Origin of the sequence: Streptomyces candidus, from assembly GCF_014207445.1 — a bacterium.
GTDB lineage: Bacteria > Actinomycetota > Actinomycetes > Streptomycetales > Streptomycetaceae > Streptomyces > Streptomyces candidus.
The window spans coordinates 225,713-341,055 of sequence record NZ_JACHEM010000007.1 but is presented as its reverse complement, the minus strand read 5'-3'; the positions used below and the strand labels follow the sequence as shown (position 1 = coordinate 341,055).

General features: G+C 72.6%; 40 protein-coding genes and 1 pseudogene (2 of these 41 running past the window's edge). 24 read left to right on the top strand and 17 right to left on the bottom strand.

What is annotated here, in order from left to right; genetic code table 11:
- The 3 genes and pseudogenes from HNQ79_RS16275 to HNQ79_RS16230 all read right to left on the bottom strand — a co-directional run.
- Positions 1–6,785: part of a type I polyketide synthase coding region (locus HNQ79_RS16275; protein WP_185031591.1), annotated on the bottom strand (this coding region is incomplete at its 3' end). 8,177 nt of the annotated region lie to the left of the window's left edge; the window shows 6,785 of its 14,962 annotated nt.
- An 89-nt stretch (positions 6,786–6,874) separates the two neighbouring features.
- A complete protein-coding gene (locus HNQ79_RS34525) occupies positions 6,875–16,504 on the bottom strand; it encodes a type I polyketide synthase (protein WP_308437376.1) in 9,630 nt (3,209 codons plus the stop codon).
- 43 nt (positions 16,505–16,547) lie between these two features.
- Positions 16,548–20,630: pseudogene (locus tag HNQ79_RS16230) on the bottom strand (type I polyketide synthase); the annotation flags it as partial.
- 254 nt (positions 20,631–20,884) lie between these two features.
- Between HNQ79_RS16230 and HNQ79_RS16225 the strand changes: the two are divergent.
- The 4 genes from HNQ79_RS16225 to HNQ79_RS16210 all read left to right on the top strand — a co-directional run bounded on the left by HNQ79_RS16225 (position 20,885) and on the right by HNQ79_RS16210 (position 24,844).
- The gene (locus HNQ79_RS16225; RefSeq protein WP_185031589.1) at positions 20,885–22,288 is read left to right on the top strand and encodes a glycosyltransferase; all 1,404 of its coding nucleotides are present in this window, start codon (positions 20,885–20,887) and stop codon (positions 22,286–22,288) included.
- A 12-nt stretch (positions 22,289–22,300) separates the two neighbouring features.
- Positions 22,301–23,356 carry a DegT/DnrJ/EryC1/StrS family aminotransferase gene (locus HNQ79_RS16220; protein ID WP_185031588.1) on the top strand — a complete coding sequence of 352 codons (1,056 nt, stop codon included), beginning with the start codon at positions 22,301–22,303 and terminating at the stop codon, positions 23,354–23,356.
- A gap of 31 nt (positions 23,357–23,387) precedes the next feature.
- Entirely contained in the window at positions 23,388–24,563 is a 1,176-nt protein-coding gene (locus HNQ79_RS16215; RefSeq protein WP_185031587.1) for a cytochrome P450, read from the top strand.
- A gap of 86 nt (positions 24,564–24,649) precedes the next feature.
- Entirely contained in the window at positions 24,650–24,844 is a 195-nt protein-coding gene (locus tag HNQ79_RS16210; protein ID WP_185031585.1) for a ferredoxin, read from the top strand.
- A gap of 21 nt (positions 24,845–24,865) precedes the next feature.
- Here the strand turns inward: HNQ79_RS16210 and HNQ79_RS16205 are convergent, their stop codons facing one another.
- From HNQ79_RS16205 to HNQ79_RS16185, 5 genes are all read right to left on the bottom strand, one after another.
- Positions 24,866–26,050: a cytochrome P450 gene (locus HNQ79_RS16205; protein ID WP_185031583.1), complete on the bottom strand. Its 1,185-nt coding sequence runs from the start codon at positions 26,048–26,050 to the stop codon at positions 24,866–24,868.
- Between the two features lie 108 nt (positions 26,051–26,158).
- A complete protein-coding gene (locus HNQ79_RS16200; RefSeq protein ID WP_185031581.1) occupies positions 26,159–32,326 on the bottom strand; it encodes a type I polyketide synthase in 6,168 nt (2,055 codons plus the stop codon).
- 50 nt (positions 32,327–32,376) lie between these two features.
- The gene (locus HNQ79_RS16195) at positions 32,377–48,669 is read right to left on the bottom strand and encodes a type I polyketide synthase (protein WP_185031579.1); all 16,293 of its coding nucleotides are present in this window, start codon (positions 48,667–48,669) and stop codon (positions 32,377–32,379) included.
- A gap of 22 nt (positions 48,670–48,691) precedes the next feature.
- Positions 48,692–77,182, bottom strand: coding sequence for a type I polyketide synthase (locus tag HNQ79_RS16190; RefSeq protein WP_185031577.1), 28,491 nt, complete (start codon positions 77,180–77,182; stop codon positions 48,692–48,694).
- A gap of 186 nt (positions 77,183–77,368) precedes the next feature.
- Positions 77,369–78,400 (bottom strand): GDP-mannose 4,6-dehydratase, encoded by a 1,032-nt coding sequence (locus HNQ79_RS16185; RefSeq protein WP_173317329.1) that lies wholly within the window; start codon positions 78,398–78,400, stop codon positions 77,369–77,371.
- 275 nt (positions 78,401–78,675) lie between these two features.
- Between HNQ79_RS16185 and HNQ79_RS16180 the strand changes: the two genes are divergently transcribed.
- The 4 genes from HNQ79_RS16180 (at position 78,676) to HNQ79_RS16165 (ending at position 84,015) form a co-directional block, all read left to right on the top strand.
- Complete coding sequence (locus tag HNQ79_RS16180) at positions 78,676–80,433, top strand: ABC transporter ATP-binding protein (protein WP_185031575.1); 1,758 nt, start codon at positions 78,676–78,678, stop codon at positions 80,431–80,433.
- An 87-nt stretch (positions 80,434–80,520) separates the two neighbouring features.
- Positions 80,521–82,377, top strand: a complete 1,857-nt coding sequence (locus HNQ79_RS16175; protein WP_229923633.1) for an ABC transporter ATP-binding protein — start codon at positions 80,521–80,523, stop codon at positions 82,375–82,377.
- Positions 82,378–82,390: 13 nt separating this feature from the next.
- Positions 82,391–83,263 (top strand): metallophosphoesterase family protein, encoded by an 873-nt coding sequence (locus HNQ79_RS16170; protein WP_185031572.1) that lies wholly within the window; start codon positions 82,391–82,393, stop codon positions 83,261–83,263.
- On the top strand, positions 83,260–84,015 hold the full coding sequence (locus tag HNQ79_RS16165) for a 4'-phosphopantetheinyl transferase family protein (RefSeq protein WP_185031570.1): 756 nt from the start codon (positions 83,260–83,262) through the stop codon (positions 84,013–84,015). The genes HNQ79_RS16170 and HNQ79_RS16165 overlap by 4 nt, the downstream gene beginning before the upstream one ends.
- Positions 84,016–84,605: 590 nt before the next feature.
- Here the strand turns inward: HNQ79_RS16165 and HNQ79_RS16160 are convergent.
- Complete coding sequence (locus tag HNQ79_RS16160; protein WP_185031633.1) at positions 84,606–85,835, bottom strand: PP2C family protein-serine/threonine phosphatase; 1,230 nt, start codon at positions 85,833–85,835, stop codon at positions 84,606–84,608.
- Between the two features lie 1,411 nt (positions 85,836–87,246).
- Between HNQ79_RS16160 and HNQ79_RS16155 the strand changes: the two genes are divergently transcribed.
- Positions 87,247–87,657 (top strand): DUF3592 domain-containing protein, encoded by a 411-nt coding sequence (locus HNQ79_RS16155; protein ID WP_185031568.1) that lies wholly within the window; start codon positions 87,247–87,249, stop codon positions 87,655–87,657.
- Positions 87,658–88,071: 414 nt separating this feature from the next.
- Here the strand turns inward: HNQ79_RS16155 and HNQ79_RS16150 are convergent, their stop codons facing one another.
- Positions 88,072–88,542, bottom strand: coding sequence for an MSMEG_6728 family protein (locus tag HNQ79_RS16150; RefSeq protein WP_185031566.1), 471 nt, complete (start codon positions 88,540–88,542; stop codon positions 88,072–88,074).
- A 341-nt stretch (positions 88,543–88,883) separates the two neighbouring features.
- Positions 88,884–89,108 carry a hypothetical protein gene (locus HNQ79_RS33765; RefSeq protein ID WP_260421655.1) on the bottom strand — a complete coding sequence of 75 codons (225 nt, stop codon included), beginning with the start codon at positions 89,106–89,108 and terminating at the stop codon, positions 88,884–88,886.
- Between the two features lie 116 nt (positions 89,109–89,224).
- Between HNQ79_RS33765 and HNQ79_RS33760 the strand changes: the two genes are divergently transcribed.
- Positions 89,225–89,932: a TOBE domain-containing protein gene (locus tag HNQ79_RS33760; RefSeq protein ID WP_229923631.1), complete on the top strand. Its 708-nt coding sequence runs from the start codon at positions 89,225–89,227 to the stop codon at positions 89,930–89,932.
- A gap of 125 nt (positions 89,933–90,057) precedes the next feature.
- Here HNQ79_RS33760 and HNQ79_RS16135 read toward each other — a convergent pair whose 3' ends face one another.
- Positions 90,058–90,687, bottom strand: a complete 630-nt coding sequence (locus tag HNQ79_RS16135) for a DUF4352 domain-containing protein (RefSeq protein ID WP_185031563.1) — start codon at positions 90,685–90,687, stop codon at positions 90,058–90,060.
- 400 nt (positions 90,688–91,087) lie between these two features.
- Between HNQ79_RS16135 and HNQ79_RS16130 the strand changes: the two genes are divergently transcribed.
- The gene (locus HNQ79_RS16130) at positions 91,088–93,088 is read left to right on the top strand and encodes a phosphodiester glycosidase family protein (RefSeq protein ID WP_308437356.1); all 2,001 of its coding nucleotides are present in this window, start codon (positions 91,088–91,090) and stop codon (positions 93,086–93,088) included.
- Here the strand turns inward: HNQ79_RS16130 and HNQ79_RS16125 are convergent.
- From HNQ79_RS16125 to HNQ79_RS16115, 3 genes are all read right to left on the bottom strand, one after another.
- The gene (locus HNQ79_RS16125) at positions 93,079–94,248 is read right to left on the bottom strand and encodes a threonine synthase (protein ID WP_185031561.1); all 1,170 of its coding nucleotides are present in this window, start codon (positions 94,246–94,248) and stop codon (positions 93,079–93,081) included. The genes HNQ79_RS16130 and HNQ79_RS16125 overlap by 10 nt on opposite strands.
- 77 nt (positions 94,249–94,325) lie before the next feature.
- Complete coding sequence (locus tag HNQ79_RS16120) at positions 94,326–94,769, bottom strand: DUF6653 family protein (protein ID WP_185031558.1); 444 nt, start codon at positions 94,767–94,769, stop codon at positions 94,326–94,328.
- 105 nt (positions 94,770–94,874) lie between these two features.
- Positions 94,875–95,264: an ArsR/SmtB family transcription factor gene (locus tag HNQ79_RS16115; protein ID WP_185031556.1), complete on the bottom strand. Its 390-nt coding sequence runs from the start codon at positions 95,262–95,264 to the stop codon at positions 94,875–94,877.
- Positions 95,265–95,359: 95 nt separating this feature from the next.
- Between HNQ79_RS16115 and HNQ79_RS16110 the strand changes: the two genes are divergently transcribed.
- The 10 genes from HNQ79_RS16110 to HNQ79_RS16065 all read left to right on the top strand — a co-directional run bounded on the left by HNQ79_RS16110 (position 95,360) and on the right by HNQ79_RS16065 (position 110,071).
- On the top strand, positions 95,360–97,336 hold the full coding sequence (locus HNQ79_RS16110) for a heavy metal translocating P-type ATPase (RefSeq protein ID WP_185031554.1): 1,977 nt from the start codon (positions 95,360–95,362) through the stop codon (positions 97,334–97,336).
- A gap of 524 nt (positions 97,337–97,860) precedes the next feature.
- Positions 97,861–98,796 (top strand): class A beta-lactamase, encoded by a 936-nt coding sequence (gene bla, locus HNQ79_RS16105; RefSeq protein WP_185031552.1) that lies wholly within the window; start codon positions 97,861–97,863, stop codon positions 98,794–98,796.
- A 204-nt stretch (positions 98,797–99,000) separates the two neighbouring features.
- Positions 99,001–100,203 carry an RNA ligase gene (locus tag HNQ79_RS16100; protein WP_185031550.1) on the top strand — a complete coding sequence of 401 codons (1,203 nt, stop codon included), beginning with the start codon at positions 99,001–99,003 and terminating at the stop codon, positions 100,201–100,203.
- Between the two features lie 3 nt (positions 100,204–100,206).
- Positions 100,207–101,145 (top strand): phosphatase domain-containing protein, encoded by a 939-nt coding sequence (locus tag HNQ79_RS16095; RefSeq protein ID WP_185031548.1) that lies wholly within the window; start codon positions 100,207–100,209, stop codon positions 101,143–101,145.
- A gap of 142 nt (positions 101,146–101,287) precedes the next feature.
- Complete coding sequence (locus HNQ79_RS16090; protein WP_185031546.1) at positions 101,288–102,550, top strand: D-alanyl-D-alanine carboxypeptidase family protein; 1,263 nt, start codon at positions 101,288–101,290, stop codon at positions 102,548–102,550.
- Positions 102,551–102,705: 155 nt separating this feature from the next.
- Positions 102,706–103,212 carry a hypothetical protein gene (locus HNQ79_RS16085; RefSeq protein ID WP_185031544.1) on the top strand — a complete coding sequence of 169 codons (507 nt, stop codon included), beginning with the start codon at positions 102,706–102,708 and terminating at the stop codon, positions 103,210–103,212.
- The gene (locus HNQ79_RS16080; RefSeq protein ID WP_185031543.1) at positions 103,182–104,600 is read left to right on the top strand and encodes a hypothetical protein; all 1,419 of its coding nucleotides are present in this window, start codon (positions 103,182–103,184) and stop codon (positions 104,598–104,600) included. Before HNQ79_RS16085 ends, HNQ79_RS16080 begins: the two co-directional genes overlap by 31 nt.
- Positions 104,597–106,030 carry a VWA domain-containing protein gene (locus HNQ79_RS16075; protein WP_185031541.1) on the top strand — a complete coding sequence of 478 codons (1,434 nt, stop codon included), beginning with the start codon at positions 104,597–104,599 and terminating at the stop codon, positions 106,028–106,030. The genes HNQ79_RS16080 and HNQ79_RS16075 overlap by 4 nt, the downstream gene beginning before the upstream one ends.
- A gap of 76 nt (positions 106,031–106,106) precedes the next feature.
- Complete coding sequence (locus HNQ79_RS16070) at positions 106,107–107,219, top strand: ATP-binding protein (protein ID WP_185031539.1); 1,113 nt, start codon at positions 106,107–106,109, stop codon at positions 107,217–107,219.
- The gene (locus tag HNQ79_RS16065; RefSeq protein WP_221507783.1) at positions 107,216–110,071 is read left to right on the top strand and encodes a DUF5682 family protein; all 2,856 of its coding nucleotides are present in this window, start codon (positions 107,216–107,218) and stop codon (positions 110,069–110,071) included. Before HNQ79_RS16070 ends, HNQ79_RS16065 begins: the two co-directional genes overlap by 4 nt.
- A gap of 143 nt (positions 110,072–110,214) precedes the next feature.
- Here the strand turns inward: HNQ79_RS16065 and HNQ79_RS16060 are convergent, their stop codons facing one another.
- Complete coding sequence (locus HNQ79_RS16060) at positions 110,215–110,835, bottom strand: DinB family protein (RefSeq protein ID WP_185031537.1); 621 nt, start codon at positions 110,833–110,835, stop codon at positions 110,215–110,217.
- 70 nt (positions 110,836–110,905) lie between these two features.
- Here HNQ79_RS16060 and HNQ79_RS16055 point away from each other — a divergent pair, with 70 nt between their 5' ends.
- The 3 genes from HNQ79_RS16055 to HNQ79_RS16045 all read left to right on the top strand — a co-directional run bounded on the left by HNQ79_RS16055 (position 110,906) and on the right by HNQ79_RS16045 (position 115,210).
- Positions 110,906–111,085, top strand: coding sequence for a hypothetical protein (locus tag HNQ79_RS16055; protein WP_185031535.1), 180 nt, complete (start codon positions 110,906–110,908; stop codon positions 111,083–111,085).
- Between the two features lie 58 nt (positions 111,086–111,143).
- Positions 111,144–113,501 carry an ATP-binding cassette domain-containing protein gene (locus tag HNQ79_RS16050; RefSeq protein WP_185031533.1) on the top strand — a complete coding sequence of 786 codons (2,358 nt, stop codon included), beginning with the start codon at positions 111,144–111,146 and terminating at the stop codon, positions 113,499–113,501.
- 263 nt (positions 113,502–113,764) lie between these two features.
- A complete protein-coding gene (locus HNQ79_RS16045; protein WP_185031531.1) occupies positions 113,765–115,210 on the top strand; it encodes a glyceraldehyde-3-phosphate dehydrogenase in 1,446 nt (481 codons plus the stop codon).
- Between the two features lie 93 nt (positions 115,211–115,303).
- Here HNQ79_RS16045 and HNQ79_RS16040 read toward each other — a convergent pair whose 3' ends face one another.
- Positions 115,304–115,343: the 3' portion of a DUF4232 domain-containing protein gene (locus HNQ79_RS16040; RefSeq protein WP_185031529.1), read on the bottom strand. The gene runs 674 nt beyond the window's last position; 40 of the gene's 714 nt are visible here — the last part of the coding sequence; the start codon falls outside the window, past its right edge; it ends in the stop codon at positions 115,304–115,306.

Here is a 115,343-nt window from a genome sequence, read left to right as displayed (position 1 = left end):
CGGTGCTCGAACACCGACCGGCTCGTCACCAGCGAGTAACCGACGTCCACCGGACGGGAAGCCGTCTCGCCGTCCACCACCGACAGCAGCCGCGCCGCCTGGGCAGCCAGCGCTTCCGGCGTCCTGCCGGACAGGACCCACGGCACCACGCCCGGCTCGTGCGCCGTGGGCGTGCCTTCGACGACCACGGTCCCGTGGATGAGGTTCGGCGACTGCTCCAGGATGACGTGCGCGTTCGTACCGCTGATGCCGAACGACGAGACGCCGGCGCGCCGCACACGACCGGCCTCCGGCCACGGCGTGGGCTCCGTCAGCAGTTCCACCGCGCCCGCCGACCACTCCACGTGCGAGGACGGCTCGGTCACGTGCAGCGTCTGCGGGAGCACACCGTGCCGCATCGCCATCACCATCTTGATCACACCGGCGACACCGGCGGCGGCCTGGGTGTGGCCGATGTTCGACTTCACCGAGCCCAGCAGCAACGGCCGGTCCTCGTCACGATCGCGACCGTACGTCGCCAACAACGCCTGCGCCTCGATCGGGTCACCCAACGTGGTGCCCGTACCGTGCGCCTCGACCACATCCACGTCCCCGGCCGACAACCCGCCGCTGGCAAGCGCCTGACGGATCACACGCTGCTGCGAGGGACCGTTGGGCGCCGTCAGACCGTTGGACGCACCGTCCTGGTTGACCGCACTGCCCCGCACCACGGCCAGCACCTGGTGGCCGTTGCGCCGGGCGTCGGAGAGGCGCTCCAGCACCAGCATGCCGACGCCCTCCGACCAGGCGACACCGTCGGCGGACTCGGAGAACGCCTTGGAGCGGCCGTCGGGGGCCAGGCCGCGGGCCCGGGAGAACTCGACGAAGGTGCTCGGGGTGGACATGACGGTGACACCGCCCGCCAGTGCCAGCGAGCACTCGCCGCTCCGCAGGGCCTGGGCCGCGAGGTGCATGCCGACCAGGGAGGAAGAGCACGCCGTGTCCACCGTCACCGCCGGGCCCTCCAGGCCCAGGGTGTAGGACACCCGGCCGGAGGCCACACTCGGTGCGCTGCCGTTGCCCCGGAAGGCTTCGTACTCCTCGCCCGTGAGCAGCGGCCCGTAGTCGTTGTACATGACACCGGCGAAGACGCCGGTCGCGCTGCCCTTCAGCGAGACCGGGTCGATGCCCGCCCGCTCGATCGCCTCCCACGACGTCTCCAGCAGGAGCCGCTGCTGGGAGTCGGTCGCCATGGCCTCACGCGGGCTCATCCCGAAGAACGCCGGGTCGAAGTCGCCCGCCGTGTGCAGGAAGCCGCCTTCGCAGACGTGGGTGCGGCCGGGGTGGTCGGGGTCCGGGTCGTAGAGGCCGTCGAGGTCCCAGCCGCGGTTGGTGGGGAAGCCGGAGATGGCGTCGCCGCCCTCCGTGACCAGTCGCCAGAGGTCCTCGGGCGAGGTCACTCCGCCCGGGTACCGGCAGGCCATGCCGACGATGGCGATCGCGTCGTCGCCGCCCGGGGGCAGGGCGACGGCGGCCGGCGCCGCAGGTGTCTCTTCCGTGGTGCCGAGCAGTTCGTCGCGCATGTGGTCGGCGAGGGCGCTCGGGGTCGGGTAGTCGAAGACCATGGTCGCGGGGAGCCGCAGGCCGGTCACGGTGTTGAGGCCGTTGCGCAGTTCGACGGCGGTCAGGGAGTCGAAGCCGAGGTCCTGGAACTGGCGGGACGCCTCGACGTCCGTCGCGTCGGCGTGTCCCAGTACCCGGGCGATCTGGCCGCGGACCAGGTCGAGGAGGACGTCACGGCGTTCGGCGGCGTTCAGTCCGGCGAGGCGCTCGGCGAGGCCGCCGGCGGTCTGCGAGATCTGGGCGGCGGCGCGGCGGCCCGGGGTGCGGATGAGGCCGCGCAGCAGGGGCGGGATGTCGCCCTGGGCGCGCAGGACGGGCAGGTCGAGGCGTACGGGTGCGAGGACCGCGGTGTCCGTGGCGAGGGCGGCGTCGAACAGGGCCAGGCCCTGGGGGACGGCCAGGGGCGGCATACCGGAGCGGGCGATGCGTTCGACGTCGATGTCGGTGAGCGTGCCGGTCATGCCGACGCTCCGGGTCCAGGGGCCCCAGGCAAGGGAGTGGGCCGGCAGTCCGTGGTTCTGCCGGTGGGTGGCCAGGGCGTCCAGGAAGGCGTTGCCTGCCGCGTAGTTGGCCTGTCCGGGGCTGCCGAGGGTGGCCGCGACGGAGGAGAAGAGGACGAACGCGGCCAGGTCGAGGTCCCGGGTCAGCTCGTGGAGGTGCCATGCCGCGTCGGCCTTCGGGCGCAGCACGCTGTCGAGCCGCTGGGGGGTCAGCGAGCCGATCACGCCGTCGTCGACGACGCCGGCGGTGTGGACGACGGCGGTGAGCGGGTGGTCGGCGGGGACGGTCTCCAGCAGGTCCGCCAGTGCGGTCCGGTCGATGACGTCACAGGGTGCCACGGTCACTTGGGCGCCCTGTGCGGCGAGTTCGTCCCGGAGTTCCTCGGCGCCTGCGGCGGCGGGGCCGCGGCGGCTGGCGAGCAGCAGGTGGCGTACGCCGTGCTCGGTGACGAGGTGGCGGGCGAGGACGCCGCCGAGGCCGCCGGTGCCGCCGGTGATGAGGACGGTGCCCTCGGCGTCCCAGGAGGGGCGCACGGCGGGGGCCTGGACGCGGGTCAGGCGGGCGGCGAGCAGCTGTGTGCCGCGGACCGCGAGGTCGGGCTCGTCGGCCGCGGCCGACAGTGCGGAGCGCAGGAGCGCCGGCACGGCCTCCAGAGGGGGAGAGGCCGTGCCGGGGTCGATGTCCAGGAGGCCGAGGCGTCCCGGGTTCTCGGTCCTGGCCGTTCGTACGAGGCCGTGGACCGAGGCGGCTGCGAGGTCGTCGCCGGTGTGCGCGCCCCGGGTGACGAAGACCAGGCGTGCGTCGGCGAAGCGGTCCTCGTCGAGCCAGTGGTGGAGGTGGGCGAGGGCGGTGGCGCCCAGGGCGTGGGTCGCCGCCACAACGCCTTCGTCCGTGGTGCCGGGTACGCCGTTCGCGGTGAGGAGGACCACGGCGGGGACCGGTGCGTCCGAGGCGGCGAGTGCGGTCAGGCCGGGGTGGGTGGTGACGGGGACGCCCGCGGTGCGCAGGTGGTCCGCCAGGCCGAGGTGGTCGGTGCCGATCACGGCGACCGCGTCGGGTGCGGCGGGGGCCGGGGCCTTCGTTTCGGTCCAGTCCACGCGGAACAGGGAGTCCCGGTGGATGGGGCCGGTGGCGTCGAGGTCGGCGGTGGGGACCGCGCGCGAGACGAGGGAGTCCACGGAGAGGACCGGGCCGCCCGCGGTGTCGTAGATCGCGATGGAGACGGTGTCGTCGCCGGCGGGGGCGAGGCGGGCGCGTACCGCCGTGGCGCCGGAGGCGGTCAGTGACACGCCTTCCCAGGCGAACGGCAGCCCGCCGCGGCTGATGGCGCCGAGGTCGGTGAAGGCCGCCGCGTGCTGGGCGGCGTCGAGCAGGGCCGGGTGGAGGCCGAAGGCGCTCGCGTCGGTGCCGGAGTCCTCGGGGAGGGTGACCTCGGCGTACACCTCGTCGCCGCGCCGCCAGGCGGCGCGCAGTCCGCGGAAGGCGGGGCCGTAGTCGAAGCCGAGTGCGGCGAGCCGTTCGTAGCAGCCGTCGAGGTCGACGGGGTCCGCGCCGGGGGGCGGCCACACGGTGGCGTCGAAGCCGGGGTCGGGGCCGACCGCGCCGGGCGCGAGGAAGCCGCCGGCGTGCTGGGACCAGGGAAGGTCGAAGCCGTCCTCGGCGCGGGAGTAGACGCCGAGCGGGCGGCGGCCGTCGGCGTCGGCGGCGCCGACGCGTACCTGGAGCTGGACGGCGCCGTGCTCGGGGAAGGCGAGCGGCGCGGCGAGGGCGAGTTCCTCGACGCGGTCGCAGTCGACCTCGTCGCCGGCGCGGATGGCCAGTTCGACGAAGGCCGTACCGGGCAGCAGGGCGCGCCCGCGTACGCCGTGGTCGGCGAGCCAGGGGTGGGTCCGCAGGGAGAGCCTGCTGGTGAACAGCGCGCCCTCGCCGTCGGCGAGTTCGACGGCGGCGCCGAGCAGGGGGTGTCCGGCGGAGCCGAGGCCGGCGGCGCGCATGTCGCCGGAGGTGTCGAGGGCGGCGGCGGGCCAGAAGCGGCGGCGCTGGAACGGGTAGGTGGGCAGGTCGACGCGCTGGGCGCCGGAGCCTTCGTAGAGGCCGGACCAGCGGACGGTGGCGCCGCGTACGTGCACCCGTGCGAGGGCGGTGACCGCGGCGAGTTCCTCCGGGCGGTCCTTGCGCAGCAGCGGCACGATCTGCGCCTGCTCGGTCAGGGAGTCCTGGGCCATGGCGGAGAGCACGCCGTCGGGTCCGAGTTCCAGCAGGGTGGTGACGCCGCGTCCGGTGAGGGTGTCGATGCCGTCGGCGAACCGTACGGCTTCGCGCACGTGCCGTACCCAGTAGGCGGCGGAGCACAGTTCCTCGACGTCGGCGATCCGACCGGTCACGTTCGACACGACGGGGATGCGGGGCTCGGTGTAGGTCAGGCTCTGCGCGACGGCGCGGAACTCGTCGAGCATCGGTTCCATGAGCGGCGAGTGGAAGGCGTGGGAGACGCGCAGGCGCGTTGTCTTGCGGCCCTGCGCCTCGAAGTGCGCGGCGATGTCCTGTACGGCGCTCTCGTCGCCGGAGATCACTACGGACGTGGGTCCGTTGACGGCTGCGATGGAGACCCGCTCGGTGAGCAGCGGGGTGATCTCGTCCTCGGTGGCGCGGACGGCGGTCATGACGCCGCCGGCGGGCAGGGCGGCCATCAGTGAGGCGCGGGCGGCGACGAGGCGGCAGGCGTCCTCCAGGGAGAAGACGCCTGCCACGTGGGCGGCGGCTATCTCGCCGATGGAGTGGCCTCCGACGAAGTCGGGGGCCGGGCCGAGCGAGGTGACGAGGCGGTACAGGGCGACCTCGAAGGCGAAGAGCGCGGGCTGGGTCCAGCGGGTCTCGTCGAGCGGTTCGGGGTCGCTTCCCCAGACGATGTCGCGCAGCGGTCGGTCGAGGTGGGGGGCGAGTGCGTCGGCGGCGGCGTCGAAGGCCTGGGCGAACACCGGGAACCGGGCGTGGAGTTCGCGTCCCATGCCGAGGCGCTGGGATCCCTGGCCGGAGAACAGGACGGCGAGCAGTCCCTCGTCGGCCACGCCCTCGGCGATCTGCGTGGGCTCGGGGGCGCCGGGGAGCAGGACGGAGCGGTATTCGAAGGCGGAGCGGCCGGTGGCGAGGGAGTGACCGATGTCGACGGGCCGCACGCCGGGGTTGCGCTCGATGGAGGAGAGCAGCCGGGTGCGCTGCTCGGCCAGGGCGGCGGCGGACCGGCCGGAGAGGGCCCAGGGGATGACGGCGGGTACGGCGCTGTCGTCGGCGGGGGCGGTCTCGGGGAGGGCCGGGGCCTGTTCGAGGATCACATGGGCGTTGGTGCCGCTGACGCCGAACGAGGAGACGGCGGCGCGCCGGGCGCGGCCCGTCTCGGGCCACTGGGCGGGCTGGTCGAGCAGTTCGACGGCGCCGGTGGTCCAGTCCACGTCGTGGGAGGGTTCGCCCGCGTGGAGGCTGCGCGGCATCAGACCGTGCCGCAACGCCATGATCATTTTGATGACGCCGGCGGCGCCGGAGGCCGCCATCGTGTGCCCGATGTTCGACTTGACCGACCCCAGCCGCAGCGGGTGTTCGCGGTCCTGGCCGTAGGTGGCCAGCAGTGCCTGGGCCTCGATGGGGTCGCCGAGCGTGGTGCCCGTGCCGTGGGCCTCGACGAGGTCCACGTCGGCGGGTGTCAGCCGGGCGTTCTCCAGGGCCGCGCGGATGACGCGCCGCTGGGAGGGGCCGTGGGGTGCGGACAGGCCGTTGGAGGCGCCGTCCTGGTTGATCGCGCTGCCGCGCAGCACGGCCAGCACGGGGTGTCCGGCACGCTGGGCGTCGGAGAGCCGCTCCAGTACGAGGACGGCCGCGCCCTCGCCCCAGCCGGTGCCGTCGGCGTCCTGGGAGAAGGACTTGCAGCGGCCGTCGGCGGCCAAGCCGCTCTGCGCGGTGAAGGAGACGAAGGGGCCGGGCGTCGCCATCACGGAGGCGCCGCCCGCCAGGGCCATGCTGCATTCGCCGTTGCGCAGGGACTGCGCCGCCCAGTGCAGGGCCACCAGGGAGGAGGAGCAGGCGGTGTCGACGGTGACGGCGGGGCCTTCGGCCCCGAGGGTGTAGGAGAGGCGTCCGGAGATGACGCTCGCGGCGTGCCCGGTGGTGGAGAACTGCTCCGCGTCCTCGTCGGAGGCGTTGATGACCGCGGCGTAGTCCTGCCCGGCGGTGCCGACGAACACGCCGGCGCGGCTGCCGCGCAGGGTCAGCGGGTCGATGCCGGCGCGCTCCAGGGCCTCCCAGGCGACCTCCAGCAGCAGTCGCTGCTGGGGGTCCATGGCGACGGCCTCACGGGGTGAGATCCCGAAGAATCCGGGGTCGAAGTCCGCCATGTCGTAGAGGAAGGCGCCCTCCCGGGCGAGGCTGTGGCCGGGGCCGTCCCCCGCGAGGCGTTCCAGGTCCCAGCCCCGGTCGGCGGGGAAGCCCCCCATGACGTCGCGGCCCTCGGTGACCAGGTCCCACAGGTCCTCGGGGGAGGTCACGCCGCCGGGGTAGCGGCAGCCGATCCCGACGACGGCGATGGGCTCCTCGGCGGCCGCCACCAGTTGCTGGTTCTGCTGACGGAGCCGCTCGATCTCCTTCAGCGACGACCGCAGCGCCTCGACGTACTTGTTGGGGGACGTGCTCATCGAACTCTCCAGGTCTCTTTCGGTTTGCAGATGCCGCACAGCCGGCGACGTCCGTCCGGCGCGGCCGGGCGGACGTCGCCGAGGGGCCGCTACATGTCGGTGGCGAGCCGCAGCAGGCCTTCGGCGTCCATGTCGTCGAGGTCCTCGGTCGGGCCCTCGCCGTCGAGAGGCCCGGTAGCCGCGTCGGGGGCATCGGCGGTGGCGAGTTTGAGCACCATGTCCAGAAGTCCTGCTTTTCGGAGTCTGCTGATGGGTACGGAGGCGAGCACGTCGCGGATCTCCGCGTCGGGATCGTCGGCCCGGTCGTCGGCGTGCCCGGGGGCGGCGCCGAAGATCAGCGAGCCGATGTGCCGGGCCAGGGTGGCCGGGGTCGGATGGTCGAAGACCAGGGCCGCCGGCAGTGGCAGGCCCAGGGCCGTCCGCAGCCGGTTGCGCAGCTCGACGGCCGTCACCGAGTCGAAGCCGACGTCACGGAAGGCGCGGGTGGCGGGAATGGCGTCGGTCGCGTCGTGGCCCAGGGTCGCGGACGCTTCGGCGCGTACCGCTTCGAGCAGGGCCCGGTCGCGTTCGGCGGTGGGCAGGGTGTCGAGCCGCTGCCTGAGGGGCGGCACAGCGGTTCCGTCGTCGGTGGGGACTTCGTCGCCCGCCGACAGGGCCCGGCCGGCCTCGGGGATGCCGGTGAGCAGCGGGCTGGGCCGCGTCGCGGTGAAGCTGGGGGTGAAGCGTTCCCAGTCCATCAGCGTCACGGTGAGCGCCGTGTCGTCGTCCTCCAGCATCCGCTGGAGTGCGGCGATCGCCAGCGGCGGCTCCATGGGCATGACGCCCTGGCGCCGCAGCCGCTCGTGGACCTCGTCGACCGTGGCCATGCCGACCTCGGCCCAGGTGCCCCAGGCGACGGAGGCGGCGGTCAGGCCCTCGGCCCTGCGGTGTTCGGCCAGGGCGTCGAGGAACGCGTTGGCCGCCGCGTAGCCGGGCTGGCCGCCACTGCCCCAGGTGGCCGCGCCCGACGAGAACAGCACGAAGGCGTCCAGGTCGAGGCCGCGGGTCAGTTCGTGCAGGTGCAGGGCGGCGCTGAGCTTGGACCGCATCAGGGCGTCCAGCTGCTCCAGCGTCAGCGACTCCACGGAGGCGTCGCCCTCGGCCACGCCGGCGGCGTGGAAGACCGAGGCGAGGGGGAACTCGGCGGGAATCGCGGCCAGTACGCCGGCCAGCGCGTCGCGGTCGGCGGCGTCGCAGGCGGCGATGGTGACGCGGGCGCCCAGGCCCTCCAGTTCGGCGCGGAGCGCGGCCGCGCCGGGCGCGTCCTCGCCGCGGCGGCTGGTCAGCACCACGTGTCCGGCGCCGCGCTCGATCATCCAGCGGGCGACCCGGCCGCCGATGCCGCCGGTGCCGCCGGTGATCAGGGCGGTGCCCCGGCCGTGCCAGCGGCGCTCGGGGCGGTCCGCGGTGGGCGCCGCGTGGGTGAGGCGGCGGCCGTAGATCCCGGACGGGCGGACCGCGATCTGGTCCTCCGCGTCCAGGCCCGCCAGTACGGCGGTCAGCCGGGCCCCGGCCCGCGCGTCCAGCGTCTCCGGGAGGTCCACCAGACCGCCCCAGCGGTCCGGGTGCTCCAGCGCGACCACCCGGCCCAGGCCCCACAGGGCGCTCTGCACGGGCCGGGTGAGCCGGTCGTCCTTGCCCACCGACACCGCGCCGCGGGTGGCGCACCACAGTGGGGCGCGCAGTTCCGCGTCGCCCAGTGCCTGGACGAGAGTGAGCGTCAGGGCCAGTCCAGCGGGCACGGACGGGTGGTTCGGGTGGCGCTCCTCGACGGACGCCAGCAGGGACAGTACGCCGGTGAACTCCGTTCCGTCGGCGGTCAGTTCCTTGAGTCGCTTGGTCCAGGCGGCGCGGCCCGCGCCGTCGTTGCCGCCACCGCCCTCCGCCTCCAGCCGGACCGTGTCCGGGCCGAGCAGGGCCAGTACGGAGGTGATCCAGGCGTCGTCGGCCCGGTCCGCCGGTACCACGGCGAGCCAGCGGCCCGTGGGAGCGGCGGTGCCCGGCTCGTTCAGCCGGGTCCAGTCGACGCGGTAGCGCCAGGCGTTGACGGCCGAGCGTTCCCGGGACTTGGCGCGCCAGGCCGACAGGGTGGGCAGTACCTCCCCGAGCGAGGAGCGTGCCCCGTCCTCGGCGACACCGAGTTCGTCGGCCAGGGACTCCAGGTCCGCGCTCTCGACGAGGTCCCAGAAGGCGGTGTCCGTGCCGGCGCCGTCGCCCGGGGCCGCGGTGGCGTTCGTGGCCCTGGGCTCGGGCCAGAACTTGCGGTGCTGGAAGGCGTAGGTCGGCAGGTCGACGGGGACGGCGGCGCCGGCCGGGAACGCCGTGCGCCAGTCCACCGCCGTGCCGTGCGCGTGGGCCTCTGCGAGGGAGGCCAGGAAGCGCCGGATGCCGCCTTCGTCGCGGCGCAGGGTGCCGAGCACCACGGCGGAGTCGGCGACGGCCTCCTCCACCGTCTCCTGGGTCTCCTGGACGGGGGCGGCCAGCACCGGGTGCGGGCTCATCTCGATGAAGACGCGGTGCCCGTCCGCGAGGAGCGCACGGGTCGCCTCCTCCATCCGCACGGTCGTGCGCAGGTTGGTGTACCAGTACGCGCCGTCGAAGGCGGCGTCCGTCAGGCGGGCGCCGGTGACCGTCGAGTAGAACGGCACGCGCGGGCTCGCGGAGACGACCGGCGCCAGTACGCGGGAGAGCTCGTCGCGCACGGCTTCGACATGTGCGCTGTGCGAGGCGTAGTCCACCGACACCTTGCGGGCGCGGACGCCCTGCTGTCCGCAGGCGGCGTGCAGTTCGTCCAGCGCGGCGGCGTCGCCGGAGACGATGACCGACGAGGGCCCGTTGACGGCCGCGACGGACAGCAGTTCGCCCCAGGGCTCCAGCAGGTCGGTCACCCGCTCCACCGGCGCGGCCACCGACATCATGCCGCCGAGCCCGGAGAGCTGGGGCAGTGCCTGGCTGCGCAGGGCCACGACGGCGGCCGCGTCCGCCAGCGTCAGCGCGCCCGCCACGTACGCGGCGGCGATCTCGCCCTGCGAGTGGCCGACGACGGCCGAGGGCTCGACTCCGTACGAGCGCCAGAGCGCGGTCAGCGCCACCATGGTCGAGAACAGCGCGGGCTGGACGACGTCCACCCGTTCGAGCAGCGCCGGGTCTCCCTCGCCGGCCAGGACCTCGTGCAGGGACCAGTCGATGTACGGGGCGAGGGCGTCGGCGCAGTCGTCCACGGCCGCGCGGAACACCTCGGAGTGGGCGAGGAGTTCGCGGCCCATGCCCCACCACTGGGAGCCCTGGCCGGGGTAGACGAACACCGGTCCCCCGGCGCCCTCACCGACGGCGCCCTGGACGACGTCTGCCGCGCTGCGGCCGGTGGCCAGTGCTTCGAGGGAGCGCAGGAAGTCCTCGCGGGTCCGGCCGATCACGACCGCGCGGTGGTCGAAGGTCGTACGGGTGGTCGCCAGCGACCAGCCCACCCGCGCGGGCGACAGGCCGGGGTCGGCGTCGGCGAGGGCGAGGAGCCGGGCCGCCTGGTCGCGCAGGGCCGCCTCGGACTTCGCGGAGACCGGCCACGGTACGACCTGCGCGTCGGCGGGGCCACCGGTTGCCGTGTCAACGCCTTCCCTGTGCGCGCCCGTTGTGTCGGCGTCTGCCGTACCGGCGTCCGTGGTGCCGGTGTCCGCGGTCCCGGCTTCGGCCGGGGGTGCCTGCTCCACGATCAGGTGGGCGTTGGTGCCGCTGATCCCGAAGGAGGACACTCCGGCACGCCTGGGCCGGTCGGTCTGCGGCCATGGGGTCCGCCCGGTCAGCAGTTCCACCGCTCCGGACGTCCAGTCCACGTGCGTGGAGGGGGTGCCGGTGTGCAGGGTGCCCGGCAGGACGCCCTCGCGCATGGCCATGACCATCTTGATGACGCCGGCGACTCCGGCGGCGGCCTGGGTGTGACCGATGTTGGACTTGAGCGAGCCGAGCCACAGCGGGCGCTCGGGATCGCGGTCCTGACCGTAGGTGGCGAGCACGGCCTGCGCCTCGATGGGGTCGCCGAGCCTGGTGCCCGTGCCGTGCGCCTCCACCGTGTCCACGTCCGCGCCGGTGATCGCCGCGTTGGCGAGGGCCTGGCGGATGACCTGCTGCTGGGCGGGCCCGTTGGGGGCGGTGAGACCGTTGGACGCGCCGTCCTGGTTGATCGCCGAGCCGCGGATCACGGCGAGGACGCGGTGGCCGTTGCGCCGGGCCTCGGAGAGACGCTCCAGCAGGACCAGACCGACGCCCTCCGCAAGGGTCATGCCGTCGGCGGCGTCGGAGAACGGCTTGCAGCGGCCGTCGAGCGCGAGCGCCCGCTGCCTGCTGAAGCCCACGAAGGCGTGCGGGGTGCCCATCACGGCCGCGCCGCCCGCCAGCGCGAGGGAGCTCTCCCCGCTGCGCAGCGACTGGCAGGCCAGATGCACGGCCACCAGTGAGGACGAGCAGGCGGTGTCGACGGTGACCGCCGGACCTTCGAACCCGTACAGGTACGACACGCGGCCGGACAGCACGCTGGCCGCGGTGCCGGTGACCATGTGCACCTCGGAGCCCTCGGCGCCGTTGTGCGCGGTTGTCGCGTAGTCCTGGTGGCTCGCGCCGATGAAGGTGCCCGCGGTGGTGCCCCGCAACGAGTCCAGGTCGATCCCGGCCCGCTCGAAGGCCTCCCAGGAGGTCTCCAGCAGCAGGCGCTGCTGCGGGTCCATCGACACGGCCTCACGCGGCGAGATCCCGAAGAACGCGGGGTCGAACTCGGCGGCCTCGTGCAGGAATCCGCCCTGGACGGAGTACGTGCGGCCCTGCCGGTCGGGGTCGGGGTCGTAGAGCCCCTGGGCGTCCCAGTTGCGGTCGGCGGGGAATTCGGAGATCGCGTCCGCGCCGTCCAGGGCGAGGCGGATCAGCTCCTCCGGAGTGTTCGCGCCGCCGGGGTAGCGGCAGCTCATGCCGATGATGGCGATCGGGTCGTCGTCGGCCGCCGCCCCCGCGGGCGTGGCGCGCGCCGCGACGGCTTCCTCGCGTCCCTCGCCCAGGGCGGCGCCCTTGAGGAAACCGGCGAGTGCGACCGCGTTGGGGAAGTCGAAGACGAGGGTCGACGGCAGGGTCAGGCCGGTGGCCGCGACGATGCGGTTGCGCAGGTCGACGGCGGTGACCGAGTCGAAGCCGATGTCGCGGAAGGCCCGCCGCTCGGGGAAGGACTCCGCGGAGGCGTGGCCCAGGACGGCGGCCGCCTCGGTGCGGACGAGGGTGAGCAGGAGGCGTTCCTGCTCGGCGTCCGTCAGGTCGTGCAACCGCGCCGCGAGGTCGCTCGCCGCGGGCGCACCGGCGGCCTGCCGCGGGGCGGGGGCGAGCTGGCGGGCGACCTCGGGCACCTCGTCGAACAGTCGTGTGGGGCGGCCGGTGGTGAAGACGGGGTAGTAGGTGTCCCAGTCGATGTCGGTGAGCCCGATGACGGTCTCGTCGTCGTCCAGGGCCCTGCCCAGGGCGCTCAGCGCCTGCTGCGGGTCCAGGTAGGCCAGGCCGCTGCGGCGGATGTGGTGCGGGTCGGCCAGCTCGCGTTCGATGTCGTCGGGCCACTTGCCCCAGTGCACCGAGGTGGTGCGCAGACCGCGGGCGCGGCGGTTGACCGCGAGCGCCGAGAGGTAGGCGTTGCCCGCGACATAGGCGGCGTGGTGGCCGCTGCCCCACATGCCGGCGGTGGAGGAGTACAGAACGAAGTCGTCGAGCTCGTCGTGGTCGAGGAGTTCGTCGAGGTGCTGGGCGCCGGTGACCTTGGCGTGCACGACGTCGGAGAAGGACTCCATCGTGGTCTCGGCGAGGGTGTGCAGCTCGATGACGGCCGCGGTGTGGATGACCGTGCGTACGGTACGGCCGTCGGCCTTGAGGTCCGCCAGGAGCGCGGCGACGGAGTCGCGGTCGGTCACGTCGCAGGCGACGGCCGCGGCCTCGGTGCCCGCCGCGGCCAGTTCCGCGATCAGTTCGGCCGCGCCGGGGGCGTCGGCGCCCCGGCGGCTGGCGAGCACCACATGGCCGGCGCCCCGGCCGGCGAGCCAGCGGGCGAGGTCGGGTGCCAGGGTGCCGGAGCCGCCGGTGACCAGGGTCGTACCGCGCGGGGTCCACGTACGGGAGGGGCCCCGTCCGCCGGACTTGGCGCGCACGATGCGCCGGGTGAAGACCCCGGAGGGGCGGACGGCGAGCTGGTCCTCGTCGCCGAGCGCGCCCGCGAGGGCGGAGACCACGCGTCCGGCCGCCCGCCGGTCCAGCGTCGGCGGCAGGTCGATGACGCCGCCCCAGCGGTGCGGGTGTTCCAGGGCCGTGGTCCAGCCCACGCCGGCGATCTGGGCCTGCACCGGGTGGGTCAGCGCGTCCGACCGGCCGGTGGAGACCGCGCCGCGGGTGAGGAACCACAGCGGCGCGCTCACGCCGGCGTCGCCCAGTGCCTGGACGAGCGGGACGGTCAGGGCGAGGCCGAGGGTGAGGCCCGGGTGGCGCCCGCTGCGCTCCTCGGCCGCGGCGAGGGTGGAGACGATCCCGGTGAGTTCGCCGGTGGTGGCCAGCAGTTCGGCGAGGGTGGCGCGGTCCGTGTGCGTGTCGTCCAGGACCAGGCGGGTCACCTCGGCGCCCGCTTCGGCCAGCACGCCGGTGGTCTCGCTGTCGTCGGTGCCGTCGGCGGACACGACGAGCCAGGTACCCGTCAGGGTCCGCCGGGGGACCTTGGCCAGCGGCGACCAGGTCACCCGGTAGCGCCAGGAGTCGGTTCTGGTCGCTTCGTTGCGCGACTTGCGCCAGGAGGACAGGGCGGGCAGCACGGCGGCCACCGCGTCCTCGTCCGTCCGCAGGGTCGAGGCCAGCGCGCTGAGGTCCTCCCCCTCGACGGCCGCCCAGAACCGGGCGTCCTGCGGGTCGGCCGTGGCATCCCGGTCGTCCGCGGCGGGGGTGTTCCAGAAGCGTTCGTGCTGGAAGGCGTAAGTGGGCAGGTCGATGCGGCGGGCGTCGGTGCCCGTGAAGAGCCCGGCCCAGTCGACGTCGACGCCTCGTACGTGGACCTCGGCGGCGGAAAGCAGGAAGCGCGCGAGTCCGTCGCGTCCACGGCGCAGCGTGCCGGTGGCGACGGCCGGCTCGCCGTACGCCTCGGTCATGTCCTGTACCGACATGGTCAGTACGGGGTGCGAGCTGACCTCGATGAACGCGCGGTGGCCGTCGGCGAGCAGGTCACCGACCGCTTCGGCGAACCGTACGGTCCGGCGCAGGTTCGTGTACCAGTAGGCAGCGTCCATCGTTCGGGTGTCCAGCCAGTCGCCGGTCACCGTGGAGAAGAACGGGACGTCGCTGGTGCGTGGGGCGACCGGTGCGAGGACGTCGAGGAGTTCGTCGCGGAGGTTCTCGACCTGCGCGGAGTGCGAGGCGTAGTCCACCGCGACGCGGCGCACCCGGATGTCCTCGGCCGTCAGCAGCGCCCAGAGTTCGTCCAGCGCGCCGGGCTCGCCGGAGACGATGACCGAGCGCGGCCCGTTGACGGCGGCGATCGACACCCGGCCCTGCCAGTCCGTGAGCCGGCCCTCGACCTCGTCGACGGGGAGCGGTATCGACATCATCCCGCCGTGGCCGGCCAGGGTGCGGCCGATCGCGCGGCTGCGCAGCGCGACCACCCGGGCGCCGTCCTCCAGGCAGAGCGCGCCGGAGACGACGGCCGCGGCGATCTCGCCCTGCGAGTGGCCGACGACCGCGTCGGGCTCCACCCCGTGGGCGCGCCACAGGGCGGCGAGGGAGACCATCACGGCGAAGGACGCGGGCTGTACGACGTCGACGCGCTCCAGGGACGGTGCGCCGTCCGCGTCGCGCAGCACATCCTCCAGGGACCAGTCCACGAACGCGCCGAGCGCGGTGGCGCATTCGGCGATCCGCTCGGCGAAGACCGGTGACTCCTCCAGCAGCCGGGCACCCATGCCCACCCACTGGGAGCCCTGGCCGGGGAAGACGAACACCGTCCTGCCCTCGACGTCGGCCGTGCCTTGGACGAGATCCCGCCAGGACTGACCGGTGCCCAGGGCGGTGGTCCCGGCGAGGAGTTCCTCGTGGTCGGCGCCGACCACCACGGCCCTGTTCTCCAGAAGCGCGCGCGAGGCGACCAGGGTGTGGCCGACGTCGGCCGGCCGCGCCGGCGGGGCGCTCTCCAGGTGCGCCACCAGGGCGGCGGCCTGGTCACGGACCGCCGGCTCGCCGCGGCCGGACAGGATCCAGGGCAGGGCGGCGGCGGTGAAGGGCGCCGCGGCGGGCTCGTCCGTCCCGGTCGGCCCGGGGGCCTCCTCCAGCAGGGCGTGGGCGTTGGTGCCGCTGATGCCGAACGAGGACACCGCGCAGCGGCGCGGCCGTCCGGTGTCCGGCCAGGTCACGGAGTCGGTCAGGAGGCGTACCGCACCGGAGGACCAGTCGACGTGCGAGGAGGGCGTCTGTGCGTGCAGGGTCGCGGGCAGCACCCCGTTGCGCAGCGCCATGACCATCTTGATGACGCCGGCGACTCCGGCGGCGGCCTGGGTGTGACCGATGTTGGACTTGAGCGAGCCGAGCCACAGCGGGCGCTCGGGGTCGCGGCCCTGACCGTAGGTGGCCAGCAGGGCCTGCGCCTCGATGGGGTCGCCGAGCCTGGTGCCCGTGCCGTGCGCCTCGACGGCGTCGATGTCGGCGCCGGTGAGTCCGGCGGTGGCGAGGGCCTGGTGGACCACGCGTTCCTGGGAGGGGCCGTTGGGGGCGGTGAGGCCGTTGGAGGCACCGTCCTGGTTGACCGCCGAGCCGCGCAGCACCGCGAGGACGCGGTGGCCGTTGCGGCGGGCGTCCGAGAGGCGTTCCGCGACGAGTACGCCGACGCCCTCGCCCCAGCCCGTACCGTCCGCGTCCTCGGAGAACGCCTTGCAGCGCCCGTCGGCGGCCAGGCCGCCCTGCTTGCTGAACTCCACGAAGACCGAGGGTTCGCTGAGTACGGTGACGCCGCCGATGACGGCGAGCGAGGACTCGCCGTTGCGCAGCGACTGCGCCGCGACGTGCAGGGCGACCAGCGAGGAGGAGCACGCGGTGTCGACTGTGATGGCGGGGCCTTCGAGCCCCAGGGTGTAGGCGATGCGTCCCGACAGCACGCTGGCGGCGGTGCCGGTCAGGGCGTGTCCCTGGAGTTCGCCCGCGGCGGCGGCCGAGGGCGCGCCCCAGTGGTAGGCGCCGACGAACACCCCGGCACGGCTGCCGCGCAGCGCGGTCGGGGCGATCCCCGCCCGCTCCAGGGCCTCCCAGGTCACTTCCAGCAGCAGTCGCTGCTGGGGGTCCATGGCCAGTGCCTCGCGCGGGGATATACCGAAGAAGCCGGCGTCGAATTCGGGCGCCTCGTAAAGGAATCCGCCTTCGTGGGTGGCGCTGTTTCCTTCGCCGGACCCGGTGAGCCGGTCGATGTCCCAGCCGCGGTCCGAGGGGAATCCCGATATGGCGTCGCCGCCGGATGCGACGAGTTCCCACAGGGCCTCCGGGGAGCGGACTCCGCCGGGCAGCCTGCAGCTCATTCCGACAATGGCGATGGGCTCATTGTCCTTGAGTTCCAGTTCTCCGATGCGCTGACGCGCACGACGGAGATCGGAAGTGACTCGCCTCAAGTAGTCGACGACTTTGTCCTGCTGGTCTTCTGGCACCGGTCCGTCCTCATCATCGGGTCGCGAACGAAAGCAGCAATTCTTATGTGGTTTCGAACTCTTCATCGATGATGTCGAGCAGTCTGTCGACCGACACCGTGTCGATGTCCTCGCCGGACGTGCTCGGCGAGGAGGGGCTGGATTGCCGCAGGGCGGAGACGAGTTTCTCCAGACGGTCGGCGATCATCCGGCGTTCGGAACCGTCCGACGCCGCCTGGACGACGGCCTCGAACCTGGCGATCTCGTCGCCGGCGGATCCCGTCGCCGGGGCGGCGGGCGCCGCGAGGACCGTCGCGAGACGGCCGGCGAGCCGTGCGGGGGTCGGGAAGTTGTAGACGAGGGTGCTGGGCAGGGCCCGGCCGGCGAGTGCGCCGAGCCGGTCGCAGAGCTCGACGCCCGCGAGGGAGTCGAAGCCCAGCTCCTTGAAGGCCTGGTGGGCGCCGATGGCGTCCGGGCTGCCGTGGCCGAGCACCGCGGCGGCCTCGGTCCGTACGAGATCGAGCAGATGGCGCTCCCGCTTGGCCTCGGGGAGCCGCTCCAACTGCTCGGACAGGGTGGGCGCGCGGTCGTCCCCTGCGCCCGGTGCGGCCGCCGGTGGCCGAGTGGTGCGGGTGGTGACGGAGTCCGTCCCCGCCCTGGGCCGGGGGACCGTCAGGGCGGGGAGGAACTCGTCGGCCGACAGCGGGCGGACCCGCAGGCTCTCGGCGGTGAGCACCGGGGCCCCGCAGGAGTCGGCGGCAGCGAGCCGCAGCACGCTGCCCGGCTCGTCGGTGCAGGGGGCGATCCGCACCCGCAGGGCAGAGGCGCCCGCCGCGTGCAGGGACACTCCGCGCCAGCGGTCCGGGAGACTGCCGTCCTCCGTCATGGCGGCGTGCCGCGCGGCGTCCAGCAGGGCGGGGTGCAGGCCGTACGCGGCAGCGTCGCCCGCCTCGGCGGGCAGGGCGACGTCGGCGAAGGTCTCCTCGCCGCGGCGCCACAGCGCGCGCAGCCCCCGGAAGGCCGGGCCGTACGCGAAGCCCTGGTCGGCGAGGCGTTTGTAGTACCCCTCCAGCTCCACCGGGTCGGCGCCCCGCGGCGGCCAGACGTCGGAGCCGAGGTCCGCGCAGACCGGCGGCCCCTCGTGAGCGGGGACGAGGACGCCCGTCGCGTGCCGGGTCCACGGCTCGTCGGCGGCGCCCTCCGGCCTGGAGTTGACGGTGACGGCGCGCCGCCCGATGCCGTCCGCCGCACCGAGGCGCACTTGCAGACGTACGGAGCGGTCCTCGGCCAGGACCAGCGGCCGGGTGGGGATCAGTTCCTCGACCCGGTCGCAGCCCGCCTCGTCGCCGGCCCGGACCACCAGCTCCAGCAGGGCCGTTTGCGGCAGCGTGATCCGTCCGGCGACGACGTGCTGGGCGAGCCAGGGGTGGGTGCGGGCGCAGAGTTCTCCGGTGAACACCAGGCCCTCGCCGTCGGCGAGTTCCAGGGTGCCGCCGAGCAGCGGGTGCCCGGTGGCGCCCGTCCCCCGGTTTCCGGCGCCCGCGGGCGGGGCGGGCCAGTGGCGCTCGTGCTGGAAGGCGTAGGTCGGCAGGTCGACCCGCCGGGCGGCGGTGTCCGCGAAGAAGGCCGTCCAGTCGACGGGGACCCCGGCGGTGTGCAGCCGGCCCAGGGCGGCGACGAGAGCGGCCTCCTCGGGCTGGTCCTTGCGCAGCGTGGGGACGACGGTCATGGACCGGGCGGCCCCACCGAGGCTCTCCCTGGCCATGGCGCTCAGTGCGCTGCCGGGGCCAAGCTCCAGCAGGGCGTCCACGTTCTCCTCGCCGAGCGCGGTGACACCGTCGGCGAAGCGCACCGCCTCGCGCACATGGCGTACCCAGTAGTCGGGGGTGCACAGCAGGGAGCCGGCCGGTGCGCCGGTGAGGTTGGAGACGACCGGGACGGTCGGCTCGTGGAAGGTGAGGGACTCCATGACGCCGCGGAAGTCCGCCAGCATCGGATCCATCAGCGGCGAGTGGAAGGCGTGCGACACCGGCAGCCGGCTGGTTCTGCGTCCCTGGTCGGCGAAGTGTGCGGCGATCTCCAGGACCGCGCTCTCCTCGCCCGCGATCACCACGGACGCGGGCCCGTTGACCGCGGCGACCGAGGCCCGGTCGGCGCGGCCGGCGAGCAGCGGCAGGGCCTCGTCCTCGGCGGCCTGCACGGCGACCATCGCACCGCCGGCGGGCAGGGCCTGCATCAGTGCGGCGCGCGTGGCGACCAGCCGGCAGGCGTCGGCCAGCGGGAGGACGCCCGCGACATGGGCCGCGGTGATCTCACCGACCGAGTGGCCGCCCACCACGGCGGGGCGGACGCCCAGGGACTCCACCAGGCGGAACAGGGCCGTCTCGACGGCGAACAGCGCGGGCTGGGTCCAGCCCGTACGGTCCAGCTCCTTCGGGTCCTCGCCCCACATGATGTCGCGCAGCGGGCGGTCGAGGTGCCGGTCCAGTTCGTCCACCACGGCGTCCAGGGCGCGCGCGAAGACCGGGAAGCGCGCGTGGAGTTCGCGTCCCATGCCCAGGCGCTGGCTGCCCTGGCCGGGGAAGAGGATCGCCACGGCGCCGTCACCGGCCTCGCCGCGGGCGACTTCCGTCACGTCCTGCCCGTGCGGCCCGTGTGCGAGCAGGGCCGCCCGGTGCCGGAGCGCGGCGCGGCCCGTCGCCAGGGAATGGCCGATGTCGAGGGCGGTGAGGCCGGGGGCGTCGGCCACGAAGTCGCCGAGCCGGGTCAGCTGGTCCGCCAGCGCCGCTTCGGTCCGGGCCGATACGACCCAGGGCACCACCGCGGGCACGGGGGCGGACGAGGGCCGCTCCGTCTCCTCGGGGGCCTGCTCGACGATGACGTGCGCGTTGGTGCCGCTGATGCCGAAGGACGACACGCCGGCGCGCCGCGGCCGTCCCACGGGGTGCCACGGGGTCTGTTCGCTCAGCAGCTCGACGGCGCCGTCCGTCCAGTCGACGTGGGAGGTGGGCCTGCCGACATGCAGGGTCCGCGGCATCAGGCCGTGGCGCAGGGCCATCACCGTCTTGATGAATCCCGCGATCCCGGCCGCGGCCTGGGCGTGCCCGATGTTCGACTTGAGGGAGCCCAGCCGCAGCGGTCGGCCGGGCGGGCGGTCCTGTCCGTACGTCGCCAGCAGCGCCTGCGCCTCGATGGGGTCGCCGAGCTTCGTGCCGGTGCCGTGTGCCTCGACCATGTCGACGTCGGCGGCGCGGAGTCCCGCGTCGGCCAGTGCCTGGCGGATCACGTGCTCCTGCGACCGGCCGCTGGGGGAGGTCAGGCCGTTGGAGGCACCGTCCTGGTTGGTGGCGCTGCCGCGCAGGACGGCGAGCACCCGGTGGCCGCGGGCCCGTGCGCCGGAGAGCCGTTCCAGGACGACGACGCCGACCCCCTCGGCCCAGGCCGTGCCGTCCGCGTCCTCGGAGAACGCCTTGCAGCGCCCGTCGGGGGCCAGCCCGCCCTGGCGGGAGTAGCCGACGAAGCCCACCGGGGTGGACATCACCGTGACACCGCCGGCCAGCGCCATCGAGCACTCCCCCGCGCGCAGCGAGCGCGCCGCCCAGTGCAGGGCGACCAGCGAGGAGGAGGAGGCGGTGTCGACGGTGACCGCGGGCCCTTCGAGGCCCAGGGTGTAGGCGAGCCGCCCGGAGGCGACGGCCGGCGACAGGCCGGTCATGGCATGGCCCGCGAGGTCCTCCGGGGACCGCTGGGTGACGGTGGCGTAGTCCTGGCCGCCGGTGCCGACGAACACACCGGTCGGGCTGCCGTTCAGGCCGTGGGGGTCGATCCCCGCCCGTTCGATCGCCTCCCAGGCGGTTTCCAGCACCAGCCGCTGCTGCGGGTCGGTGGAGACGGCCTCGCGCGGTGACATGCCGAAGAATCCGGCATCGAAGTCGGCGGCCCCGTACAGGAAACCGCCCTCGCGGGTCACACTGCGGCCCGGCCCCTCACCGGCCAGCGCCTCCAGGTCCCAGCCGCGGTCCGCCGGGAAGCCGGAGATCGCGTCACGGCCCGACAGGACCAGGTCCCACAGCTCCTCGGGGGAGCGCACTCCCCCCGGGTAGCGGCATGCCATCCCGACGACCACTACCGGGTCTTCGTCGGCTCCGATCGTCATGACGTTGCACACCCCTAGGAAGTCGGGCCCGGACACCTCTGTGTTCCGGATCGTAGGGGCGTGAACGCTGTACTTTTCCCTAAGGAATTCAAGGACTCCGCACGGAAGACTAGGGATTCTCCGGAACGTGGTGTGAGACCAAGTAACTGCTCCGCTTCAACGCGCGGCGCGGCCACCCGGCGACCGGCCGTGTGGATACCTGTGGCGCCTGCCGTTGGGGCTGCCACTTCCGGAGGGTGTTGTCCATGGGCTCGATTCGGCGGCCTATCCTGTTCGTCAGCTATGCCGAAAGCGGTCTTCTGAACCCGTTGCTCGTACTCGCGGAGGAATTGTCCCGCCGCGGTGTGGAGGATCTGTGGTTCGCGACCGACGAAAAAGGCCGCTCCGATATCGCCGCGGCCACGGTGAAAACGCCCGTGGAATTCGCTTCGCTCGGTGAGGTGGTGCCGCAGATGTCGGCCGTCACCTGGGACGACGAGACCTACCGCGAGGTGACGCAGCGCTCGCGGTTCAAGGCGCACCGCGCGGTCATCAAGCACTCCTTCGAACCGGCGTCCCGGGTGGAGAAGTACAAGCGCCTCGAAGCCATTGTCGACGAGGTGCGGCCCGCGCTGATGGTCATCGAGTCCATGTGCCAGTTCGGATACGAGCTGGCCATCACGAAGGGCATTCCCTTTGTGCTCGGCGTCCCGTTCGTGCCGAGCAATGTCCTGACATCGCACGTTCCGTTCGCCAAGTCGTACACACCGGGCGGCTTCCCGGTGCCGCACTCCGGGCTGCCGCTGGACATGACGTTCGCGCAGCGGGTGGAGAACCAGCTGTTCAGGCTGCGGACGCTGGGGATGTTCATGACCTCGTCGATGCGCAAGGTGGTCGAGGAGGACAACCGGATCCGCAAGGAGCTGGGGATCTCGCCCGAGGCACGCCAGATGATGGCGCGGATCGACCACTCCGAGATGGTGCTGTGCTACTCGGTGCCCGAGCTGGACTACCCCTTCCCGGTGCCGGACAAGATGCGGCTGGTCGGCGCCATGGTGCCGCCGCTGCCGCAGGCTCCGGACGACGACGGTCTCTCCGACTGGCTCGACGCCCAGCAGTCCGTGGTCTACATGGGCTTCGGCACGATCACCCGGCTGACGCGCGAGCAGGTCGGCGCGCTGGTGGACGTGGCGCGGCGGCTGGCGGACGGACACTCCGTCCTGTGGAAACTCCCCAAGGAGCAGCAGGAGTTGCTGCCGCCGCGCGAGGAGCTGCCGGACAATCTGCGGATCGAGAACTGGGTCCCCTCCCAGCTCGATGTGCTGGCCCATCCGAAGGTCGAGGTCTTCTTCACCCACGCGGGCGGCAACGGCTATCACGAGGGCCTGTACTTCGGTAAGCCGCTGGTGGTGCGTCCGCTGTGGGTCGACTGCGACGACCAGGCGGTGCGGGGCCAGGACTTCGGGGTCAGCCTGACCCTCGACCACCCGCAGACCGTCGACGCCGACGACGTCGTCGACAAGATCACCCGGGTGCTCACGGACAGCGCGTTCCGTGAGCGTGCCGAGCACTTCTCGAAGCTGCTGCGGGCCGCGGGCGGCCGGGCCGCCGCCGCGGATCTCCTGCTCGGCCTTCCCGCCCTGTCCGAACCCGCTCTCGCCAACGACTGATCGAGGGATCCGATGTCATACGCACAGCCCGTGTCCAAGCCCTGGCTCGGCGGGCGTGAACTCGAATACGTGACGGACGCCGTCAGCGGCGGCTGGATCTCTTCGCAGGGACCGTACGTCAAGAAGTTCGAGACCGCGTTCGCCGCATACAACGGGAGCACGCACGGCGTCGCGTGCTCCTCCGGGACGACGGCGCTGACCCTGGCGCTGCGCGCGCTCGGGGTCGGCCCCGGCGACGAGGTCATCGTCCCCGAGTTCACGATGATCGCCTCGGCCTGGGCGGTGTCCTACACGGGCGCCACCCCCGTCTTCGTGGACTGCGGGGACGACCTCAACATCGATGTCTCACGCATCGAGGAGAAGATCACTCCCCGCACCAGGGCAATCATGCCGGTGCACGTCTACGGCCGCCGGTGCGACATGGACCCGATCATGGATCTGGCGCATCAGTACGGCCTGCGCGTGGTGGAGGACTCCGCCGAGGCGCACGGCGTGCGGCCGGTCGCCGACATCGCCTGCTTCTCGCTCTTCGCCAACAAGATCATCACCGCTGGGGAGGGCGGGATCTGTCTCACCGACGACCCCTATCTCGCCGAACAGATGGCTCATCTGCGGGCGATGGCCTTCACCAAGGACCACAGCTTCCTGCACAAGAAGCTGGCCTACAACTTCCGTATGACGAGCATGCAGGCGGCCGTCGCGCTGGCGCAGACCGAGCAGCTCGACTCCATCCTGGCCGCCCGCCGGGAGATAGAGCGCCGTTACGACGAGGGCCTGAGCGGTATCGACGGGATCACCCTGATGCCGCCGCGCGATGTGCTGTGGATGTACGACCTGCGCGCCGAACGCCGCGACGAGCTGATGGACTTCCTCAGGGACGAGGGCGTCGAGACGCGGCTGTTCTTCAAGCCGATGAGCCGCCAGCCCGGCTATCTCGACCCCGTCTGGCCCTCGCTCAACGCGAGCCGCTTCAGCGAGGACGGCTTCTACCTGCCGACCCACACCGGACTGACCGAGGATGACCAGGAGTTCATCGTCGGGAAGGTCCGCAAGTTCTACGCCGCGTGAGGCGTGTCCGGCTCCCAGGGAAATTGAGAAGATGACAACTGTCGACAAGTGTCCGGTCGCCTTCCCGCTGCGGCAGCCCGGCCAGTCCTTCCCACCGCCCCAGTATCTGCAATTCCGTGAGCAGCAAGGGCTGGTGAGCACCACCCTTCCCTCCGGTGAGCACGTGTGGCTGGTGACCCGGCACGAGGACGTCCGCGAGGTGCTCACCGATCCGCGGATCAGCTCCAACCCCTCGCACCCCGGCTTCCCCCGCGCCGCGAAGACCGGCGGTGTGCCGTCCCAGGACGAGGTGCCCGGCTGGTTCGTGGCCCTGGACCCGCCGGAGCACGGGCGGTTTCGCAAGACGCTGATTCCCGAGTTCACCGTCCGCAAGGTCAGGGAGATGCGTCCGGCCATCCAGCAGATCGTGGACGAGCGCATCGACGCGATGCTCGCGGCGGGCAACACCGCTGATCTGATCGCGGACTTCGCGCTGTCCGTGCCGTCCCTGGTGATCTCCACACTGCTCGGCGTGCCCCACGCCGACCGGGACTTCTTCGAGACCAGGACCCGGGTCCTGGTCACGCTCACCTCGACGGACGAGCAGCGGCAGGCGGCCTCCAAGGCACTGCTGCGCTACCTCAACCGGCTGATCGTCATCAAACAGAAGCGGCCGGGCGACGACCTGATCAGCCGGCTGCTGGCCGACGGGACGCTAGGCAAGCAGGAACTGTCCGGCGTGTCGATGCTGCTGCTGATCGCCGGGCACGAGACGACGGCGAACAACATCGGGCTCGGGGTGGTCACCCTGCTGTCCCACCCGCAGTGGATCGGCGACGAGCGGGCCGTCGAGGAGCTCCTGCGCTACTACTCGGTGGCCGACCTGGTCGCCTTCCGGGTGGCCGTGGAGGACGTCGAGATCGGCGGGCAGCTCATCCGGGCCGGCGAGGGCATCATCCCGCTGGTCGCCGCCGCCAACCACGACGGGACCGTCTTCGAGCGCCCCGACGAGTTCGACCCCGGCCGCTCCGCCCGCTCGCACGTGGCGTTCGGCTACGGGGTGCACCAGTGCCTGGGCCAGAATCTGGTCAGGGTGGAGATGGACATCGCCTACCGGACGCTGTTCGAGCGGATCCCCACGCTGGAGCTGGCCGTTCCGGTGACGGACCTGCCGATCAAGTACGACGGGGTGCTGTACGGGCTGCACTCCCTGCCCGTCCGCTGGTAGCCGCGCCACCGCACACCAGACGCCGGGGCCGCCCACGACGGGCGGCCCCGGCACGACCGCAGTCTCAACCGACGGAGGAATGAACAGTGCGCATCAGTGTGGACACCGATCGCTGTGTGGGGGCCGGACAGTGCGTCCTGTCGGCTCCCGACGTCTTCGACCAGGACGATCTGGGGATCGTCATGGTCCTGGCCGAGCCGGCGGACGAGCCGGCCCGGGAGGCGGCGCGGCAGGCCGGCGTGATCTGCCCGTCCCAGGCGATCACCGTGGGCGAGAGCTGACCGGTCGCCCCTGCTGGGGCACTACCAGGTGACCGGCACCTCGGTGATCCCCGCCGAGAGCCTCCCGCCGAGTACCTGAAGCTCCTCGACGGGACGCGCGAGCCGCAGCCCGGGCAGGCGGGTGAAGAGCAGGGTGTACGCCGTCCGGAGCTGCATGCGCGCCAGCGGGGCGCCGATGCAGTGCCACATCCCGTGACCGAACGTCAGGTGGGCGTTGGGCGAGCGGGTGATGTCGAACAACTCGGGATCGTCGAAGACCCGGGTGTCGAAGTTGGAGAGGGTGAAGTCGAGCAGCACCAGCTCCCCGAAGCGGATGGTGACGCCACCGATCTCGACGTCCTCGGTGGCGTAGCGCGGCAGGACCGAGCCGCCGGCCTTCGCCGACCGCAGGATCTCCTCCACGGCGCCCGCCATCACCTTCGGGTCCGCCATGGCCGCCGCGAGCTGATCGGGGTGGATGCCGAACAGCATCACGCCGAGGTCGATGTGGCTGGCGACGGCCTCGAGTCCGGCGAACAGCACCCCGGCCGCGACGGGCCCGATGCGCGCGTCCGAGGGCTCCTTCACGCACAGCCGTGAGATCACGTCGTCGCCGGGGTCGGCCCTCCTGCGGCCCGCCAGCTCCACCAGGTAGCCGAAGAGGTCCTGCTGCCCGTCCTGGACGGTGTCCGGGTCGTCCAGCCCGCCCATCTGCGAGAGCAGGCGGGCGAGCAGCTCACGGTCCTCGGCGGGCACACCGATGAGTTCACCGAGCACGGCCAGCGAGAACGGCATCGAGAAGCCGCTCTGCAGATCCGCCGGCGGCCCCTGCGCGATGAAGCTCTCCAGCACGGTTTCGGCGATGGCCTCGACCTTCGGCCTCATGTTGAGCACGCGCCGCGCGGAGAAGTTCGGGGTGAGCATGGCGCGGGTCTCGCTGTGCAGCTTGCGCGCCACTTCGGCGTCGTCGCTGACGAGCATGTCCAGGAACGGGTTGTGGACATAGCGCGGGGCGTTCGCCGGGTCGGGGTGCGCGCGGGCCAGCCGCTCGTCGCGGAGCAGCTCCTTGAGTTCGGCGTGGCGTGTCACCAGCCATCCCTCGTCGCCGGCGGGGGTGCGCACCCGGCAGACGGCGCCGCTGGTCTGGAGCTCGCGCAGCAGGGGGCTCAGCCGCAGGACGGTGGGCTGCGCTCCCTTGAGGGACGGCAGCTCCTGGGACGTGGTCATGGGGGGGTCTCCTCTGAACGGTGGTACGGGTGTGCGGGTCGGCCCCGGACGCGCGGACGGGGGCGCCGGGGGCGGGCGGCGGGGTCCCCGCCGCCCGCCCCCGGACGGTCACGCCTCCGTGGTGGCGGGCAGGCCGCCGAGCCACTCCTCGATGGTCCGCGCCGTCAGCGCGGAGTGTTCCTTGGCGAGGGACAGGTGGTCGGCGTCGATCTCACAGATGTCGTCCGCGGGTACGCCCGCGGTGTCGAACAGGAAGCCGTCGTGCGACCGCGTGCACCGCACGAGCATCGTCGGCGCCGTCGAAGGCACCGTCTCGATGTCGGTCATCGCCATGAACCAGTGCGCCATCGCGGAGAGCCTGGCGCTGTTCAGCGTCACCGACGGCGAGTCGATGTCGGCCAGGTAGTACCGGGTGGTCCGGTCGAGGTCCTTGCCCTCGCCCGGCTGGTAGCGGATGCTCGCGGTGTCCAGCAGGACGATCCCCTCGGGCTTGACGCCCCAGGTCTCCTCCAGCACCCCGGCGGCAAGGTAGGCGAGCGAGCCGCCCGTGGAGTGCCCCACCAGGACGAAGGGCTCGCCGTCGCTGGCGTGCAGGGCGCTCTCCGCCACGATGCGGGCCGCGGCCTCACTGGTGGCCGGCAGCAGCTCGCCGGGTGCGAAGCCCATGAGCGGCAGCGCGCTGACGTGCCGCTTGCCGCGGAAGTGCGCCGCGATGCGCGCGTACTGGTGTACGCCGCCGGTGGCGCCGGGGGCGCTGACGAAGACCAGCCGGGGCGTGGACGGGCCCTCCGCCAGGACGACCGGGAGCGACAGCTCCTCCAGGTCGGCGGGGGACTCGAAGCTGGGCCGGGTGTCGGCGACGGCCTTCAGCATTCGCATGCCCTGGACCATCTTCCCGGCCTTGACCGCCCCGTAGAACAGGCCCTCCAGCGTCTCGTCCGTGTCCGGGCTCCGGCCCGCGGCGGCGGACGTGGGGCCTCCCGACGGTGCGCCCGGAGCGAGCTGCCCGGCCAGTTCGCCGTGGAGCATCCGCGCGAGCTTCACGGGGGTCGCGTGGTCGAACACCACCGAGCTCGGCAGCCGCAGTCCGAGCGCCTCGCCGAGCTGGTTGCGCAGCCCGACGGAGACCAGCGAGTCGAACCCCAGCTCCAGGAAGCCGCGTTCGGGGTCCACACCGCTGGAGTCGGGGTGCCCGAGCAGCGCGGCGGAGTAGCCCACCACCAGCTCGACGAGCAGGCGCTCCTGCTCGGCGGGCTTGAGGTGGCGCAGCCGTTCGCGCAGGGTGACCGGCGAGCGGTCCGCCGCGGCGGCGGAGCGGCGGGCGCGCGGGACCAGCTCCCGCCACAGCGCCGGCAGTGCCTGCTGCTCGCGCAGCCCGGCGACGTTGATCCGGGTGGGCACGACCGTGGCGCGGTCGCGCAGGAGCGCGGCGTCGAAGAGTGCGAGGCCCTGGTCGACGGCCAGCGGCGGCATGCCGCCCCGGGCCATGCGCTCCAGGTCGGTGGCGCTGACATGACTGGTCATGCCGCTGCCCCGGCCCCAGGGGCCCCAGGCGAGGGAGACGGCGGGCAGGTCCTGGTCCCTGCGGTGCTGGGCGAGCGCGTCCAGGTAGGCGTTGGCCGCGGCGTAGTTGCCCTGCCCGGGGCCGCCGAGGACACCGGAGACCGAGGAGTACAGGACGAACCCGGCGAGATCCAGCTCACGGGTGGCCTCGTGCAGATGCCAGGCCGCGTCCACCTTCGGCCGCAGGACGCGCTCCATCAGCTCCGGGGTGAGCGAGCCGGTCATCGCGTCGCCGAGCACACCGGCGGTGTGGACGACGGCGGTCAGCGGGTGCGCCGCGTCCACCCCGGCCAGCAGCGCGCTCACCGCGGCCCGGTCCGCCAGGTCGCAGGAGACCACGGTGGCCTCGGCGCCCAGCTCGGCCAGGGAGGCCACCAGCTCACTCGCGCCGGGAGCCTGCGGCCCGCTCCTGCTGGCCAGCAGGAGGCGGCGTACGCCGTGCCCGGAGGCCAGGTGGCGGGCCAGTTCGCCGCCGAGGCCGCCGGTCCCGCCGGTGATCAGTACGGTGCCCTCGGGGTCCCAGGCCCGGGCCGCGCCCCGGGTCTCGGGCGTCTGCTCGGTGTCGGGCAGCCGGGTGAGGCGACCCGCCCTGATCGTGTGGTCGCGCACCACCAGCTGCTGCTCGTCGAGGGTGAGCAGTCCGGGCAGGACGCCCACCGACCGGAAGGCGTCGTCCATGTCGACCAGCAGGAAGCTGCCGGGGTTCTCCGTCTGCGCCGACCGTACGAGGCCCCAGACCGCGGCGGCGGCCACGTCCCGGATCTCCTCGCCGTCGACGGCGACGGCGCCGCGGGTGACGAACACCAGGCGCGCGCCGGCCAGGCGCGGCTCGTCCAGCCACTCCTGGAGCAGGCCCAGGACGCGGGCGGTGAGGGCACGTACCGCCTCGGGCCCGGGGACCTGCGGGTCGCCCACCACGGGCACCAGGAAGACGTCCGGGGCGACGCCGCTGTCGCCGACCGCGCCGGTCAGGGACTCCGCGTAGGCGCTGACGGTTTCGTCGGCGCGGTGCATCGCGTAGCCCAGGTCGAGTTCGTCGTCGCCGACGACCGCCCAGCGGGTGCCGGTGGTGGCCTCAGGTGTGGCCACGGGCATCCAGTCGAGCGCCAGGAAGGCGCCCTTGTCGGTGCCGCCTGCCGAGGGCGTGGCCGCCGGGCGCTGCCCGCCGGGCGCGCCCAGGGTCAGCGTGTCGACGGAGAGCACCGGGGCGCCCGTCGCGTCGGCCGCCGTCAGGGTCACCTCACCGGGGCCGGTCGCGGTGATCCGTACACGCAGGGCGGAGGCAGCCGTGGCGTGCAGGGTCAGTCCACTCCAGGACAGGGGGACGACCGGGGCCGCGAGGGCGTCGGGGTCCAGGCAGCCCGCCGCGCGGATCGCGGCGTCCAGCAGCGCGGGGTGGATTCCGTACGCGCCGGCGTCCTCGGCCGGTGTGGGCAGCGCCGCCTCGGCGAAGATCTCGCCGTCGCGCCGCCAGACGCCCGACAGCCCCCCGAACACCGGTCCGTAGTCCAGTCCGGCGCCGGAGAGCCGCTCGTACAGAGCGTCGGTGCCGACCGGCTCGGCGCCGCTCGGCGGCCAGTCCGCGGTGTCGAGTCCGCCGGGCTCGTCGGCCGGTCCGGCGGTCGCCAGGACGCCCCGGGCGTGGGCCGTCCAGGGCTCGGTGTCCTCTTCGGCGGGCCGGGAGTGCACGGTCAGCGCGCGGCGGCCCGTCTCGTCCGGGGCGCCCACGCGCACCTGCACGGTGAGGGCACCGTGCTCGGGCGGAGCCAACGGGGCGAGCAGGGTCAATTCCTCGACGCGGTCCTGGCCGGCCTGGTCACCGGCGCGTACGGCGAGTTCGGCCAGGGCTGTGCCCGGCAGGACGATCCGGCCGTCGACCCGGTGGTCGGCGAGCCAGGGGTGGGACTGCGCCGACAGTCTGCCGGTGAGCAGGATCTCGTCGGAGTCGGCGATCGTGACCGCGGCGCCGAGCAGCGGATGCCCGGCGGCGATCAGGCCCAGGCCCGAGGCGTCACCGGTGGCGGCGCGCAGCGTGGGCCAGTACCGGCGGCGCTGGAACGCGTACGTCGGGAGCTCGACCCGGCGCGCGCCCGTGCCGGCGAACAGCGCGGCCCAGTCGACGGCGACTCCGCGCGTGAACAGTGCGGCGAGGGCGGTGACGGCCGAGGTCTCCTCGGAGGTGTCCTTGCGCAGCACGGGCAGCGCCGCCACGGCCGGGTCCTGGACGGACTCCGGTACGAGGGCGGAGAGCACCGCGTCCGGGCCCAGTTCCAGGAACGTCCCCACACCGCGGCCGGCCAGGGTCCGCACTCCGTCGCCGAACCGTACGGCCTCGCGGACGTGGCGCACCCAGTAGCCGGGGTCGGCGAGTTCACCGGCGGTGGCCACCTCCCCGGTCAGGTTGGACACCACGGGGACCGACGGCTCACCGTAGGTCAGCGACTCGGCCACGGCGCGGAAGGCGTCGAGCATGGGCTCCATGAGCGGCGAGTGGAACGCGTGGCTGACCGCGAGCCGGGTGGTTTTGCGGCCCTGCAGGGCAAGCCGGTCCGCGAGGCGGAGCACCGCGGCCTCCTCGCCGGAGACGACGACCGCGTCCGGGCCGTTGACCGCGGCGATGGACACCCCGTCGGTCAGCAGCGGCAGGACCTCGGCCTCGGTGGCGCGTACGGCGACCATCGCGCCGCCCGCGGGCAGCTCGCGCATCAGGCGGGCCCGCGCGCAGACCAGCCGGCAGGCGTCCTCCAGCGAGAACACCCCGGCCAGGTGCGCGGCCGTGATCTCGCCGACGGAGTGCCCGGCCAGGAAGTCCGGCCGCACGCCCCAGGAGGCGACCAGCCGGTACAGCGCGGCCCCGACGGCGAACAGGGCGGGCTGGGCGAAGCCGGTGTCGTTCAGCGCCTCGGGGTCCGTGCCCCACATGACCTCGCGCAACGGCCGGTCCAGCTCCTTGTCCAGCCGGGCCAGTACCTCGTCCAGCGCCTCGGCGAAGACGGGGAAACGCGCGTACAGTTCGCGGCCCATGCCGAGGCGCTGCGCGCCCTGGCCGGAGAACAGCACGGCCACGGCGCCCTTGCCGGGCACCCCGCGCGCCGCCTCGACCAGTGCGCCGCCCTCGCCCGCGGCGGCCAGGAGCACCGCGCGGTGCTCGAACGTGGAGCGGGTGGTGGCGAGGGAGAAGCCGACGTCCAGCGGGTCGCGGCCCGGTACGTCCGCGAGGGCGCGGACGCGCGCAAGCTGGGCGTCGAGCGCGGCCTCGTCGCGGCCCGACACGGGCCAGGGAACGGTCGTGGGCGCGAGCCCCGGCGCGGGGGCGGGCTCGTCGGCCTCCTCGGCGGGCGGGGCCTGTTCGAGGAGCACATGCGCGTTGGTGCCGCTGATGCCGAACGACGACACTCCGGCGCGGCGCACCCGCTCGCCCTGCGGCCACGGGACCGGCTCGGTCAGCAGCCGTACGTCACCGGCCTCCCAGTCCACGTGCGAGGAGGGCGCGTCCACGTGCAGGGTCCGGGGCAGCACCCCTTCGCGCAGCGCGAGCACCATTTTCATCACGCCCGCGACACCCGCGGCCGCCTGGGTGTGGCCGATGTTGGACTTGACCGTGCCCAGCCACAGCGGGCGCTGCTCCTCGCGGTCCTGGCCGTAGGTGGCCAGCAGGGCGCCCGCCTCGATGGGGTCGCCCAGAGTGGTGCCCGTGCCGTGCGCCTCGACGGCGTCGACATCGGCCGGTGAGAGGCCGGCCCCGGCCAGGGCCTGGCGGATGACGCGCTGCTGGGAGGGACCGTTGGGGGCGCTCAGGCCGTTGGACGCGCCGTCCTGGTTGACCGCGCTGCCGCGCAGCACCGCCAGGACGGGGTGTCCGTTGCGCCGGGCGTCGGACAGCCGCTCGACGAGCAGCATGCCCGCGCCCTCGGACCAGGCGGTGCCGTCGGCGGAGTCGGAGAAGGCCTTGCAGCGTCCGTCGGCGGCAAGTCCGCCCTGGACACTGAAGCCGACGAAGCTGGAGGAGGTCGCCATCACGGTGGCGCCGCCGGCCAGCGCCAGCGAGCACTCGCCGTTGCGGACGGCCTGGGCGGCCAGGTGCAGGGTCACCAGCGAGGACGAGCACGCCGTGTCGAGGGTGACCGCCGGGCCCTCCAGACCGAGGACGAAGGACAGCCGGCCCGACAGGACGCTGGCCGCCAGTCCGTTGCCCGCGTAGCCGCCCATGTCGTCGCGCGAGGCGAGCACCAGGTGGGTGTAGTCCTGGGAGTTGGTTCCGACGAAGACGCCGGTCCTGCTGCCGCGCAGCGTGTTCGGGTCGATGCCCGAACGTTCGATGGCCTCCCAGGACACTTCCAGGAGCAGCCGCTGCTGCGGGTCCATGGCGAGGGCCTCGCGCGGAGATATGCCGAAGAAGGCGGGGTCGAAGTGCGGCGCCTCGTGCAGGAAGCCGCCCTCCTGGGTGGCGCTGCGCCCCTCGCCGTCGCCGGCGAGGGCCGCCAGGTCCCAGCCCCGGTCGTCGGGGAACCCGGAGATCGCGCTCCGGCCGGAGGAGAGCAGTTCCCAGAAGTCCTCGGGAGACCGGACCCCGCCGGGGAACCTGCACCCCATTCCGACGATCGCCACCGGTTCGTGGCGGCCGGATTCGGCTTCCTGGAGCCGTTGGCGGGTCTGGTGCAGATCCGTCGTGACCCACTTCAGGTATTCGACGAGTTTCTTTTCGTCCGGCATCGTCCGTGAACCTTCCTCAGATGTTGGCATGCGCGGGGAGTGGGCCCCTGTCAGGAGTCCGTCGACCGGCCGAGTTCGTTGTCGATGAAGGCGAGGATCTCGTCGGCGCTGGCGGCCTCGATCCGTTCGGTGACGACGGCCCCGCCGGTCTCGGGTGCGGCCTCGTCCCACCTGGCGAGCAGGCGGCGCAGCCTCCCGGCGACTCCGGTCCTGGTCACCTCGTCGATCCCGCCCTCGGTGAGTGCCGCCTCCAGCCGGTCGAGCGCGGTCAGCGGCGAGGTGTCCGCGCCGGGAGTGTCCGCGCCGAACAGGGCCGGGGCGAGGTGCCTGGCGACGGCGAGCGGCGTGGGGTGGTCGAACACGAGGGTGGAGGGGAGCCGTACGCCGGTGGACGCGGCCAGCCTGGTGCGCAGCTCCACCGCCATCAGCGAGTCGAAGCCCAGCCGGCTGAAGTCCCGGTCGGCCGGGACCGCGTCCGCGGAGGGGTGCCCCAGTACGGCGGCGGTGTCGGACCGCACCAGTTCGACCAGTGCCGTCTCCCGGTCCTGCTCCCCCAGTGCGTGCAGGCGGTCCGCCAGGGAGGTGGCGCGGGCGTGGGGCGCGGCCGTGCGGCGGCCCGTGGCCATCAGTCCGCGCAGGATCGCGGGGACCTGGGCCGGCTGGGGCGCTCCGGCGGCCATCCGCACCGGGACGACCAGCGCCTCGTCGCGCGCCATGGCGGCGTCGAACAGGGCGAGGCCCTGTTCCACCGACAGCACGGCGTGCTCCGAGCGGGACATCCGCCGCAGGTCGGTTTCGCTCAGCGTGCTGGTCATGCCGCTGTCCTGGGCCCAGGGGCCCCAGGCCAGTGAGGCCGCGGGCAGGCCGAGGGCGGCGCGGTGCCCGGCCAGCGCGTCCAGGAACGCGTTGGCCGCGGCGTAGTTGCCCTGGCCCGGTCCCCCGGTCACGCCGGCGACCGAGGAGTACAGGACGAACGCGGCCGGCTCGTGGCCGAGGCTCAGCGTCGCCTCGTGCAGCCACCAGGCCGCGTCCGCCTTGGGACGCAGGACCCGGTCCACCAGATCGGGGGTGAGCGAGCCGATCGTGGCGTCGCCCAGCACTCCGGCGGTGTGCACCACCGCGGTGAGCGGGTATTCGCCCGGCAGGCCGGACAGCAGCGCGTAGAGCGCCGTACGGTCGCCGACGTCGCAGGCCGCGACGGTCACCTCGGCGCCCAGGGAGGTCAGTTCGGCCCGCAGCTCCCGCGCCCCGGGTGCGTCGAGGCCGCGACGGCCGGCCAGCAGCAGGTGCTTGATGCCGTGCGCGGTCACCAGGTGGGTGGCGAGCGCGCTGCCGAGGCCGCCGGTGCCTCCGGTGATCAGTACGGTGCCGTCGCGGTCCCAGGAGCCGATCCCGTCCGGGGCCGGGGCGGCGCTGCTGGCGGGCAGACGGGACAGGCGGGCCACCCGTACGACGCCGTCGCGCAGCACCGCCTGGGACTCACCGGCGTCCAGCAGCCCCGGCAGCGCGGTGAGCGCCGCGGGGAGGGCGTCGGGGTCGTCGAGGTCGAGCAGGAAGAAACTGCCGGGCTCCTCCAGTTGGGCGGAGCGCACCAGGCCCCACACGGGAGCGGCGGCCAGGTCGCGCAGGTGCTCGGTGCCGACGCCGACCGCGCCACGGGTGACGAACACCAGCCGCGCCGCGGCGGCCCGGGGATCGGCCGACCAGGAGCGCAGCAGATCGAGGGCGGCGGCGGTCGTGATCCGCAGGGCGTCCGGGACGCTCCCGCCCTCGGCCGGCTCCCCGGTGAGGGGGGCCAGTACGACGTCGGGGAACGGCCCGTCGGCCGCCAGCAGCGCGGCCAGCGACCCGGCGCGTGCGGTGGACACCCCGTCCACCGCGTCCAGTGCGGCCGTCAGGCCCGCCGGGTCCGCGCCGACGACCGCCCAGCGCAGGGCGGCAGGGGGCGCGGACGCCGCCGCGGGCACCGGTGTCGTCTCCCATGCGACGCCGAGCAGCGGAGCGGGCTCCGTGGCCGGCGCCACCTCCGGCGCGGCGGCGAGCGGGCGGACGGTCAGCGAGCGGGCGGAGAGCACCGGTGCGCCCTGCGGGTCGACGGCCGTCAGCGAGACGGTGTCCTCGCCGGTGGCGGTCAGCCGTACCCGCAGCGCCGTGGCGGCGCCCGCGTGCAGGGTCAGCCCGTGCCAGGCGACGGCTTCGACTCCCCCGGCCCGCGCTTCCGCGTCGAGCAGTGCGGCCGCGCGGACGGCGGTCTCCAGCAGCGTCGGGTGCAGGGTGAACGCCCCGTCCGCGCCCGCCTCCTCGGCGAGCGAGACCTCCGCGTACACCGCGCCGTCCAGCCGCCAGGCCGCTCCGGTCCCGGCCCGTCCGGTGGCGTGGGCGAACGGGAGGGCTTCGGCGCCCGCGGGCGGCCAGACGGTGGTGTCGAACGGGGTGTCCGGCGTCGTTGTCCGGTCACCGGCGCTCAGCACTCCGGTGGCGTGGCGGGTCCACGGCAGGTCCTCTGCGGACTCCCTGCGGGCGTGCACGTCCAGGGGCCGGCGGCCCGCCTCGTCGGCGGCGCCCACCCGTACCTGGATGCGCACGGCGCCCTCGTCCGGTACGAACAGCCCGCTCTCCAGGGTCAGTTCCTCGACCAGCGCGCAGCCGACCTCGTCACCGGCGCGTACGGCCAGTTCGGCGAGGGCCGCAGCGGGCAGCGGCACATGGCCTTCCGCGGTCCGGTGGGCCGCCAGCCAGGGCAGCGCCGGAAGCGACAGGCGGCCGGTGAGGACCAAGTCGTCGGAGCCGGCCACCGTGGTCGCGGCGCCCAGCAGCGGGTGTCCGGCGGCCACCAGGCCGAGGCCGGAGGCGTCGCCCGGCGCGGCCACGGACGTCCGGGGCCAGTAGCGCTCGCGCTGAAACGCGTAGGTCGGCAGTTCGGTACGCCGGGCGCCCGTGCCGGAGAAGACACCGCTCCAGTCGGCCGCGGCGCCGTGGGCGTGCAGTCGGGCCAGGGCGGTGAGGGCGGTCGCTTCCTCGGGCCTGTCCTTGCGCAGGACGGGCACCACCACGCTCTCGTCGGGCACGCAGGCGCGGACCAGGGCGGACAGCACTCCGTCGGGGCCCAGCTCCAGGAAGGCGCCGACGCCGTTGGCCGCGAGGGTGCGCACGCCGTCGGCGAAGCGGACGGCCTCGCGCACGTGCCGTACCCAGTAGTCGGCGGTGCCCAGCCGGCCGTCCGTGGCCGGCTCGCCCGTCAGGTTCGACACGAGCGCGATGCGCGGCGGGTGGTAGGTGAGCTTCTCGGCGACCGCCCGGAACTCCTCCAGCATCGGGTCCGTCAGAGGCGAGTGGAACGCGTGGCTCACCGGGAGCCGACTCGTCCTGCGTCCCTGGGCCGTCAGCCGCTCGGCGGCCTTCAGCACCCGGTCCTCGTCGCCGGAGATCACCACCGCCGTGGGACCGTTGACGGCGGCGATCGCCACCCGGTCGCACAGCAGCGGCCGGACCTCGTCCTCCGTCGCCTCGACGGCGACCATGGCGCCGCCCTCGGGCAGCGCGTCCATCAGCCGGGCGCGGGCGGTGACCAGGCGGGCCGCGTCCTCCAGCGAGAACACCCCCGCCACGTGCGCGGCGGCGATCTCACCGACGGAGTGCCCGGCCACGAAGTCCGGGGACACCCCCCAGGACTCCACCAGCCGGAACAAAGCCACCTCGACCGCGAACAGCGCGGGCTGGGTGTACGCGGTGCGGTTGAGCAGTCCGGCGTCCTCGCCCCAGATCACCTCGCGCAGCGGGCGGTCCGCATCCGCGTCCAGGTAGGCCAGGACGGAGTCGAGGGCGTCGGCGAACACCGGGAAGCGTGCGTACAGTTCGCGGCCCATGCCCAGCCGCTGGCTGCCCTGGCCGGAGAAGAGGACGGCCGTCGGGCGTTCCACGGCCACTCCCCTGGCCACGACCGGCGCGGACGCGTCCGCGCCGGTGGCCGGGGACAGCAGCACGGCCCGGTGCTCGAAGGCCGACCGGCCCTCGAACAGCGACCGTCCGATGTCGGCCGGGGACAGGTCGGGGCGGGCCGCCACGAAGGACCGCAGCCGCTCCAGCTGTGCGTCGAGCGCCGCTTCGCTCTTGCCCGCCACGAGCCACGGCACGACGGCGGGTGCCGTCCCGGAGGCGGGCGGGGCGGCCACCGGCTCGGCGGGCGGGGCCTGCTCCAGGATGACGTGCGCGTTGGTGCCGCTGATGCCGAAGGACGACACACCGGCGCGGCGGGCGCGCCCGGTCTCCGGCCACGCGCGCGGCCCGGTCAGCAGCTCGACGGCGCCCGAGGCCCAGTCGACCCGGGTCGAGGGCTCGCTGACGTGCAGCGTCCGGGGCAGTGTGCCGTGCCGCAGCGCCAGCACCGTCTTCAGTACGCCGGCGACACCGGCGGCGGCCTGGGTGTGTCCGAGGTTGGACTTGACCGATCCGAGCAGCAGGGGCCGCTCGGTGTCCCGGTCGCGCCCGTAGGTCGCCAGGAGGGCGCCGGCCTCGATGGGGTCGCCCAGCGTGGTGCCGGTGCCGTGCGCCTCGACGGCGTCCACATCGGCCGGGGTGAGGCCGCCGGCGGCCAGGGCCTGGCGGATGACGCGCTGCTGGGAGGGGCCGTTGGGGGCGGTGAGTCCGTTGGACGCGCCGTCCTGGTTGACGGCGGAACCCCGCAGGACGGCCAGAATCTCGTGGCCGTTGCGCCGGGCGTCGGACATCCGCTCGACGACGATCACCCCGACGCCCTCCGACCATCCGGTGCCGTCGGCCGAGTCGGAGAACGCCTTGCAGCGTCCGTCCGGGGCGAGTCCGCCCTGCCGGGTGAATCCGGCGAAGCTCGTCGCGGTCGACATCACGGTGACGCCGCCGACCAGTGCCATGGAGCACTCGTCGGCGCGCAGCGCCTGGGCGGCCCAGTGCAGGGCGACCAGCGAGGAGGAGCAGGCGGTGTCCACGGTGACGGCGGGGCCCTCGAAGCCGAAGGCGTAGGAGAGCCTGCCGGAGATGACGCTGGCGGCCAGCCCCGTCCCGGCGTGGGCCTCCACGTCCTCGTTCGCCTTGAGGATCAGGTTGGCGTAGTCCTGGCCGTTGGTGCCGACGAACACACCCGTCCGGCTGCCGCGCAGTGCGGCCGGGTCGGTCCCGGTCCGCTCGAACGCCTCCCAGGCGGTCTCCAGCAGCAGCCGCTGCTGCGGGTCCATGGCGAGGGCCTCACGCGGGGAGATGTCGAAGAAGCCGGGGTCGAAGTCGGCGGCGTCGTAGAGGAATCCGCCTTCGCGGGTGGCGCTGCGGCCCTGGCCGGCGCCCGCGAGGACGTCGAGGTTCCAGCCGCGGTCGGTGGGGAACCCGGCGATCCCGTCGCGGCCCTCGGTGAGCAGCTGCCACAGGTCCTCGGGCGAGCGCACCCCGCCGGGGAAGCGGCAGGCCATGCCGACGACGACGACCGGGTCGTCGGTGACCGCGGTGGGGGCGGCGGGTGTGGCGGACGCCGGGTCTCTGTCGTCGCCGAGCAGTTCGGCGACGAGGTGGCCGGCCAGCGCGTGTGCGGTCGGGTAGTCGAAGACCAGGCCTGCGGGGAGTGCCAGACCGGTCGTCCGGGCGAGCCGGTTGCTCAGTTCGACCGCGGTCAGCGAATCGAAGCCGAGGTCGCGGAAGGCCTTGTCGCCCTTGATCGCGTCGGCTCCGGTGTGGCCGAGTACCGCGGCGGCCTGGGTACGGACGAGGTCGAGCAGTACGGCGGTCCGCCGGAGCCCGGTGGCCTCGCGCAGCTGCTCGCGCAGCCCGGAGGCGGCCGTCGCGCCTTCGCGGTGCGCCTCGTGCACCGCCGTCAGCGCCTTGCGCGCCTCGGGCAGGTCGGCGAGCAGCGGGCTGGGGCGCAGGCTCAGCAGGGCGTTCAGCAGCCGCGGCTGCTGAAGGTCGGCGAGGACCACGGTCGGTTCGGGTTCCACGACGACGTGGAGCAGGGCGGAGACGGCCAGCTCCGGGTCGAGCGCGCCGGGTCCGTCCGCGGGGGTGGCGTGGCCGGCGCGGGCCGACTGGTCCGCCATGCCGCCGCCGCCCCAGGCGCCCCAGGCGATCGAGGTCGCGGGCAGGCCGAGGGTGCGGCGCCGCTCGGCCAGTGCGTCGAGGACGGCGTTGGCCGCCGCGTAGTTGGCCTGGCCGGGGTTGCCGACGGAGCCCGCCACCGAGGAGAACAGGGCGAACACCGACAGGTCGAGCTCGCGGGTCAGTTCGTCGAGCAGCAGGGCGGAGGCGACCTTGGAGCGGAACACCGTGTCGAACCGCTCGGCCGTCAGCCCGGCCAGCACCCCGTCGTCCAGCACACCCGCCGTGTGCACCACACCGGTCAGCGGACAGTCCTCGGGGACGGCCGCGAGCACCGCGGTCAGGTCGTCGCGGTCGGCCGCGTCACCGGCGGTGAGGGTCACCCGGGCGCCGAGAGCGACCAGTTCGTCCCGCAGTTCCTCGGCGCCGGGGGCCTGCGGCCCGCGTCGGCTCAGCAGCACCAGGTGCGGCACGCCCTCCCTCGCCAGCCGCCGCGCGACATGAGCGCCCAGCGCGCCCGTGCCACCGGTGACGAGCACCGTGCCGGAGGGCCGCCACCGCTCCTCGGTGTGGTCCGCGCCCGCGCTCTGCGGGGTGGGCGCGGTGACCATCCGGCGGCCGAACACGCCCGAGGCGCGGACCGCGACCTGGTCCTCGCCGTCCTGGCCGGTCAGTACGGCGAGGAAGCGGCGTACCGTCCGCGCGTCGAGTTCTTCGGGCAGGTCGACCAGTCCGCCCCAGCGCTGGGGCTGTTCGAGGGCCGCGACGCGGCCGAGGCCCCATACCGCGGCCTGCGCCGGACTGGCGAGCGGCTCGGAGCGGACGGTGGAGACGGCGCCACGTGTGACGGCCCACAGGGGGGCCGTGAGACCCGCGTCACCCAGAGCCCGGGTGAGGGCGGCGGTGGCGGTCAGGCCCGCCGGCACGCCACAGGGGCCGGCCGACTCGTCGAGGGCCAGCAGCGACAGCACGCCCGCGATCCCGGCCGGGGCGTCGGACGCGGCCTCGGTGAGCCGCTCGACGAGTCCGGTCGTGCCGGCGTCCACGCGTACGGCGGCCTGGCCGAGCGCGTCGACGAGCGAGGTCACCCACGTGTCGGCGGTGCCGGCCGCGGGCGTCAGCACCAGCCAGGTCCCCGGCAGGGGCCCGGCGGAGCCGCTGACCGCCAGCGGCTTCCAGCTCTGCCGGTAGCGCCACGCGTCCACGGCGGAGCGGGCCTTGCGGCGCGTGCGCCACGACGACAGGGCGGGCAGTACGGCCCCGAGTGAGGCGCCGTCCACGTCGAGCCCCGCCGCGAGGGACTCCAGGTCCTCCCGTTCCACCGCGGCCCAGAACTCCGCGTCGGCCGGGTCCGTACCGTCGGCGGGGGCCGCGGTGACGAGTTCGGGCCAGAACCGCTCGCGCTGGAAGGCGTAGGTCGGCACGTCGGTCTGCCGGGCGCCGGTGCCCTCGAAGAGCTTGGTCCAGTCGAGGGCACCACCCGCGACATGGAACTGGGACAGCGCGGTGACCAGCGCGGTTTCCTCGCCGCGGTCCTTGCGCAGCGCCGGGACGACCACGGCGGTCGGGGGCGCGGACTCGCGGGTCATCGCGGAGAGCACGCCGTCGGGGCCCAGCTCCAGGAACGTGGTCACGCCCTGTTCGGCGAGGGCGCGGATGCCGTCGCCGAAGCGCACGGCCTCGCGGACATGGCGTACCCAGTACGCGGCGGAGCACAGTTCACCGGCGGATGCCACGGCTCCGGTCAGGTTCGACACCACGGGGAGGGTGGGCTCGGCGTACGACAGGCTCTCCGCGACCGTGCGGAACTCCTCCAGCATCGGGTCCATCAGCGGCGAGTGGAAGGCGTGGGACACCCGCAGCCGGGTGGCCTTGCGGCCGTCCTCCTCCAGTCGCGCCGCGACGGCCAGGACCTCGTCCTCGTGGCCGGAGATCACCACCGACGAGGGGCCGTTGACCGCGGCGATCGACACCCCGCCGGACAGCAGTGGCAGGACCTCGTCCTCCGTCGCCCGTACCGCGACCATCGCGCCGCCGGCCGGCAGTGCCTGCATCAGCCGTGCCCGCGCCGCCACCAGCGTGCAGGCGTCCTCCAGCGAGAACACCCCCGCCACGTGCGCGGCGGCGATCTCACCGATGGAGTGCCCCGCCACGAAGTGCGGGGTCACCCCCCAGGACTCCACCAGCCGGAACAAAGCCACCTCGACCGCGAACAGCGCGGGCTGGGTGCAGCCCGTCCCGTTGAGCAGCTCGGCGTCGTCACCCCACATCACCGCCCCCAGCGGGCGGCCCGTCTCGCCTTCCAGCGCGGCGAGTACGGAGTCCAGTGCCTGGGCGAACACCGGGAAGCGGCCGTACAGTTCCCGGCCCATCCCCAGCCGTTGCGAGCCCTGCCCGGAGAACAGCACTGCCGTCGTCTGTTCGGTGGCCAGGCCCCGGGCGATCTCCGGGATGCCCTCGGTGGTCGCCAGCAGTACCGCGCGGTGCTCGAAGAGGGAGCGGCCCGTCGCCAGGGAGTGGCCGACGTCGACCGCGGCCCGCCGGGTGTGCTCCCGTGCGAAGTGCCGCAGCCGGCCGATCTGTCCGTCCAGCGCCGCTTCGCTCTTGGCCGATACGAGCCACGGCACGACGTCCGGGGTGGTTCGGGGGGCCGTCGGCGCGTCGGTGTCCGGCTCCGGGTCCGCCTGTTCCAGGACGACGTGCGCGTTCGTTCCGCTGATGCCGAAGGACGAGACGCCGGCCCGGCGGGCGCGTCCGGTCTGCGGCCACGCGGTGTTGTCGGCCAGCAGCTGCACGGCGCCGGCCGACCAGTCGACGTGCGTCGAGGGCTCGGTCAGGTGCAGCGTCCTCGGGAGCGTCCCGTGGCGCAGGGCCATCACCGTCTTGACCAGACCGGCGGCGCCCGCCGCGGCCTGGGTGTGGCCGATGTTGGACTTCACGGAGCCCAGCAGCAGCGGCAGTTCGTGGTCGCGGTCCTGGCCGTAGGTGGCCAGCAGCGCCTGCGCCTCGATCGGGTCGCCGAGCGGTGTTCCGGTGCCGTGGGCCTCCACGGCGTCCACGTCGGCCGGAGACAGTCCGGCGTTGGCGAGCGCCTGACGGATCACGCGCTGCTGCGCGGGGCCGTTGGGCGCCGTCAGACCGTTGGACGCGCCGTCCTGGTTGACGGCGCTGCCGCGTACGACCGCCAGTACCTTGTGCCCGTTGCGCCGTGCGTCCGACAGCCGTTCCAGGACCAGCACGGCCGCGCCCTCGGACCAGCCCGTGCCGTCGGCGGAGTCGGAGAAGGCCTTGCACCGGCCGTCGCCGGCCAGTCCGCCCATGCGGGAGAAGCCGGCGAAGTTGGCGGAGGTGGCCATTACCGTCACGCCGCCCGCGAGGGCGAGCGAGCACTCGCCGCTGCGCAGGGCCTGGGCCGCGAGGTGCAGAGAGACGAGGGAGGACGAGCATGCGGTGTCGACCGACATCGCCGGGCCCTCCAGGCCGAGCGCGTAGGCCAGCCGGCCGGAGACGACACTGACCGCGAGGCCGGTGGTGGCGTGGCCCGCCATGTCGTCCTTCGCCCGCATGACGAGGCCGACGTAGTCCTGGCCGCTGACGCCGACGAAGACGCCGGTGCGACTGCCGCGCAGGGTGGCCGGGTCGATGCCCGCCCGTTCGGCGGCCTCCCAGGAGACTTCGAGCAGGACGCGCTGCTGCGGGTCCATGGCGACGGCCTCGCGCGGTGAGATGCCGAAGAATCCGGCGTCGAAGTCGGCGACGTCCCGGAGGAATCCGCCCTGGCCCTCGGTCGCGCCGATGGTGGTGTCGGCCTGCCAGCCGCGGTCGTCGGGGAAGCCGGAGATGGCGTCACCGCCGGAGAGCACCAGGTCCCAGAGGCCTTCGGGCGAGTCCACGCCGCCGGGGAAGCGGCAGCTCATGCCGACGATCGCGATCGGGTCGTCGGCGGCGTCGGAGTCGTCGCGCGACTCGCGTACGGCGACCGTCGCGGCGGCGCCGTCGCCTGCCAGCTGGTCGAGCAGCTGGGCGGCGAGCCGGGCCGGTGTCGGGTAGTCGAAGATCAGGGTCGCGGGCAGTGTCAGTCCGGTGGCGCTCGCCAGCCGGTTGCGCAGTTCGACGGCGGTCAGCGAGTCGAAGCCGAGCTGCCGGAACTCCCGCTCCACGGCGATGCCTTCGGGCGAGGAGTGGGCAAGCACCGCCGCGGCCTCGGTGCGGACGAGGTCGGCGAGCAGCCGGGGCCGCTCGTCCTCGCGCAGCGCCGCGAGCCGCTCGACGAGGCTCGCGCGGGACACCGCCGAGGCTCCGCCCTTGGCGGCGCGGCGGCCGCTGCGCACCAGGCCGCGCAGGAGGGCGGGGACGCCGTCAGCGGACGGGATCGTACCGCCGGAGACGGCAAGCGGGACGATCAGTGCCTCGTCGCTCGTGGTCGCGGCGTCGAACAGTGCGAGGCCGCGCTCCACCGCGATCAGCGGCATTCCGGAGCCGCTGCTGACGCGGCGCACGTCGTGGTCCTCCAGCGCGGCGGTCATGCCCACGCCCTGTTCCCAGGCGCCCCAGGCCAGGGAGAGGCCGGGCAGGCCGAGGGCGCGGCGGTGGGCGGCCAGGGCGTCGAGGAAAGTGTTGCCCGCCGCGTAGTTGGCCTGTCCGGGGCTGCCCATGACGCCGGCGGTGGACGAGTAGAGGACGAAGGCGGCGAGGTCGAGGTCGCGGGTCAGCTCGTGCAAATTCCACGCCGCGTCGACCTTCGGACGCAGCACCCCCGCCAACCGCTCCGCACTCAGCGAACCGACCACACCGTCATCGAGCACACCCGCCGTATGCACCACCGCCGTCAGCGGATGCTCCACCGCCACCGACGCCAACAACCCCGCCAGCGCCTCACGATCAGCCACATCGCACGCCGCCACCTCCACACACGCACCCAGCGCCCGCAACTCACCCGCCAGCTCCACCGCCCCCGGCGCCTCCCACCCACGCCGACTGGTCAACAGCAGATGCCGCACCCCACGCTCCGCCACCAAATGACGCGCCAGCACCCCACCCAGACCACCCGTACCACCCGTCACCAACACCGTGCCCCGCGCATCCCACACCCGCGGCATCGACAACACGATCTTGCCCACATGCCGCGCCAGACTCATGAACCGAAACGCCTCCCTCGCCCGGCGCACATCCCACACCCGCACCGGCAACGGCTCCACAACCCCACGCCCGAACCACTCCACCACCACCGACAGCATCCGCTGGATCCCCACCGGATCCACCCACCCCAAATCGAACGCCCGGTACTCCACCCCCGCCGGCACATCCCCCGCCGCCCGCACATCCGTCTTGCCCATCTCCAGGAAACGCCCACCCGCACCCACCAGACGCAACGACGCATCCACGAACTCACCCGCCAACGAGTTCAGAACAACATCCACACCCCCACCACTGACCGCACGGAACGCCCCCTCGAACTCCGTCGACCGCGACGACGCAATGTGATCGTCCGCCACCCCCAACGAACGCAACACCTCCCACTTGCCCTCACTCGCCGTCGCGAAGACCTCCGCACCCAGATGACGCGCCACCTGAACCGCCGCCATACCCACACCACCCGCACCGGCATGGATCAGCACCTTCTCCCCCGGCCGCACCCCACCCAACTCCACCAACGCGTAATACGCCGTCAAAAACACCAACGGCACCGACGCCGCAACCTCCCACGACCACCCCTCGGGGATGGGGGTCATCATGCGTTCGTCGCCCACCACATGGGTGCCGAAGCCGCCGAAGAGCATGCCCATGACCCGGTCGCCGACGTTCAGTCCGGTGACATCGGGTCCGGTCTCGACCACGACGCCGGCCGCCTCGGAGCCGAACAGCCCGGCGTCGCCGGGGTACATGCCCAGGGCGTTGAGGACGTCGCGGAAGTTGACACCGGCGGCGCGGACCTCGATCCGTACCTGGTGACCGGTCAGCGGCTCAAGGACCTCGGGAAAGGGTGCCAGGGTCAGCCCGTCCAGGCTGCCCTTGGCCCTGCTGTCCAGCCGCCAGGGCCCGCCCGTCGGGGGTACCAGGCCCGTGCCGGACTCCAGCCGGGCGAGCCGTCCCACCCGCAGCGCACCTTCGCGGACCAGTGCCTGGGGCTCGTCGGCGTCCACCAGGCCCGGCAGTCCGGGGAGTACGGGCGCCGACTCGTCGGCGTCGTCGGCGTCCACGAGCAGGAACCGTCCGGGGTTCTCCGCCTGCGCGGAGCGCACCAGGCCCCACACCGAGGAGGCGGCGACATCGGTGACGCCCCCGTGGGCGTCCTCGACGGCGCCACGGGTGACGAACACCAGCCGCGAGTCGGCGAACCGCTCCTCGGCCAGCCACTGCTGGACCAGGGTCAGGGTGTGGAGGGCGAGTTCGTGGGCCGACTCCGCGCCGCGCGCGCTGTCGCCCCGGAGCGGCACGACCACGATGGCCGGAACGGCCGCGTCGTCCCGGGCCGCCAGGTCGGCGAGGGTGGCCGCCGGGGCGCCGAGACTGACGGCGCCGGTCGAGGCGAGGGCCGCGCCCAGCCCGAGTTCGTCGGTGCCGAGTACCACCCAGGTGGTGTCCGCGGGCACCTTCTCCGGCGTGCCGGGCACCCAGTCGACGCGGAAGAGAGAGTTCAGTTCGTCCCGACGGCCGGTGTCGGCGGGCTGCGGCCCGGCTGCCCGCAGAATCAGCGAGTCCACGGAGATCACCGGTTCGCCCTGTACGTCGACGGCGGCGAGCTGTACGGAGTCCTGGCCGTTGCTGGTCACCCGGACGCGCAGGGTGGAGGCCCCGGAGGCGTGCAGGGAGACCCCGTTCCACGCGAAGGGCAGAAGACTGCGGTCGTCGCCGTCCGCGCTGGCGAAGACCGTGCTGTGCAGGACGGAGTCGAGCAGGGCCGGGTGCACACCGAAGTCACCGGCGTCGCCGACAGCGCGGTCGAGGGCGACCTCGGCGAAGATCTCCGTGTCCCGGCGCCAGACGGCGCGCAGACCGCGGAAGACCGGGCCGTAGTCGAGTCCGTTGCTCGCGTAGCGGTCGTAGAGCCCTTCGATGTCCACCACGGTGGCGCCCTTGGGCGGCCATACGGCTCCGTCGAAGGCGAGTACCTGCTCGCCGTTGCCGATCCGCCCGGAGGCGTGCAGCGTCCACTCGTCGTCGCGGGCGTCGGCGGGGCGGGTGTAGAAGCGCAGCTCGCGGCGGCCCTCCTCGTCCGCGCCACCGATGGAGATCTGCACCTGGACGGCGCCGGTGCGCGGCAGGATGAGCGGGGCGGCCAGCATCAGTTCTTCGACGCGGTCGCAACCGGCCTGGTCGGCGGCCCTGATGGCGAGTTCGAGGAAGCCGGTGCCGGGGAAGAAGACCATCCCGCTGACGACGTGGTCGGCCAGCCAGGGGTGGGTGGCCAGCGAGAGGGTGCCCGTCAGCAGAAGTTCGTCGGACCCTGCCACGGACATGGCGGCGCCGAGCAGCGGGTGGTTGGCGGACGCGAGTCCGAGACCGGTGGCGTCGGCCGGCTGGAAGGTCGTCTTCGGCCAGTAGCGCTCGTGTTGGAAGGCGTACGTCGGCAGATCCACCGGCTGGGCGCCGGTGCCCGCGAAGAACGCCGCCCACTCCACCTTCACGCCTCGGACGTGCAGTTGGGACAGCGCGCTGACGAGCGTGTCTTCCTCGTCACGCCCCTTGCGGAGTGCCGGTACGGTCACGGCCCCCTCGGACACGGACTCCTGCGCCATGGCGGAGAGCACCCCGTCCGGGCCCAGCTCCAGGAACGTCGTCACACCCTGTTCGGCGAGGGACCGGATGCCGTCGGCGAAGCGCACGGCCTCACGGACGTGACGTACCCAGTACCCGGCCGAGCACAGCTCCTCGGCCGACGCCACCACCCCCGTCAGGTTAGACACCACCGGGATGACCGGCTCGGCATACGACAGACTCTCCGCGACCGTGCGGAACTCCTCCAGCATCGGATCCATCAACGGCGAGTGGAACGCGTGCGAAACCCGCAGACGCGTCGTCTTACGCCCCAGCTCGGCGAGTTGAGCCGCCACCTCCAAGGCCGCCCGCTCGTCACCGGAAACCACTACCGACGACGGGCCGTTGACGGCCGCGATCGAGACCCGGCTCTCCCGCTCGGCCAGCAGCGGCAACACCTCGTCCTCCGTCGCCTGCACCGCCACCATCGCACCACCGGCCGGCAGCGCCTGCATCAGCCGTGCCCGCGCCGCCACCAACTTGCAGGCATCCTCCAGCGAGAACACCCCCGCCACATGCGCCGCAGCGATCTCACCAATGGAGTGCCCCGCCACAAAGTCCGGGACCACACCCCACGACTCCACCAGGCGGAACAACGCCACCTCGATGGCGAACAACGCGGGCTGGGTGAAGCCCGTCTCGTTCAGGAGCTCGGCGTCCTCGCCCCACATCACCTCACGTAGCGAACGGCCCAACTCGCTGTCCAGCAGCACCAGTACCGAATCCAGCGCCTCCGCGAACACCGGGAACCGGCCGTACAGCTCCCGGCCCATCCCCAGCCGCTGCGAACCCTGACCCGAGAACAACACCGCACTCTTCGTGCGTCCCGAGACCAGGCCCTCCACCGTGCCGGACGCCGTGCCGTTCTTGAGCCAGGCCGCCAGTGCCGCACGCCCTGCGCCGCCGTCCTCGTCCGCGACGACGGCGAGGCGGTGCTCCAGGCTCGCCCTGGACGTCGCCAGGGACAGTGCGGTGTCCACCGCGCGCAGGCCGGGCTCGCGCTCCAGCCTGCTGAGCAGCGCGGCGCCCTGGTCGCGGAGTGCTTCGGCGGTCCGGCCGGAGACGATCCACGGCACCGCGGTCGCGCGGCGCGCGGGGGCGGTCTCCTCCGGCTCGGCGGGGGTCGTGTCGGCGTGCGGCGCCTGCTCGACGATCACATGGGCGTTGGTGCCACTGACCCCGAAGGAGGAGACACCGGAGCGGCGCGGGCGGCCGGAGTCCGGCCACTCGCGCGCTTCGGTGAGCAGTTCGACCTTGCCCGCCGACCAGTCGACGTGCGAGGACGGCTCGTCCGCGTGCAGGGTCTTCGGCACGACGCCGTGCCGCATCGCCATGACCATCTTGATGACGCCGGCGACGCCGGAAGCGGCCTGCGTGTGGCCGATGTTGGACTTCACGGAACCGAGCAGCAGCGGGCGGTCCCGGTCCTGGCCGTAGCCCGTGAGCAGGCTCTGCGCCTCGATGGGGTCGCCCAGCGGCGTGCCGGTGCCGTGGGCCTCCACGGCGTCCACGTCGGCCGGGCCGAGGTTGGCGTTGGCGAGTGCCTGACGGATCACGCGCTGCTGCGAGGGGCCGTTGGGCGCGGTGAAGCCGTTGGAGGCGCCGTCCTGGTTGACCGCGGAGCCCCGGATCACGGCGAGGACAGGGTGTCCGTTGCGCTGTGCGTCGGACAGGCGCTCCAGCATCAGGACGCCGGCGCCCTCGGACCAGCCGGTGCCGTCGGCCGACTCGGAGAAGGCCTTGCAGCGGCCGTCCCTGGCGAGGCCGCCCTGTCGGCTGAACTCGATGAGCGAGCCGGGGGTGGACATCACGTTGACGCCACCGGCGAGCGCCAGTCCGCACTCGCCGTTGCGCAGGGACTGCACCGCCAGGTGGAGCGCGACGAGGGAGGACGAGCACGCGGTGTCGACGGTGATGGCCGGGCCTTCGAGGCCGAGCGCGTAGGAGAGCCGTCCCGACACGGCGCTGGCGGCGATGCCGGTGCCGACGTCACCGGTCGCGTCGTCCAGCGACCTGACCAGGAGGTAGGCGTAGTCCTGCCCGTTGGTGCCGATGAAGGCGCCGGTACGGGTGCCGCGCAGCCGGGTGGCGTCGATGCCGGACCGCTCGATGGCCTCCCAGGTCGTCTCCAGCAGCAGCCGCTGCTGGGGGTCCATGGTGACGGCCTCGCGGGGCGAGATGCCGAAGAACCCCGGGTCGAAGTCGGGCACGCAGCTGAGGAATCCGCCCTGTTGGCTGACGGAGGTGCCGCGCTCGTCGGTGGTGCTCTCGCGCAGCGCGTCCAGGTCCCATCCGCGGTCGGTGGGGAATCCGGAGATGGCGTCGGTGCCGGAGGCGACGAGCTCCCAGAGGTCCTCCGGGGAGTAGACCTCTCCGGGGAACCGGCAGCTCATTCCCACGATGGCGATGGGTTCCCTGGCCGCGGCGACGAACATTCTGTTCTGTCGCCGCAGTCGCTCGGACTCCTTCATCGCGGCGCGGAGTGCTTCCACGACGCCGGCGGCGGGGGCGTTCTCGGTAGGGGCGTTCATGGTCTGCTCCGTCACTCTCGCGCTACAGGTCGGACTGGCCGTTGAGCGCGGCCCGTACCAGGTCTGCCACTGCCATCGAGTCGATGGACTCGTCGGACGTGTCGTCTTTCGCCGGGGCGCTCCCGCCCCGTCCTGCCAGCTGGAGCAACGGTTCCAGCACACCGATGTCCCGCAGTTGTGCCAGCGGTACCGAAGCCAGCAGCGCCCGGATCTCCGCTTCTTCTCCGTCGGTCCCTGCCGCGTCCTCGGGCATCAGCTGTCCGAGGACGTGTTCGGCGAGGGAGGTGGAGGTGGGGTGGTCGAAGACCAGCGTCGCGGACAGGTTCAGGCCGGTCGCCTTGTTGAGCTGGTTGCGCAGCTCGACGGCTCCGAGCGAGTCGACTCCCAGGTCCCGGAATGACTTCTCGGCGCCGACCGCGTCCGTGTCCGGGTAGCTGAGTACCTGAGCGGCCTGGGTGCGGACCAGGTCCACGACGGTCTCCAGGCGCCGGTTCGCCGAGAGGGCGGCGAGCCGGTACCGCAGCCCGGTCCCGGCGGCGGTGTCCACGGGCGCAGCCGTGGCGGCCACCATGCTGTCGTATCCGGGGAACTCCCGGAGCAGGGCGCTGGGCCTGGCCGTGCCGAAGGACGCGACGAAGCGGTCCAGCGCGACCTCCGCGACGACCGCGGTCGGCTCGGGTTCCATGACCAGCCTGAGCATGGTCTCGCAGGCCAGTTCCGGGTCCATGGCGCCGACTCCGGCGCGCTTGGCGGCCTCGTCGGCCCCGGCTCCTTCTGCCATTCCGCCGCCTCCCCAGGCTCCCCAGGCGACCGAGGTCGCCGGGAGGTCCTGGGCCCTGCGCCGTTCGGCGAGGGCGTCCAGGACCGAGTTGGCCGCCGCGTAGTTGGCCTGGCCGGGGTTGCCCACGGCCGCCGAGGCGGATGAGAAGAGCACGAACGCCGTGAGGTCCGATCCACGGGTCAGTTCGTCGAGCAGGAGGGCCGAGGCGACCTTCGAGCGGAAGACCGCCTCGAACCGCTCCGGGGTGAGCCGGTCGAGTACTCCGTCGTCCAGTACACCGGCTGCGTGGATCACTCCGGTGAGCGGGTGCTCGGCCGGGATGTCCGCGAGTACGGCGGCCAGTTGGGCGCGGTCCGCGACATCGCAGGCCGCGACGGTGACCGTGGTGCCGAGGCCGTCGAGCCGGGCCCGCAGCGCGTCGGCGCCGGGCGCCGCGAGACCGCTGCGACTGAGCAGCACCAGGTGCTGGACGCCGTCCTTGGCGAGCCGGAGGGCGACCTGCGCGCCGAGGGCGCCGGTGCCTCCGGTGATCAGCACGGTGCCGTTCGGGTCCCAGGTGCGGGCGGTCAGCTTTCCGGGGGCCTGTACGAGGCGCCGGGCGAGCACCGCGGAGGTGCGTACCGCGAGCTGGTCCTCGCCGTCGAGGCCGGCCAGTGCTCCGGCGAAGCCGGCGGCGGTCCGCTCGTCGAGGGTCTCCGGGAGGTCGATCAGACCGCCCCAGCGCTCCGGGTACTCCAGCGCGGCGACCCGGCCGAGCCCCCATACGGCGGCCTGCAGCGGGTGGTCCACAGTGTCCGCGCGGTTCACGGACACGGCGCCCCGGGTGGCGCACCACAGCGGCGCCCCTATGGCGGCGTCGCCGAGCGCCTGGAGCAGCACGGCGGTGAGTGCGACTCCTCCGGGCACGCTGCCCGATGCGGTCTCCCGCAGGGCCAGGAGCGAGAGGACACCGGCGAAGCGGGTGCCGTCCGCGGTGCGTGCGCGGAGCTCCCCGGCCAGTGCGGCGCGGTCGGGGTCGGCCACCGGCAGCCGTACGACTCGGGTGCCCAGCGTGTCGAGCGCGGAGCCCACCCAGGGGTCCTCGGCGAACTCGGCGGGGATCACGGCGAGCCAGGTGCCCGTCAGGGCCTTGCGGTTCGCGGTCGCTCCGCCGGTCAGGGCCTTCCAGACGATCCGGTGGCGCCAGCCCTCCATGACCGATTCGTCGTTCTGCTGCCGCCGCCAGTCGAACAGGGCGGGCAGCACCTTCGAGAGGGCGTCGCCCTCGACGTCCAAGGTGGCCTCCAGCGAGGCGAAGTCCTCCTGTTGCACGGCGTCCCAGAAGGCGCGGTCCGTGGTCCGGGTGTCCTGCGCGTCGCGGGCCGTGGGGGTGACGCCGGGCATGACGTCCGGCCAGAAACGGCCACGCTGGAAGGCGTACGTCGGCAGGTCCAGCCACTGGGCTCCGGTGTCCGCGAAGAACGCGGACCAGCGGGGGCCCGCTCCGTGGACGTGCAGCCGGGCGAGCGCGGTGACGAGGGTGGTTTCCTCGTCGCGGTCCTTGCGCAGGGCCGGTACGACGACGGCGCCCCGCGGTGCCGTCTCCTGGGCCATGGCGGCGAGGACGCCGTCCGGGCCCAGCTCCAGGAACGTGGTCACGCCCCGGTCGGTGAGGGTCTGTACACCGTCGGCGAAGCGCACGGCTTCACGGACGTGGCGTACCCAGTATTCGGCCGAGCACAGCTCCTCGGCCGATGCCATGGCCCCGGTCAGGTGGGAGACCACCGCGATGCGCGGGGCTTCGTACGACAGGCTCTCCGCGACCGTGCGGAACTCCTCCAGCATCGGGTCCATCAACGGCGAGTGGAACGCGTGCGAGACCCGCAGACGTGTCGTTTTGCGCCCCAGCTCGGCGAGTTGTGCCGCCACCTCCAGGGCCGCCCGCTCGTCACCGGAGATCACCACGGACGACGGGCCGTTGACGGCCGCGATCGAGACCCGGCCCTCCCGCTCGGCCAGCAGCGGCAGGACCTCGTCCTCCGTCGCCTGCACCGCCACCATCGCACCACCGGCCGGCAGCACCTGCATCAGCCTCGCCCGCGCCGCCACCAACGTGCAGGCGTCCTCCAGCGAGAACACCCCCGCCACATGTGCCGCAGCGATCTCACCGATGGAGTGCCCGGCCACGAAGTCGGGCTTGACACCCCACGAGTCCACCAGGCGGAACAACGCCACCTCGACTGCGAACAGCGCGGGCTGGGTGAAGCCGGTCTCGTTCAGCAGGCCGACGTCCTCGCCCCACATCACCTCGCGCAGCGGGCGCTCCAGCAGCGGATCCAGTACAGCCAGTACCGAATCCAGAGCCTCCGCGAACACCGGGAACCGGCCGTACAACTCCCGACCCATCCCCAACCGCTGCGAACCCTGACCCGAGAAGAGGAACGCGCGCTTTCCGACCCGCTCCACCTGGTGCTCGACCAGCCCGGGGGCCGTACGTCCCTCCGCCAGGGCGGTGAGCCCCGCCAGCAGGCCTGCACGGTCGGTGGTCGTCAGGGCGGCCCGGTGGTCGAAGGCCGTGCGGGTCGTCGCCAGGGAGAACGCCAGGTCGGTCAGGGCGGCGTCCGGTCGTTCGGTCACCTGGGTGAGGAGCCTGCGGGCCTGGGCGCGCAGCGCGTTCTCGGACTTGCCGGAGAGCAGCACCGGCAGCGCCCCGGGCTCGCGGGCCGGGCCGTGCGGGGTGGTGACCGTGGGGTCGGTCCCGGCGGGCGGCGCCTGTTCCAGGATGACGTGGGCGTTCGTGCCGCTCGCGCCGAACGAGGAGACCGCGGCGCGGCGCGGGCGGTCGGACTCGGGCCAGGCGACCGGCTCGGTGAGCAGCCGGGCGGCGCCCGCCGTCCAGTCGACCTGAGTGGTCGGCGTCTCGGCGTAGAGCGACCTCGGCAGGGTGCCGTGCCGCATCGCCATCACCATCTTGATCACGCCGGCGACGCCGGAGGCGGCCTGGCTGTGACCGATGTTGCTCTTCAGCGAGCCGAGCAGCACCGGGCGTTCGGGGTCGCGGCCCTGGCCGTAGGTGGCCAGCAGCGCCTGCGCCTCGATCGGGTCTCCGAGCTTGGTGCCGGTGCCGTGGGCCTCGACGGCGTCGACCTCGGTGGCCGTCAGACCGGAATTGGCGAGGGCCTGGCGGATGACCCGCTGCTGGGCGGGTCCGCTGGGTGCCGTCAAGCCGTTGGAGGCGCCGTCCTGGTTGATGGCGGAGCCGCGCAGGACCGCCAGGACGTGGTGGCCGTTGCGCTGGGCGTCGGAGAGCCGCTCGACGACGAGCATGCCCACACCCTCGGACCAGCCGGTGCCGTCGGCCGAGTCGGAGAATGCCTTGCAGCGACCGTCGTCGGACAGCGCGCCCTGGGCGCTGAATTCGACGAAGCCCGCCGGGGTGGCCATGACGGTCACCCCGCCGGCCAGGGCGATGGAGCACTCGCCCGAGCGCAGGGCCTGGGCCGCGAGGTGCAGGGCGACCAGCGACGAGGAGCACGCCGTGTCGACGGAGACCGTGGGTCCCTGAAGGCCGAAGGAGTACGCGATGCGGCCGGACAGGAGGCTGGCCGACTGGGCCGTCTCCCACTGTCCCGCCTCGGCCGGCGGCCGGTAGTCGCCGCTGCCGCCTCCGACGTAGACGCCGGTGGTGCTCCCCCGCAGGGTCGCCGCGTCGATGCCCGCCCGCTCCAGTGCCTCCCAGGCGGCTTCGAGCACGATGCGCTGCTGCGGGTCCATCACGATGGCCTCGCGCGGCGAGATGCCGAACACGGCGGGGTCGAAGTCGGCGGCGTCGTAGAGGAAGCCGCCGTTTCCGGTGGTGCTGCGGCCGCGGCCGCCCTCCGGCGGGCCGCCGAGCAGGGTGTCGAGGTCCCAGCCGCGGTCGGTGGGGAACTCGCCCACGGCGTCGGTCTCGTCGAGTACGAGCTGCCACAGGTCCTCGGGCGAGCCGACGCCACCCGGGTAGCGGCAGGCCATGCCGACGATGACGACGGGGTCGTCCCCGGTGTGCGCCGAGGGCACGACGGGGGCCGTGGTGTCCGGCAGTGCGCCGAGCAGCAGGCTGCGCAGGTGCAGGGCGAGCTCGGCCGGGGTCGGGTGGTCGAAGACCAGGGTGGCGGGCAATGTGACGCCGGTGGCGGCCGTGAGCTGGTTGCGCAGGTCGACGGCGGTCAGCGAGTCGAAGCCGAGGTCCCGGAAGGGCAGGTCGGACTCGACGGCGTCGGTGTTCGAGTGGCCCAGGACCACGGCGACCTTGTCGGTGACCAGGGCCAGCAGGGCGTCGTCGCGCTCCGTCTCGGGCAGCGCGAGCAGGCCGCGCCGGTAGGCGTCGTCCGCCGAGCGCTCGTCGCCGCGGTCGGTGTCGGCGGCGGCGATGGCGGTGCGCGCTTCGGGCAGGTCGGCCAGCAGGGCGGTGCGGCGGCCTTCGGTGAAGGCCGGGGCGAAGGTCTCCCAGCGCACATCGGCGATGGTGACAGCCGGTTCGCCGTCGGCGACGGCCCGGCCGAGCGCGGCGAGCGCCGCGTCGGGGTCGAGTACGGGCAGGCCGCTCAGCCGCAGATGTGCGGCCATGGAGGGCTCGACCAGGTCCGACCAGGCGCCCCAGGAGACGGCGAGGGCGGTGGCGCCGCGGTCCCGGCGCCGGCGGGCGAGGGCGTCGAGGTACGCGCCGTGCGCGGCCTGCGCCGCCTGGCCCCGGACGCCCCAGACTCCGGCGACCGTGCCGAAGAGGACGAAGGCGTCGAGCGGCCGGTCGCCGAGTACGGCGTCGAGCTGGACCGCTCCGGCGAGGGCGGCGGTGAGCCCCGCCTCTCCGGCGCCGATGCCGTCGGTGTCCGCCTCCGCGTGGATCACCGCGGTCAGCGGCAGGTCCGCGGGGAGCGTGGCCAGCAGGGCGGTCAGCGCGTCGTGGTCGGAGACGTCGCAGACGGCGAAGGTGACCGTGGCTCCGAGCTGTTCCAGTTCGGCTTCGAGCTCCTCGGTCCCGGCGAGGTCGGCCGCGTGGCGGCCGGTCAGGACGAGGTGCCGGGCGCCGTCGCGGGCCAGCCGGCGGGCGGCCCGGCCGCCCATCGCCGCGGCCCCGCCGGTGATGAGCACGGTGCCGGTGGGCCGCCAGGAGTCGCCGGCCGGGTTGGCCGTCGTGGCGGTTGTACGGACCAGGCGGCGCCCGAGGGTCGCGGTGGCGCGGACCGCGATCTGGTCCTCGCCGTCGCGATGGGTCAGGGCCGCCGCGAAGGCGGCGCCCGTGCGGCCGTCGAGCGTGGCGGGGAGGTCGATCAGCCCGCCCCAGCGGTCGGGGTGTTCCAGTGCGGCGACCCGGCCGAGCCCCCATACGGCAGCCTGTCCGGCGGCCCGCAGCGGCTCGGCGGCGGACACGGACACCGCGCCCCGGGTGACGCACCACAGCGGTGCGTCGATTCCCGCCGCGCCCAGGGCCGTCAGCAGCGCCTCGGGCCAGGCCGCCTCCGGCGGCAGGCCGGTCGCGTGCGTGGTGCCGGTGGCGAGCAGCGAGACGACACCGGCGAAGCCCGCTGCGTCGCGGTCCTCGCGGGCCGGGGCGAGCAACCGCGTCAGGTCCGCGGCGTCGGGCCCGGCGTTCACCCGTACGACGTCCGCGCCCAGCGCCTCGGCGGCGGCGTCCGTCCACGGGGACGGGTCACCGGCGGGCAGCAGCACGAGCCAGGTGCCGGACGGTGCGGCGGCGGTCCGTGCGGGCAGCGGGGTCCAGGTCTCGCGGTAGCGCCAGTCGGCGCCCGCGGACTGCTCGCCGCGGCGGCGGCGCCACGCGGAGAGCGCGGGCACCATCGTGGTGACGGTGTCGCCGTCCAGATCGAGCGAGGCGGCCAGCGACTCGACGTCCTGGCGCTCGACGGCCGACCAGAACGCGGCGTCCACCGGGTCCGGCACGCCGACGGCGGCGATGGCCGCGGGCTCCGGCCAGTACCGCTCGCGCTGGAAGGCATACGTCGGCAGTTCGACCCGGCGCGCTCCCAGGCCCTCGAAGAACGCGGACCAGCGCGGTCCCGTCCCGTGGGTGTGCAGGGCGGCCAGTGCGGCGACGACGGCCGCTTCCTCGCTCTGGTCCTTGCGCAGGAACGGCACGACCAGGGGCGACGGCTGGGCCCCGTCCAGGCTCTGCTGGGCCATCGCGGAGAGCACCCCGTCCGGGCCCAGCTCGACGAAGGCGCCGACGCCGGCGTCCCGCAAGGTCCGTACCCCGTCGGCGAACCGTACGGCCTCGCGCACGTGCCGCACCCAGTAGGCGGGCGAGCGCAGTTCGTCGGCGGTCGCCAGGATTCCGGTGAGGTTGGAGACCACCGGGATACGGGGCTCTTCGAAGGTCAGTGTCTCGGTGACCCGGGCGAAGTCCGCGAGTATCGCGTCCATCAGCGGCGAGTGGAAGGCGTGCGAGACCCGCAGCCGCCGGGTGCGGCGGCCGTCGGCGGCGAACACCTCGGCGACCAGCAGCACGGCGTCCTCGGCGCCCGCGACGACCAGCGAGCGGGGGCCGTTGACCGCGGCGATCGACACGTTCGCGTCGAGCAGCGGGGCGACCTCGTCCTCGGTGGCCTCGACGGCGACCATCGCGCCGCCCTGCGGGAGCGCCTGCATCAGGCCGGCGCGGGCCGCGACCAGGCGGCAGGCGTCGGCCAGGGAGAACACGCCCGCCACATGGGCGGCGGTGATCTCACCGATGGAGTGTCCGGCGACGAAGTCCGGGGTGATGCCCCACGACTCGGCGAGGCGGAACAGGGCGACCTCGACGGCGAACAGGGCGGGCTGGGTCCAGCCGGTCTCGTCGAGGAGTTCCGCCTCGAAGGTTCCCGGGAGGGCGAACAGCACCTTCCTGAGCGGGAATTCCAGCTCCGTGTCCAGGTGGGCGAGGACCGCGTCCAGCGCCTCGGCGAAGACGGGGAACCGCTCGTACAGCTCGCGGCCCATGGCGGCGCGCTGGCTGCCCTGGCCGGAGAAGAGGAACGCCGTCTTTCCGGGGGTGCGGCCGGCGACTCCGCGTGCGCCCTCGTGCACACCGTCCGCGTCGGCCAGCAGCACCGCGCGGTGCGGGAAGACCGTGCGGTCGGTGGCGAGCGAGCGGCCGATGTCCAGCGGGGACAGGCCGGTGTTCAGCGCGGCGAAGCCGGTGATCCGGTCGATCTGGGCCTGAAGGGCCTCACGCGTGCGGCCGGAGACGATCCACGGCACGACGGCGGGGGCGGGGGCCGACTCGGCGGGCTGCTCCTGGGGCGCTGCGAGCGCCGGTGCCTGCTCGACGATGACGTGCGCGTTCGTACCGCTGACGCCGAACGCCGAGACTCCGGCGCGGCGCGGGCGGCCGGTCTCGGGCCAGGCGGTCTGCTCGGTCAGCAGCTCCACCGCGCCCGCCGACCAGTCCACGTGCGCGGACGGGGTACCGATGTGCAGGGACTGGGGCAGGGTGCCGTGGCGCATCGCCATCAGCATCTTGATGACACCGGCGACACCGGCGGCGGCCTGGGTGTGGCCGATGTTCGACTTGACCGTGCCCAGCAGCAGTGGGCGCTCCCGGTCCTGCCCGTAGGCGGTGAGCAGCGCCTGGGCCTCGATCGGGTCGCCCAGCGTGGTGCCGGTGCCGTGGGCCTCGACGGCGTCGATGTGGGCGGGGGTCAGTCCGGCGTCGGCGAGCGCCTGCTGGATGACCCGCTGCTGGGAGGGGCCGTTGGGGGCGGTCAGGCCGTTGGACGCGCCGTCCTGGTTGACGGCGGTCGAGCGGATGATGCCCCGTACCTCGTGCCCGTTGCGTACGGCGTCGGAGAGCCGCTCCAGGACCAGGATGCCGACGCCCTCGGACCAGGCGGTGCCGTCGGCGCTGTCGGAGAACGCCTTGCACCGGCCGTCGGGGGCCAGTCCGCCCTGCCGGGAGAACTCGACGAAGGAGTCGGGGCTCGACATCACCGAGACACCACCGGCGATCACCAGGGAGCACTCGCCCGCGCTCAGGGCCTTGCCGGCCCAGTGCATCGCGACCAGCGAGGAGGAGCAGGCGGTGTCGACGGTGACGGCCGGGCCCTCCAGGCCGAGCGCGTAGGAGAGCCGGCCCGACATGACGCTGGCGGTGTTGCCGGTGGCCACGTAGCCCTGTACGTCGGACAGCGACCGGCGCAGCAGGTTGGGGTAGTCCTGGCCGTTGGTGCCGACGAAGACGCCGGTGCGGGAGCCGCGCAGGGCCGAGGGGTCGATGCCCGCCCGCTCCAGCGCCTCCCAGGTGGCCTCCAGCAGCAGGCGCTGCTGGGGGTCCATGGCGAGCGCCTCACGCGGCGAGATGCCGAAGAAGCGGGCGTCGAAGTCGGCGACCCGGATGAGGAATCCGCCTTCGAGGGTGTCCGACGCACCCGCTCCGAGCGCCTCGATGTCCCAGCCGCGGTCGTCGGGGAAGCGGGTGATGCCGTCCCCGCCCTCGACGAGCAGTTGCCACAGTTCCTCGGGCGAGCCGACGCCGCCGGGGAAGCGGCAGCTCATGCCGACAACGGCGATCGGGTCGTCGTGCACGGGCCTGCCGCTCGCCACCGGGGCGGCGGCGCGCTCGGGCAGCGAGCCGAGGATCTCGGCGAGCAGGAAGTCCGCCATCTCGCGCGGGGTCGGCCGGTCGTAGACCAGGGACACCGGCAGGCTGAGCCCGGTGACGGCGGCCAGGGTGTTGCGCAGTTCGAGCGTGGTCAGCGAGTCGAAGCCCAGGTCGCGGAAGGCCCGGTCGTCCTCGATGGCGCCGGGGTCGCTGTGGCCGAGCACGGCGGCGACCTGGGTGCGCAGCAGGTCGAGTACGAACGCGCCGCGCTCGGCGTCCGGGAGCTCCTGGAGGCGCCGTCGCAGCCGCGTGTCGTCGCCGGTGGCGCCGGTCGGCGCGGTGGCCGGCTGCCGTACTTCCGGCAGGTCGCCGACGAGCGGCAGCGGGCGGGCCGAGGCGAACGCCGGGACGAAGCGGGCCCAGTCGATGTCGGCGAGGGCGAGGGCGGTGTCGTCCTGCTCGATGGCGCGGAGCAGGGCGCGTACGGCGGGTTCCGGCGCGAGCGGCTCGAAGCCGCCGCGCCGGACGCGCCGCTCGATCTCCGCCGCGTCGGCGACCATGCCCGATCCGGCCCAGGGGCCCCAGGCGACGGAGAGCGCGGTGCGGCCGTGGGCCCGCCGGTACTCGGCGAGAGCGTCCAGATAGGCGTTGGCCGCGGCGTAGTTGCCCTGTCCGGGGGCGCCGAAGACACCGGCGGTGGAGGAGAAGAGGACGAACGCGGACAACGGGAGGTGGGCGGTCAGCTCGTGCAGGTTGAGCGCGGAGGCGACCTTGGCGTCCAGTACGGTTCGGAAGCTGTCCGGGGTCAGGGTGTCCACCACGCCGTCCTCCACGACACCGGCCGTGTGGATCACCGCGTGGAGCGGGGCGTCGTCGGGCACGGAGTCGAGCAGGGCGGCCAGGGCGTCGCGGTCGGCGACGTCGCAGGCGGCGATGGTGACCCGGGCGCCGAGGCCGGTCAGTTCGCCGCGCAGCGCGTCCGCGCCGGGGGCGTCCTCGCCGCGGCGGCTGATGAGCAGCAGGTGTTCGGCGCCGGCGCGGGCCAGGCCGCGGGCGACGTGTCCGCCGAGGCCGCCGGTGCCGCCGGTGATCAGGGTGGTGCCCGACGGGTCGAAGGTGGGCGCGGTGCTCTGCGCCGCGGGGCTGTGGGCGAGGCGGCGTACGAACACGCCGGAGGCGCGTACGGCGGCCTCGCTCTCCCCGGCGGTCCCGGTCAGGACGCCGCGCAGCCTGCGCGCGCTGTGGGTGTCGAGCTGCTCGGGCAGGTCGACGCAGCCGCCCCAGCGGTCGGGCTGTTCGAGGGCCACGACGCGGCCCAGGCCCCATACGGCGGCCTGGTCGAGTCCGACGACCGGCTCGGAGCGGCCCACGGAGACGGCGCCCCGGGTGACGGCCCACAGGCGGGCGTCGATGCCCGCGTCGCCGAGTGCCTGTACGGCGACGGTGGTCAGGAGGAGGGAGTCGGGCACTCCGGTGCGGGCGAGTCCGGCGCAGCCGGCGAGGCCGAGCAGCGACAGGACCCCGGCGAACTCGCCGTGTTCGGCGCGCAGTTCGGCGAGCCGTTCGGCGAGCGCGGCCCGGTCGGGGCCGACGTCCTCGCACAGGACCGTCTGTGTCGCGAGGGCGGCGACGACGTCGGCGGACCACTCCGCCTCGTCGGTGCCGGGCGGGGTGAGGACCAGCCAGCGTCCGGTGAGCGCGGTGGGGGCGGTGGATCCGGTCTGCGGCTTCCAGGTGACCCGGTAGCGCCAGGCGTCCACCTGCGACTGCTCGTCGCGGCGGCGGCGCCAGGCGGTGAGCGCCGGGACCATCGCGGTGACGGTCGCGTCGTCGAGGCCCAGCGAGGCGACGAGTGAGCCGACGTCGTCGCGCTCGACCGCCGACCAGAACTCGGCGTCGGCGGCGCTGCCCGCGCTCGTGGGTTCGGCGGTGGGGGCGGCGAGGGCGTCGGGCCAGTACCGCTCGCGCTGGAAGGCGTAGGTGGGCAGCGCGATCCGGCGGGCGTCGCTGTCCGCGAAGTACGCCGTCCAGTCGATGTCCACGCCGTGGGCGTGGGCTCCGGCCAGCGCGGTGGTGACGGTCTGCTCCTCGGGCCGGCCGCTCCGCAGCAGGGGCAGCAGCGCGGTGTGCGGCTCGTCGGTGAGGCTGTCGCGGGCCATGCCGCAGAGCACGCCGTCGGGGCCGAGTTCCAGGAAGGTGCGGACCTGGCCCTGCGCGGAGAGCCAGTTGATGCCGTCGGCGAAGCGGACGGCCCGGCGCACGTGCTGGACCCAGTACTCCGGGTCGGTCATCTGGCCCTCGGCGGCGAGGCCGCCGGTGAGGTGGGAGACGAGGGGGATCACCGGCGGGTGGTAGGTGACGCCCCGCGCGACGCGGGCGAAGTCGTCGAGCATGCCGTCCATGAGTGGCGAGTGGAAGGCGTGGCTCACCCTCAGCCGCTTGGTCCTGCGGCCGCGCGCCCCCAGGGTCGCGGCGATGTCGCAGACGGTGTCCTCGACGCCCGCGATGACCAGTGACGCCGGGCCGTTGACGGCGGCGACGGACACCTCGTCCTCGTGGCCCTGCAGCAGCGGCAGGACCTCGTCCTCGGCGGCCTCCAGGGAGATCATCGCGCCGCCCTCGGGCAGCGCCTGCATCAGCCGTCCGCGCGCCGCCACCAGGGCGCACGCGTCCGGCAGGGTGAGCACGCCCGCGACGTGCGCGGCGGCGAGCTCCCCGACGGAGTGCCCGGCGAGGTAGTCGGGGGTGATGCCCCACGACTCGGTGAGCCGGAACAGGGCCACCTCGACGGCGAACAGCGCGGGCTGCGCGTACTCGGTGCGGTCGAGCAGGGCCGCCTCGGGCGAGCCCTCGGCGGAGAACAGGATCTCGCGCAGCGGCCGGTCCAGGGCGCCGTCCATCCGGGCCAGTACGGCGTCGAGGGCGTCGGCGAAGACTGGGTGGCGCTCGTACAGCTCCCGTCCCATGCCGGGCCTCTGACTGCCCTGTCCGGTGAACAGGAACGCCGTACGGCCGCGGGCCGTGCCGCCCTGGACCACGCCGGGTCCGGGCAGTCCGTCGCGCAGCGCCAGCAGGCCGCGCAGCAGTTCGTCGCGCTCCCCCGCCACCACGGCGGCGCGGCGCTCCAGGCCGGCCCGGGAGGTGGCCAGGGAGAAGGCGAGGTCGGTCAGGGGGGTGTCGGGGTGCTCCTCGACCAGGGCGAGCAGCCGTCCGGCCTGGGCGCGAAGGGCGGCCTCGCTGCGGGCGGAGACCACCAGCGGCAGTGCGCCGGGGCGGGGCGGGCGGGCGGTGGCCGGCCGTGCGGCGGGCTCCTCGGCGGGTGCCTGTTCGAGGATCGCGTGCACATTGGTGCCGCTGAGCCCGAACGAGGAGACGGCGCCGCGGCGCGGGCGGCCGGTCTCGGGCCAGTCGGTGCGCTCGGTGAGCAGGTCGATGGCGCCGGAGGACCAGTCCACGTGCGAGGACGGGGTGTCGATGTGGAGGGTCTTCGGTACGACGCCCTCCTGCAGGGCGTGCACCATCTTGATCACGCTGGCGACGCCGGAGGCCATCTGGGTGTGGCCGATGTTGGTCTTGACCGAGCCGAGGAGCAGGGGCCGTTCGCCGTCCCGGTCCTGGCCGTAGGTGGTGAGCAGGGCCTGGGCCTCGATGGGGTCGCCCAGGGCGGTCCCGGTGCCGTGGCCCTCGATGACGTCGACCTCGCGGGACCGCAGGCCGGCATTGACCAGGGCCTGGCGGATGACGCGCTGCTGGGAGGGGCCGTTGGGGGCGGTGAGGCCGTTGGAGGCGCCGTCCTGGTTGACGGCGGAGCCGCGGACCACGGCGAGCACGGGGTGGCCGTTGCGGCGGGCGTCGGAGAGACGCTCCAGCAGGACCAGACCGACGCCCTCCGCGAGGGTCATGCCGTCGGCGGCCTCGGCGTACGCCTTGCAGCGGCCGTCGGTGGCGAGGGCCCGCTGGCGGCTGAAGCCGACGAAGGCGCTGGGAGTGGACATGATGCTGACGCCGCCCGCGAGCGCCAGGGTGCTCTCGCCGTTGCGCAGGGACTGGCAGGCCAGGTGCAGGGCGACCAGGGAGGACGAGCAGGCGGTGTCGAGGGTGACGGCCGGCCCCTCGAAGCCGAAGAGGTAGTTGACCCGGCCGGACAGCACGCTGGAGAGCGTGCCGGTGATCATGTGGCCTTCGGAGCCCTCGGAGGAGTTGGCCACGCTGGAGGCGTAGTCCTGGTAGCTGGCGCCGATGAAGGTACCGGTGAGGCTGGAGCGCTGGGAGAGGATGTCGATCCCGGCGTGCTCGAAAGCTTCCCAGGCCGTCTCCAGCAGGAGGCGCTGCTGCGGGTCCATCGACATCGCCTCGCGCGGCGAGATGCCGAAGAAGCCCGGGTCGAACTCGGCGACGTCCTGCAGGAATCCGCCCTGCACCGAGTAGGTCTTGCCGGACCGGTCGGGGTCCGGGTCGTAGAGCCCCTCGGCGTCCCAGCCCCGGTCGGCGGGGAAGACGGAGACGGCGTCGGTGCCGTCCAGGGTGAGCTTCCACAGCTCCTCGGGCGAGGTGACCCCGCCGGGGTAGCGGCAGCCCATGCCGACGATGACGATGGGGTCGTCGTCGGTCGCGGCGGCGGACGCGGTCGCCGCGGGCGTTCCGGCGCTCTGGGCCCCGGCCAGCTCGGTGCGGAGGAACCCGGCCAGGGCGGCGGGGTTGGGGTGGTCGAAGACCATGGTCGTCGGCAGCGTCAGTCCGGTGACGGACGCGAGGCGGTTGCGCAGTCCGACAGCGGTGAGCGAGTCGAAGCCCACGTCGCGGAAGGCACGCTGGTCCGGCAGGGCGTCGGGGTTCGACAGGCCCAGCACGGCCATGGCCTCGGTGCGTACGACCTCCAGGACCAGCCGCTCCTGCTCGGCGGCGGACAGCGCCCGCAGCCGGGCGGCGAACTCGCCCTCCACCACGGTGCCGGTGCTCTGCTCGGCTGCCTCGGTGAGGGCCCGGACCTCGGGGATCTCGGCGAACAGGTGCGTGGGGCGGCTGGAGGTGAAGACGGGGTAGTACGTCGCCCAGTCGACGTCGGCGACCGCGACGGCCGTCTCGTCGTCGTCCAGGGCCCGCTTCAGTCCGCTCAGCGCCAGCTGCGGGTCCATGAACTCCAGGCCACTGCGGCGGATCGTCTGCGGGTCGACGCGGCCGGCCTTGATGTCGTCGGCCCAGATGCCCCAGGAGAGTGAGGTGGCGCGCAGGCCGCGGGCGCGGCGGTGGGCGGCGAGCGCGGCGAGGTAGGCGTTGCCGGCCACATAGGCGGCGTGCGCCCCGCTGCCCCACATGCCGGCGGTGGACGAGTAGAGGACCAGGTCGTCCAGGTCCTCGTGGTCGAGGAGTTCGTCCAGGACCCGGGCGCCGGTCACCTTGGCGTCCAGGACACGGGAGAAGGCGTCCATGGTGGTCTCGGCCAGCGGGTACAGCTCGATGAGCGCGGCGGTGTGCACGACCGTGCGCACGGTGCGGCCCTCCGCCTTGAGCTGGGCGAGGAGAGCGGCGACGGCGTCGCGGTCGGTGACGTCGCACGCGACGGCGGTGGCCGGGGTGCCCGACGCGGCGAGTTCCGCGACGAGTTCGGCCACGCCCGGGGCGTCCGCGCCGCGGCGGCTCATCAGCACCAGGTGCTCGGCGCCCCGCCCGGCCAGCCAGCGGGCCAGGTGGGGGGCGAGGGTGCCCGAGCCGCCGGTGATCAGGATGGTGCCGCGCGGCGTCCAGTCGCGGGCCGGGCCCTGCGCGTCGGCCGCGGCGCGGACGATGCGCCGGGTGAAGACCCCGGAGGCACGGACGGCGAGCTGGTCCTCGTCGCCCAGGGCGCCGGAGAGCGCGGAGGCCAGCCGGCCGGCGGCGCGCGGGTCGAGTGCGCGCGGCAGGTCGACGACGCCGCCCCAGCGCTGCGGGTGCTCCAGCGCGGTGGTCCAGCCGACGCCCGTGACCAGGGCCTGGGTGGGGGACGTGATCTCGTCGGAGCGGCCGGTGGAGACCGCGCCCCGGGTGAGGAACCACAGCGGTGCCTCGATTCCGGCGTCGCCCAGGGCCTGGACCAGGGAGACGGTCAGGGCCAGGCCGAGCGGCAGCACGGGGGTGCGCTCGTCCGGCTCCTCGGCGGCGGCGAGCACGGAGACGACACCGGTGATCTCCCCGGCGCCGGCCAGCCGTTCGGCGAGCACCGCGCGGTCCACGCACGTCCCGTCCAGGACGAGGCGGGTGACCGCGGCGCCCTGGCCGCTCAGTGCGTCGGCGACCTCGTCCGTGTCGTGGCCGTGGCCTTCGGCGCCGACCAGCAGCCAGGTGCCGGACAGTGACCGCTGCGGGACGTTGCCGACGGGGGTCCAGGACACCCGGTAGCGCCAGGAGTCGACGGTGGAGCGGTCCTTGCGGGACCTGCGCCACGAGGAGAGGGCCGGCAGGACCGCGGCCACGGAGTTCTCGTCCGTGCCCAGGGCGGAGGTGAGCGCGGAGAGGTCCTGCTGCTCCACGGCGGCCCAGAATGCGGCGTCGGCGGGGTCGGCGGAGACCGCCGGCTCGGCGACGGGAGGGACGGCCCAGAGCTGTTCGTGCTGGAACGCGTAGGTGGGCAGGTCGACCCGGCGGGCTCCGGAGTCCTCGAAGATCCCTGCCCAGTCGACGTCGACGCCGCGGACGAAGACCTCGGCCGCCGAGAGCAGGAAGCGGGACACGCTGTCCTGGTCCCGGCGCAGCGTGCCGGTGGCGACGCCCGGTTCGGCCGTCTCGTCGATCATGTCCTGTACGGCCATGGTCAGTACGGGGTGCGAGCTGACCTCGATGAAGGCGCGGTGCCCGGCCGCCAGCAGTTCGTGCACGGCATCGGCGAACAGGACCCTCCGGCGCAGGTTGCGGAACCAGTAGCCCGCGTCCATCCCCTCGGTGTCCAGCCAGTCGCCGGTCGTCGTGGAGAAGAACGGGACCTCACTGGCGCGCGGGGCGATCGGCGCGAGGACGTCGAGGAGTTCGGCGTGGAGGTTCTCGACCTGGACGGAGTGCGAGGCGTAGTCCACGGCGATCCGCCGCACGCGTACCTCGTCGGCGGTCAGCTCCTCCGACAGCCCGTCCAGCGCCTCGGGCTCGCCGGAGACGACGACCGAGCGCGGTCCGTTGACGGCGGCGACGGACACCCGGCCCTGCCAGATGTCCAGGCGGCTCTCCAGCTGCTCCACAGGCAGCGCCACCGACATCATCCCGCCGTGGCCGGCCAGGGTGCGGCCGATGGCCTGGCTGCGCAGCGTCACGACCCGGGCGCCGTCCTGGAGGGACAGCGCGCCGGAGACGACGGCCGCGGCGATCTCGCCCTGCGAGTGGCCGACGACGGCGGCGGGTTCGACGCCGCGGGACCGCCACAGGGCGGCCAGCGACACCATGACCGCGAACGAGGCGGGCTGCACGACGTCGACGCGCTCCAGGGTGGGCGCGCCCTCCTTGCCCTGCAGTACGTCGATGAGCGACCAGTCGACGAACTCGCCGATGGCCGCGGCGCATTCGGCGATCCGCTCGGCGAAGACCGGTGACTCGGTCAGCAGCCGGGCGCCCATGCCCACCCACTGGGAGCCCTGGCCGGGGAAGACGAACACCGTCCTGCCCTCGACGTCGGCGATCCCGCGGGCCACCACGGCGGACGGTCCGTCGGCCGCGACGGCGCGCAGGGCGTCCATCGGGTCGGTGTCCTCAATGGGGACCACCACGGCACGGTGTTCGAAGACCGCGCGGGAGGAGACGAGCGAGTGGCCGACGTCGAGCGCGCGTGGCGCGGGGCTCGCGGTCTCCAGGTGCGACACGAGCCGGGACGCCTGTGCGCGCAGCGCGGCGGCGGTCTTCGCCGAGACCGTCCACGGTACGACGCCGCCGGCCACCGGCACGGGCTCGGCGGCGGGGGCCGCCTCGGGCTCGGCGGCGGGGGGCGCCTGTTCGATCAGGGTGTGGGCGTTGGTGCCGCTGATGCCGAACGAGGAGACGGCGGCGCGGCGGGGCCGGCCGGTTTCCGGCCACTCGACGGCCTCGTGCAGCAGCCGCACGGAGCCGGAGTCCCAGTCCACGTGCGAGGACGGGTTGTCGGCGTGCAGGGTCCTGGGCAGCAGGCCGTGGCGCAGCGCCATGACCATCTTGATGACACTGGCGACACCGGCGGCGGACTGGGTGTGGCCGATGTTCGACTTGACCGAGCCGAGCAGCAGCGAGCGCTCCGGGTCGCGGTCCCTGCCGTAGGTGGCGAGCAGGGCCTGCGCCTCGATCGGGTCGCCCAGTGGCGTACCGGTTCCGTGCGCCTCCACCACGTCGATGTCCGAGGGGGCCAGACGGGCGTTGGCCAAGGCCTGGCGCATCACCCGCTGCTGGGCGGGCCCGTTGGGGGCGGTGAGGCCGTTGGACGCGCCGTCCTGGTTGATCGCCGAGCCGCGGATCACCGCGAGGACGGGGTGTCCGTTGCGCCGGGCGTCGGAGAGCCGTTCGACCAGCAGGATGCCGACGCCCTCGGCGAGGGTCATGCCGTCCGCCTCGTCGGAGAACGCCTTGCAGCGGCCGTCCTGGGCCAGGGCCCGCTGGCGGCTGAAGGCGATGAAGGGGGCGGGGGTGGTCATGATCGTGGCGCCGCCCGCGACGGCGAGCGTGGACTCCCCGTTGCGCAGCGACTGGCAGGCCAGGTGCAGCGCGACCAGGGACGAGGAGCAGGCGGTGTCGACGGTGACGGCGGGGCCTTCGAGACCCATGACGTAGGAGATGCGGCCGGACAGGACGCTGGGGATGCTGCCGGTGACCATGTGGCCCTCGGCGCCGTCGCCGGCGCCCAGTCCGTAGTCCTGGTAGCTGGAGCCGATGAAGGTGCCGGTGAGGCTTCCGCGGACCGCGGCGGGGTCGATCCCGGCGCGCTCGAAGGTCTCCCAGGTGGTCTCCAGCAGCAGCCGCTGCTGGGGGTCCATCACCAGCGCCTCGCGTGGCGAAATGCCGAAGAACGTCGGGTCGAACGCGTCGGCCTCGTGCAGGAAGCCGCCGAGGGTGGAGTAGGTCTTGCCCGGCCGGTCCGGGTCGGGGTCGAAGAGTCCCTCGGCGTCCCAGCCGCGGTTGACGGGGAAGTCCGACACGGCGTCCGCGCCGTCGGTGACCAGGTCCCACAGCTGCTCGGGCGAATCGGCTCCGCCGGGGAAGCGGCAGCCCATCCCGATGATGGCGATGGGTTCGTCGTCGGCGGCGCCGGTGGCGACCGGCCCGGCCACGTCGAGGACGGCGCCGAGGATCTCGGCCAGAAGGTACTGCGCCAGCTCCAGCGGGGTCGGGTAGTCGAAGACCATGGTGCTGGGCAGGGTGAGGCCGGTGGTGGCGGCCAGTCGCTTGCGCAGCTCGACGGCGGTCAGCGAGTCGAAGCCGATGTCGCGGAAGGCGCGTCCTTCCGCGACGCTGTCGGCGGAGCCGTGGCCGAGGACGACGGCGGCCTCGCTGCGGACGAGGTCGGACAGGTGCCGGATCTGTTCGGGCTCGGACAGGGCGCGTACCCGTGTGACGAACTCGGAGGTGTCGCCGGTGTCGGCCGCGCCTGCCGCGTCGGCCAGCGCCCGTACCTCGGGCAGGCCGTCGAGCAGCGCGCTGGGGCGCGCCGAGGTGAACACCGGTGCGTAGCGGTCCCAGTCGACGTCGGCCACGGTGACGGTGGTGTCGCCCCGGACGACGGCGCGCCGCAGTTCGGTCATCGCGAGGGCCGGCTCCAGGAAGCCGAGTCCCTGGCGCTTCAGGTTGCCGGAGACCGCTTCGTCGGTGGCCATACCCGCTTCGGCCCAGGGGCCCCAGGCCACGGAGGTGGCGGTCAGTCCGCGGGCGCGCCGGTGCTCGGCGAGGGCGTCGAGGTAGGCGTTGGCGGCGCCGTAGGCGCTCTGGCCGCCGCTGCCCCAGACACCGGCGATGGATCCGAAGAGGACGAACAGGTCGAGTTCACGGTCCCCGAGCAGTGCGTCGAGGTGTGCGGCCCCGGCGAGCTTCGCGGAGGTGAGGTCTGCGAACTCGGCGGGGGTCAGCCCGTCGAGGGGTCCGTACTGGCCGACGCCCGCGGTGTGCACCACGCCGGTCAGGGGCAGCTCGTCCGGGACGGCGGCGAGCACGGCGGCCAGCGCGTCCCGGTCGGCGGCGTCGCAGGCGACGATCTCGACGCGGGCGCCCAGCTCCTCCAGTTCGGCGCGCAGGGCGTCGGCGCCGGGGGCGTCGGGTCCCCGCCTGCTGGTGAGGACGAGGTTCTCGGCGCCGGAGCGGGCCAGCCAGCGGCCGACCTCCGCGCCGAGGGCACCGGTGCCGCCGGTCACCAGCACGGTGCCCCGGGCGCTGAACTCCGCGGCGCCGGGCAGTGCGTCGGCGGTGTGCCGGACGAGACGGCGGCCCAGGACTCCGCCGACGCGGAGCGCCACCTGGTCCTCGCCGTCGGGAACGTTCTTGACGGCGAGGACGCCCGCGAGCCGCTGCGCGGTCCGCTCGTCGAGCTCCTCGGGCAGGTCGACGAGCCCGCCCCAGAGCCGGGGGTGCTCCAGGGCCACGGTCCGTCCGAGCCCCCAGGCCGCCGCCTGGGCGGGGTGGGTGAGGGGGTCGGCGGACCCGGTGGACACCGCGCCGCGGGTGGCCGTCCACAGCCGCCCGTGGGATCCCGTGTCGTGCAGGGCCTGGACGAGCGCGAGCGTCAGGGCGAGGCCGTGGCTGAGCGGCGTGTACGTCTCACCGGGGCGCTCGTCCAGCGGGAGCAGGGAGAGCACGTTGGCCGCGCTGTCGAAGCCTTCGGTGGCTTCGAGCCGGGCGGCGAGCACTTGCCGGTCGGCGCACGCGAGGTCCAGGGCGAGGCGGTGCACCCGCGCGCCGTGCGCGCTCAGGGTGCCCGCCAGCTGCTCGACAAGCTCGCCCGCACCCCCGGCGTCCTCGGCGTCACCGGTGACGAGCAGCCAGGTGCCGTCGAGGACGGGGGCGGCGAACGTGTTGAGCTGGGCCCACTCGACGCGGTAGCGCAGCGAGTCGAGCCGGGACTGCTCCTGCTTGCCGCGCCGCCAGGAGGTCAGGGCGGGCAGCAGGGAGCCGAGGGAGTCGTGCTCCTGTTCGCCCAGGCCGAGGATGGCGGCCAGCTCGTCGGCGTCGCCGCGCTCCACGGCGGCCCACAGCCGCTGGTCGGCCGGGTCGGCGTCGCCCGGGGCCACGGCCGCGGCGGGCAGCTGCGGCCAGTAGTACTCGTGCTGGAAGGCGTAGGTGGGCAGGTCGACGCGGCGGGCGCCGCTGTCCGCGAAGTACGCCGTCCAGTCCACGGGGAGACCCTGAACCTGGAGCCGGGCGAGCGCGGTGGTGACGGCCAGCGCCTCGCCGCGGTCGGCGCGGCAGAGCGGGACGAGTTCGGCGTCGTACGTGTCGCCGAGGGTGTCCTGGGCCATGGCGGACAGCGGTCCGTCGGGGCCCAGTTCCAGGAAGGTGGTCGTACCGGCGTCGCGCAGGGTGCGGACGCAGTCGGCGAAGCGGACAGTGTCGCTGACGTGGGTGACCCAGTACTCCGCCGAGCACACCTGCTCGTCGGTGGCGAGGGCGCCGGTCACGTTGGAGACCAGCGGGATGCGCGGCGCGTGGAAGGTGAGCCCTTCGACGACGGCGCGGAACGCGTCGAGCATTCCGGCCATGCGCGGCGAGTGGAAGGCATGGCTCACCCGCAGCCGTTTGGTCTTGCGCCCGAGCTCGTCGAACGCGGCGGCGATCTCCAGGACCGCGTCCTCGTCGCCGGAGACGACGACCGACTCCGGTCCGTTGACCGCGGCGATCGACACGGTGTCCTCGCGGCCGGCCAGCAGCGGCGTGACCTCGTCCTCGGTGGCCCGGACGGCGACCATCGCACCACCGGTGGGCAGCGCCTGCATCAGGCTCGCGCGGGCCGCGACCAGGGCGCAGGCGTCGGCGAGCGACAGGACGCCCGCGGCGTGGGCCGCCGCGAGCTCACCGATGGAGTGGCCCGCCACGAAGTCCGGCTTGATCCCCCAGGACCGTACGAGACGGAACAGCGCGACCTCGACGGCGAACAGCGCGGGCTGGGTCCAGCCGGTCGCGTCCAGCAGGGCGGCCTCGTCGGTGCCCTCGTCCGCGAACAGCACCTCGCGCAGCGGGCGGTCGAGCAGCGGGTCCAGCTCGGCGAACACCGCGTCGAGCGCTTCGGAGAACACCGGGTGACGCTCGTAGAGTTCACGTCCCATGGCGGCGCGCTGGCTGCCCTGGCCGGTGAAGAGCATCGCGGTCCGGCCGCGCCCGGTCGCCTCGCCCTCGATCACCCCGGCGTCGGGGCGGTCGGTGGCCAGCGCGGTGAGCGAACGCAGCAGTTCGGCGCGGTCCCCGGCGAGCACGGCGGCCCGCTGGTCGAACCGGGTACGCGTGGTGGCGAGGGAGAACGCCGCGTCCACCGGGTCGAGTTCGGGATGCGCCTGCACATAGGAGAGCAGGCGTGCCGCCTGGCCGCGCAGGGCCGCGCGGGTCCGGCCCGAGAGGAGCCACGGTGTGATTCCGGGAGGACGGCCGGTGGCGGTGCGCTCCGGGGCGGCGGGGGCCGGGGGCTGCTCGATGATGGTGTGGACATTGGTGCCGCTGATACCGAAGGACGAGACGCCGGCGCGGCGGGGGCGGCCGGTCTCGGGCCAGGGGGTCGACTCGGTCAGCAGCTCCACGGCGCCCGCGGACCAGTCCACGTGCGAGGACGGAGCGTCCACGTGCAGCGTCTGCGGGAGCACACCGTGCCGCATCGCCATGATCATCTTGATGACGCCGGCGACACCGGCGGCGGCCTGCGTGTGGCCGATGTTCGACTTCACCGAGCCCAGCAGCAACGGCCGGTCCTCGTCACGGTCCCGCCCGTACGTCGCCAGCAACGCCTGCGCCTCGATCGGGTCACCCAGCGACGTACCGGTGCCGTGCGCCTCGACCACATCCACGTCCCCGGCCGACAACCCGCCGCTGGCGAGCGCCTGACGGATCACCCGCTGCTGCGAAGGGCCGTTGGGGGCGGTCAGACCGTTGGACGCACCGTCCTGGTTGACGGCCGAGCCGCGTACCACGGCCAGGATCTCGTGGCCGTTGCGCACCGCGTCGGACTGCCGCTCCAGCACCAGCATGCCGACACCCTCCGACCAGCCGACACCGTCGGCCGACTCGGAGAACGCCTTGCACCGGCCATCGGCCGACAGACCCCGCTGCCGGGCGAAGTCCACGAACACCGCCGGAGTCGACATCACCGTCACACCACCGGCCAGCGCCAGCGAGCACTCACCACTGCGCAGCGCCTGCATCGCCCAGTGCATCGCCACCAGCGACGACGAACACGCCGTGTCCACCGTCACCGCCGGACCCTCAAGACCCAAGGTGTACGACACCCGGCCCGACGCCAGGCTCGCCGAGCTGCCGCCACCGCGGAAGCCCTCGAACTCGGGGGCGGCCAGCACCGCGCCGTAGTCGCTGTACATGACACCGGCGAACACGCCGGTCGCGCTGCCCTTGAGCGACACCGGGTCCATGCCGGCCCGCTCCACGGCCTCCCAGGATGCCTCCAGCAGCAGGCGCTGCTGGGAGTCGGTCGCCAGCGCCTCGCGCGGGCTCATCCCGAAGAAGGCCGGGTCGAACTCGCCCGCGTCGTGCAGGAATCCGCCCGAGCGGGTGTAGGCCGTGCCCTTGTGGTCGGGGTCGGGGTGGTAGAGCCCTTCGACGTCCCAGCCACGGTTGGTCGGGAAGCCGGATATGACGTCCGCGCCTTCGGTGACCACGCGCCACAGGTCCTCGGGCGAGGTCACCCCGCCCGGATAGCGGCAGCTCATGCCGACGACCACGATCGGGTCGTCCGCCTCCGCCGCGGTGCGCCCGGCCGTGGGCGGCGCCACGGCCACCTCCGCACCGAGCAGTTCTTCGAGGATGTACCCGACCAGGCTCCGCACGGTCGGGTAGTCGAAGACCAGCGTGGCGGGCAGCCGCAGCCCGGTCACGGTGTTGAGCCGGTTGCGCAGCTCGACCGCCGTGAGCGAGTCGAAGCCCAGCTCGCGGAAGGCACGCCCGGCATCGATGTCGTCGCCACCGGCGTGCCCCAGGACGAGGGCGGTCTGGCCGCGCACGAGGTCCAGCAGCAGGTCGAGGCGCTCCTCCGCCTCCAGCCGGTTCAGCTTCTGCACAAGGCCACTGGCCGTGCTCGATCCGGCGACGGAGGCACGGCGGGTGCGGGTGCGGATCAACGAACGCAGCAGCGGCGGGACTTCACCCTGCGCGCGGAGCACCGGGAGGTCCAGCCGTACGGGCAGGACGACCGGCTCCCGCGTGGTCTGGGCCGCGTCGAAGAGCGCCACGCCCTGCTCGGCCGTCAGCGCCCGCACACCGGAACGGGCGTGCCGGTCCGCCTCGGCCTCGGCCAGGGTGCCCGTCATGCCGCCGGTACGGTCCCACGGGCCCCAGGCGAGCGACAGACCCGGCAGGCCCTCGGCCCGGCGGCGCTCCATCAGCGCGTCCAGGAAGGCGTTGCCCGCCGCGTAGTTGGCCTGGCCGGCGCTGCCGATCACCCCGGCGACGGAGGAGAAGACCACGAACGCGGAGAGGGCGTGGTCCTGGGTCAGTTCGTGCAGGTTCCAGGCCGCGTCGGCCTTGGGCCGCAGGACCGTCTCCAGCCGCTCCGGCGTCAGCGAGCCCACCACACCGTCGTCCAGCACACCGGCCGTGTGGATCACCGCCGAGACGCTGTGGCGTGCCAGCAGGTCGACGAGCGCGTCGCGGTCGGCCACGTCGCACGCCTCGACCACCGCCTCGGCACCCAGCTCCGACAGCTCACCCACCAACTCCTCGGCACCCTCGGCGCCCAGGCCCCGACGGCTGACCAGCAACAGACGGCGCACACCGTGCTCCGTCACCAGATGACGGGCCACCACCGCACCCAGACCACCCGTACCACCAGTGATCAGCACACGACCATCACCACCCCACACCGGACTCACGTCCTGGTCCGCAGGCGCCCTGCGAACCAGCCGACCGACCAGAACACCACCGCCCCGCACGATCACCTGCGGCTCGTCCGCACTCAACGCGATCAAAGGCAGCGTGACCGGTCCCACCGGATCCAGATCCACCAGACCGAAACAACCCGGATTCTCCGACTGCGCCGACCGCACCAAACCCCACACCGAGGCCGCCGCCACATCCGAACCACCCACCGCGCCCCGTGTCACGAAGACCAGCCGTGAGGTGGTGAAACGCTCGTCGCCGAGCCAGCTCTGCACCGAGGCCAGGGCGTCGGCCGCCAGGGCGTGAGCGGACCGCGCCGCGTCGGCGCCGGTCCTGCCGTCAAGGGTCACCAGGACGACGGCGGGCACGGGCCCGTCGGCCGCCGCCAGCTCCGTCAGGTCCCGGTACGCGGCGGCGGTGAGTGCCCCGTGCTCGCCGAGTCCGAACGCGTCGGGACCGACCACGGCGACGGACTCGGGAGCGGTCGCCCCCTGCCGTACGGACACCCAGTCCAGGCCGAACAGCGCGTCGCGCGCGGCCGTGGCGGCTGAGTCGAGCTGCTCGGCGGCGACCGCGCGCAGCACCAGCGACTCGACGGAGGCCACCGGCGCGCCGGAGGCGTCGGCCACCTGGATCGCGAGCGAGTCCTCGCCGGCCGGTGACAGCCGCACCCGCAGTGCGGAGGCTCCGGTGGCGTGCAGCGACACGCCCTCCCAGGAGAAGGGCAGCCCGCCGCGGCTCTCCGCGCCGAGTTCGACGAAGGAAGCGGCGTGCAGCGCGGCGTCCAGCAGCGCGGGGTGCAGACCGAACGTGTCCGCTCCTGCGTCGCCGCCCTCGGGCAGCACGACCTCGGCGTAGACGTCGCCGTCACGCCGCCAGGCGGCCCGCAGCCCCTGGAAGACGGGTCCGTAGGCGAAGCCGTCCGCGGCCAGCCGGTCGTAGATGCCCTCGACGGCCACCGGCAGAGCCCCGGCGGGGGGCCACTGCGTGGCGTCGAATCCGGCGCCGTGCTCAGCGGTCTGCTCGTCGACGGCCAGTACACCGGTGGCGTGCCGGGTCCAGGCGTTCTCGTCGCTCTCCTCGGGCCGGGAGTAGACGTCGACCGTACGACGGCCCGAGTCGTCGGGATTGCCGATCCACAGCTGGACCTGGATACCGCCCTGCTCGGGCAGGACCAGCGGCGCCGCCAGGGTCAGTTCCTCGACCCGGTCGCAGCCGACCTCGTCGCCCGCGCGGACGGCGAGTTCGAGGAAGGCGGTGCCGGGGAGCAGCGTGGTGCCGCGCACGGCGTGGTCGGCGAGCCACGGGTGGGACTGGAGCGCGAGGCGGCCGGTGAGCAGCACGCCGTCGGAGTCGGCGAGCGACACGGCGGCGGGGAGCAGCGGGTGGTGCGCCGCGCCGAGCCCGGCCGCGCGCAGGTCGGCCGCCTGGTTCTGGGCGCCGCCCTTGGGCCAGTACCTGCGGCGCTGGAAGGCGTAGGTGGGCAGGTCGTGGCGGCGCGCGCCGGTGCCGGCGAAGTACTCCGCCCAGCGGACGGCGGCGCCGCGCACGTGGAGCCCGGCCAGCGCGGCGGCGAGGGCGTCGGTCTCGGGGCGGCCGGCGCGGAGCGTGGGCAGCGCGGTGTGCCCGTCCGCGTCGGCGGCGTCCAGGCAGTCCTGGGTCATCGCGGAAAGGACGCTGTCGGGGCCGAGTTCGAGGAAGGTGGTGACGCCGTGGTCCGTGAGCCAGCCGATGCCGTCGGCGAACCGCACGGCTCGGCGGACATGGTCCACCCAGTAGTCGGCGGAGGTGACCTGTGCGACGGTGGCGGGCTCGCCGGTGAGGTTGGAGACGAACGGCAGCAGCGGGGCCTGGAGGGACAGCCCCGACACGACCGCGCGGAACTCATCGAGCATCGGTTCCATGAGCGGTGAGTGGAAGGCGTGCGAGACGGCGAGGCGTTTGGTTCTGCGGCCCTCGGCCTCCAGGCGGGCGGCGATCTCGGCGACCGCGTCCGCCTGGCCCGCGAGGACGAGCGAGCGAGGGCCGTTGACCGCGGCGACGGACACGGTGTCCTCGCGGCCCGCCAGCAGCGGGGCCACCTCGTCCTCGGTGGCCTGTACGGCGGTCATCGCGCCGCCCGCCGGCAGCGCCTGCATCAGGCGGCCGCGGGCGGTGACGAGCACGGCGGCGTCGCCCAGGGAGAGCACTCCGGCGACGTGGGCGGCGGTGATCTCGCCGATGGAGTGGCCGGTCAGGTAGTCGGGCCGGACGCCCCAGGACTCCACCAGGCGGTAGAGCGCGACCTCGACGGCGAACAGCGCGGGCTGCGCGTACTCGGTACGGTTCAGCGCCTCGGCGTCCTCGCCCCAGAGCACCTCGCGCAGCGGGCGCTCCAGCAGCGGGTCGAGGGCGGCGAAGGTGGCGTCCAGTGCCTCGGCGAAGACCGGGAAGGCGGCGTGCAGTTCACGGCCGGCGCCGAGGCGCTGGGAGCCCTGGCCGGTGAAGAGGAACGCCAGCTTTCCCTCGCTCTGGGCGGCGCCGCGCACCTGCTCGGCGGTCTCGCGGTCCTCGGCCAGCGCGGTCAGCCCGGCGAGCGCCGTGTCGCGGTCGGCGGCCAGGAGGACAGCGCGGTGCTCGAAGCCGGCGCGGGTGGTGGCCAGCGAATAGGCGAGGTCGAGGGGGTTGGTGGCGGGCTCGGACTCCAGCGCGGCCACCAGTGCGGCGGCCTGGGCACGCAGCGCCTCGCGGGTCCGTCCCGACACCAGCAGGGGAACCGGGCCCCGGTCCGCGACGGTGTCGGCCTCGGGGGCTGCGGCGTCGGCGTTCTCGGTCGCCGGGGCGGGCGGGGCCTGCTCGACGATGGTGTGCGCGTTGGTGCCGCTGATGCCGAACGAGGAGACGCCGGCCCGCCGGGGCGCGCCGGTCTCGGGCCACGGCCGGTTCTCGTCGAGGATGCGGACCGCGCCCTGCGACCAGTCGACGTGCGAGGAGGGTTCGTCGGCCAGCAGGGTCCGCGGCAGCACTCCGTGGCGCATCGCCATGACCATCTTGATGACACCGGCGACACCGGCGGCGGCCTGGGTGTGGCTGATGTTGGACTTGACGGAGCCCAGCAGCAGCGGCCGGTCCTCGTCGCGTCCCTGGCCGTAGGTCGCGAGCAGAGCCTGCGCCTCGACCGGGTCACCGAGTGTGGTGCCGGTGCCGTGCGCCTCGACGGCGTCGACCTCGGTGGCGGAGAGCCGGGAGTTGATCAGCGCCTGCTGGATGACCTCCTGCTGGGAGGGGCCGTTGGGGGCGGTGAGCCCGTTCGACGCGCCGTCCTGATTGACGGCGGTGCCACGTACGACGGCGAGGACCTCGTGCCCGTTGCGCCGGGCGTCGGAGAGCCGTTCGAGCACGAGGATGCCGACGCCCTCGGCCCACCCGGTGCCGTCGGCGGTGTCCCCGAAGGAGCGGCATCGCCCGTCGGCGGAGAGGCCGCCCTGCCGGCCCATCTCGATGAAGGTGCCGGGGCTCGACATGACGGTGACACCGCCGGCCAGGGCGAGGGTGCACTCGCCCGCGCGCAGCGCCTGGCTGGCGAGATGGACGGCCACCAGGGAGGAGGAGCAGGCGGTGTCGACGGTGACGGCGGGGCCGACCGTGCCGAAGGTGTAGGAGATGCGTCCGGACAGCACACTGCCGGTGTTGCCGGTGAGCTGGAATCCTTCCGCGCCGTCGGCGGGGCCGACCCGGTAGTCCTGGGCCATCGCGCCCATGAACACACCGGTCTGGCTTCCCTTGACCGAGGTCGGGTCGATGCCCGCGCGCTCGAATGCCTCCCAGGCTGATTCGAGCGCGACGCGCTGCTGGGGGTCCATGGCGACGGCTTCTCGGGGCGAGATGCCGAAGAAGTCCGCGTCGAAGTCGGGGGCGTCGTGGAGGAAACCGCCGGACCGGGTGCTGGACTCGGAGAGCGCCTCGGTGTCCCAGCCGCGGTCGGTGGGGAACTCCGAGATGCCGTTCCCACCGGCCTCGACCAGGCGCCAGAGGTCCTCCGGGCTGCTGACGCCGCCGGGGTAGCGGCAGGTCATGCCGATGATGGCAATGGGTTCCTGGGCCGCGGACTCCAGCTCGTTGACCCGCTGCCGCGTCCGTCGCAGGTCGGCGGTAGCAAGCTTGAGGTAGTCCCGGAGCTTCTGTTCGTTGTCCATCTCAACTCAACCCATCTCGACAGCCAGTGGCCGAACATGAATCACGCGGGAACATCTCGCGCTCGCCGTGCAATACGAAGAATTGGAAAGCCACATGGCTTCGCAGCCGTTCAGCGGGAAGCCATGTGGCGATTGTCGTACGGACCGCGGCGGGATTTCCCTAGTCCTTTGCGGTCCTTCTGCCGACTACCAGTTGGAGGCCAGCAGAAGGTCTCCGTATTCGTGTTCCCGGGAGACCTGATTCAGGTCGGAATCGACCATCATGCTCATCAGTCCGGGGAAGTCGACGGTGGGCTTCCAGCCGAGCCGGGCGCGGGCGTGCCCGCTGTCGGCACAGAGGACCTCGACCTCGGCAGGACGGACCAGCGCGGGGTCGATGACGACGTAGTCCTGCCAGTCCAGGCCCACGTGGTCGAAGGCGATGCGCACCGCATCCCGCACGGAGTGCATGGTGCCGCTGCCGATCACGTAGTCGTCCGGCTCGTCGGGTTGCAGCATGAGGTGCATCGCACGGACGTAGTCCCCGGCGAAGCCCCAGTCGCGTACCGCGTCGATGTTCCCCAGGTGCAGCTTCTCCTGGAGACCGAGCTTGATGCGGGCGACGGCCAGGGATATTTTCCGGGTCACGAACTCCGAGCCGCGGCGCGGGGACTCGTGATTGAAGAGCATGCCGGAGACGGCGTACATCCCGAACGACTCACGGTAGTTGCGGGTGATGAAGTGCCCGTACGCCTTGGCGGCGCCGTACGGGCTGCGCGGGTGGAACAGCGTCGACTCGCGCTGCGGGGTCTCGGCGGCCTTGCCGAACATCTCCGAGGACGACGCCTGGTAGAAACGGATCTGGCCGCCCGACGTGGTGCGCGAACCGTTCAGGCCGCTCACCATCCGGATGGCCTCCAGAACACGCAGCACACCCATGCCGTTGACCTCGGTCACCAGCTCGGCCTGCTGCCACGACATCGGCACGAACGAGATCGCGCCGAGGTTGTAGACCTCGTCGGGCTGCACGGTGTCGACGGCGGAGACCAGGCTGCCCTGGTCCATCAGGTCGCCGTCCACGAACGAGAGCTCGGAGACGAGCCGGCTGACCCGCGACTTGCGCGGGTTGGCCTGACCTCGGTTCAGCCCCCAGACCTCGTAGCCCTCGGCCAGGAGATGCTCGGCCAGATAAGAACCATCCTGGCCGGTAATACCGGTGATCAATGCACGCTTGGTCATACGAACCCCTTCTCGACCACGGAGAGACCGCCCAAACGCACAGCTCGGTCGACGACCTCGCATCGAATACGCTTCTGTCCGGACGATAGACATCGGCACGCTCGCAAGCCGCCGACCACGGTGTCAAGAAATCCCGCGCTTACTAGGAAATTCCCGAGTCGGGGTCCTGCACGGAAGGCAGGAAGGGGCAGAACACTAGTAATTTTTGACACCTCGATGGGGTGCACTGTGTGCGTCGGCGTTCGGGCCGGCTCTGCCAACCGGAGCGTCTTTCCGTGCTGCTGAGACTTCTGCGTACCCATGTGCGCCCGTACCGGCGTGCCGCCGCCCTGCTGATCCTCCTGCAACTGGTCCAGATCCTCGGGACGCTGCTGCTGCCGACGCTGGGCGCGGCCCTGATCGACAACGGTGTGGTCGCCCGGGACAACGGCTACATCGCCCGGCTCGGCGCCGTCATGGTCGCGGTGGCGTTCGTCCAGGTCCTCGCGGCACTCGGCGCGGTGTCCCTGGCCTCCCGCACCGCGATGGCGATGGGACGCGACATCCGGTCCGTCGTCTTCCGCCGGGTGCTGGACTTCTCCGCCCGTGAGGTGGGCCGCTTCGGAACGCCGTCGCTGCTGACCCGCACGGTCAACGACGTCCAGCAGGTGCAGACGCTGACCCAGTCGGGCTTCGGCATCGTGGTCGCCGCGCCCCTGATGTGTCTGGGCAGCATCGCGCTGGCCCTCCAGCAGGACGTACCGCTGGCCCTGGTCCTGGTACTGCTGGTGGTGGTCGTCGCCGTGGCGTTCGGTCTGCTCCTGGCCCGTATGGGCGCGCTGTACGCGCGGATGCAGACGGGTCTTGACCGGCTCGGCCGGATGCTGCGCGAGCAGATCACCGGAGTGCGCGTGGTGCGTTCCTTCGTCCGGGACGGCTATGAGCGCGAGCGGTTCTCCCGTACGAGCACGGATCTGTTCGACGTCTCGCAGCGGGTCGGCCGCCTCATCGCGTCGATGCTGCCCGTGGTGCTGCTCCTCATGAACGGCTTCACGGTCGCGATCCTGTGGGCCGGCGCCCACCGGATCGACGGCGGGGCCATGCGCATCGGTGCGCTGAGCGCGTTCCTGATGTACCTCTCCCTGATCCTGATGTCGGTCGTGATGGTCGCGTTCGTGTTCCTGTCGGTGCCCCGCGCGCGGGTCTCTGCCGCGCGCATCCAGGAGATCGTCGGCACGCCGTCGAGCGTCGTACGGGCGCCCCGGCCGGTGCCCGCCGCGCCGGACGCGGTGGGTCATGTCGAGCTGCGCGGGGCGCAGTTCCGCTACCCGGGCGCCGAGAAACCGGTCCTCCAGGGGATCGGCCTGACGGCCGGGCCCGGGGAGAGCGTGGCCATCCTCGGCTCCACGGGCAGCGGCAAGACGACCCTGCTCAACCTGGTGCTGCGGCTGTTCGACGCCACCGAGGGGTCGGTACGGGTCAACGGCGTCGACGTCCGGGAGCTGGACCCCGAGGACCTGGGCCGGGCCGTGGGTTTCGTACCGCAGCGCCCGTACCTGTTCTCCGGGACGGTCGCGAGCAACCTGCGCTTCGGCGATCCGGCCGCCACCGACGACGAGCTGTGGCGGGTCCTGCGCGTCGCCCAGGCCGACACGTTCGTCGCGAACATGCCCAAAGGGCTCGACACCGAGATCGCCCAGGGCGGCACCAACGTCTCGGGCGGCCAGCGCCAGCGGCTCGCCATCGCGCGCACCCTGCTGCGCCGGCCCGCCGTCTACCTCTTCGACGACTGCTTCTCCGCGCTCGACCATGCCACGGACGCCGCGCTGCGGACCGCCCTGGCACCGGAGACCGCCGGAGCGACCGTCATCACCGTTGCCCAGCGGATCGCCCAGGTCCAGTACGCCGACCGCATCGTGATCCTCGACGCCGGCCGTGTCGTCGGCACGGGCACCCACGACGAACTGCTGCGCGACAACGCCACCTACCGCGACATCGCCCTCTCCCAGCTCACCGAGGAGGAGACCGTTCATGGTCTCGCCGCACGGCCGTAGGGCCTGTCTTCGACGTCACCCCCGGCCGGCGACGCCCGGCCCGCACCCGCGCCGCGCCGCCGCGGCCCCCGGGCGAACGGCGGGCCGGTGAAGACCCGTACCGAACCGGCCGGGCCCGCCGGCACCGGCCGCCGCCTGCTCGGCCTCCTGTACCCGCACCGCCGCCCGGTCAGCGTCGCGCTCCTCGTGGGCATCGTCGGAATCGTCCTCAACGCGTTCGGGCCGCTCCTGCTCGGCCGGGCCACCGACCTGATCTTCGACGCCCTCGTCGACGGGTCGGGCATCGACTTCGGCGCGGTCGGGCGGCTGCTGCTCCTGCTGCTCGCGCTGTACGGCGCGGCCTCGCTGTTCATGCTGGCGCAGGGCCGGCTGGTCGCTGCCGTGGTCCAGCGGGTGGTCTTCGGCCTGCGGCAGAAGGCGCAGGCCAAACTCGGACGGCTGCCGCTGCGCTACTTCGACCGCAATCCGGCGGGCGAGGTGCTGAGCCGCACGACCAACGACGTCGACAACCTCCAGCAGACCCTCCAGCAGACCCTGGCCGAACTGATCACCGCGGTCTTCTCCCTCCTCACCATGCTCGTCCTGATGCTGGTGATCTCCCCCTCGCTCGCGCTGATCATGCTCGCCGGCGTACCGGTGTCGGGACTGCTCGCCGCGTGGATCAGCAAGCGCGCCCAGCCCCGGTTCACGGATCAGTGGGAAGCCAACGGCGCGATGAACGCGCAGGTCGAAGAGGTCTACACGGGCCACTCCCTGATCAAGGGATTCAGCCGCCGCGAGCAGGCCGAGGAGCGCTTCGACGCCCACAACGACGCCCTGTTCCGGGCCGGTGCCAAGGCCCAGTTCGCCTCGGGCACCATCGAGCCCGCGATGATGTTCATCGCCAACATCGGCTATGTCGCCGTGGCCGTGGTGGGCGCCTGGAAAGTGGTGAGCGGCGAGCTGACGCTCGGGGACGTACAGGCGTTCATCCTGTACTCCCGGCAGTTCAGCCAGCCGATCGTGCAGGTCGCCGCCGTGGCCGGCCGTCTGCAGTCCGGCATCGCCTCCGCGGCCCGGGTCTTCACCCTGCTCGACGCCGAGGAGCAGAGCCCCGACCCGCAGGACCCGGCGCGCGTGCAGGCGACGGCCGGACGGGTGGAGTTCGAGGGCGTGTCGTTCCGCTACTCCCCCGAGACGCCGCTGATCGAGCAGCTCTCACTGACCGTCGAGCCCGGCAGCACGGTGGCGATCGTCGGCCCGACCGGGGCCGGCAAGACCACGCTGGGCAATCTCCTCCTGCGGTTCTACGAGGTGGACGAGGGCCGCATCCTGCTCGACGGCACGGACATCGCGACAATGACCCGCGACGACCTGCGCGCGCGGTTCGGTCTGGTGCTCCAGGACACCTGGCTGTTCGGCGGCTCGATCGCCGAGAACATCGCCTACGGCCGTGCCGGGGCCACCCGTGAGGAGATCGTGGCAGCGGCGAGCGCCACCTGGGCCGACCGCTTCATCCGTACGCTGCCGGACGGCTACGACACCGTGCTCGACGACGAGTCCGCCGGAGTGAGCGCGGGCGAGAAACAACTGATCACCGTGGCCAGGGCCTTCCTCGCGAAGCCCGCCGTGCTGGTGCTCGACGAGGCCACGAGTTCCGTCGACACCCGTACCGAGGTGCTCATCCAGCGCGCGATGAACACCCTGCGCGCGGGCCGTACCAGCTTCGTCATCGCGCACCGGCTCTCCACCATCCGCGACGCGGATGTCATCGTGGTCATGGAATCCGGCCGTATCGTCGAACGCGGTACCCACGACGAGCTGATCCGTGAACAGGGCGCCTACGCCCGCCTGTACGACGCCCGCACCCAGAGCCCCGGCCGGTCGGCCGGCAGCGACGGGCAACCGAACCCGTTGGCGGGCGCGCGGCCCGCGGGACCGGCGCTCGGGCCCCACCCCTTGTGAGCGAATCCGTCCGATGAACGACGACAAGGACCGTACTGTGCCTGCCGGAAAACTCCTCGCCGTCAGCGATCTGCACGTCGTCTACGACGACAACCGCACGCTGGTCGAGAAGCTGCGCCCAGCCTCGGACGACGACTGGCTGATGGTCGCGGGCGATGTCGGCGAGAAGTACGCCGACGTCGAGTGGGCGCTGCGACTACTCAGCGACCGGTTCTCCCGAGTGATCTGGGCTCCGGGCAACCACGAGCTGTGGACCCACCCGCAGGACCCGTGCGAACTGCGTGGCGAGGAGCGCTATCTGCGGCTGGTCGCCCTGTGCCGCGAGCTGGGCATCGCCACCCCGGAGGACCCCTACCCCGTATGGCGGGGCGACGGCGGGCCGGTGGTGGTCGCGCCGCTGTTCGTCCTCTACGACTACTCGTTCCTGGCTCCCGGAGCCACGACGAAGGAGGAGTCGCTGCGGCTCGCCCACGAGTCCGGCGTGGTCTGCTCCGACGAGTACTTCCTGCACCCCGACCCCTACCCCAGCAGGGACGCCTGGTGCCGGGCCCGGGTGGAGGAGACCGAGCGCCGGCTGTCAGCCGTCGACCCGGACCTGCCCACGGTCCTGGTCAATCACTATCCGCTGGTCCGCGACCCCACCCGCGTCATGCACTATCCGCAGTTCGCGCAGTGGTGCGGTACGGAACTGACCGCCGACTGGCATGTGCGTTTCCGCGCCGCCGCCGCCGTCTACGGCCACCTCCACATCCCCCGGGTCACCCGTTACGACGGGGTGCGCTTCGAAGAGGTGTCGATCGGCTATCCGCGGGAATGGCGCAAGCGCCCGTCCCGGACGCCGCTGCGCCAGATCCTGCCGGAGCCGGCCGGACAGGCAGCCCGGTGATCCGCGCCGTGCTGCCCGCCGGGGTCGCGGCGGAAGTGGCGTACGACGACGCGCGTGCGCCGGAGGAGAGGCTCTTCCCGCAGGAGACGGCGCTGATCGCACACTCGGTCCCCAAGCGGCAGCAGGAGTTCACGACCGTACGTTTCCTGGCCCGGCGCGCCCTGCGCACCCTTGGGCAGGAGCCCGCGCCGTTGCTGCCCAACCGGCGCGGGGCACCCCAGTGGCCGCAGGGCATCGTGGGCAGCATGACGCACTGCGACGGCTACCGCGCGGCGGTCGTGGCGCGGTCCGACACGACCGCCGCGCTCGGCATCGACGCGGAGCCGGACGCTCCGCTGCCCGACGGCGTGCTCGACGCCATCGCACTGCCGCACGAGATCGCCCTGATCGGCTCGCTGACCGCCCGGCGCCCCGGCATCAGCTGGGACCGGCTCGTCTTCAGCGCCAAGGAGAGCGTCTTCAAGGTGTGGTATCCGCTCACCGGACGCGAACTCGACTTCCCCGAGGCGGAGATCGACATCAGTGAGGCCGAACGGACCTTCCGGGCACGGCTTCTCGTGCCGGGACCCCTCGTGGCGGGCCGCCGCATCGGTGAGTTCCACGGCCGGTGGACCGCCGAGCGCGGCCTGCTGGCGACGGCCATCCATCTGGCCCACGACGCGCCGCCCGCCCCTACCACGGCGGCCCGCACGGACGGGCGTCACGAGGGGACGGCCGGCCACCGTGCTCTAGGACGTTCTTCGGCGCGATGACGCAGAGCAGTGCGCGGCCTCAAGGAGGGGTCAAGTTCCCGGCGAGTGCGGAGAACGCTCTGTCGGACACGGCCGTTGCGACCTCGCCCATGATCCCGCTGCCGTACGGCAGCGGGCCGCCCACCGTGCCGGTGAACGGGGCTGCGGTCCGCCTTTGCTTGTCCAACTCGGCAACCGAACTCGTTGATCGGAAAGCGGACGACGTCCCGGTCAGCCGTACCGGATCAGTGGCGGTCGTTCCGTGACGACTCCGCGTCTCGGTGATCGACCTCTCGGGTGGGACTGTCCAGGTACTCGACAGTGCGGGCACCGGCACCGGCGCGGGTTCCCGCCGTACCTGCGTGGGCGCGGCGGATGCGGGCCTAGGTATCCGTGCCCCGGGCCGGTGTCGGCCGGCCCACCAGCTTCGACAGCGAGCGCTACAAGAAACGCGACACCGTCGAACGCACCAGCAACCGTTTGAAAGGGTTCCACGCCCCTGGTGGCGGCCAGCACCAGATCAGCCCGCGTTTCCCGGATGCTTACGTGCAGGTCGGTGCTCACGGTGGGCGCTCCTTCGCTGGCTCCCGGATGCAAGACCGGGCGGGTGCTCAGGGCGGGGTGAGCCCGGTCAGGGCCTGCGCGGCACCGATGCTGTTCGGGTTGGGGCCGAGCCATTCGCAGAACAGCACGGTGGCGTCGTCCTCCAGCCGCCCGTGGTGGTACTCCAGGACCGCGTGGATGAGCCGGCGCAGCGTCTCGGGCACGGGCAGCCCGTCGGCGTGATGGCGGATGAGGAAGTCGGTGAACCGCTTCAGGCCGAACTCCACGTCGCCCAGGCCGCGGGCTTCGGTGATCCCGTCGGTGTAGAACACGATCCGGTCACCCGGCTCCAGCTGTTCCCGGCACAGCACGGTCTTCAGCCCCAGGCCGGTGCCCATCGGGTGAGCCGGCCGGCAGTGCAGGTCGCTGACCCAGCGACCCTGCCGGATGATCACCGGCGGGTGGTGACCGCGGTTGACCCACGTCAGGACACCGGTGCTGGTATTGAGGTCGGCCAGGATCCCGGTCACGTAGCGCTTCTGCCCGTACTGCTCGATCAGCGCCTGCTCGATCCGTTCGGTGATCTCCGCCAGACCGGCTCCCTGGCGGCGGGAATTGCGGCAGGCGGCCATGGCAAGGTTCGCCGTCAGCCCGGCAGCGGTGTCGTGACCCATCGCGTCGAAGATCGACAGGTGCACGACCGGACCGGCCATCGCGTAGTCGAACGCGTCCCCGCTGATGCGGTAGGCCGGCTCCATCGCCGCTGCGACCACCACCCGCCCGTCGGCGTAGGTGCGTGGGGGCATCAGATGCCACTGCATCTCCGCGGCGATGTTCATCGGCTCGGCGCGCGTCAGACGGGCGAAGGAGTCGCTGTGCCCGCGCTTGCTGACCAGTATCAGCGCGACGAGAGATGCCAGCGCGGTCATGTCCTGCCGGATGCGCCCGCCGTCCGCGCAGGTGGTGACGCGCAGGACGCCCAGGCGTTCGGTGCCGTCCAGCAGAGGCACCCACCACCGGTACTCACCCGCACCGGCCGTTCCATCGGCCAGGACTTCGCTGTACTGGTAGGCCCGTCCAGGCAGCGTCCCCTCGATCCTCAGCTCGGCTTCCTCACCGTCCGCCGCCTGGCCCGCGTCCTCGCCGTGACCGGTCAGCAACCGCAACACGTTGCGCTGCAAATCCCCGACGTAGATCAGTACCTCGGACAAGCCCGCCGCTGCCGCATGCTCCGCCACCCGCGCGGGCAGCAGCTCCAACGGCATCAGGTGACTGGCGGCCAGCAGACCCTCCAGCATCCGCCGGCCATCACAGTTCCGCTCATCCACAGCCAGCACCCTCTCCTCGGCACAGCACCACGCCGCCCACAACCAGCCGCGCCCTCCCCAGTCTCCCCCCTTCCGCCGGCTTGATCCCCACCCTTTCCCGCCCCCTCGGAGCCCGGAGCAGCCCGCCCACGCAGGGACAAAGAACAGTGGTGGCCCCGGGGCAGATCTCCGGCTCGACCTGCCCGTCCCGCCGAGACCTGTCCCCGGACAGTGGGACATCCGGGTGAGCGGACAGACCCAGTTCCTTGGTGAACGGTGGCCGCGGCGATCTGGTGCAGGCGGCGGGCGAGGTCGTCCATGCTCCAGCCTCGCTGGTGGCGGAGGTGGGTCAGCGGATGCTGCGGGAGGCCGGTCTCGCTCATGGGAGCCTCCGTCGCCGGAAGATGGGTGGCTCAACCGCCCCGCCCGCAGTCCCCTACCGGTAGGGGTGCCTCCGCGGGCTGGAGCTGACGGGCATACAGGGGGCGTACGGACCCGGGCGGTACGAGCCGCGACGGTAAAGGGACGCAGGCGGCTGACGGTGCCGCCGCACACACCCTTGGCGGACCCATGCCGTACCCGTACACCGCGCTCGCCGGCCGCCGGGTGCTGGTCATCGGCGGGGCCGGGCTGATCGGTTCGCGAATCGCCGCCCGGCTGCGGGCAGTGGGTGCCCGACCGGTCGTGCTGTGCAGTCTCCGGCCGTCCGGTTGCCCACGTGGTTCGGGACCCCGGCATCCGTAGGCAGGCCTTGAGTGGCTGGGTCCGCCAGGCCGAGGCGGACCCGGGCGCCCGTCCGGATCCGTGGACCACCTGCGAGCGGGACGTACCTGCCAGGCGACGGCACAGCCATGGAGTCGAAGCGTCCGGCTTGATCACAGCGGAATGGGCGTTGCCGGGCCCATCGAGCGGCTTGTCCTGCACGGGTGACCGCTCTCACGTCTTACCTGTCAATTTGCGCCGTCTGGGATGCTTGCTTCCATGTATGGCGTCCGGCAACACAATTCCCAGCCACCGCGGTCCATGCGGCGTGCCGCCTGGACCTTTCCGGTGAACCTTGACGGTCAACAACGACAGTCCTGGTCCGAGTGGGCGAACTGGTGGATGTTCTCCCTGCTCCTCTTGGCGTTCTGCGTGCCGGTCGGAGCATTCGCTGCCCGAGGCCCCGGAGTGACTCGGTGGGAACGAGGCGCCCTCCCTGCGGCCGGTGCCGCCATATTCGCGATCTTGATTCGCACGGTGATCGGGTACCGGCAGCTCACAGCCTCCACACAGCAGAATTCGAGGGCCCCGTACATGAGCGCGGGTCGGTGACATGTACAACTCGTGCCACCACCGCGCCAGATCGAACGATGAACCACGGGCAACAGCGACCACGGGGCGCATGCGACCTCGTGCGGCCATGCTGCTGCTGCTGAGTCTCGCTCTGTTGTCAGGCGCACTGTCCCTACTGATCATGCTTCCAGCCGCCCGGCATTTGCGCTCCTTTCAGGACGGCGAGCAGACCCCCGCGACGCTGCACACCTCAGGCTCGTGCATGTTGGGCCGGTGCCAGGTCGAGTTCAGGACCGACGGTCGCACCGTAGTGGCAGATCTGCCGACGGGCAGCGGCGGCGGGAAGCACTCGGTCGGGACCGAGACGGTCGTCCGCTATCACGCGGACCACCCGCAGGAAGCCGTCCGCGAAGAAGACCTCGGCGGCGGTGGGGCGGCAGTGCTGGCAGTGATATTGGGCGCAACGACCCTGATCCTCCTGCTGATGTCGGTCGTGGGGCTGGTCCAGACATTGCGGCAACGAGGCAGCGCAACCTGACCGTATGCGAGGGACGGCAAGCAGCACGGAAGTCCCTCGCCGGCCAACGTGCCGTCTGGTGGGTGGCAACGGACGCGCCCAGGAGCCTGAGGCATACGCCTTCCCTGGTGTGTGGCGTGGAGCTGTCGAGCGAACCTTTCCTCGTGGGCCGGACCTTTACCCGTGGGTCTGCCCGCCTTCCTTACCGGTGCCTGGTCGTCGCTGAACTGCAAGCCGTCCATGGCATCGGCCTTCGACGGTCGGCCAGATCGCTCTCCGGTTCCAGAAGCGTGTGGCTTCGCTGACCTCAAGGAGGTTCTGTCACCGACCTTGGGGAGCAACCGGGAAAGGTGACCGCTGGCGCTTGAGATGGGGACGACGGCCTCAGCAGCACAGGCGACTGTGGAGTCCACGCCCGGCTACTGAGGCGGAAGGTTACGAAGGGCCCCGGTCGGAGGCAGGCCAGACGTAAGGCAGATCGTCGGGGACGCCCGGGAAGAGCGAGGCATACATCTCCGGCGCCTTGCGCACCAGTGCCGACCGATGGCTGCGGTGGAAGGCGGGGTCCCCCAGCCAGGGCGGCAACTCACCGTCACTGGCCAGCTGTTCCTGGCCGCGAACGACGACGCCGGGACGGTGCCGGGTGAAGTCGGCGAGGAGCGTGCCGGCGCAGGTGTCGGCGCGCCCCTGGGCCACCCACACCGCGCACACGTCGAGGCCGTAGCGGGTCAGCGCTTCCTCGTAGCCGAGCCACATACGTACCGCGGGATGATGCCGCCATCCGTAGCCGGGCACGGTCAATCCACGCAGCACCTGAAGGGCCTCGACCCGTTGCTTGCCCAGACGTGATCGGTCCAGGGCCGCGGCGGATCTGGTGAAATCGGAGTACGGGAGAAAGGTCTGCACGCAGAATGCCTACCGCGGACAGTCCCGATTCACCCGCGCGCCTCGCCTGCAACTTCGCCGAACAGCTCCTACGACCCGGGGCGCACCGAGGGAACATTCGGTGCCCAGCCCTCTCCACGCCCTACGAGGAGGGACTCCATCATTCGCACCTCGCCACTGCGAAGGCGTCGCCCACGACGGCCCCGGCCACCGGCTCAAGAACCGCCTCGAAATCATCGAGCGCGAGACCCCGGATGCCGGGTCGGGCCGTGCGCCCGGGGCGGCGAGGGTCGGCGCGGACCGTGGCAGCACGCCCACGCCCAGGGCCTCGCAGGGGTACCTGCCGGCCGCGACTGGCTCGCCTACCAGAGCGTCAGCATCCGGTGCGACTGCTTCGACGTGTCCTTCGGTGCAGCGAGGCTTGCCCGCGTCTGACGGATTCGACGAACCCCGGCGTGGGTACGGTCGGGCAGCCCGGTCAGCTCGTAGCGGGTGAGCAGGCCGAGGCCGGCGAGGGCGAGCGGAAGGCCGTACGGGAAGCGGCGCTCCGTCCGGTCGAAGGCCGGGATGGCGAGCAGCAGCGTCATCGTCAGCAGGATGCAGACGAGCGCCTCCACGAACCACAGATGGATGCCCGGTCCCGACGGCGGTCCTGGTCACCCACGACCAGCAGGAGGCGCTGTCCACCGCCGACCTGGTCGCCGTGGTCCGCGAGGGCCGGGTCGCCCAGTGCGCAGCGCCGGAGGAGCTGTACCGGCGGCCGGCCGACCCGTGGGTGGCCTCCTTCGTCGGCGACGCGGTCTTCCTGCCCGGCGACGCCGAGCAGGACACCGTCCGCACCGCCCTGGGCTCCATCCCTCTCGGCGCCGCGCCGCAGGGGCTCACGTCGGGCACGGTCCTGCTCCGCCCGGAGCAGCTCCAGGTCACCGCCGCCGGCACCGCGGCCGCCAAGGGCACGGTGACGGACGTGCGCTTCCTCGGTCACGACGCGCTGCTGGCCGTCTCGGTCGACGGCCTCGACGAGTCCCTGACGGTACGGGCCCCGGGCCCGATCCCGGCCCGGCCCGGCCCGGCGAGCGGGTCGGCATCGCGGTCACGGGAGAGGCGACACTGCACGCGCCGAGGTGACGGGACGGCTTGCCGGTGCCGGCGGGGACGGCGTTGTTGTCCGTGCCGAGGTGACGCGGGCGCCTGCGTCACGTCGGATGAGTCACGGCGTGACCGTCGGGCTCTACCGCCGCCCGGCGTGGGAGCACCTCCGAGCACAGCACGGGACGACGCGCTGTTCGGGTTGTGCGACGCGTCGCTGTGCACGGAAGGGCCGGTGCGAACGCCGGTCGACCTCGCACTCGCTCCGGAAGCCGCCGCGGACACGGCGTCCTTTACGGGAAACAACGGGGCGGATCGATGAACCGAGGGCCGACGTGGCCGCGGTCCCGCTTGGGAGGTCGTCGAGCGGCTCGTCGCGGCGGGCCGGAGGAAGCCGGGCGATCCTGAAGTCCTGTTCGGGTGCGCACCTCCGCCCGGAACGACCTCTCAGCGAAGCTCTACGGACGTTCCGCCACTCATGAACGCATCATGCAGCTCGATGCTTTGCGGTTTCACCGACTTGGGTACGTCGTACACGATCACGCCGGTCACCGAGTTCCCCGGATTTATCTGCTCCAGGAATGACTTGCTGTCGTCCAGGTAAATGCCGGCAGAGGTATCCGCGCTGTACTCCTTGCCGTCGGAGTCGATCAGCTTCTGGCTGCCGCCGTCGAAGGTCTGAGCTTCTTCCCCTATGTTCTCCACCTTCACGTGCACGAGAATGAACTGGCCCTGCGCCTCCTGGCCGAAGTCGCTGCCTCCGATGTTACGGACGCCGTCTTCGATCTTGATGACGGTGAACTCGAACTTCCCGTCTCGGACGGGGTCCCCGAGGCCGGGCCCTTCCTTGGGGGTCTTCGATGCGTTCTCCGAAGTTTCGGATGAGCCTGAGATCGTCGGAGTGGGCTTCACGGCCTCCTCGCTGCCCCCACCGCCGCCTGTTGACGCAACAACGATGACTACGACGATTCCCACGATCGCCAGCACCGCGGTCATGATCTTGTGGCGACTGAACCAGCTTTTCCGGCGGGGCGGAACCGGGGGCTGCTGCCATTGCGGAACATCGCTGCCTTGCATGACAACTCCTCTATCACGCGACCCGCCGATCCTCCGGACAGCCAGCGCACCGTCCTTATGAGTGACCTCGTAAGTGCCCCTTCGGCGCTTACGACACAGAAGCGGTCTTCTGTAATCATCCCTCCGTTCCTCTCCCCTGTCCTGCGGCATTCCGCTCGATCGAGAACGCGCCTTTCATGATCATCTCGTTGAGCAGCCGTTGGGGCGGCAGAGAGCGCCTGCCGGCCCGGGGAAAGCCGGACAGAGAGCTTCGAATCGCGAGCGGGACGACCTTTACGGCCACCGCGTGTTCTACCCGGCGCTTGCCGCAACTCCTGGTTCATTGGTGGGTGCAACGGCCGGCAAGGACCGGCGGCCGCCGACCCATGCGTTGCGTTCTCGTCGACTCTCAGGAGAAATTGTGGGCCCTGGTGTCGCTGGGCGCGGCCACGTGGTGTTCGCGGCCGTCGCCGTTCTCACCATGGGCGCGGTTCCCCCGTCCCCCGCCGCTTCCTCCCCTGGCCCCGGGCCCGGCACCGTCGTCGGGACGCTGCGGCCGGTCGCGCCGCCACCCGGGAACGCGGGCCCCCTGGGGCGGGGAACCGCCGTACAGGGGCGACTCCTCGCCGCGGCCGACGGCGTCGAGACGGCGCGTGCCTCCCGGCCGGTGGCCCCCGGTGTCCGGTTGACCTCGTACGACCGGCTCGAATCGGGCAAGCGACTGCGCCTGGACATGCTCTCCGTCGACCTCGGCGCCGGTGCCGCGCGGGCCGACCACCTCTCTTCGGGCAGGGTCTCGGAGCGCCGCAAGGTCTCCGACCTGGCCTCCCGGCACGACCCCGGGCCCGGTCGCCGTACCGTCGCCGCCGTCAACGCCGACTTCTTCGACATCCGCGAGACCGGGGCTCCCCAGGGCCCCGGTATCAAGGAAGGCCAGTTGGTCAACTCCCCGGCGGCGGGCGCCAATCAGGCCGTCGGTATCGGTCCCGGGACCGCGGGACGCCTCCTGCGGCTGTTCTTCGAGGGGAGCGTGACCCTCCCCGGCGGACCCCGCGCGCTGGACGCGTACAACGCGGCCAATGTGCCCCCCGGTGGCATCGGCGCGTACACGGCGGGTTGGGGGACGGCCGACAGGGCACTCACCGTGGACCGCGCGACCCCGGTCGCCGAGGCCGCCGTACGAGGGGGACGGGTCGTCTCCGTGACGGAGCGTCCCGGCAGCGGGGCGATCGCCGACGGCACCACAGTCCTGGTGGGCAGGGAAGCGGGCGCTGCGGAGCTCGCCGCGCTGCGCCCCGGTGACCCGGTCACCCTGGAGTACCGGACGCGTACCGACTCCGGAACGTTGCCGCGCACCGCCGTCGGCGGACGTGAACTACTGGTCGTGGACGGGGAGGCACAGGTCCATGAGGGCAGGGGCAACAACACCGCCGCGCCCCGAACCGCGGTCGGGTTCTCCCGCGACGGCTCCATGATGCAGCTCATGACCGTCGACGGCAGGCAGGCCGCCAGTGCCGGCGCCACCCTGACCAAGCTGGGCCTGCTGATGAAAGAGGCCGGCGCGTACAACGCGCTCAACCTGGACGGCGGAGGCTCCTCCACGCTGGTGGCCCTCGCGCCGGGCAGCGACAGACTACGGGTGGAGAACAGCCCCTCCGACGGGCGGGAACGCGCCGTCCCCAACGGCATCGCCCTCACCGCGCCGGACGGCAGCGGGCGCCTCAAGGGTTTCTGGGTCGAACCCCGTATGCGCGCCGACACCGCCCCGGCCGTCGGCCCCCTCAGGGGCGGCCGCCCCGAGCGGGTCTTCCCCGGGCTGTCCCGTCGGCTGACGGCCGCCGGACACGACGAGACCTACGGCCCCGCCAACGGCGCTCCGCACTGGCGGACCGTGCGTCCCACGGTGGGCCGGGTCGACAGCCACGGCGTCTTCACCGCACGCTCTACGGGCACCACGGAGGTTCGGGCCGAGCGCGGGTCCGTCGGTGGCGGTACGCACCTCACGGTGCTCCACCCGCTCGTCGGCATCCAAGCCACCACCCGGCGCGTGGTACTCGCGAACGCCATGGCCTCCGGCACCTTCGGCATCGTCGGACTCGACGCCCACTCCGCAAGCGCGCCGGTCGAACCGCAGGACGTATCGCTGGAGTACGACCGCTCGCTCTTCTCCGTCACCGACGACGGGCAGGGCTCCTTCACCGTGAAGTCGCTGACGGGCAGCGGCGCCGGACGGATCACGGCGCGTACCCGGGGCGTCAGCACCACCCTTGACGTCAGCGTCGGGCTCAGGGAGCGGCCGGCCGCCGGTTTCGGTGACGCCACGTCATGGACCCTCGTTGCGTTGCGGGAAGCGCGGCTCGGCTACGGCCACCCCCGAAGGACACACGTGTACCGGACTCGCCCTGTGCTGCTCTATCCCTGAGCGGCGTCCCCCTGCCCGGCGAACACCGCGGCCATCTTCTCGGCGGACTTCAGCCCCGCGCCGGTGAGCACGACCACGGTCGTCTCGTCCGGAGCGATCTCTCCGGTCGCGAGGAAGTGGTCGAGGGCCGCCGCGGCGACGCTGCTGGTCGGCTCCGCGTACAGTCCGCGCGCGCTCAGGGCGCGGACCGCGGCGTAGATCCCCGACTCGGGGACGGCACAGGCGGCGCCGCCGGAGCGGCGGATGGCCTCCACCGCCTCGGGCAGTCGGACCGGGTGTGAGATGGAAGCGCCCTCCGCGATCGTCGGCTTCCGCTCGCCGCGGGCGGCCGGGTCGATGCCGTTCAACGTGTCGGCGATGGTCGCCCAGTGCTCGGGCTGTCCGACGAACAGGCGCGGACGCCTGTCGATCTGTCCGGCGTCGAGCAGTTCGCCGAACGCGAGGTCGCAGCCGATGACGTTGCTGCCGGCCCCGGCGACGAGGACTACGTTGTCCGGCGCGGTGAAGCCGAGGGACTCCCACATCTCGTAGGCGACGGTCTTGGTGCCCTGGATGAACATGGGGTGCCAGTTGTGACTGGCGTAAGGGATGTGCGCCGACTGCCGGATCGCCTCGTCCGAGACTTCCTCGCGGGTACCGCTCACGACCTCGATCTCGGCTCCGTGGGCGCGGGTCTGAAGGATCTTGGCCGCAGAGGTGGCGGCCGGAACGATGATCTTGGCGCGGACACCGGCCGCTGCGGCGTAGGCGGCCACCGCGGAGCCGCCGTTGCCCGAACTGTCCTCCAGGACGCGCTCGACGCCGTGCGCCGCGAGGTGGGACATCATCACCGATACGCCCCGGTCCTTGAAGCTGGAGGTCGGGTTGAACCACTCCAGCTTGAAGTGGACGCGTCGGCCGGCCCAGTCGACCGGAATCATCGGTGTACACCCTTCGCCCAGGCTCACCCGGCGGGCGGTCGGGACGGGCAGCACCGCGTGGTAGCGCCACAGGGACCTTTCCGCAGTGTCGATCTGCTCGGGACGCAGGCCCGGCGTTGCACCGACGGACAGGGGGCCGCCGTCCTCGCCCCGCCAGCGGGGATCGTCGAGGGAGTAGCGCTTGCCGGACCGGTCGTACAGGTCGGGGGCGGCGACGGCTGGGGGCTGTTCGGCGTTCATGGGTGGTTCCGGCTTCCCCTCGCTTGTCGGGCTGTCGTGCTGGCGCGGTCTGGCACAGCGGCCATGAACGGTTGTCCTTACCGGGCCGAGCGTTGCCGGCGTCCGAGGTAACGGGTCATCAATTCCCAGTACACCAGGGTAAGAGCCATCTGTGCGCCGGTTGCCGATGCGGCGGCGACCGGCCGACGACGGTAGGCAGCAGCCACCGCGACGACGGAGGCAGCCGCGGCCGAAGCGTTGACCACCAGGGCCAGGTCCTTCGGCCGGTCCGCAATCCACTGCTCCTCACCGAGAATCGCCCGGGTCGACCAGGCCCGATCATCCGGCGGTTCCGGGAAAACCACCGGATTGAGCGCGAACCATGCCGTCGTCGCTGCCGCGTGCGGCCAGCGGCGGGTCCATACCGGCAGCAGTACCAGCGGAGTGGTGGCCCAACGCGACCACGCGCTCCAGGGGCTGGCGTGCCGCGCCCAGACCGTTCGCCGTACTCGGGCGAGTTTGATGGTGAGGTCGCTCTTCATGGTGCGCTCCATTCCGGGACGTGGTCCTTCGTCACGCCGACCAGACTTACCGGCACACCCCGGCAGACGATAGGTCACCCGTCACGGGCGGTCCAGAGGCCGTCGTTACTGCCCGGCGGCAGCCGGTTCGGAGACGCTGGCAGGGGCGTCGCGGACGCCGAGTCGCAGGTGTTCGACATGGTAGAGCGCCTGGTCGAGGAGTTCGGCGACGTGGCTGTCGTACAGGGCGTAGACGATCGACCGGCCGTGACGCTCGCCGGTGACCAGGCCGAGATTGCGCAGCAGGCGCAACTGATGCGAGCAGGCGGAGGCTTCCATGCCGACCGCCTCGGCGAGATCGCCCACCGAGCAGGGGCCTTCCTGGAGGCGGGCCAGGATGTGCAGCCGGGACGGGGTGGCGAGGGCCTGGAGGGTCGCCGCGACGTCGGCGGTACCCACGGCGTCGAGGCGCTCGCGGGTGGTGGCGTTGCTGGTGGTGCCGGTTCCGTGACCCATGGAACCATCATACCGATGACACATGAAGACCTGTTCATGTATTCCTGTATGGTGAGGGTGTCACCCCCGGTTCGCCCCTGAAGGGTTGTTTTGTCATGTCTTCTGTTCTGGATCAGCGGGCCGCGCCGCCCGCCGCTGCGTCGCGGTCGGCGGCGCCGCGGCGCCGGACGCGCCTGCTGGCGCTGCCGGAAGCCCGCTGGGCGCTGGCGGCCCTGGTGCTCTTCCTCCTCGCACTCCCCGTCCACCTGCTCGGCGGGCCTGCGTGGCTGTCGGGCACGCTGTTCGCCGCCACCTACCTCAGCGGCGGCTGGGAACCGGGATGGGAAGGCCTGAAAGCGCTCAAGGACAAGACCCTGGACGTGGACCTGCTCATGGTGGTGGCCGCTCTCGGCGCGGCTGCGATCGGCCAGGTCCTCGACGGTGCGCTACTGATCGTCATCTTTGCCACCTCCGGCGCGCTGGAAGCCGTAGCCACCGCCCGCACCGCGGATTCCGTACGTGGTCTGCTCGACCTCGCTCCCACCACCGCGACGCGGCTGCTGCCCGACGGCACGGAGGAGAGCGTCGACACCGCTCACCTCGCGGTCGGCGACACCATCCTGGTCCGCCCCGGCGAACGGGTCGGTGCCGACGGTCAGGTCCTCGACGGCACGAGCGACGTCGACCAGGCCACCATCACCGGCGAGCCGCTCCCGGTGGCCAGGCGAACGGGCGACGAGGTGTTCGCCGGCACCGTGAACGGCACCGGCGCCCTGCGGGTGCGCGTCGAGCGCGACCCGTCGGACTCGGTGATCGCCCGGATCGTCAAGATGGTCGAGGAAGCCTCCGAGACCAAGGCTCCCACCCAGCTGTTCATCGAGAAGATCGAGCAGCGGTACTCGATCGGCATGGTCCTCGCGACCCTCGCCGTCTTCACCGTCCCTCTCGCCTTCGGTGACGAGCTCCAGTCCGCACTGCTGCGGGCCATGACATTCATGATCGTGGCCTCGCCGTGCGCGGTCGTGCTGTCCACCATGCCGCCGCTGCTGTCGGCCATCGCCAATGCCGGACGGCACGGCGTCCTGGCCAAGTCCGCCGTGGTCATGGAGCGCCTCGGCCAGGTCGACATGGTCGCTCTCGACAAGACCGGCACCCTCACCGAGGGCACCCCGCACGTCACCGACATCCGCCCCCTGCCCGGCACGGACCTGGACGAGACCGCCTTGCTGGCCCTGGCCGCCGGCGCCGAGCACCCCAGCGAACACCCCCTGGCACGAGCCGTCGTGGACGCCGCCCGCGAGCGCGGACTGCTCCTGCACGAGGCCGTTGATTTCTCCTCCGTTCCCGGCGAGGGCGTCACCGCCACCATCGAGGGCCACACCGTCCAGGTCGGCTCCCCCACACGGCTGCTGAATCCCGCCGCTCAGCAACCGCACCACAGGGCGGTGGCCGACCTGGAGAGCGCCGGGCGCACCACGGTGGCCGTACTCCGGGACGGCACCGTCGTGGGGGTGCTGGGTATCGCGGACCGGCTGAGGCCCGACGCACGGGCGACCGTCGCCGCGCTCACCGAACTGACCGGTCGCACCCCCGTCCTGCTCACCGGCGACAACGAACGTGCCGCCCGCCACCTGGCCGCCGAGGTGGGCATCACCGACGTCCGCGCCGGGCTGCTGCCCCAGGACAAGGTGGCGGCGGTGAAGGAGTGGGAGGCCGACGGACGCAGGGTGCTGGTCGTCGGCGACGGCGTCAACGACGCCCCCGCGCTGGCCGCCGCCCACTCCGGGATCGCGATGGGCAGGGCCGGCTCCGACCTCGCACTGGAGACCGCCGACGCCGTCGTCGTGCGCGACGAACTCGCCGCCATTCCCGCGATCGTGCAGCTCTCCCGCACCGCGCGGCGCCTCGTCATCCAGAACCTGGCCATCGCCGGGACGTTCATCACCGCCCTGGTCCTCTGGGACCTGATCGGCACTCTCCCCCTGCCGCTCGGCGTCGCCGGACACGAAGGGTCCACCGTCATCGTCGGCCTCAACGGCCTGCGCCTGCTGCGCGAAGCCGCCTGGCCCCGCATCGCCGGGGATGCCACGTGAGCGAACGGGGGCTCGGCGCGGGTTCACGAATCGCGTCACCACGTGCACGCCGAACGGTCGGACGACGACGTACGCCAGCCGGACCGCCCCGCCTCCGGGCAGGCACAGCACAAGCCCCGGTCGGCGCATGCACGTCCCTCAACTCCACGTGCGGATAAGGCCGCCGGGCGGCTGTCAATGGCGTAGCCGGGCAGTTGCGGAGAACTTCGCTGCCGCGCCGATGTATGCCGGCGTAGTGGTGAGAAACCACAACGTCCCGGAGCGGGTCGTGAGTCGAGGCCGCTGCCCCTGCCTGGCCGCCTGCTCAAGATCCGCAGCATCGGAACTGCCGACCCCGCACCGGCGTCCGAGTGAGTACGGGTACTCAGGTATTCGTGTGTGAAACGGGAGACGGTGACGAGAAGTCGGCGGAGGGGCGCGGCATGACCGGTGGCGCGTCGGCCGCGAATCCGTCACGTCTGCCCGTGTGTTGATGTACGTCGCGCACTCCGCACAAACATGCCCACCTCCGAAAGGGGAACACCTTGCGCACCGCAGGATCGCGTCCGTCCCGCCGCACCGCACTCGCTCTCGGCTCCGCTACGGCCCTCTCCGCCACCCTGTCACTCGGCGGAACGGCGCACGCCGCACCGGCCGGGGACCGCATCACTGCGCGGCTGAGGAAGCTTGAGAAGGAGCACGACGCCCGCTTGGGCGTGTTCGCCCGCAACATGCGCACAGGCAGGGTGGTGGCGTACCGCGCGGACGAACGCTTCCCGATGTGCTCACTGTTCAAGACGATCGCCGCCGCGGCCGTGCTGCGCGACCTCGACCGCGACGGAGAATTCCTTGCCCGGCGCATCCGGTACACCGCAGAGGACGTGGCGAACTCGGGCTACTCCCCCCGTACCGGCACCGCCGAGAATCTCCGGAACGGCATGACCGTCGCTCAACTGTGCGAAGCGACCATCTGCTACAGCGACAACACCGCGGGAAACCTGCTGCTCCGTGAGCTGGGAGGTCCGTCCGCGATCACACGGTTCTGTCGCTCGATCGGGGACGGCAGGACCCGGCTCGACCGGTGGGAGCCCGAGCTCAACTCGGCGGAACCGTGGCGCGTGAGCGACACCACCACTCCTCACGCCATCGCCCGGACCTACGCACACCTCGCGCTCGGTGACGCGCTCGAACCCGAGGACCGGGAACGGCTCACCGGCTGGCTGCTCGCCAACACCACCAGCGGCGACCGCTTCCGGGCCGGTCTTCCCGCCGACTGGATCCTCGCCGACAAGACCGGTGGCGGACGGTACGGAAGCAACAACGACACGGGCATCGCCTGGCGGCCCGACGGCACGCCCCTCGTGATGGCCGTCCTGACGACCAAGCAGCAGGAGGACGCACCGGCCGACAACCCACTGGTGGCCAGGGCCGCCGCGTTGCTGGCCGCAGAACTCGTCCAGCGCTACGACCGGGAGGGATGAGCCTCGCCACGGCCTGCGTTGACCCGTCGGGCAGGACGTGGAACGCGTCGGCAGGGCTCCTGCGGCGGCGGCGCGAGCGGACCGCCCGGCTCTGTCGCCGCCCACTCCTGCGGACCCGCCCCGAGCTGCCGTTACGTCGGTTAATCGTTTCCGTTGGCACTGTTGTTCGCGGCAGGATGAGGAGAATCAGCCAGGAGAAAACACATGATTCCCCTCCGTATCCCTCTCGAACACCTCATGCGCTCCGACGACCTCGCCGAGGCTGTCGACGTCGGCCTTGTCTCGCGCAGGACGCATCCCGAGCTGCCGTTGTCGATCTACGCGTACACCCGGTCCTGTCAGTACGAACAGGCGTGGAGCGCGGTGACCACGCGTTGCAGGGGGCTGGTGGTCGACAACGGGAGCGGGGAGGTGGTGGCGCTGCCGCTGCCGAAGTTCTTCAACGCGGCCGAGCACGGGCTGGACCGTCCGTACGCGCCGGCGCTGCCCGACGAGCCCTTCGAGGTGTACGACAAGGTCGACGGCAGCCTCGGCATCGTCTTCCACTACGCGGGTCGCTGGCACGTGGCGTCCAAGGGGTCGTTCGTCAGCGAACAGGCGCTGTGGGCAGGCCGGTTGCTCGCGAGCCGGGACACGGGCGGGCTGATGCCGGGGACGACGTACCTCGCGGAGATCCTCTACCCGGAGAACCGCATCGTCGTGAACTACGGGGACCGGCGCGACCTCGTCCTGCTCGCCGCGTACGGTGCCGACGGTGCGGAGGTCCCGCTCGCCGATGTCGCGCGACAGTGGCAGCCGATAGGTTCGGTCGTCGGGCGAGGCCCGGCGATGTCTCTTGCCGAACTGGTGGAGATGAGCACGGCGAACAGGCTGCCCGGTGGTGGTACCGCCACCGGTACCGACGCGGAGGGCTTCGTCGTCCGGTTCGCCTCCGGTCTGCGCGCCAAGGTGAAGATCGCGGAGTACGTGCGCCTGCACAAGGTACTGACCGGTGTCACCGAGCGCGACATCTGGCGCGGGCACGGGATTCGGCGCTTCCAGGACCGTCCGCCGAAGCTGGTGGCGCAGGCGGTCGGGTGCTCGGTCGCGGAGGCGACGGGGACCAGTCCGTTGGACGATCTGCTGGAGCAGGTGCCGGACGAGTTCGACGCGTGGGTGCGCGGGGTGACCGGCCGCCTGGAGCGGGCGCTGGCCGAGCGGGAGAGGGGCATCGACGAGACGTATGCGACGATCGCTCCTCTCGGCGGCGAGCGGGCCGCGTTCGCCCGGGCCGTAGAGGAGTTGGGCGACCGCACGATGCGCGCCGCGATGTTCCAGCGGCTGGCGGGAAGGCCGACCGACCTGCTGGTGTGGCGGTCTCTGAAGCCGGTCGCCGCCGACCCGTACCAGACCGATGAGGACAGCTGAACCATGCCCGTAGTACATGTGATGACCGGCCTTCCGGCGTCCGGCAAGACCACCGCCGCCCGCGCTCTCCAGGCCGGTTCCGAGGGCCGGATGCGGCGCGTCAACCTGGATGACCTGCGGGCCATGCTCGACCTGCCCTCTGCACGTGAGCGGGAGGAGACCCCGGAGGGGCGTGCACGTTCCTTCGCGCGTGAGCAGACCGTGCTCGCCGTGCAGGACGCGGCGGTACGGGCGGCCGTGGACGGCGGTTTCGACGTCGTCGTCGACAACACGCATCTGACGCAGCACATCCCGAAGCGACTCAAGGCGGCGGTGGCGGGGCAGGCCGTATTCGTGGTCCACGACTTCACGCAGGTGTCCGTGGAGGAGTGCGTACGCAGGGACGCCGCGCGCGCGAATCCGGTCGGCGAGGACATCATCCGCATCCTGGACGACAAGCACCGCAAGGCCACCAAGGGCGGCTGGCGGCTCACCGACGCGTGGTTCAACGACCAGCCCGAGGTGGCGCCCTACGTTGCCGATCAGTCGTTGCCGTCGGCCGTGATGTGCGACATCGACGGCACGCTCGCACTGACCGGCGACCGCGGGCCCTACGACTTCACCCGCTGCGGGCTCGACGTGCTGAACCCGTCCGTGCGGGACGCCCTGTACGCGTTCCGGCAGGCCCACGGGGACGTGCTCGTTCTGCTGTCGGGGCGCGGCGAGGAGTTCCGGGAGCAGACCGAGGAGTGGCTGGCGCGGCACGACGTGCCGTACGACGAGTTGTGGATGCGGCCGGCGCGTGACCAGCGGCGTGACGACGTCGTCAAGGCGGAGCTCTTCGACGCGCATGTGCGGCGGCGGTACGCGGTGCGCGTCTCGCTGGACGACCGGGACAGGGTGGTCGCACTGTGGCGCCGGATGGGGCTGCCGACCTGGCAGGTGAACTACGGCAGGTTCTGAGCACCGTGCCCGCCGCGTGAGGCGGGGAGTGGTGGACGGGTTGGCGGGGCTGTGCGTTCCCTGTTCCGGGGGTGGGAAATTCCACTGCCGAGGCACTGCCGAAGCGCGGAAGCCCATATTCCGGCTGCGTTACGTTCGAGTGATGCGCCCCTTCACCTCCCCCTCGCTCCGGCACGCGCTCGCTGTTCTGGCTGCCGCCGCGGCCACCGCTGTCACTGCTGTCACTGCTGTCGCCGGGGCCCCTGCCATGGCGGCGGGCGGGAACGACGCGGCCAGGACGCCGCCGGCGCAGATGTCGACGGCCGGCGGCGAGCTGCTGGGCAGGCCGGGGCCGCAGGTCGGTGCGGGAGCGCCCGCGCTGCCGCACGGGATCTCGGCGCTGTCGTGGATCGTCTCGGACGCGGACACCGGCCAGGTGCTCGGGGCGTCCAACGCGCACTGGGCACTGCCCCCGGCCAGCACGTTGAAGATGCTCTTCGCGGACACGGTCCTGCCCGTCGTCCCGCACGGCACCCGCCACCGGGTCACCGAGGACGAGCTGAGGGGCATGGGCGCCGGGAGCAGTGCGGTGGGCATCGTTCCCGGGCAGCAGTACGAGGCCGCAGACCTGTGGCGGGGCGTGTTCCTGCGGTCGGGGAACGACGCGGTGCACGTACTGGCCGCGCTGAACGGTGGGGTGCCGAAGACGGTCGCGGACATGCAGAGGCGGGCCGAGGAGCTCGGCGCGAGGGACACCCAGGTGCGCAGTCCCGACGGTTACGACACCCCTGGGCAGGTCTCGTCGGCGTACGACCTGGCGTTGTTCCTGCGTGCCGGACTGAAGAACGCGGAGTTCAGGGAGTACTGCTCCACGGCCGACGCGGACTTTCCCGGCGGGCCCGGTACCAAGGGCAAGCCGTTCGGGATCTCCAACACCAACCGGATGCTGTCGGGCATCGGCGGGGTCGCGAAGTACCCCGGTCTGATCGGCGGGAAGAACGGTTACACCACCAACGCGGGCAACACCCTCGCCGAAGCGGCCCGCCGCGACGGCCACACCTTGCTGGTGACGGTGATGAACCCGCAGACGCACCGGCACGACCACGTGTACACCGAGATGCGCTCCCTGCTGGACTGGGGTTTCTCGGCCGTCGGCCGGGCCGCTCCGGTCGGCAGTCTCGACCCGGTCGCGCCGGTACCGGCCGCTTCTCCGTCCGCCGGAGTGGCCGGGGGCACCTCAGCCGTCGGGCCCTCGTCGGCGCCGCTCGGCGCACTGGGCTGGACCGGTGCCGGGGCGTCGGCCGTCGTCGCCGGAGGTGCCGTCCTCCTCGTCGCCCGCCGGCGCGGGAGCGGGACGGCGGGGGCCGGGCACGGCGGTGCTCTGGCTGCTCGGCGGGCGGGTGCGGGTCGGCGTCGTCGCGGGTGATGCGGGCAGCAGCGTCGTCGCCGCGCCGCGTGGCCGACCGGTCCTGGCGGGGGTGATCCACCGGGCCCGGGGCGTTGTCAGTGGTGGCGGATATGTTCAGTCGTGTCCCGCTGAACAGGCACGGAAGTGCCTTTTGCTGCCTAGGAGATGGTGTCTTGTCGGAGTGGGAGAGGTCGAGCACGGCGCGGGTGGTCGCGCCCGCCAGGCCGCGCAGACTGGCGAAGGTTCCTTTCGTCGAGCTGGCCGACGGCCGGCTGCAGGGGGTGGTCTCCAGCGGTTCGGACATCGCGCGGGTGTATGTGTCGTCGGTCGTGGCCGGCAGTTACGCGTTCGCGTGCAGCACCAACAACAACCGGCCCTGCGGCGGTGCCCGGGGTGCGTACTGCAATCACATACGGGCCCTGATCAGCGAGGCGGTCCTGCAGTTCGGCCCGGAGCGCGTCGCCCGCTACCTGAAGGCAGAGACCGGCGGGGACGAGGGGCCGAGCGCGCAGAGCATCGCGCACGCCATGAGCAGCACCCGGCCGCCACAGGGTGACGCGGCGGCTGCCGCGCCGGTGTTCAGCCGGTTCCTGCGTCATCTGTCGTACCTCGAACTCGCACCGGTCACCACGCCGTTGCCGGAGATGCAGTGGTTTCCGCCGACCAGGGCGGTGGCGTGATGCGTGCGGACGTACTGGCGGAGCGCGTCGAGGGGCTCGACGAGGCGCTGGCGGCCGTCGACGGTTTCGACTCGGCGCTGGCCTGTGGGCTGTTGCGGCCTCCGGCGGCGACGGCCGCGGGGGTGACGGGACTCGCTCAGGCGGTCGCGGGGTCGCCGCTGGCGGGCCGGGTGGCCGAGGCGGCGGACAAGACGGTGGCGGGCGCAGGGGGCGAGGACCATTTCGTGGCCCTGGCCGCAGCGCGTACGGCGTTGCTGGGTTCCGTGCACGATGCGCTCATCGATCAGGTCGCCGAGGTGACCGGGCGGACGGCCCGGGAGCGTGAGGTGCCGCAGGGCGGCGGGCTGCCGGTGGGGAACCTGCACGCGGCCGCGCGCTCCTGGTTGGTGGACCTGGCGCGGACCGGTTGGCGAGGCATCGGTCACGAGGCGGTGGCCGGGGTGGCTCCCGTCGTTCAGGCGATGCTCGCAGAACCGCGCCTGCGCAGGCCGGCGACGCTGCTGGACGGGTTCGCGGTCGAGCTCGCGGCATCCTGCCCGGGGGCGACTCTGGAGAGGGTGCCGGTGCGCCGTTGGGCGGATCTGTGGTCGCGGGCGTTGCTGCTGACGCTGCCCGGCACGGCGGAGGTGCCCGACGCCGGTGTGGTCACGGGGCGTCTGCTGCCGCTCGGCGTCGATCTGCAGGAGCACGCCGGGGCGGTTCAGGCCCAGGTCCACGCGGTGCTGGAGCCGGTGGGCGGCGCTGCGCCGCGGGTGGTACGGGCGAGTGTGTCGGCACCGAAGCCGGATTCGGTCGTCGGGGCGGGTCTGTGGCAGTTGCTGCGGCCGCACATGTCGCTGCTGGCGGCGGCGGGTGAGGGCCGGGCGATGGAGCTGACGGACATGCCGGTGACCGTCGAGGGCGACCTGATCTGGGACGACGCGTGTGCCCGGCCGGGTGCGAGCGCAGATGCGTTCGTCACCGCCCGCGTCGTGCTGCCCACGGCCCTGGACGCGGCGACGGCACCACTGGACCGGCATCCGGCGCGGATCGCGGTGCCCGTCTTCCTGGAGGGGTACGGGGTCTCGGAGGGCGACGGCGTGCTGACGTTCTTTGTTGGCGGGCATCCGCTGGCCGTGGACGTCGACCGCGTCCCGGTCGCGTCACCTCTCACCGCGCAGGCGGTCGCCGCGTCGGGCGCGTGCATCGGCCTCCTGCGCTGGGACGCGGGGTCGTACCGTCTCCAGCCGCTGGCCGTCGAGGCGACCGTACGGAAGAAGCCGGTGGCACTGCATGCCGGGGGCTGGGCCGGGGGCACTGCCGACAAGGTGGGCGCCAAGGGGGAGAAGGCTGCCACGGATGCGGTGACCGTGCTGCGCGAACGGGCGGGGAGGCTGTTGCGGAAATGACGACTCATCAGCAGGAGCAGACACCCCCGACGGGTGAAGCGGGCGATGCCGACGACAATCGGCGTCAGGTGTTGTACTGGCGGCTGCTGGCGCGCCTCTTCGATTCCGAGGAGCAGGCCGCGCTGGAGTCGGCGAGTCTGGCCGTCGTGGAGGACATCGGGCTGCCGGCCGCGCTGCTGGACCCGCGGGCGTCGGTGGACTCGGTCGTGCAGCGTCATCCCGAACTCGCCACGGAGTTCGAAAGGTTGCTGATTCCGCAGGTCTCGGAGGATGAGGCGCGCGACCGGGCTGCCGAAGTGCGGCGGGCCGCACTGGTGTCGAAGGTGCTGCTCAACGTCTTCGCCGCCGCGCCCGCTTCGGTCAGCGCCGGTCAGCTCGCGCAGTGGCAGTCGGACGCGGGCTGGCTGGAACGGGGGCTCGGCTGCAGGCCGGGTGAGCTGCGGGGCGGGCGCAGGAGCGGCGGGACGGCTGCCGGAACCGGTCCGAGCGGCTCCGGTGGTGGCAACGCCGCCGCGCCCGGTCTCAGTCGCCTCATCCCGGCGATCGGCCCGGAACTCGGGTCGATCGAGGGCGAGTTGGTGAAACGTATGAGGCTGCGCGAGGTGCTGGCCGATCCTCGGCTCGCCTCGCAGCTGACACCGAGCATGTCACTGATCGAGCAGTTGCTGCGGGACAAGGACAACCTCTCGGGCCTGGCGCTGGCCAACGCGAAGGATCTCATCCGCCGGTTCGTCGACGAGGTCGCCGAGGTGCTGCGTACCCAGGTCGAGAAATCGACGGTGGGCGCACTGGACCGGTCGGTGCCGCCCAAGCGCGTCTTCCGCAACCTGGATCTCGACCGGACGATCTGGAAGAACCTCACCAACTGGAGCCCGGAGGAGGAGCGGTTGTACGTCGACCGGCTCTACTACCGGCACACCGCCCGCAGGACGACGCCCCAGCGGTTGATCGTCGTGGTGGACCAGTCGGGGTCCATGGTCGACTCGATGGTCAACTGCACGATCCTCGCGTCGATCTTCGCCGGACTGCCGAAGGTCGACGTCCACCTGATCGCGTACGACACCCAAGCGCTCGACCTCACCCCATGGGTGCACGATCCGTTCGAGACCCTGCTGCGCACTCAGCTCGGCGGCGGCACCGACGGCACGGTGGCCATGGCGCTGGCCCGGCCGAAGATCTCCGAACCGCGCAGCACCGTCGTGGTGTGGATCTCCGACTTCTACGAATGGCAGAGCGGGCCGCTCTTCGAGAGCATGGCCGCAGTTCACCGCTCGGGAGCGAAGTTCATCCCCGTCGGCTCGGTGACCAGCGCGGGCCGCGGCAGCGTCAACCCGTGGTTCCGCGAGCGGTTCAAGGACCTCGGCACGCCGGTGCTCTCCGGCCACATACGCAAGCTCGTCCACGAGCTCAAAACCTTCCTCACCGCTTAGCGGCACCCCTCCCCCGGCTCCACACCTGAGTTCGGCCTGCCCGAATACACCCACAACCCGACCGGAAAGGCACGACATGTCCGATCTGCTGCGCGCTCCCGCCGAGACCAAGTACGCCGAGGAGCTCGACTGGCTGGAGTCCGTCGACGACCAGCCCAAGCCGTTCTCGTGGCGGCTGTCGCCCAAGATGGTCCGGCTGTTCATCCTGGGCTCCGAGCCCTCGGACGGCCTGGACCGGAGGATCTCGCAGAAGTGGTACGGCGACCGCAGCTTCGTCGAGCGTTCCATCGTGACGCTGGCCTCGGACCGCGGTCTGCTCCTCATAGGCGACCCCGGTACGGGCAAGAGCTGGCTGGCGGAGCTGCTGGCCGCCGCGATCAGCCGCAACTCCACGCTGGTGGTGCAGGGCACGGCCGGCACCACCGAGGACCACATCAAGTACTCCTGGAACGTGTCGATGGTGATCGCCAAGGGGCAGTCGCGGGAGTCGATGATCCCCTCGCCCATCATGACGGCGATGGAGACCGGCTCGATCGGCCGCATCGAGGAGCTGACCCGCTCCACCAGCGACGTGCAGGACGCCCTGATCTCGATTCTCTCCGAGAAGTACATTTCGGTGCCCGAGCTGGACAGCGAGGGCATCGTCTTCGCCAAGCCCGGATTCTCCGTCATCGCCACGGCCAACAGCCGGGACCGGGGCGTCAACGACCTGTCGTCGGCCCTCAAGCGGCGGTTCAACTTCGTCCGGATCCCGGTGGTGACGAACCGCAGGAGCGAGGCGGAGATCGTCCGCTTCCGCACCGAGGAACTGCTCAGCCGTCACCAGCTCGACCTGGAGGTGCCCCCGACCCTGCTCGACGTGCTGCTCCAGAGCTTCGCCGATCTGCGGGCCTCGGCGGCAGCGGCCGGCAGCGACGACGAGAAGCTGGAGTCGGCGCTTTCGAGCGCCGAGCAGATCGGCGTGCTGGAGGACGCGATCCTGCACAGCAACTTCTTCGGCGAACGCGCCCTCACTGCCAGGACACTCGCGTCCTCGCTGGTCGGTTCGCTGGCCCGGCGCGAACCGGAGGACCTGGCCATCCTCAACACATACCTGCACGGTGTCGTCGAGCCGCGCAGCCGGGAGGAGGGCGGCTGTTGGCCGGAGTTCCTGGAGGGCGGCCGTGACGCGATCGCGACGCTGTCATGAGCGGCGTACTGATCGGCCCCGACGGGGAGGACCCCTTCGAGGCGGGCGCCTTCGCAGGGTTGCGTGCGCAGTTGCAGGCAGCCGCCGCGACCTTCGCGGACGCGGCCAGCGCCGACGGACCCGGCACCCTGGAGGGCATCCTCCTGGGCATGGTCGACGACGTGGACCGGGCGACGCGCGAGCCGCTGGAGATTTTTCCCGTCTGTCACCACTCCCCCGCGTCGGCACTCGCGATGGCCCGCCGCCTGCGGGAGAAGCAGCCGAAGGTGGTGTATCTGGAGCTGTGCGAGGACATGGCGCCGCTGCTCACCGAGTTGCGCAACTGCCGGCTGCCGGTGGCGGTCCAGGCGTTCGCCACCGAGGTGTCCGGCTTCCCGGCCGAGTGGTCGCCACTGTCGGTGGTCGCGCCCCTCACGGAGGCCTCGGCGGAGTACCAGGCCATCGCATACGCCCTGGACACGCCCGGGGTCGAGCTGGTCCTGGTGGACCGCTCCTCGGACCACGTCTTCCAGTGGGACGCGCGGGCGAGGACGGCGCCGGAGGAACCCGCGGGCCCGGACGCACCGCCCGCCGAGGAGGAGGCGGCCCTGCACGGGGACGCGGTCGGAGTGAAGATCGGTGATCTGCGTCCCCGCTTCGCCGAGCTGGAGGAGCACCTGCTGCGGCACGGCAAGGTGCGGCACTGGTCGGAGTGGTGGCACCAGTACGTCGAGCTGCCGCTCGGGAGCAGCGACCACGACACCTACCGTCAGGTCATGCTGCTGGTCGGCAGCCTGTTCCGGCGGCTGGCGCCCGGTGACACGCACAGGGTGCGGGTGGACGAGGACCGCGAACGCTACATGTGGACACGGATGCGCGAACATCTGACCGCCTCCGGTGCCGACCCGCGGGACTGCCTCTACGTCTGCGGCGCTTTTCACGCGGCCAGCCGGGTCGAGGAGTTCGGCGTGCACGGCTCCGGCGCCTTCGAGATCGCGCCGCGTACCGCGACCAAGTGGCAGCACGGGCTGATCCCGTCGAGCCACGCGGCGATCGAGGCGCAGTTCTCCCTCGCCGCGGGGTCGGTGTCGATCGCCGCGACACTCTGGGCGAAGAACCTGAGACGCACCGGGGTGAAGCCGTTCCGGCTGGCGGGGCAGGCGGGGACGAAGAAGACGTCGAAGGCGAAGACCGGCCGGCAGGAGCCCGCGGCCTCCCCCACAGCCGTGCCGGCGGACCGGCTGACCGGTTTCCTCCAGCACCCTCCCGCGCTCGACCGGTTGGACGAGGAGGAGCTGCTGGGCTGGTCGGTGGAGATCGTGCGGGCCGCGCGCCGCAACGGCTACCTGGCGTCGACCGCCGACGCCATCGCGGTGTTCGAGACGTCGATCCTGCTGGCCCGGATGCGCGACCGGGCCAAGCCCACGCCGTACGACTTCCAGGATGCGGCCGTCACCTGCATCGAGAAGGACACCGTGCCGGGGCGACGCGATGTGCGGCGTCTCGTCGAGATCATGCTGGGGGGCGACCGTATCGGGCAGGTCGGTTACGACGCGCTGCCGCCGCTGGCCCGCGACGTGCACGACCGGCTCGCACCGTTGAACCTGGCGCTCCAGCGGCGGGGCGTGCAACGTGCCCTGCTGGACATCGCGTCCCGACCCGAACTGGCGGCGTGCTCCGATGTGTTGTGGATGCTGCGCCGCCTGATGCCGCAGGGCACCGCCAGGCCGATCATGGGCGAGCGGAAACTGGGAGCGCGGTCGACCCAGGAGTCGTGGGACCTGGCACTGGGCACGCATCAGCGGGCCTTGATCGAGCTGGGGTACGAGGGCGTCAGCATCGAACAGGTGCTGGAGCAGCGGCTGCGCCGCACCGCGTACGGTCCGCAGGCCACCGCGGCGACCGTTCTGGAGGCGGTGGAGGACGCCGCGCTGTACCTGGGCGGCGGCCGGCTCGCCGACGAGCTGGGCCGTCACGCGCTGGTGGTGCTGTCCACGGAGCGGACCGTGGACGGGGCGCCGGACGTCCTGCGCCGGGTGCGCAGACTGCTGGCTTACTACCGTACGAGCGAACCGGTGCTGCCTTCGTGGGTCGAGGCCTTCACGAAGGCCGGGTACGCCCACTACTGCGCCCTCCTGCCGACGGCGTTCGCGGACGAGGACGCGGGAGTGCGGCAGGTGGCCGCGACGCTGGGTTTCCTGTTCGGCATGGAGTCGCTGGCGCTGTCGCTGGGGTGCGACCGTACTCAGCTGGAGCTGGCCGTCGCCCAGTCGCATCCGCTGGGGCCGGAAAAGACAGCGCTGCTGTGGGCCGCGCAGTCCCATCTGGGGCGGCTGCCGCTCACTGAGCTGCGGTCGAGGTGCGAGGAACTGCTCGCCAGCCCGCTGACACTCCCCGCGTATCCGCGTTGGCTGAGCGGGTTCGTACAGGCCCTGGAACCGGTGCCCGCGCTCGCCGGTTTCGTGGTGGAGGCGGTGTCGAACGCGTTCGCGCGGCTGCCGGACCCGGTGCTGCTGCCGTGGCTGCCGACCCTGATCACGTCGTTGCGGGCCGAAGGATCGGAGCTGGCTCCGCTGCTGATCCGGGAGGCGGGGCGAATCTTCCCCGGCCGGCTGGCGGCGCTGGACGCGTGGGTTCCGCCGTGGCGGGAGGAGACCGCAGCGGGGCCGGACCTGCCGGGGGCCGATGAGGGCGGTGGGCGCGGCGGTGCGCTGCTCGCCGCGTATCCCGTGGCGTGCGACGCGGTGGCGGAGCTGCTGGGCTGTGACGGGCAGTGGGCGGCGGTGGGTTCCGGCGCGCGGGACGGTGCGGTGCTGGCCGGCCGGTATCCGGCGACGGCGGAGGCGTGGGAGGCGGTGCTGACCGGAGCGTGAGCGGGACGCCTTTCCCGGAGGGGCGGCCGGGGCGTGCGCGGGACGCGTTCTTCCCGGGGGTCCGTGGCAGGGGTGACGCCGGTGGCCAAGGCGAAGGCCGCCTTTTCTCCCGGGGCCCACTCATGGTGGGGGCGGGGCGCGGCTCAGCGCCGGCGGGCTGCGTAGAGGTCACGGAGCAGGGCGATCTCGGCTCCGTGGTGCAGCAGTTCCTGATTGACCCACCAGACCGTTTCGATGAAGGGGTCCTCGGGGTCGCTCCCGTACGGGTACCGGCTGTGCCCCATCGTGTCGAGTGCCTTGTCGTCGGTGTCGAGCAGGGCCGTCCGCCAGGCGGTGGCGCCCTCCTCGAATGCCGCGACGGCGGTGGCCGCGTCGCCGGCGGCTTCCATGTCCTCCCTGGTCAGGGTGCGGCTGCCGACGGTGTGGTCGGCGCGCAGGACGAGGAGTTCGGTGAGGTGGCCCAGCCGCCAGGCCAGGGTGGTGAACGGCGGCGGCTCGGGGTGCGGGGCGGGAGTCGCGTCGCGCCCCCAGGCTCCGGTTCCCAGCAGGACGGAGGCGCGGGGGCCGGAGCCGGACGACCGGGGGCGTACGGACCAGCAGTCGGGCACCGGCTCCCACAAGTATTCGTCGTCCGTCAGAGCCGCAGCAGCGATCTCCGTGCCGTTTCCGCTGTCTCTGGACGGGCCTGTGAGCCGGGCGGCGAGGCGGTTTCGGGCGAAGTCGTACTGGTCCAGGAGGGGCGTCAGGCGTGCGGGTATGGGCATGGCGGGTCGCTCCGTGCGGGTGGTCGGGGATCGGGGATTGCGGTGTGGACCATACCGGTGGGCCCGTGAGGTGTGTGGACCACTGTGTCGGACCGGGCGGGCGAGCGCCGAGTGGTTCGCCGCGCTCGTCGACGCGCCGCCCTCGTCCCCGGAGGAGTTCCTGGTGGACCTGGTCACCCGGGGTGGCCGGATCTCGATGGGGGATCTGGCCGCCGATGCCGCCGGGACGGGTGGGGCGGGCACAGTGTGAGCGGTTGACGCAGCACGGGAGCAGCACGAGACCGGCCAGTGAGGAGACGAGGACGTCCATGCGCAAGGACAGGCAGCACATCGTGGTGACGGGGGCCCGTGCCAACAATCTGAAGGGAGTGGACCTTCGCATTCCGCTGGGGCTTCTGACCGTGGTCACCGGAGTCTCCGGTTCCGGCAAGTCGTCCATCGCCTTCGGCACGATCGCGGTGGAGTCGCAGCGGCAGCTCAACGAGGTCTTCCCCGCGTTCATCCGCAACCGGCTGCCCCGCTACGAGCGCCCCGAGTTCGACCTGATCGAGAACCTGGCCCCGGCGATCGTGGTGGACCAGAAGCCGGTGGGCGGCGGCTCACGTTCGACCGTCGGCACGATGACCGAGGTCAACCCGGTCCTGCGGGTGCTGTTCTCCCGGTACGGGGAGCCCAGCGCCGGGCCGTCCAACTTCTACTCCTTCAACGACCCGCAGGGCATGTGCCCGCACTGCGACGGTCTCGGCGCCACCCTCCAGCTCGACGTCGGCAAGCTGCTGGACCTGGACAAGTCTTTGAACGAGGGCGCGATCCGGCACGCCAACTTCGCGGTGGGCACCAACTACTGGAAGCGGTACGCGCAGATCAGCCGGTACGAGAAGGGCCGGGCCCGGGAGCAGAGCCGGGAGCCGGTGTTCGACCCGGACAAGCCGCTGTCGCAGTACACGAAGAAGGAGATGGACCTCCTGCTGTACGGGGAGGGCTTCCAGACGGTCCGACCCGACGACTTCGACAACGTGGCCATCAACGACTACGAGGGCATCGTGCCACGCGTCACCCGGCGGTTCGTGAAGCCGGGTCTGGAGGCGCTCAAGGACAAGGAGCGCAAGTCCACCGAACAGGTCGTCACCGAGCGGACCTGCCCGCAGTGCCGGGGCGCCCGGCTCTCGCAGGCGGCACTGGAGTCGCGGATCGACGGCCGCAACATCGCCGACTACTGCGCGATGGAGATCGGTGACCTGGTCGCCGCCCTGGAGGAGGTGGAGCACCGGTGGCGCGGCCCGGTGGTGCCCGCCGCGCTCGCCTCGCTGCGCCGCATCGCGTCCGTCGGCCTGGGTTACCTCACCCTGAACCGGCCCACCCGGACCCTGTCCGGCGGCGAGGGTCAGCGGCTGAAGGCGGTGCGCCACCTGGGGTCGGCGCTGACCGGTATGACGTACATCTTCGACGAGCCGAGTGTGGGGCTGCACGCCCACGACGTGGACCGGCTCAACCGGCTGCTGCTGGACCTGCGGGACAAGGGCAACACCGTGCTCATCGTCGAGCACAACCGCGATGTCATCGCCATCGCGGACCACGTCGTCGACGTGGGTCCCGGCGCGGGCGCCGAGGGCGGCGAGATCGTGTTCACCGGCACCGTGGAGGAGTTGGCCGACAGCAAAACGCTCACCGGCCGGCACTTCAGGACCCAGCCCCCGCTCAAGAAGGAACCGCGCACCTCCACCGGAAAGCTGCCGGTGCGCGGCGCCGGCCTGCACAACCTGAGGGGCTTCGACATCGGCTTCCCCACCGGGGTGCTGACCGTGGTCACCGGCGTCGCCGGGTCGGGAAAGTCGACCTTGGTCAGCCATGTCTTCACCGCCCAGCACCCGCAGGCGATCGTGCTGGATCAGTCGGCGGTCGGCATGAACCCCCGGTCCACCCCGGCCACGTACACGGGTATTTGGGACACGGTCCGCAAGCTGTTCGCAAAGGAGCACGGGCTGGACGCGAGCATGTTCAGCTTCAACTCCAAGGGGGCCTGTTCGGAGTGCAAGGGGCGCGGCACCATCACCACCGACCTGGCCTTCATGGACCCGGTCACCACCGTCTGCGAACTGTGCGGCGGGACCCGGTTCCGGCAGGAGGTGCTGGAGCACCGGGTCAAGGGACGCAACATCGCCGAGGTACTGGACCTGACCGTGACCGAGGCCCGCGGCTTCTTCGACGACCCGGCGATCGTGCGCCGTCTGGACCCGCTGGCCGAGGTGGGGCTGGGCTATCTGACGCTGGGCCGTTCGCTGTCGATGCTGTCCGGCGGTGAGCGGCAGCGCGTCAAGCTCGCCGACCGGCTCCACGAGCAGGGCAGCGTGTACGTGTTCGACGAGCCGACCACCGGACTGCACATGGCGGACGTCGGCAACCTGCTGGCCCTGCTGGACCGGCTGGTGGACTCGGGCAACACCGTCATCGCCATCGAACACGACCTGGACGTCGCCAAGCACGCCGACTGGATCGTCGACATCGGCCCCGGCGCGGGCGAGCACGGCGGGCAGGTCGTGTTCGCCGGCACGCCCGCCGAGATGGTGGACGGCTCCCGGACCACGACCGCCCGCTACCTGCGGGCGTCACTGCCCGGCGCGGAGACCGCCGGTGCCGGACAGGTTCCGGAGGACAGCGGCGACTGACAGGACCCGGCAGGCGGTCGAAACGGTCGGGTCCGGCAGGGTCGGAGCGCCGAGGACGGCAGAGGTGCGTGCGCGTCGCGGTCCGCACCTGGCCGGTCCGGCTGCCGACCGCCCGTACGACGCGACGAGGACCCCCGTACCGCGTGTTCCAGCGGTGTGCGGCCGGTTTCGCAGGCGGACTTCCTGGCTGAGCGGGACCACCTGCTTGATCGAAAACAGGGCGGGTTAGCATATGAGCGCCGCCTAGCTCGAAAGAGAAACCTGTGACTGTCAACGACGACTCGTTCACCCACTGGAAGAACCGCGAGGAGATCGCGGAGTCGATGATTCCGATCATCGGCAAGCTGCACCGGGAGCGGGACGTAACGGTCCTGCTGCACAGCCGCTCGCTGGTCAACAAGTCGGTGGTCAGCATTCTCAAGACCCACCGGTTCGCCCGCCAGATAGCCGGTGCGGAGCTCTCGATCACCGAGACGCTTCCCTTCCTCCAGGCGCTCACCGCACTCGACCTCGGCCCGTCCCAGATCGACATCGGTCTGCTCGCCGAGGCCTACCGCGGCGACGACCGCGGCATGTCGGTGGAGGAGTTCACCGCCGAGGCCGTCGCGGGCGCCACGGGCGAGAACAAGATCGAGCGCCGCGAGCCGCGCGACGTCGTGCTGTACGGGTTCGGCCGGATCGGGCGTCTGCTGGCCCGGCTGCTCATCGAGAAGGCGGGTTCGGGCAACGGCCTGCGGCTGCGCGCCATCGTGGTCCGCAAGGGCGCGGGCCAGGACATCGTGAAGCGGGCCTCGCTGCTGCGCCGGGACTCGGTGCACGGCCAGTTCCAGGGCACGATCACCGTCGACGAGGCGAACGACACGATCGTCGCCAACGGCAACACGATCAAGATGATCTACTCCGACGACCCGACGACGGTCGACTACACGCAGTACGGCATCAAGAACGCGATCCTGATCGACAACACCGGGCGCTGGCGGGACCGCGAGGGCCTGTCCAAGCACCTGCGTCCCGGGATCGACAAGGTCGTGCTGACCGCGCCGGGCAAGGGCGACGTCCCGAACATCGTGCACGGCGTCAACCACGACACGATCAAGCCGGACGAGCAGATCCTGTCCTGCGCGTCCTGCACCACCAACGCGATCGTGCCGCCGCTCAAGGCGATGGCCGACGAGTACGGTGTCCTGCGCGGCCACGTGGAGACCGTCCACTCGTTCACCAACGACCAGAACCTGCTGGACAACTACCACAGCTCCGACCGCCGAGGCCGGTCCGCGCCGCTCAACATGGTGATCACCGAGACCGGTGCCGCCTCCGCCGTCGCGAAGGCGCTGCCCGACCTGGACGCGCGGATCACCGGCAGCTCGATCCGCGTCCCGGTGCCGAACGTGTCGATCGCGATCCTCAACCTGCGACTGGGCCGCGAGACCAGCCGCGAGGAGGTCCTCGACCACCTCCGCAACATCTCGCTGAACTCGCCGCTCAAGCGGCAGATCGACTTCATCAGCGCCCCCGACGCGGTCTCCAGCGACTTCGTCGGCTCGCGGCACGCGTCGATCATCGACGCGGGCGCGCTGAAGGTCGAGGGCGACGACGCGATCCTCTACCTCTGGTACGACAACGAGTTCGGCTACTCGTGCCAGGTCATCCGGGTCGTCCAGCACGTTTCCGGCGTGGAGTACCCGACGTACCCGGCCCCGGTGGTGTGACGCCGTCGAGGCGAGCGGCTGCGCCTCTCCCCCGTTGATACGGAACGGCCCGTCCGGCAGTACGCCGGGCGGGCCGTTCCCGTGTGCGGCCGCTCAGAACTCGTCGGCGCCGTTGCGCAGCTGCGGCGTCCAG

What these genes read in the sequence shown, in the direction of transcription:
- HNQ79_RS16225 (WP_185031589.1), top strand. Translation starts at nt 20,885, where the DNA reads ATGGGCTCGATTCGGCGGCCTATCCTGTTCGTCAGCTATGCCGAAAGC.
- HNQ79_RS16220 (WP_185031588.1), top strand. Translation starts at nt 22,301, where the DNA reads ATGTCATACGCACAGCCCGTGTCCAAGCCCTGGCTCGGCGGGCGTGAA.
- HNQ79_RS16215 (WP_185031587.1), top strand. Translation starts at nt 23,388, where the DNA reads ATGACAACTGTCGACAAGTGTCCGGTCGCCTTCCCGCTGCGGCAGCCC.
- HNQ79_RS16205 (WP_185031583.1), bottom strand. Translation starts at nt 26,050, where the DNA reads ATGACCACGTCCCAGGAGCTGCCGTCCCTCAAGGGAGCGCAGCCCACC.
- HNQ79_RS16200 (WP_185031581.1), bottom strand. Translation starts at nt 32,326, where the DNA reads ATGCCGGACGAAAAGAAACTCGTCGAATACCTGAAGTGGGTCACGACG.
- HNQ79_RS16195 (WP_185031579.1), bottom strand. Translation starts at nt 48,669, where the DNA reads ATGAACGCCCCTACCGAGAACGCCCCCGCCGCCGGCGTCGTGGAAGCA.
- HNQ79_RS16190 (WP_185031577.1), bottom strand. Translation starts at nt 77,182, where the DNA reads ATGGACAACGAACAGAAGCTCCGGGACTACCTCAAGCTTGCTACCGCC.
- HNQ79_RS16185 (WP_173317329.1), bottom strand. Translation starts at nt 78,400, where the DNA reads ATGACCAAGCGTGCATTGATCACCGGTATTACCGGCCAGGATGGTTCT.
- HNQ79_RS16170 (WP_185031572.1), top strand. Translation starts at nt 82,391, where the DNA reads ATGAACGACGACAAGGACCGTACTGTGCCTGCCGGAAAACTCCTCGCC.
- HNQ79_RS16160 (WP_185031633.1), bottom strand. Translation starts at nt 85,835, where the DNA reads ATGCTGGAGGGTCTGCTGGCCGCCAGTCACCTGATGCCGTTGGAGCTG.
- HNQ79_RS16155 (WP_185031568.1), top strand. Translation starts at nt 87,247, where the DNA reads ATGCTGCTGCTGCTGAGTCTCGCTCTGTTGTCAGGCGCACTGTCCCTA.
- HNQ79_RS33765 (WP_260421655.1), bottom strand. Translation starts at nt 89,108, where the DNA reads ATGACGCTGCTGCTCGCCATCCCGGCCTTCGACCGGACGGAGCGCCGC.
- HNQ79_RS16135 (WP_185031563.1), bottom strand. Translation starts at nt 90,687, where the DNA reads ATGCAAGGCAGCGATGTTCCGCAATGGCAGCAGCCCCCGGTTCCGCCC.
- HNQ79_RS16125 (WP_185031561.1), bottom strand. Translation starts at nt 94,248, where the DNA reads ATGAACGCCGAACAGCCCCCAGCCGTCGCCGCCCCCGACCTGTACGAC.
- HNQ79_RS16120 (WP_185031558.1), bottom strand. Translation starts at nt 94,769, where the DNA reads ATGAAGAGCGACCTCACCATCAAACTCGCCCGAGTACGGCGAACGGTC.
- HNQ79_RS16115 (WP_185031556.1), bottom strand. Translation starts at nt 95,264, where the DNA reads ATGGGTCACGGAACCGGCACCACCAGCAACGCCACCACCCGCGAGCGC.
- HNQ79_RS16110 (WP_185031554.1), top strand. Translation starts at nt 95,360, where the DNA reads ATGTCTTCTGTTCTGGATCAGCGGGCCGCGCCGCCCGCCGCTGCGTCG.
- HNQ79_RS16100 (WP_185031550.1), top strand. Translation starts at nt 99,001, where the DNA reads ATGATTCCCCTCCGTATCCCTCTCGAACACCTCATGCGCTCCGACGAC.
- HNQ79_RS16095 (WP_185031548.1), top strand. Translation starts at nt 100,207, where the DNA reads ATGCCCGTAGTACATGTGATGACCGGCCTTCCGGCGTCCGGCAAGACC.
- HNQ79_RS16090 (WP_185031546.1), top strand. Translation starts at nt 101,288, where the DNA reads ATGCGCCCCTTCACCTCCCCCTCGCTCCGGCACGCGCTCGCTGTTCTG.
- HNQ79_RS16075 (WP_185031541.1), top strand. Translation starts at nt 104,597, where the DNA reads ATGACGACTCATCAGCAGGAGCAGACACCCCCGACGGGTGAAGCGGGC.
- HNQ79_RS16070 (WP_185031539.1), top strand. Translation starts at nt 106,107, where the DNA reads ATGTCCGATCTGCTGCGCGCTCCCGCCGAGACCAAGTACGCCGAGGAG.
- HNQ79_RS16065 (WP_221507783.1), top strand. Translation starts at nt 107,216, where the DNA reads ATGAGCGGCGTACTGATCGGCCCCGACGGGGAGGACCCCTTCGAGGCG.
- HNQ79_RS16060 (WP_185031537.1), bottom strand. Translation starts at nt 110,835, where the DNA reads ATGCCCATACCCGCACGCCTGACGCCCCTCCTGGACCAGTACGACTTC.
- HNQ79_RS16050 (WP_185031533.1), top strand. Translation starts at nt 111,144, where the DNA reads ATGCGCAAGGACAGGCAGCACATCGTGGTGACGGGGGCCCGTGCCAAC.